Origin of the sequence: Microbacterium sp. MM2322 (genome assembly GCF_964186585.1) — a bacterium.
In the GTDB taxonomy this organism is placed as follows: Bacteria; Actinomycetota; Actinomycetes; order Actinomycetales; family Microbacteriaceae; genus Microbacterium.
On sequence record NZ_OZ075067.1, the window covers coordinates 1983438 to 2092551 of the forward strand.

At 69.0% G+C, this 109114-nt stretch carries 116 protein-coding genes, 2 tRNA genes and 1 pseudogene (2 of these 119 only partly in view); 50 read left to right on the plus strand and 69 right to left on the minus strand.

Annotated elements, in window-relative coordinates; genetic code table 11:
• Both ABQ271_RS09680 and ABQ271_RS09685 read right to left on the minus strand, forming a co-directional pair.
• Window positions 1-341: the 5' portion of a YbaK/EbsC family protein gene (locus ABQ271_RS09680; RefSeq protein ID WP_349308562.1), read on the minus strand. It extends 136 nt beyond the left edge of the window; the window shows 341 of its 477 coding nt (coding positions 1-341); its start codon is at window positions 339-341; the stop codon falls past the left edge of the window.
• A gap of 3 nt (window positions 342-344) precedes the next feature.
• Window positions 345-1148, minus strand: coding sequence for a methyltransferase domain-containing protein (locus ABQ271_RS09685; RefSeq protein ID WP_349308563.1), 804 nt, complete (start codon window positions 1146-1148; stop codon window positions 345-347).
• Window positions 1149-1257: 109 nt separating this feature from the next.
• On the opposite strand from ABQ271_RS09685, the gene ABQ271_RS09690 reads away from it, so the two are divergent.
• Complete coding sequence (locus ABQ271_RS09690; RefSeq protein ID WP_349308564.1) at window positions 1258-2331, plus strand: Glu/Leu/Phe/Val dehydrogenase dimerization domain-containing protein; 1074 nt, start codon at window positions 1258-1260, stop codon at window positions 2329-2331.
• A 44-nt stretch (window positions 2332-2375) separates the two neighbouring features.
• Here the strand turns inward: ABQ271_RS09690 and ABQ271_RS09695 are convergent, their stop codons facing one another.
• The 3 genes from ABQ271_RS09695 to ABQ271_RS09705 are packed head-to-tail and all read right to left on the minus strand — an operon-like array spanning window position 2376 to window position 4747.
• Window positions 2376-2942, minus strand: a complete 567-nt coding sequence (locus tag ABQ271_RS09695; RefSeq protein ID WP_349308565.1) for a hypothetical protein — start codon at window positions 2940-2942, stop codon at window positions 2376-2378.
• A gap of 57 nt (window positions 2943-2999) precedes the next feature.
• The gene (locus tag ABQ271_RS09700) at window positions 3000-4385 is read right to left on the minus strand and encodes a hypothetical protein (protein WP_349308566.1); all 1386 of its coding nucleotides are present in this window, start codon (window positions 4383-4385) and stop codon (window positions 3000-3002) included.
• On the minus strand, window positions 4382-4747 hold the full coding sequence (locus ABQ271_RS09705; RefSeq protein ID WP_349308567.1) for a PadR family transcriptional regulator: 366 nt from the start codon (window positions 4745-4747) through the stop codon (window positions 4382-4384). Before ABQ271_RS09705 ends, ABQ271_RS09700 begins: the two co-directional genes overlap by 4 nt.
• Before the next feature lie 114 nt (window positions 4748-4861).
• Between ABQ271_RS09705 and ABQ271_RS09710 the strand changes: the two genes are divergently transcribed.
• The 5 genes from ABQ271_RS09710 to ABQ271_RS09730 are packed head-to-tail and all read left to right on the plus strand — an operon-like array spanning window position 4862 to window position 9445.
• Window positions 4862-5635 (plus strand): SDR family NAD(P)-dependent oxidoreductase, encoded by a 774-nt coding sequence (locus tag ABQ271_RS09710; protein ID WP_349308568.1) that lies wholly within the window; start codon window positions 4862-4864, stop codon window positions 5633-5635.
• Complete coding sequence (locus ABQ271_RS09715; RefSeq protein ID WP_349308569.1) at window positions 5635-6261, plus strand: TetR family transcriptional regulator; 627 nt, start codon at window positions 5635-5637, stop codon at window positions 6259-6261. The genes ABQ271_RS09710 and ABQ271_RS09715 overlap by 1 nt, the downstream gene beginning before the upstream one ends.
• The gene (locus ABQ271_RS09720) at window positions 6251-7030 is read left to right on the plus strand and encodes a hypothetical protein (RefSeq protein WP_349308570.1); all 780 of its coding nucleotides are present in this window, start codon (window positions 6251-6253) and stop codon (window positions 7028-7030) included. Before ABQ271_RS09715 ends, ABQ271_RS09720 begins: the two co-directional genes overlap by 11 nt.
• Complete coding sequence (locus tag ABQ271_RS09725) at window positions 7027-8292, plus strand: aminotransferase class III-fold pyridoxal phosphate-dependent enzyme (protein ID WP_349308571.1); 1266 nt, start codon at window positions 7027-7029, stop codon at window positions 8290-8292. The genes ABQ271_RS09720 and ABQ271_RS09725 overlap by 4 nt, the downstream gene beginning before the upstream one ends.
• A gap of 1 nt (window position 8293) precedes the next feature.
• Window positions 8294-9445 carry an MFS transporter gene (locus ABQ271_RS09730; protein ID WP_349308572.1) on the plus strand — a complete coding sequence of 384 codons (1152 nt, stop codon included), beginning with the start codon at window positions 8294-8296 and terminating at the stop codon, window positions 9443-9445.
• Window positions 9446-9453: 8 nt separating this feature from the next.
• Here the strand turns inward: ABQ271_RS09730 and ABQ271_RS09735 are convergent, their stop codons facing one another.
• Complete coding sequence (locus tag ABQ271_RS09735) at window positions 9454-10092, minus strand: TetR/AcrR family transcriptional regulator (protein ID WP_349308573.1); 639 nt, start codon at window positions 10090-10092, stop codon at window positions 9454-9456.
• Between the two features lie 47 nt (window positions 10093-10139).
• On the opposite strand from ABQ271_RS09735, the gene ABQ271_RS09740 reads away from it, so the two are divergent.
• The 3 genes from ABQ271_RS09740 to ABQ271_RS09750 are packed head-to-tail and all read left to right on the plus strand — an operon-like array spanning window position 10140 to window position 13182.
• On the plus strand, window positions 10140-10814 hold the full coding sequence (locus ABQ271_RS09740) for a class II aldolase/adducin family protein (protein WP_349308574.1): 675 nt from the start codon (window positions 10140-10142) through the stop codon (window positions 10812-10814).
• The gene (locus ABQ271_RS09745) at window positions 10811-11623 is read left to right on the plus strand and encodes an aminoglycoside phosphotransferase family protein (RefSeq protein ID WP_349308575.1); all 813 of its coding nucleotides are present in this window, start codon (window positions 10811-10813) and stop codon (window positions 11621-11623) included. Before ABQ271_RS09740 ends, ABQ271_RS09745 begins: the two co-directional genes overlap by 4 nt.
• Window positions 11620-13182: a glycerol-3-phosphate dehydrogenase/oxidase gene (locus ABQ271_RS09750; protein ID WP_349308576.1), complete on the plus strand. Its 1563-nt coding sequence runs from the start codon at window positions 11620-11622 to the stop codon at window positions 13180-13182. The genes ABQ271_RS09745 and ABQ271_RS09750 overlap by 4 nt, the downstream gene beginning before the upstream one ends.
• Window positions 13183-13318: 136 nt before the next feature.
• On the opposite strand, the gene ABQ271_RS09755 is transcribed toward ABQ271_RS09750, so the two are convergent.
• From ABQ271_RS09755 to galU, 5 genes are all read right to left on the minus strand, one after another.
• On the minus strand, window positions 13319-14929 hold the full coding sequence (locus ABQ271_RS09755) for a glycosyltransferase (RefSeq protein WP_349308577.1): 1611 nt from the start codon (window positions 14927-14929) through the stop codon (window positions 13319-13321).
• 297 nt (window positions 14930-15226) lie between these two features.
• Window positions 15227-15302, minus strand: a tRNA-Ala gene (locus ABQ271_RS09760).
• A 54-nt stretch (window positions 15303-15356) separates the two neighbouring features.
• A complete protein-coding gene (locus tag ABQ271_RS09765; RefSeq protein ID WP_349308578.1) occupies window positions 15357-16352 on the minus strand; it encodes a large exoprotein in 996 nt (331 codons plus the stop codon).
• Between the two features lie 72 nt (window positions 16353-16424).
• The gene (locus tag ABQ271_RS09770; protein WP_349310886.1) at window positions 16425-17045 is read right to left on the minus strand and encodes a GNAT family protein; all 621 of its coding nucleotides are present in this window, start codon (window positions 17043-17045) and stop codon (window positions 16425-16427) included.
• Between the two features lie 22 nt (window positions 17046-17067).
• Window positions 17068-17946 carry a UTP--glucose-1-phosphate uridylyltransferase GalU gene (galU, locus tag ABQ271_RS09775; protein WP_349308579.1) on the minus strand — a complete coding sequence of 293 codons (879 nt, stop codon included), beginning with the start codon at window positions 17944-17946 and terminating at the stop codon, window positions 17068-17070.
• A 77-nt stretch (window positions 17947-18023) separates the two neighbouring features.
• Here galU and ABQ271_RS09780 point away from each other — a divergent pair, with 77 nt between their 5' ends.
• The 3 genes from ABQ271_RS09780 to mscL are packed head-to-tail and all read left to right on the plus strand — an operon-like array spanning window position 18024 to window position 19387.
• A complete protein-coding gene (locus ABQ271_RS09780; RefSeq protein ID WP_349308580.1) occupies window positions 18024-18614 on the plus strand; it encodes a 5-formyltetrahydrofolate cyclo-ligase in 591 nt (196 codons plus the stop codon).
• A 13-nt stretch (window positions 18615-18627) separates the two neighbouring features.
• A complete protein-coding gene (locus ABQ271_RS09785) occupies window positions 18628-18900 on the plus strand; it encodes an FmdB family zinc ribbon protein (RefSeq protein WP_349308581.1) in 273 nt (90 codons plus the stop codon).
• Window positions 18901-18934: 34 nt separating this feature from the next.
• Window positions 18935-19387: a large conductance mechanosensitive channel protein MscL gene (gene mscL / locus ABQ271_RS09790; RefSeq protein ID WP_349308582.1), complete on the plus strand. Its 453-nt coding sequence runs from the start codon at window positions 18935-18937 to the stop codon at window positions 19385-19387.
• Between the two features lie 4 nt (window positions 19388-19391).
• On the opposite strand, the gene ABQ271_RS09795 is transcribed toward mscL, so the two are convergent.
• Both ABQ271_RS09795 and ABQ271_RS09800 read right to left on the minus strand, forming a co-directional pair.
• Window positions 19392-19568 (minus strand): hypothetical protein, encoded by a 177-nt coding sequence (locus ABQ271_RS09795; RefSeq protein WP_349308583.1) that lies wholly within the window; start codon window positions 19566-19568, stop codon window positions 19392-19394.
• Entirely contained in the window at window positions 19558-23226 is a 3669-nt protein-coding gene (locus ABQ271_RS09800; protein ID WP_349310887.1) for an AAA family ATPase, read from the minus strand. The genes ABQ271_RS09795 and ABQ271_RS09800 overlap by 11 nt, the downstream gene beginning before the upstream one ends.
• Window positions 23227-23444: 218 nt before the next feature.
• Between ABQ271_RS09800 and ABQ271_RS09805 the strand changes: the two genes are divergently transcribed.
• On the plus strand, window positions 23445-23960 hold the full coding sequence (locus tag ABQ271_RS09805; protein WP_349308584.1) for a methylated-DNA--[protein]-cysteine S-methyltransferase: 516 nt from the start codon (window positions 23445-23447) through the stop codon (window positions 23958-23960).
• Between the two features lie 81 nt (window positions 23961-24041).
• Here ABQ271_RS09805 and ABQ271_RS09810 read toward each other — a convergent pair whose 3' ends face one another.
• Window positions 24042-25661, minus strand: coding sequence for a sodium:solute symporter family transporter (locus tag ABQ271_RS09810; RefSeq protein WP_349308585.1), 1620 nt, complete (start codon window positions 25659-25661; stop codon window positions 24042-24044).
• Entirely contained in the window at window positions 25658-26008 is a 351-nt protein-coding gene (locus tag ABQ271_RS09815; RefSeq protein ID WP_349308586.1) for a DUF485 domain-containing protein, read from the minus strand. Before ABQ271_RS09815 ends, ABQ271_RS09810 begins: the two co-directional genes overlap by 4 nt.
• 124 nt (window positions 26009-26132) lie before the next feature.
• Here ABQ271_RS09815 and ABQ271_RS09820 point away from each other — a divergent pair, with 124 nt between their 5' ends.
• Window positions 26133-26981 carry a LuxR C-terminal-related transcriptional regulator gene (locus tag ABQ271_RS09820; protein WP_349308587.1) on the plus strand — a complete coding sequence of 283 codons (849 nt, stop codon included), beginning with the start codon at window positions 26133-26135 and terminating at the stop codon, window positions 26979-26981.
• A gap of 28 nt (window positions 26982-27009) precedes the next feature.
• Window positions 27010-27372 (plus strand): Lsr2 family protein, encoded by a 363-nt coding sequence (locus ABQ271_RS09825; protein WP_349308588.1) that lies wholly within the window; start codon window positions 27010-27012, stop codon window positions 27370-27372.
• Between the two features lie 20 nt (window positions 27373-27392).
• Here the strand turns inward: ABQ271_RS09825 and ABQ271_RS09830 are convergent, their stop codons facing one another.
• A complete protein-coding gene (locus tag ABQ271_RS09830) occupies window positions 27393-28061 on the minus strand; it encodes a LysE/ArgO family amino acid transporter (RefSeq protein WP_349308589.1) in 669 nt (222 codons plus the stop codon).
• Window positions 28062-28137: 76 nt separating this feature from the next.
• Here ABQ271_RS09830 and ABQ271_RS09835 point away from each other — a divergent pair, with 76 nt between their 5' ends.
• Together ABQ271_RS09835 and ABQ271_RS09840 are read left to right on the plus strand one after the other, a co-directional pair.
• Entirely contained in the window at window positions 28138-29019 is an 882-nt protein-coding gene (locus tag ABQ271_RS09835; RefSeq protein ID WP_349308590.1) for a LysR family transcriptional regulator ArgP, read from the plus strand.
• Window positions 29020-29122: 103 nt separating this feature from the next.
• Window positions 29123-29392 (plus strand): hypothetical protein, encoded by a 270-nt coding sequence (locus ABQ271_RS09840; RefSeq protein WP_349308591.1) that lies wholly within the window; start codon window positions 29123-29125, stop codon window positions 29390-29392.
• Here ABQ271_RS09840 and ABQ271_RS09845 read toward each other — a convergent pair whose 3' ends face one another.
• Complete coding sequence (locus ABQ271_RS09845; RefSeq protein ID WP_349308592.1) at window positions 29393-30235, minus strand: hypothetical protein; 843 nt, start codon at window positions 30233-30235, stop codon at window positions 29393-29395. It lies immediately after the preceding gene.
• Window positions 30236-30341: 106 nt separating this feature from the next.
• Between ABQ271_RS09845 and ABQ271_RS09850 the strand changes: the two genes are divergently transcribed.
• On the plus strand, window positions 30342-30524 hold the full coding sequence (locus tag ABQ271_RS09850; protein ID WP_349308593.1) for a DUF1272 domain-containing protein: 183 nt from the start codon (window positions 30342-30344) through the stop codon (window positions 30522-30524).
• Here ABQ271_RS09850 and ABQ271_RS09855 read toward each other — a convergent pair whose 3' ends face one another.
• The 3 genes from ABQ271_RS09855 to ABQ271_RS09865 form a co-directional block, all read right to left on the minus strand.
• The gene (locus ABQ271_RS09855; RefSeq protein ID WP_349308594.1) at window positions 30525-30914 is read right to left on the minus strand and encodes a hypothetical protein; all 390 of its coding nucleotides are present in this window, start codon (window positions 30912-30914) and stop codon (window positions 30525-30527) included.
• Between the two features lie 11 nt (window positions 30915-30925).
• Complete coding sequence (locus tag ABQ271_RS09860) at window positions 30926-32728, minus strand: AAA family ATPase (protein WP_349308595.1); 1803 nt, start codon at window positions 32726-32728, stop codon at window positions 30926-30928.
• A gap of 165 nt (window positions 32729-32893) precedes the next feature.
• Window positions 32894-33361 carry an SRPBCC family protein gene (locus ABQ271_RS09865; RefSeq protein ID WP_349308596.1) on the minus strand — a complete coding sequence of 156 codons (468 nt, stop codon included), beginning with the start codon at window positions 33359-33361 and terminating at the stop codon, window positions 32894-32896.
• Between the two features lie 59 nt (window positions 33362-33420).
• Here ABQ271_RS09865 and ABQ271_RS09870 point away from each other — a divergent pair, with 59 nt between their 5' ends.
• Window positions 33421-34764, plus strand: a complete 1344-nt coding sequence (locus tag ABQ271_RS09870; RefSeq protein WP_349310888.1) for a hypothetical protein — start codon at window positions 33421-33423, stop codon at window positions 34762-34764.
• Window positions 34765-35162: 398 nt separating this feature from the next.
• Here the strand turns inward: ABQ271_RS09870 and ABQ271_RS09875 are convergent, their stop codons facing one another.
• The 3 genes from ABQ271_RS09875 to ABQ271_RS09885 are packed head-to-tail and all read right to left on the minus strand — an operon-like array spanning window position 35163 to window position 38104.
• Window positions 35163-35699: a hypothetical protein gene (locus ABQ271_RS09875; protein WP_349308597.1), complete on the minus strand. Its 537-nt coding sequence runs from the start codon at window positions 35697-35699 to the stop codon at window positions 35163-35165.
• An 11-nt stretch (window positions 35700-35710) separates the two neighbouring features.
• Window positions 35711-36397, minus strand: coding sequence for a hypothetical protein (locus ABQ271_RS09880; protein WP_349308598.1), 687 nt, complete (start codon window positions 36395-36397; stop codon window positions 35711-35713).
• A 27-nt stretch (window positions 36398-36424) separates the two neighbouring features.
• Entirely contained in the window at window positions 36425-38104 is a 1680-nt protein-coding gene (locus ABQ271_RS09885; RefSeq protein ID WP_349308599.1) for an ATP-binding protein, read from the minus strand.
• Between the two features lie 232 nt (window positions 38105-38336).
• On the opposite strand from ABQ271_RS09885, the gene ABQ271_RS09890 reads away from it, so the two are divergent.
• Genes ABQ271_RS09890 through ABQ271_RS09900 form a run of 3 tightly spaced genes read left to right on the plus strand, consistent with a single transcriptional unit; the run spans window position 38337 to window position 43234 of the window.
• Window positions 38337-40064, plus strand: a complete 1728-nt coding sequence (locus ABQ271_RS09890) for an ABC transporter ATP-binding protein (protein ID WP_349308600.1) — start codon at window positions 38337-38339, stop codon at window positions 40062-40064.
• The gene (locus ABQ271_RS09895) at window positions 40061-42112 is read left to right on the plus strand and encodes an ABC transporter ATP-binding protein (RefSeq protein ID WP_349308601.1); all 2052 of its coding nucleotides are present in this window, start codon (window positions 40061-40063) and stop codon (window positions 42110-42112) included. The genes ABQ271_RS09890 and ABQ271_RS09895 overlap by 4 nt, the downstream gene beginning before the upstream one ends.
• A 30-nt stretch (window positions 42113-42142) precedes the next feature.
• The gene (locus tag ABQ271_RS09900) at window positions 42143-43234 is read left to right on the plus strand and encodes an alkene reductase (RefSeq protein WP_349308602.1); all 1092 of its coding nucleotides are present in this window, start codon (window positions 42143-42145) and stop codon (window positions 43232-43234) included.
• Window positions 43235-43240: 6 nt separating this feature from the next.
• Here ABQ271_RS09900 and ABQ271_RS09905 read toward each other — a convergent pair whose 3' ends face one another.
• From ABQ271_RS09905 to ABQ271_RS09940, 8 genes are read right to left on the minus strand one after another with little or no spacing between them, the layout of a single operon-like run.
• Window positions 43241-43540 carry a Dabb family protein gene (locus ABQ271_RS09905; RefSeq protein WP_349308603.1) on the minus strand — a complete coding sequence of 100 codons (300 nt, stop codon included), beginning with the start codon at window positions 43538-43540 and terminating at the stop codon, window positions 43241-43243.
• A gap of 37 nt (window positions 43541-43577) precedes the next feature.
• Window positions 43578-44594, minus strand: coding sequence for a Gfo/Idh/MocA family oxidoreductase (locus ABQ271_RS09910; protein ID WP_349308604.1), 1017 nt, complete (start codon window positions 44592-44594; stop codon window positions 43578-43580).
• A 26-nt stretch (window positions 44595-44620) separates the two neighbouring features.
• Window positions 44621-46966: an acyltransferase family protein gene (locus ABQ271_RS09915; protein ID WP_349308605.1), complete on the minus strand. Its 2346-nt coding sequence runs from the start codon at window positions 46964-46966 to the stop codon at window positions 44621-44623.
• A 54-nt stretch (window positions 46967-47020) separates the two neighbouring features.
• Window positions 47021-47821, minus strand: coding sequence for an MOSC domain-containing protein (locus tag ABQ271_RS09920; protein WP_349308606.1), 801 nt, complete (start codon window positions 47819-47821; stop codon window positions 47021-47023).
• A 36-nt stretch (window positions 47822-47857) separates the two neighbouring features.
• The gene (locus tag ABQ271_RS09925; RefSeq protein WP_036311993.1) at window positions 47858-48022 is read right to left on the minus strand and encodes a hypothetical protein; all 165 of its coding nucleotides are present in this window, start codon (window positions 48020-48022) and stop codon (window positions 47858-47860) included.
• A gap of 39 nt (window positions 48023-48061) precedes the next feature.
• The gene (locus tag ABQ271_RS09930; protein ID WP_349308607.1) at window positions 48062-48388 is read right to left on the minus strand and encodes a hypothetical protein; all 327 of its coding nucleotides are present in this window, start codon (window positions 48386-48388) and stop codon (window positions 48062-48064) included.
• A 49-nt stretch (window positions 48389-48437) separates the two neighbouring features.
• Window positions 48438-49307 carry an aldo/keto reductase gene (locus tag ABQ271_RS09935; protein WP_349308608.1) on the minus strand — a complete coding sequence of 290 codons (870 nt, stop codon included), beginning with the start codon at window positions 49305-49307 and terminating at the stop codon, window positions 48438-48440.
• A gap of 42 nt (window positions 49308-49349) precedes the next feature.
• Entirely contained in the window at window positions 49350-49982 is a 633-nt protein-coding gene (locus ABQ271_RS09940) for a LysE family translocator (RefSeq protein ID WP_349308609.1), read from the minus strand.
• Between the two features lie 52 nt (window positions 49983-50034).
• Between ABQ271_RS09940 and ABQ271_RS09945 the strand changes: the two genes are divergently transcribed.
• Genes ABQ271_RS09945 through ABQ271_RS09960 form a run of 4 tightly spaced genes read left to right on the plus strand, consistent with a single transcriptional unit; the run spans window position 50035 to window position 53070 of the window.
• Window positions 50035-50331 (plus strand): rhodanese-like domain-containing protein, encoded by a 297-nt coding sequence (locus tag ABQ271_RS09945; RefSeq protein ID WP_349308610.1) that lies wholly within the window; start codon window positions 50035-50037, stop codon window positions 50329-50331.
• Between the two features lie 51 nt (window positions 50332-50382).
• The gene (locus ABQ271_RS09950) at window positions 50383-51522 is read left to right on the plus strand and encodes a 3-oxoacyl-[acyl-carrier-protein] synthase III C-terminal domain-containing protein (RefSeq protein ID WP_349308611.1); all 1140 of its coding nucleotides are present in this window, start codon (window positions 50383-50385) and stop codon (window positions 51520-51522) included.
• Window positions 51519-52190, plus strand: coding sequence for an iron-containing redox enzyme family protein (locus ABQ271_RS09955; protein WP_136362232.1), 672 nt, complete (start codon window positions 51519-51521; stop codon window positions 52188-52190). The genes ABQ271_RS09950 and ABQ271_RS09955 overlap by 4 nt, the downstream gene beginning before the upstream one ends.
• Window position 52191: 1 nt before the next feature.
• Window positions 52192-53070 carry a DUF6999 family protein gene (locus ABQ271_RS09960; RefSeq protein ID WP_349308612.1) on the plus strand — a complete coding sequence of 293 codons (879 nt, stop codon included), beginning with the start codon at window positions 52192-52194 and terminating at the stop codon, window positions 53068-53070.
• Window positions 53071-53073: 3 nt separating this feature from the next.
• On the opposite strand, the gene ABQ271_RS09965 is transcribed toward ABQ271_RS09960, so the two are convergent.
• From ABQ271_RS09965 to ABQ271_RS09975, 3 genes are read right to left on the minus strand one after another with little or no spacing between them, the layout of a single operon-like run.
• Window positions 53074-53472 carry a GNAT family N-acetyltransferase gene (locus ABQ271_RS09965; RefSeq protein ID WP_349308613.1) on the minus strand — a complete coding sequence of 133 codons (399 nt, stop codon included), beginning with the start codon at window positions 53470-53472 and terminating at the stop codon, window positions 53074-53076.
• Window positions 53469-54527: a DUF1266 domain-containing protein gene (locus ABQ271_RS09970; protein ID WP_349308614.1), complete on the minus strand. Its 1059-nt coding sequence runs from the start codon at window positions 54525-54527 to the stop codon at window positions 53469-53471. The genes ABQ271_RS09965 and ABQ271_RS09970 overlap by 4 nt, the downstream gene beginning before the upstream one ends.
• Before the next feature lie 26 nt (window positions 54528-54553).
• Complete coding sequence (locus tag ABQ271_RS09975) at window positions 54554-55939, minus strand: glycoside hydrolase family 30 protein (RefSeq protein WP_349308615.1); 1386 nt, start codon at window positions 55937-55939, stop codon at window positions 54554-54556.
• 79 nt (window positions 55940-56018) lie between these two features.
• Here ABQ271_RS09975 and ABQ271_RS09980 point away from each other — a divergent pair, with 79 nt between their 5' ends.
• The 3 genes from ABQ271_RS09980 to ABQ271_RS09990 all read left to right on the plus strand — a co-directional run bounded on the left by ABQ271_RS09980 (window position 56019) and on the right by ABQ271_RS09990 (window position 57413).
• Window positions 56019-56624 (plus strand): TetR/AcrR family transcriptional regulator, encoded by a 606-nt coding sequence (locus tag ABQ271_RS09980; RefSeq protein WP_349308616.1) that lies wholly within the window; start codon window positions 56019-56021, stop codon window positions 56622-56624.
• A gap of 67 nt (window positions 56625-56691) precedes the next feature.
• Window positions 56692-56982, plus strand: coding sequence for a hypothetical protein (locus tag ABQ271_RS09985; RefSeq protein WP_349308617.1), 291 nt, complete (start codon window positions 56692-56694; stop codon window positions 56980-56982).
• 41 nt (window positions 56983-57023) lie between these two features.
• The gene (locus ABQ271_RS09990) at window positions 57024-57413 is read left to right on the plus strand and encodes a DUF2510 domain-containing protein (protein ID WP_349308618.1); all 390 of its coding nucleotides are present in this window, start codon (window positions 57024-57026) and stop codon (window positions 57411-57413) included.
• A gap of 7 nt (window positions 57414-57420) precedes the next feature.
• Here ABQ271_RS09990 and ABQ271_RS09995 read toward each other — a convergent pair whose 3' ends face one another.
• From ABQ271_RS09995 to ABQ271_RS10010, 4 genes are all read right to left on the minus strand, one after another.
• Window positions 57421-58242, minus strand: coding sequence for an SDR family NAD(P)-dependent oxidoreductase (locus ABQ271_RS09995; RefSeq protein ID WP_349308619.1), 822 nt, complete (start codon window positions 58240-58242; stop codon window positions 57421-57423).
• A gap of 90 nt (window positions 58243-58332) precedes the next feature.
• Window positions 58333-59682, minus strand: a complete 1350-nt coding sequence (locus ABQ271_RS10000) for a PQQ-binding-like beta-propeller repeat protein (protein WP_349308620.1) — start codon at window positions 59680-59682, stop codon at window positions 58333-58335.
• Between the two features lie 205 nt (window positions 59683-59887).
• Window positions 59888-60304: a nuclear transport factor 2 family protein gene (locus ABQ271_RS10005; RefSeq protein WP_349308621.1), complete on the minus strand. Its 417-nt coding sequence runs from the start codon at window positions 60302-60304 to the stop codon at window positions 59888-59890.
• Window positions 60295-61101 carry an MBL fold metallo-hydrolase gene (locus ABQ271_RS10010; protein ID WP_349308622.1) on the minus strand — a complete coding sequence of 269 codons (807 nt, stop codon included), beginning with the start codon at window positions 61099-61101 and terminating at the stop codon, window positions 60295-60297. The genes ABQ271_RS10005 and ABQ271_RS10010 overlap by 10 nt, the downstream gene beginning before the upstream one ends.
• 149 nt (window positions 61102-61250) lie before the next feature.
• On the opposite strand from ABQ271_RS10010, the gene ABQ271_RS10015 reads away from it, so the two are divergent.
• Window positions 61251-61745, plus strand: coding sequence for a MarR family winged helix-turn-helix transcriptional regulator (locus ABQ271_RS10015; protein WP_349308623.1), 495 nt, complete (start codon window positions 61251-61253; stop codon window positions 61743-61745).
• A 104-nt stretch (window positions 61746-61849) separates the two neighbouring features.
• On the opposite strand, the gene ABQ271_RS10020 is transcribed toward ABQ271_RS10015, so the two are convergent.
• Together ABQ271_RS10020 and ABQ271_RS10025 are read right to left on the minus strand one after the other, a co-directional pair.
• On the minus strand, window positions 61850-63160 hold the full coding sequence (locus tag ABQ271_RS10020) for a DUF222 domain-containing protein (protein ID WP_349308624.1): 1311 nt from the start codon (window positions 63158-63160) through the stop codon (window positions 61850-61852).
• Between the two features lie 61 nt (window positions 63161-63221).
• On the minus strand, window positions 63222-63629 hold the full coding sequence (locus ABQ271_RS10025) for a VOC family protein (protein ID WP_349308625.1): 408 nt from the start codon (window positions 63627-63629) through the stop codon (window positions 63222-63224).
• A gap of 111 nt (window positions 63630-63740) precedes the next feature.
• Here ABQ271_RS10025 and ABQ271_RS10030 point away from each other — a divergent pair, with 111 nt between their 5' ends.
• Complete coding sequence (locus ABQ271_RS10030; RefSeq protein ID WP_349308626.1) at window positions 63741-64577, plus strand: alpha/beta hydrolase; 837 nt, start codon at window positions 63741-63743, stop codon at window positions 64575-64577.
• A gap of 53 nt (window positions 64578-64630) precedes the next feature.
• On the opposite strand, the gene ABQ271_RS10035 is transcribed toward ABQ271_RS10030, so the two are convergent.
• The gene (locus tag ABQ271_RS10035; protein WP_349308627.1) at window positions 64631-65509 is read right to left on the minus strand and encodes an oxygenase MpaB family protein; all 879 of its coding nucleotides are present in this window, start codon (window positions 65507-65509) and stop codon (window positions 64631-64633) included.
• Window positions 65510-65704: 195 nt separating this feature from the next.
• On the opposite strand from ABQ271_RS10035, the gene ABQ271_RS10040 reads away from it, so the two are divergent.
• Window positions 65705-66355: a hypothetical protein gene (locus tag ABQ271_RS10040; protein WP_349308628.1), complete on the plus strand. Its 651-nt coding sequence runs from the start codon at window positions 65705-65707 to the stop codon at window positions 66353-66355.
• A gap of 22 nt (window positions 66356-66377) precedes the next feature.
• On the opposite strand, the gene yidC is transcribed toward ABQ271_RS10040, so the two are convergent.
• The 5 genes from yidC to ABQ271_RS10065 form a co-directional block, all read right to left on the minus strand.
• Complete coding sequence (gene yidC / locus ABQ271_RS10045; protein ID WP_349308629.1) at window positions 66378-67100, minus strand: membrane protein insertase YidC; 723 nt, start codon at window positions 67098-67100, stop codon at window positions 66378-66380.
• 84 nt (window positions 67101-67184) lie between these two features.
• A complete protein-coding gene (locus tag ABQ271_RS10050; RefSeq protein ID WP_349308630.1) occupies window positions 67185-67460 on the minus strand; it encodes a DUF6412 domain-containing protein in 276 nt (91 codons plus the stop codon).
• A gap of 44 nt (window positions 67461-67504) precedes the next feature.
• Window positions 67505-68326: an SDR family NAD(P)-dependent oxidoreductase gene (locus ABQ271_RS10055; RefSeq protein WP_349308631.1), complete on the minus strand. Its 822-nt coding sequence runs from the start codon at window positions 68324-68326 to the stop codon at window positions 67505-67507.
• A gap of 403 nt (window positions 68327-68729) precedes the next feature.
• Window positions 68730-70475 carry a hypothetical protein gene (locus ABQ271_RS10060; protein WP_349308632.1) on the minus strand — a complete coding sequence of 582 codons (1746 nt, stop codon included), beginning with the start codon at window positions 70473-70475 and terminating at the stop codon, window positions 68730-68732.
• Between the two features lie 529 nt (window positions 70476-71004).
• Window positions 71005-72405, minus strand: coding sequence for a hypothetical protein (locus ABQ271_RS10065; protein ID WP_349308633.1), 1401 nt, complete (start codon window positions 72403-72405; stop codon window positions 71005-71007).
• Between the two features lie 786 nt (window positions 72406-73191).
• Here ABQ271_RS10065 and ABQ271_RS10070 point away from each other — a divergent pair.
• The 4 genes from ABQ271_RS10070 (at window position 73192) to ABQ271_RS10085 (ending at window position 78807) form a co-directional block, all read left to right on the plus strand.
• Complete coding sequence (locus ABQ271_RS10070; protein WP_349308634.1) at window positions 73192-73650, plus strand: helix-turn-helix domain-containing protein; 459 nt, start codon at window positions 73192-73194, stop codon at window positions 73648-73650.
• A gap of 160 nt (window positions 73651-73810) precedes the next feature.
• Complete coding sequence (locus tag ABQ271_RS10075; RefSeq protein ID WP_349308635.1) at window positions 73811-74428, plus strand: DNA methyltransferase; 618 nt, start codon at window positions 73811-73813, stop codon at window positions 74426-74428.
• Complete coding sequence (locus tag ABQ271_RS10080; protein WP_349308636.1) at window positions 74421-77753, plus strand: DEAD/DEAH box helicase family protein; 3333 nt, start codon at window positions 74421-74423, stop codon at window positions 77751-77753. The genes ABQ271_RS10075 and ABQ271_RS10080 overlap by 8 nt, the downstream gene beginning before the upstream one ends.
• Before the next feature lies 1 nt (window position 77754).
• Window positions 77755-78807: an Eco57I restriction-modification methylase domain-containing protein gene (locus ABQ271_RS10085; RefSeq protein ID WP_349308637.1), complete on the plus strand. Its 1053-nt coding sequence runs from the start codon at window positions 77755-77757 to the stop codon at window positions 78805-78807.
• 22 nt (window positions 78808-78829) lie between these two features.
• Here the strand turns inward: ABQ271_RS10085 and ABQ271_RS10090 are convergent, their stop codons facing one another.
• Window positions 78830-78988, minus strand: coding sequence for a hypothetical protein (locus ABQ271_RS10090; RefSeq protein ID WP_349308638.1), 159 nt, complete (start codon window positions 78986-78988; stop codon window positions 78830-78832).
• Window positions 78989-79267: 279 nt separating this feature from the next.
• Window positions 79268-79339: transfer RNA gene (locus ABQ271_RS10095), tRNA-Arg, on the minus strand.
• Window positions 79340-79386: 47 nt separating this feature from the next.
• Here ABQ271_RS10095 and ABQ271_RS10100 point away from each other — a divergent pair.
• Window positions 79387-80202: an endo alpha-1,4 polygalactosaminidase gene (locus tag ABQ271_RS10100; protein WP_349308639.1), complete on the plus strand. Its 816-nt coding sequence runs from the start codon at window positions 79387-79389 to the stop codon at window positions 80200-80202.
• 9 nt (window positions 80203-80211) lie between these two features.
• Here ABQ271_RS10100 and ABQ271_RS10105 read toward each other — a convergent pair whose 3' ends face one another.
• Both ABQ271_RS10105 and ABQ271_RS10110 read right to left on the minus strand, forming a co-directional pair.
• Entirely contained in the window at window positions 80212-81036 is an 825-nt protein-coding gene (locus tag ABQ271_RS10105; RefSeq protein WP_311870683.1) for a GIY-YIG nuclease family protein, read from the minus strand.
• Window positions 81037-81232: 196 nt separating this feature from the next.
• The gene (locus ABQ271_RS10110; RefSeq protein ID WP_349308640.1) at window positions 81233-81871 is read right to left on the minus strand and encodes a uracil-DNA glycosylase; all 639 of its coding nucleotides are present in this window, start codon (window positions 81869-81871) and stop codon (window positions 81233-81235) included.
• Window positions 81872-82030: 159 nt separating this feature from the next.
• On the opposite strand from ABQ271_RS10110, the pseudogene ABQ271_RS10115 reads away from it, so the two are divergent.
• Window positions 82031-82269, plus strand: a pseudogene (locus tag ABQ271_RS10115) (endo alpha-1,4 polygalactosaminidase); the annotation flags it as partial.
• Window positions 82270-82385: 116 nt separating this feature from the next.
• Window positions 82386-83357, plus strand: a complete 972-nt coding sequence (locus ABQ271_RS10120) for a CPBP family intramembrane glutamic endopeptidase (protein ID WP_349308641.1) — start codon at window positions 82386-82388, stop codon at window positions 83355-83357.
• Window positions 83358-83366: 9 nt separating this feature from the next.
• On the opposite strand, the gene ABQ271_RS10125 is transcribed toward ABQ271_RS10120, so the two are convergent.
• The 3 genes from ABQ271_RS10125 to ABQ271_RS10135 are packed head-to-tail and all read right to left on the minus strand — an operon-like array spanning window position 83367 to window position 85384.
• The gene (locus ABQ271_RS10125) at window positions 83367-83609 is read right to left on the minus strand and encodes a hypothetical protein (RefSeq protein WP_349308642.1); all 243 of its coding nucleotides are present in this window, start codon (window positions 83607-83609) and stop codon (window positions 83367-83369) included.
• Between the two features lie 46 nt (window positions 83610-83655).
• Complete coding sequence (locus tag ABQ271_RS10130; RefSeq protein ID WP_349308643.1) at window positions 83656-84636, minus strand: hypothetical protein; 981 nt, start codon at window positions 84634-84636, stop codon at window positions 83656-83658.
• 34 nt (window positions 84637-84670) lie between these two features.
• Window positions 84671-85384 (minus strand): hypothetical protein, encoded by a 714-nt coding sequence (locus tag ABQ271_RS10135; RefSeq protein ID WP_349308644.1) that lies wholly within the window; start codon window positions 85382-85384, stop codon window positions 84671-84673.
• Window positions 85385-85548: 164 nt separating this feature from the next.
• Between ABQ271_RS10135 and ABQ271_RS10140 the strand changes: the two genes are divergently transcribed.
• The gene (locus ABQ271_RS10140) at window positions 85549-85947 is read left to right on the plus strand and encodes a hypothetical protein (protein WP_349308645.1); all 399 of its coding nucleotides are present in this window, start codon (window positions 85549-85551) and stop codon (window positions 85945-85947) included.
• Entirely contained in the window at window positions 85944-86231 is a 288-nt protein-coding gene (locus ABQ271_RS10145) for a transcriptional regulator (RefSeq protein ID WP_349308646.1), read from the plus strand. Before ABQ271_RS10140 ends, ABQ271_RS10145 begins: the two co-directional genes overlap by 4 nt.
• Before the next feature lie 17 nt (window positions 86232-86248).
• Here the strand turns inward: ABQ271_RS10145 and ABQ271_RS10150 are convergent, their stop codons facing one another.
• Window positions 86249-86677 (minus strand): hypothetical protein, encoded by a 429-nt coding sequence (locus ABQ271_RS10150; RefSeq protein WP_349308647.1) that lies wholly within the window; start codon window positions 86675-86677, stop codon window positions 86249-86251.
• Window positions 86678-86774: 97 nt separating this feature from the next.
• Between ABQ271_RS10150 and ABQ271_RS10155 the strand changes: the two genes are divergently transcribed.
• Window positions 86775-87332 carry a WHG domain-containing protein gene (locus ABQ271_RS10155; RefSeq protein WP_349308648.1) on the plus strand — a complete coding sequence of 186 codons (558 nt, stop codon included), beginning with the start codon at window positions 86775-86777 and terminating at the stop codon, window positions 87330-87332.
• Entirely contained in the window at window positions 87329-88471 is a 1143-nt protein-coding gene (locus ABQ271_RS10160; protein WP_349308649.1) for a GDSL-type esterase/lipase family protein, read from the plus strand. The genes ABQ271_RS10155 and ABQ271_RS10160 overlap by 4 nt, the downstream gene beginning before the upstream one ends.
• Here ABQ271_RS10160 and ABQ271_RS10165 read toward each other — a convergent pair.
• The 3 genes from ABQ271_RS10165 to ABQ271_RS10175 form a co-directional block, all read right to left on the minus strand.
• Window positions 88456-89352 (minus strand): hypothetical protein, encoded by an 897-nt coding sequence (locus ABQ271_RS10165; protein WP_349308650.1) that lies wholly within the window; start codon window positions 89350-89352, stop codon window positions 88456-88458. The genes ABQ271_RS10160 and ABQ271_RS10165 overlap by 16 nt on opposite strands.
• Before the next feature lie 19 nt (window positions 89353-89371).
• Complete coding sequence (locus ABQ271_RS10170; protein WP_349308651.1) at window positions 89372-89917, minus strand: hypothetical protein; 546 nt, start codon at window positions 89915-89917, stop codon at window positions 89372-89374.
• 83 nt (window positions 89918-90000) lie between these two features.
• On the minus strand, window positions 90001-90789 hold the full coding sequence (locus tag ABQ271_RS10175; protein ID WP_349308652.1) for an SDR family oxidoreductase: 789 nt from the start codon (window positions 90787-90789) through the stop codon (window positions 90001-90003).
• A gap of 120 nt (window positions 90790-90909) precedes the next feature.
• On the opposite strand from ABQ271_RS10175, the gene ABQ271_RS10180 reads away from it, so the two are divergent.
• Together ABQ271_RS10180 and ABQ271_RS10185 are read left to right on the plus strand one after the other, a co-directional pair.
• The gene (locus tag ABQ271_RS10180) at window positions 90910-91797 is read left to right on the plus strand and encodes an AraC family transcriptional regulator (RefSeq protein WP_349308653.1); all 888 of its coding nucleotides are present in this window, start codon (window positions 90910-90912) and stop codon (window positions 91795-91797) included.
• A gap of 120 nt (window positions 91798-91917) precedes the next feature.
• Complete coding sequence (locus ABQ271_RS10185; RefSeq protein ID WP_076707978.1) at window positions 91918-92199, plus strand: iron-sulfur cluster assembly accessory protein; 282 nt, start codon at window positions 91918-91920, stop codon at window positions 92197-92199.
• A gap of 59 nt (window positions 92200-92258) precedes the next feature.
• Here ABQ271_RS10185 and ABQ271_RS10190 read toward each other — a convergent pair whose 3' ends face one another.
• On the minus strand, window positions 92259-92618 hold the full coding sequence (locus tag ABQ271_RS10190) for a hypothetical protein (RefSeq protein WP_349308654.1): 360 nt from the start codon (window positions 92616-92618) through the stop codon (window positions 92259-92261).
• A gap of 47 nt (window positions 92619-92665) precedes the next feature.
• Window positions 92666-92950 (minus strand): hypothetical protein, encoded by a 285-nt coding sequence (locus ABQ271_RS10195; RefSeq protein WP_349308655.1) that lies wholly within the window; start codon window positions 92948-92950, stop codon window positions 92666-92668.
• Between the two features lie 116 nt (window positions 92951-93066).
• Here ABQ271_RS10195 and ABQ271_RS10200 point away from each other — a divergent pair, with 116 nt between their 5' ends.
• A complete protein-coding gene (locus ABQ271_RS10200) occupies window positions 93067-93663 on the plus strand; it encodes a hypothetical protein (protein WP_349308656.1) in 597 nt (198 codons plus the stop codon).
• Between the two features lie 38 nt (window positions 93664-93701).
• Window positions 93702-95165, plus strand: a complete 1464-nt coding sequence (locus tag ABQ271_RS10205) for a PepSY-associated TM helix domain-containing protein (protein WP_349308657.1) — start codon at window positions 93702-93704, stop codon at window positions 95163-95165.
• A 7-nt stretch (window positions 95166-95172) separates the two neighbouring features.
• Here the strand turns inward: ABQ271_RS10205 and ykgO are convergent, their stop codons facing one another.
• Window positions 95173-95295, minus strand: coding sequence for a type B 50S ribosomal protein L36 (gene ykgO, locus ABQ271_RS10210; protein ID WP_036311902.1), 123 nt, complete (start codon window positions 95293-95295; stop codon window positions 95173-95175).
• Between the two features lie 64 nt (window positions 95296-95359).
• Between ykgO and ABQ271_RS10215 the strand changes: the two genes are divergently transcribed.
• Entirely contained in the window at window positions 95360-96391 is a 1032-nt protein-coding gene (locus tag ABQ271_RS10215) for a GTP-binding protein (protein WP_349308658.1), read from the plus strand.
• A gap of 60 nt (window positions 96392-96451) precedes the next feature.
• Here ABQ271_RS10215 and ABQ271_RS10220 read toward each other — a convergent pair whose 3' ends face one another.
• The 6 genes from ABQ271_RS10220 to ABQ271_RS10245 all read right to left on the minus strand — a co-directional run bounded on the left by ABQ271_RS10220 (window position 96452) and on the right by ABQ271_RS10245 (window position 104834).
• The gene (locus tag ABQ271_RS10220; protein ID WP_349308659.1) at window positions 96452-96922 is read right to left on the minus strand and encodes a metalloregulator ArsR/SmtB family transcription factor; all 471 of its coding nucleotides are present in this window, start codon (window positions 96920-96922) and stop codon (window positions 96452-96454) included.
• Window positions 96923-97005: 83 nt separating this feature from the next.
• Complete coding sequence (locus tag ABQ271_RS10225; RefSeq protein WP_349308660.1) at window positions 97006-100623, minus strand: error-prone DNA polymerase; 3618 nt, start codon at window positions 100621-100623, stop codon at window positions 97006-97008.
• Window positions 100623-102224 (minus strand): DNA polymerase Y family protein, encoded by a 1602-nt coding sequence (locus ABQ271_RS10230; RefSeq protein WP_349308661.1) that lies wholly within the window; start codon window positions 102222-102224, stop codon window positions 100623-100625. Before ABQ271_RS10230 ends, ABQ271_RS10225 begins: the two co-directional genes overlap by 1 nt.
• Window positions 102224-102910, minus strand: coding sequence for a hypothetical protein (locus ABQ271_RS10235; RefSeq protein WP_349310889.1), 687 nt, complete (start codon window positions 102908-102910; stop codon window positions 102224-102226). Before ABQ271_RS10235 ends, ABQ271_RS10230 begins: the two co-directional genes overlap by 1 nt.
• A gap of 129 nt (window positions 102911-103039) precedes the next feature.
• On the minus strand, window positions 103040-104026 hold the full coding sequence (locus ABQ271_RS10240; protein ID WP_349308662.1) for a nuclease-related domain-containing protein: 987 nt from the start codon (window positions 104024-104026) through the stop codon (window positions 103040-103042).
• Between the two features lie 112 nt (window positions 104027-104138).
• Window positions 104139-104834, minus strand: coding sequence for a helix-turn-helix domain-containing protein (locus ABQ271_RS10245; protein WP_349308663.1), 696 nt, complete (start codon window positions 104832-104834; stop codon window positions 104139-104141).
• Between the two features lie 153 nt (window positions 104835-104987).
• Here ABQ271_RS10245 and cynS point away from each other — a divergent pair, with 153 nt between their 5' ends.
• Window positions 104988-105458 carry a cyanase gene (cynS, locus tag ABQ271_RS10250; RefSeq protein ID WP_018188567.1) on the plus strand — a complete coding sequence of 157 codons (471 nt, stop codon included), beginning with the start codon at window positions 104988-104990 and terminating at the stop codon, window positions 105456-105458.
• Window positions 105459-105466: 8 nt separating this feature from the next.
• Here the strand turns inward: cynS and ABQ271_RS10255 are convergent, their stop codons facing one another.
• The 3 genes from ABQ271_RS10255 to ABQ271_RS10265 form a co-directional block, all read right to left on the minus strand.
• The gene (locus ABQ271_RS10255; protein WP_349308664.1) at window positions 105467-105964 is read right to left on the minus strand and encodes an HNH endonuclease; all 498 of its coding nucleotides are present in this window, start codon (window positions 105962-105964) and stop codon (window positions 105467-105469) included.
• Window positions 105965-106269: 305 nt separating this feature from the next.
• Window positions 106270-107004 carry a M23 family metallopeptidase gene (locus tag ABQ271_RS10260; RefSeq protein WP_349308665.1) on the minus strand — a complete coding sequence of 245 codons (735 nt, stop codon included), beginning with the start codon at window positions 107002-107004 and terminating at the stop codon, window positions 106270-106272.
• Window positions 107005-107353: 349 nt separating this feature from the next.
• Complete coding sequence (locus tag ABQ271_RS10265; RefSeq protein WP_036311885.1) at window positions 107354-108058, minus strand: metal-dependent transcriptional regulator; 705 nt, start codon at window positions 108056-108058, stop codon at window positions 107354-107356.
• 107 nt (window positions 108059-108165) lie between these two features.
• Here ABQ271_RS10265 and serC point away from each other — a divergent pair, with 107 nt between their 5' ends.
• On the plus strand, window positions 108166-109114 hold the 5' portion of the coding sequence (gene serC / locus ABQ271_RS10270) for a phosphoserine transaminase (RefSeq protein ID WP_349308666.1). The gene runs 170 nt beyond the window's last position; only the first 949 of its 1119 coding nucleotides appear in the window; it begins with the start codon at window positions 108166-108168; its stop codon lies off the right edge, out of view.

Sequence of the window (109114 nt, forward strand, 5' to 3'; positions counted from 1 at the left end):
AGCGGTGCCGGGTGCCCCGTGGGGGCGACACCGCCGATCGCCTGACCGGTGGCCTCGCGGACCTGCTCCGGCGTCGCCCGGCTGATCTTCCCCCGCCCGATGCGTGCGGCGAGCGCTGCCGTGTCGACGCGGTGCGCACCGCTCGTCATGACGAGCAGCGGCATCCCGTCGCACTGGAACACGAGGCTGTTCGCGATCGCACCGACCTCGACGCCGAGGGCCTCGGCGGCGAGCACCGCGGTGGAAGCCGCGTCGGGCAGCACGACGATCTCGCCCGGGATGCCGGCTGCCCGGAGCGCGTCGTGGACGAGGCGGCTCCGCGCGCTCAAGTTCTCGGTCATCCGTCAGCCCCGCGCCAGGATCTCGCCGTGCGGCATGAGCAGCCACCCGTCGCGGGCGTTCGCCCACTCGCGCCAGCCCGCCGAGATGCGCTCGAGGTCCGCGCGATCGGCGATCCCCTGCTCGAGTGCGTGGTCGGCATAGGAGGAGTGGAGCGCGCGGTCAGCCCAGGATCCACCCCACCACTCACGCTGCTCGTCGGTCTCGAAGAGCCAGGTGGATGCGCTGACCGTGATGTCGGTGAACCCGGCATCCTGTGCCCACGACTTGAGGCGCCGGCCCGCAGAGGGTTCGCCGCCATTGTTACGTCCCATGCGCAGCAACAGGTCGAGCCACTCGTCGAGCGCGGGGACGTGCGGGTGGATGATGATCCCCGCGTAATCGACCTCACGCGCGGCGACGAGGCCGTCGACGCCGGTCACCCGACGGAACTCCCGAAGCGCGTCGACCGGACGGGCGAGGTGCTGCAGCAGCTGATGCGTGTGGACGATGTCGAACGAGCCGTCGGCGGCATCCAGGTCGTACGCGTTCGCCGTCTCGAAGGTGACGTTCGTGACGTCCTCAGCGACGGCGTGGGCGCGGGCCTGCTCGACGACATCGGCCGACGCGTCGACGCCCATCACGGTGCCGGGCGCGAGTCGCCGGGCGAGGTCGACCGTGATGGTCCCCGGTCCCGATCCGACGTCGAGAAGCGAGGCCCCGGGTCGGAGGTGGGGCAGGAGATAGCCGACCGAATTCTCTGCCGTCCGCCAGGTGTGCGCCCGCAGGACGCTCTCGTGATGGCCGTGTGAGTATCGCTCGGTCTGCATGCGGCACAGCCTAGGCGGCGGGCGATATGCCAGGCAGAATGATGACGGATGCCGCAGATCGGCGGCATCCGCACCGCAGCGCCCACAAGGCCCGTCGAGAAGGATCGCAATGACGCATTCCCTGCCCCTGCCCGATTTCACCCACGAACGTGTGGAGGTGATCACCGGCCGGCGCAGCGGCCTCGTCGTCACCGTCGCACTCCATTCCTCGGCTCTCGGCCCCGCCCTCGGCGGCGCGCGCCTCTGGCGCTACCCGCACTGGTCGGACGCGATGGGCGATGCGCTGCGACTGTCGGCGGCGATGACGTTGAAGAACGCGACCGCAGGCTTGGATGCCGGTGGTGGCAAGTCCGTCATCGCGCTGAGCGAGGCCGACACCCTCGACGCCGACCGCAGGAGGGCCGCCTTCCTCGACCTCGGTGACGTCGTGGAGTCCTTCGGCGGCCAGTACCGCACCGCGGAGGACGTGGGCTCGACGACCGAGGACATGCTCGTCGTCAGTGAGCGCACCGCCCACGTCGTCGGCCTTCCCGACTCGGTCGGCGGATCCGGCGAGCCCGCCGGCCCCACCAGCCGCGGCGTCTACGCGGCTCTCCGCGCCACGCTCGAACGCGTCGTCGGTTCGCCGGACGTGGCGGGCCGCCGCATCACGATCTCGGGCCTCGGCCAGGTCGGCAGCCGCCTCGCCGTTCGCCTGTCCGGTGAGGGTGCGATCCTCACCGTCACCGATGTGAACCCCGCGAAGATGTCGCTCGCCGCCGAGCTCGGCGCGACCTGGGTCGAGCCCGGCACCGAGCACGTGGTCCCCGCCGACGTCTTCGTCCCGGCCGGCATCGGCGGCCTCCTCACCGACGACGTCATCGACGCCCTCGCCGCCGGAGCGGTCTGCGGCCCGGCGAACAACCCGCTCGCCGAGCGATCCGGCGCGGCACGTCTCGCGGACCGCGGCATCCTCTACGCCCCCGACTTCGTCGCCAACGCGGGGGGCGTGATCTACCTCGACGTCGAGGCGCGGACACCCGGCCACCGCGAGGAGATCGCGACGCGCATCGACGGGATCGGCGACACGATGCGACGCCTGTTCGACGACGCCGCCGAACGCGGTGTCACCCCGCTCGACGCCGCCGAGGCGTACGCGGCCGAGCGGCTCGGGGCGGGCGTGCGCCAGCCCGCCGGGGTCTGACGCCGAGCCCGGGGTCCGCGTCGCGGGCCCCGGGCGACTCGGGCTCAGGCATGAGCGGGTGCCACCGGCATCCGCCTGCGCATCTCGACCGCGCAGCCGATGAGCGCGAGCGAGGCGACTGCGGTCACGGGCGGCACGACGGCAGCCACCACCCCGACGACGGGCGCGGCGATCAGCGCGGCGGTCACGCCGACGGTCGTCGCAGCCCACCCCGGCAGGCGTGCTCGCCGGAGCAGCACGGCGCCGAGGGTCGCGAGAATCGCGGCAAGAACCAGGACGCCGCAGGCAGCGGACACCATCGCGACGAGGTCGACGGCCGCGGTCGGCCGGCCGTCGTCACTGAGATCGAACGACACGCGGACGGCCCAGGCGGCGAGTCCGCCGCTCAGCCCGGCGACCGTGGCGGCGACCATGAGGATCACGGTCGCACGGGAGCTCACGAGTCCGCCGACGCGGACGACGCCCAGAAGTGCGATGCCGACGGCGGCAGGTGCCACGCCGGCCGCCGCGAACAAAAACGCATCCGACGCCTCGGGCATGATCGAGCCGACGCCTCCGACGATCGCTGACATGAGGCCGGCGGATGCCGCGCCGATCGCCGCCATCGCCATCGTCCGTGCCTCCCTCGCGTCAGGATGCGCGGCTGATTTCGCCCCCATTACCGCGACCTACGCCGTCGCGCCGTCGGGGATGGCGACGGACCCGTCGACGGCGCGTCGACGGCGCCACGGCAGCACGAGGACGACGAGCGCCACCACGGGCGCGCCGAACGCGAGAATCGGCGTGAGAGCGAGGCCGAGCACGACGGTGTAGGCGAGCGCGATCCCCGCACCGACGCCGATCCGGATGCCGGTCCCCACCGGCATCCGGGCAGCGATCCACCAGGCGACGCCGACACCGACGGACGCGGCTGCCCCGACCCACCCGACGGAGAGATCACCGGAGCCGTCGGTGGTGAGGTAGTCGGCCGAGATGAGCGCGAACCCGGTGGCCACGGCGGTGACCGGGATCCAGACATCCCGCGCAGACGCCCGCCGGGAACGGCGGAGCACGAAGCCGAGCGCGACGACCGCCGGGATCATGCTGACGCCGAGGATCGCGATGCCCTCCCGCATCGCCGCGGTCGCGTCGCCCCGCGCCGTCGGTGACCACTCGGCCCCCGCGAACGCCCACGCGATCCCGAGCACGCCACCGGCCAGCGCGACACCGGCGAGCAGGCGGCTGAGGGGTGCTCGCCGCGTCACCGGCGGGCCGAGCGGTGCGGGGGCGACACGTGCAACCACGGCCGCGTCGTCACGGCGGACGCCACGCACGCGGGGCAGCGCAGCGACGATCAGCACCACGATCGCGACGACCGCCGTCGTCGCCGGCGAGAAGAAGACGAACCCGCCGACGAGCGGACCGATGATGGCGGCGAGTACCACCGCGAGAAGAATCGCTCCCCACCGCGGCACTCCCGTGCGCCGGAGAACGGGGAGGAGGAGGACGACGAGCGCGACGGCCGTCAGAAGCAGGCCGACGGCGCCGAGCGGTGCCGTCGCTGCCGCGAGTCCGGTCTGCGGCAACCCGGCGTCCGCGGCGTCGAATCCGCGGCTCCAGCCGATTCCCGCGAGACCCCCGCAGGCTCCCGCGAGCGCCGCGCACGCGGTGGCGACGAGCGTCGGGCCGTCCCGCAGCACGGCGACCGCGCGGAGGAGCGCGACGAGGGCGATGCCGGTTGCCGCGGGAGCCACACCCGTCATCGCGAACAGGGCGACTTCATGCACCGGGATGCTCCCCGACTCGCCGCCGGTGACCAGCAGGATGCCGCTCTGACCCACGACTGTCGCGAGGAGCGCGACGGATGCCGCGACGAGCGCCGCTGTCGCGCCGAAGCGAGCTCCGAGACCGTGCACGAATGCGGCGCGGGACTCGCCGGCGGTCGGCCGAGACCGTCCCGTCCGCTCGGCCTCGTCGAGCATCATCGCGAGCAGGACGTCGCCGTGCTCCCGGCGCCACGAGCGCGGGTACCAGCTCAGCACGCGTCGGAAGCGCCGCTCGTCGAGCCCGCTCATGCGAACGCCGTCCGTGCCACCGCGGGGCGCGCGGCGCCAGGTCGTCGGGCGGCGGCCAACCGCTCCCTCGCCACCCGAGCCTGGTGCTCGAGAGCGGTGATCTCAGCGAGCAGAGCCGCGCCACCGGCATCCTCGATCGCGAAGTACCGCCGAGCGCGCCCGCCGACGACCTCCTCGCCGTCGGCGCGGATGAGGCCCTCGCGCTCGAGGCGCTCGAGCGCGGCGTAGAGCGTCGTGACCTTCATCGCGGCCCGGCCTGAAGAGGCGGAGTCGACTTCGCGAAGGATGTCGTACCCGTGTCGCCGTCCCCCGGCCAACGCCGTGAGGATCCAGAAGGCCGTGGGACCGAGAGGGGATGCCATGGGTCATTCATACTCCATCGGCAGGAATATTCCCACGGGTGATCCTTTACGCAGCCCATCCGCGTCGCCATACTGAGTGCACTTGTTCATCTGTACAACTCTTCTGGAGGCGCCATGCCCGGAGCGATCGTCATCACGGGAGCGAGTTCGGGGATCGGCGCCGGGTTCGCCCGCCGCTACGCCGCGCGGGGTCACGACGTCGTCCTCGTCGCCCGTCGAGCCGACCGACTCGACGCCCTCGCCGAAGAGCTCCGCGGGCTCCACCGCATCGACGCGACCGTCCTCGCCGTCGACCTCACCGACCCGGCCGCGCCCGCCGCCATCGCCGCGGAACTCGCCCAGCGCGGCATCCGCCCCGCCGGTCTCGTCAACAGCGCCGGCTTCGGCACCGCATCCGCCTTCGCCGACGAGGATGCCGCCCGCGTCGCCGCCGAGGTGCAGGTCAACGTGCTCGCCCTGACCCTCCTTACGCGGGAGCTCCTTCCCGACCTCATCGCCGCGCGCGGCGTGCTCGTCAACGTGTCGAGCAACGCCGGGCATCAGCCGCTGCCGGGCCTCGCCGTCTATGCCGCGACGAAGGCGTACGTCACCTCGCTGACCGAGGCGATCTGGCAGGAGACCCGCGGCACCGGTCTGAAAGTCCTCGCCCTCTGCCCGGGGCCGACCGAGACCGAGTTCTTCGCCGTCGCCGGGTCGGAGACCTTCAAGGTGGGAGCGACCAAGTCCGTCGACGACGTGCTCGACGAAGCCTTCGCCGCGCTCGACTCGGCGAACCCTTCGCCCGTGCGGACGGTCGGCGCCGCCAACCGCGTCCAGGGGTGGGCCGCGCGCGTCTCGCCCCGCCGCCTCCGCCTCCGCGTGGCCGCCCGCGCGGTGGGAGGCGCCTGATGCGACGGATGCCGCCCGAAGAACGCCGTCACGAACTCGTCGCCGCCGCGATCCGCGTCATCGCCCGGCAGGGCGTGGCTGCCGCGACGACCCGCGCGATCACGGCCGAGGCGGGGATGCCACTCGGCGCGTTCACCTACATCTTCGGCACGCAGGACGAGCTCATGACCGCGGTCATCGACACCGTCATCGAGCAGGAGCGGTTCGCCGCCGAGTCCCGCGCGATCGATCCGACCTCACTCGCCTCGGCGATCCGCTCGGGCCTCGAGGGCTACATCGATCTGCTCGAGCGCGACCCCTCCGATGAGATCGCGCTCCTCGAACTCGCCCTCGTCGCTCGGCGCCGTAACCCGCAGGGGCAGATGCGCGCGCAGTGGGAGACGTACTACGCCGCCGCCGAGCAGGTGCTCACCTACGCCGCCGAGATCACCGGCAACCGCTGGACGCAGCCCGTCGCCGACCTCGCGCGCCACCTCGTCGTCGTCGTCGACGGCATCACGACGACGTGGCTCGCCGACGGCGACTCGGATGCCGCACGTCGCACGGCATCGTTCGCCGCGGCCGCCTTCGCCGCGGCATCCGCCCCGCTCGGGGCACCGACCGAAGGGAGTCCCCGTGCTGACTGAGATCGACGACCGCGTCCTGGCGGCGGTGAACCTGCACGCCGTCCTCGGCGCCCTGCCGAAGCTGTCGGAGGTCGCCCCCGACGCGTCGGGGCTGTTGGCACGGATGCCGCAGCCGGTCCTCTTGACGGCGCGGATCGTCGGCGGCGAGGCGATGAGCCTCGTCTTCGCACGGGACGGCATCCGTCCGGCGGACGGCGACCACGGCGGCATGACGCGGGCGACCCTGCTGTTCCGCTCCCCCGCGCACCTCAATGCGGTGCTCGACGGGAAGGGCTCGCCGATCCCGATCGCCGGCCCCGCGGGGCTCCGCTTCCTCACACAGGTCTTCACCCCGGTCAGCGACCTGCTGGGTCGCTACCTGCGTCCAACCGACGCGGACCTGACCGATCCGGAGTTCACCGATGCGCACCGCGTCCTGCTCCTCGAGGTGGCCGTCGGCGCGATCACGATCGTCGCGAACCGCGACCGGTCCGGGCGATTCAGCGCCGAGCAGATGTCGGACGGCGATCTCGACATCGCGGTGGGCGATGCCCTCCGCCACCGTCTGCGGGTGCGGGAGCACACCCTCTCCCGCGTTCCGGTGACGGATGCCGCGCCCCGCGCGATCTTCCGCTTCGCCGACCTGCAGACCGCGGGTGACGTCCTCGCCGGCCGCGAGAGCGCGCTCGCGTGCGTCGGCGACGGTCGCATCGCCATCCGCGGCTACATCCCCCTCGTCGACAACACGAGTCGCATCCTCGACCGCGTCGGCCACTACCTCGGAAAGTGAGCTCCTCCGTGTACACCTTCGACAAGAGCCTCGCCGCCTTCCGCCGCGCCCAGCAGGTGATCCCCGGCGGCATCCCGGGTCACCTCGGCCCGACCGAGGGCCTTCACCTGCCGAACAACGGCTTCCCCAAGTTCGCCACCCGCGCCGAGGGCACGCGGTTCTGGGACCTCGACGGCAACGAGTTCATCGACTGGATGTGCGGCTACGGACCGAACATCCTCGGCTACAACGACCCGGATGTGGCCGCGGCCGCTCAGGCGCAGGCGAAGAAGGAGGACGTCGTCTCGCTGCCCTCACCCGTCATGATCGACTTCGCCGAGTTGCTCGTCGACCAGGTCGCCAGCGCCGACTGGGCCATGTTCGCCAAGAACGGCGGCGACACGACGACCCTCGCGATCATGACGGCGCGCGCAGCGACCCTCCGGAAGAAGGTCGTGTTCGTGAAAGGCTTCTACCACGGGGTCGCGCCGTGGACGCAGAAGCTCGACTACCCGGGCGTCCTCGAAGAGGACGTCGCGAACAACCTGTATGTGCCGTGGAACGACCTCGACGCGCTCCGCACCCTGCTGTCCGAGAACCGGGGCGAGGTCGCCGCGCTCATCTCGACGCCGTACATGCACGGCAACTTCGTCGACAACCAGCTGCCCGCCGAGGGCTACTGGCAGGCCGTGCGGAAGCTGTGTGACGAGCACGGCGTGGTCCTCATCATCGATGACGTGCGCGCCGGCTTCCGCCTCGACCTCGCCGGCAGCGACCACTACTTCGGTTTCGAAGCCGACCTCATCTGCTTCTGCAAGGCGCTCGCGAACGGCTACAACGTGTCGGCGCTTCTCGGACGCGAATCGCTGAAAGAGGCCGTCAGCTCGATCACCTACACGGGCAGCTACTGGATGAGCGCCGTCCCCTTCGCCGCCGGCATCGCGACGCAGCAGAAGCTCCGGGAGCTCGACGCTCCGGCGCTGTTCGAACGCCTCGGCACCCGGCTGACCGACGGACTCACCGAGGCAGCCTCCGAGGCGGGGTTCACCCTCGTCGCGTCAGGGGCGCCGGCACTGTTCTATCTGCGCGTCGCCGACCCGGCGGACTCGCTCATGCTGCACCAGGACTGGATCGCCGAGTGCGTCAGGCGCGGGGCGTACCTCACGTCGCATCACAACCACTTCCTGAACGCCGCGGTCACCGAGGCCGATGTCGACCGGACGGTCGAGATCGCCGCCGACGCCTTCGCCGCCCTCCGGACGCGCCACCCCGCGGTGGTGTGACGTGACCGGGACGACGACCGCACCCGCGACGACCGGCACCGTCCTCGGGGTCGCAGCGGTCTACGGACTGCAAGGGCTCGGGTACGCCGTGATCGTGACGGCGCTCCCCGCGTTCCAGGAGCGCACCGGCCTGGATGCCACGGGGATCGCCGCGATCCTGCTCGGGGTCTGCGTCACCGCGGCGCTCGGCTCGCTCGCCGCCGACGCGATCGCCCGCCGCGCGAGCAGCCGCCACGGGGTCATCGTCGGTCTGTCGTTGCAGGCGCTGGGACTCGTGGCGACGGCGTTCTCCCCCGGCACGGCGATGCTCGCGGCATCCGTCCTCGTCTACGGTCTCGGGCTCGGTCTCATCGACGCGTCGTCGAACATGCAGGGCGTGCTGGTCCAGCGGGGTCGCGCGACGCCGCTGCTCGGCCGGTTCTTCGCGACGCTGACCGCGGGATCGATCGTCGGCGCGTTGGGGATGGCGGGAATCCTCGCCACCGGCGCTCCAGCCTTCGCGACACTCGTCGGCGCCGCGGTCCTGCAGGTCGCGTTCCTCCTGGTGGTGTCCGGCCGACTCAGCCGGGAACGGGCGGCACAGTCATCCGAATGGAGCGGCCCCCGCGGGCCGCGGCTCGACGCGCGAGCCATCACGATCGTCGGGCTCGTCATCCTCGCCGCCTACACGGTCGACTCGGCGGTGAGCTCGTGGAGTTCCGTGCACCTCCGCGCGATCGGCGCCGCCGTAGCGATCGCACCCCTCGGCCTCGCGGCGTACCAGGGCGGGGTGCTGGCGGCGCGATTGGCGACGGATGCCGTGGTCCGCCGCATCGGCCGCGGCCGCCTGCTCGCCGTCAGCCTCGTCCTCGGAGTGATCGGGGCGCTCATCGTCGCCGCCGTCCCCTCCCCCGTCGCCTCGATCGTCGGCTTCGCGATCAGCGGCGTCGCCGTCGGCGCGCTCGTGCCGATCGCCTTCGGCCTCGCCGGGTCCATCGAGCCGGAGCGCAGCGACGAGGTGATCGCCCGGGTCAACCTCTTCAACTACGCCGGGGCGGTCCTCGGCGCGGTCGGTGTCGGGGTGCTCACCGACGTCACCGGATCCGGGCTCGCCTTCCTCCTCCCCGCCCTGCTTCTCGTCGCGGCGGTGCCCGCCTGGCGACGGGCCGCCTGACGCGCGGGTCAGGCGCCGAGCGAGGCGCGGAGCGCGCGCTCGAGTTCGGCGAGCAGCATCGCGCGCTCCGTTTCAGGCGCCGAGAACGCCTCGTGCAGCACGGCATCCGCCGACGCGAAGGCGACTCGCGCCACCGCCGCGCCGCGCTCGTCGTCCACCCCGTCGAGCACGCCGGCCTCGCGCAGCAACGTGTGCACGCGGTCGGCCATCGCACGCTTGTGGCGGCGACGCGCGGCATCCGCATCGGCTGAGATCGCGACCGTCCCCAGCGACCGCGCCGACTCCTCGTCGCGATACACATCCGCCACGGCGCCGAGGACCTGCCCGACCGGGTCCTCGGTGCGCGGGTCGGTGCGGAGGCGGTCGATCGCATCATCGAGGAGCCGCTCGAGGCGGTCGTGATAGCGGGAGACGATGGCCGCGAGGATCGCCTCGCGGTCGGGCAGGTACTGGTACAGCGCCCCGACGCTGACGCCCGCTTCGGCCGCGACGCGCGGAAGGGTGACGACGTCGACGCCCTCGCGGAGCACGAGGGCTTCCGCCGCCGCGATCGCCTGGGCGAGCTTCAGCCGCGACCGCTGCTGCGTGGGCGTACGACGCAGTCCGAGTGTCGCCCAGTCCTGCGGGGTGTCGTCTGTGGCATCCATGAAAATCAAACTTGACTTTGGTTAAGGGTGGCGGCAACGTTAGCAGCATGACGACGACGTCGCACCATCACGATCTCCGCGCGTCTGTGGCCGCGGCATCCCGCACTCTCGCCGGTCACGGACTCCTCATCGGCACCGCCGGCAACGTCAGCGCCCGCGCGGGCGACGTCGTGGCGGTCACGGCGACGGGCGTCGTCCTCGCCGACGCCACCGTCGACGACGTCACCGTGGTCGACCTCGACGGTGAGGTGGTCGAAGGGTCGCTCGCCCCGACCTCCGAGCTCGCTCTGCACCTCGGGGTGCTGCGCTCCGCGCCGCCCGAGCGGGTGTCGGCCGTCGTGCACACGCACGCGCCGAACGCGACGGCGCTGTCGCTCGTCCTCGACGAATTGCCCGTCGTGCATTACCAGCAGCTCCTCCTCGGCGGCTCCCTCCGCGTCGCCCCGTTCCATGCGTTCGGGACTCCCGAACTCGCCGCCGCTGTCGGCGCCGCCCTCGACGGCCGGCTCGCCGCCCTGATGGCCAACCACGGCACGGTCGCGCTCGGTCCGAACCTCGCCACCGCGGTCGACCACGCTCTGCTGATCGAGTGGCTCGCCGAGCTCTACCTGCGCGCCGCGAGCGTCGGCACGCCGCGGGCACTCGACCCCGCACAGCAGCAGGAGGTCGTCGCGCACGCGATGCGCCTCGGGTACGGAACGACGAAGCCGGTGTCGGCGTGACCGCGGTCGGCGAGCTCGTGGCGCATGGCCGTTCCGCTGACGTCCACTCCCTGACGACGGCCACCGTCGTGAAGGTCTTCCACGACGACTGGCCCGATGAGGCGATCGGCCGCGAGGTCGAGGACGCCACGGCCGCCTTCGACCTCGGCCTCACGCCCATCCGCTGCCGCGGCAGAGCGGATGCCGACGGCCGCCGCGCGGTCGTCTTCGACCGCATCGAGGGGGTCGCCCTGACCACCGTCGCCGAGAAGAACCCGTTGCGAATGGGGCGCGTCGCCCGCGCGCTGGCGCAGGAGCATGCGCGCATCCACCGGGTCGCGAGCGACCGCTTCCCCGACGTGCGCGACGTCGCGGCGGACCTCGTCGGGACTGCGCCCTTCGCCGGTCTCACCGCGTGCGAGCGCGCAGCGCTCCTCGATCACCTCGCGTCGCTCCCCGGCGGCGAGAGCGTCCTGCACCTCGACTTCCACCCGATGAACGTGTTCCGACACGGCGGCGGCATCGCGACGATCGACTGGCAGTCCACCGCCTGCGGTGATCCCGCGGCCGACGTCGCGATGACCCGGCTGCTGTTCACCGAGGCCGAGCTGTTCCCGGGGGCGACCAGGGCGCAGCTGCTCGTCTACGGGGCGGCGCGCGGGGCGATGGGACGCATGTATCTGAGGGAGTACCTCGACGTGACGGGAATGACGACGGCGCGCCTCGACCGGTGGGCGACGGCCGCGCGGGTGCTGCGGCTGGGGATGCTCGACATCCCGAGCGAGCGCGAGCGTCTGCTGCGCGGCATCCGGTCGGTGATCGCCCGATGACGACGACGGTCCGGCGTTCCCTGCCCGCCGAGGGTGAGGTCGTCGACGTCCTCGTCGTCGGCGGCGGCATCACCGGAGCGGCGATCGCCTACGAGGCCGCGAGTCGCGGGCTGTCGGTCGCGCTCGTCGAGAAGGGCGACTTCGGCGCGGCGACCTCAGCCGCGACGGGAAAGCTCATCCACGGCGGTCTCCGCTACCTGAAGAACCTCGAAGTGGGTCTCGTCCGTGAGTCCCTCGCCGAGCGGCGCACCCTGTCGCGCATCGCTCCGGGGCTCGTCTCCCCCATCGCGATGGTCCTCCCCGACCCGGGGCTCATCGAGCACGTCGGCCTCACGGCGTACGACGTGCTGTCGTTCGATCGCAACCGCGTACCGGCGAGCCACTGCATCCCCCGTCATCGGAGCCTGAGCCGCGAAGAGCTGAGGCTGCGCGGGCTGGGGTATCTCGAGCACGGGATCCTCTTCCACGACGCGATGATGCTCTCGCCCGAACGGTTGACGTTCGCATTCGTGCGGTCCGCCGTCGCGCAGGGCGCGAGGGTCGCGAACCACGTGCGGGCCGATGGCCTGATTTCCGCGGCCGGACGCGTTCGCGGGGCCCGCGTGACCGACCTCGTGACAGGCACGGCACACGAGGTGCGGGCCCGCGTGACGGTGAACGCGAGCGGACCGTGGGCGTACGACGTGCTCGCCGCCGAGGGCCTGCTGCAGCGCACTGCCGGCCCCCGCCCCGAGGTGCGGTCGGAGGGCATCTACCTGATCACGAGGCCGATCACCGAGACGATGGTGCTCACCGTGTCGTCGGGCGGTCACTTCAGCTTCGCGCCGTGGCGCGGGCGGACGCTCATCGGTCCGACCGAGACGCCCTACACCGGCGATGTCTCGGACTGGCGGCTGACGCGGGAATCGATCGAACGCTTCCTCGGCGAGATCAACGCCGCAGGTCGCCTGCCGGTGGAACTGTCGATGTCGGACGTCGTCGCCGCGTACGGCGGCCTCCGGCCGCTCACCGAGACGAGCGGGACCGACACCTACCGCGCCTCGCGCGCGTCCGAGCTCGTCGACCACGCCAAGGACGGCGTCCCCGGCATCGTCACCGCGACCGGCGGCAAGTACACGACGGCGCGCGCGTTCGCCGAGAAGGTCGTCCCCGCGCTCGCACGATCGATCGGCCGCGTCGCCGCGCCGAGCCGCACCGCCGACGTGCCGCTCGACGGCGCGGACCTCGCCGACACGGGGACGGCCGACCTGATCGACCGGCTGTACGGATCGGATGCCGGTGCCCTCCGGGCCGTGGCGTCCGAGTCCGACGTCCTCTCACGCGTGGCGACGGATGACGGCGAACTGCTCGCCGGTGTCGCGTTCGCGGCCCGACACGAGGCCGCCGTGCACCTCACCGACATCCTGCTGAACCGCACCGGCATCGGCCGCCGCGGCGACCCCGGCGACGACATCCTGTCGGCGGCGGCGGATGTCGCAGGCGCCGAGCTCGACTGGTCGCCGGAGCGCCGTGCGACCGAGCTCGCTGCTGCGCGCGCGGCCGTCACGCTCCCCCGCTAGCAGCGAAGGACAGGGACCTGCGCCAATTGCATTAGTGACGAGATCGGAGCGTTCCCCGGAGCGGCACGAAGTGGCTGAAACGGGACGATGCTGCGTTGCCGCTCGGCCCTCGCCCGGGCGGCGCTTGACAATCACGTCAGCGGACATCCAGCTCTGGTTCATAGATGCGATCGCGCAGCGCCGCAGTGCGTTCGTTGGCAATGCGGTTGAGTTCTCCAATGAGGGTACGAGCATCAGCGCAAGCGCGGCGGTATGACTCGGGAGACTCGACGATCTCCGCAATTCTTTCTGCCCATTTCGCTGGATCCGCAGCAGGCAGAACCCACCTACCCATGCCCCGCTGACGATAGAAGGTAGATATCCCTGAAAGGTCGCTGACCAGAGTTGGACGGCCTAGTGCGAGCCCCTCCATTGCCGCCAAGCCGAGCGCATCAGCCGACGACGGAAGGACGACGATTGCGCTCGTCGCGATGAAGTTCTGCACCGAACTATGGTCCACAAATGGCAGAACACTGAACATCGCGCGCTCGTTCGGAAGTGCCTCGTCGAGAAGTGTTCTTTCCGTCCCCTCGTCCGCTCCAAGGACAACGAACTGAAACGGGCGAGAGCCTACGTCTTTGGAGGCTAGGGAACGGATCGTCGACCGTGCAATCTCGAGGCCCTTGACATCCCCATCGTCGAGCCGCCCGGACAGGAGCACTTTGATGACCGGGTCCTGGATCGGCTCGTCGAGAATCTCCGGAACCGTGAGAGGGAGCAGGAAGTTCGCGACACTTCGATCCGAGAGGTTGGAAGTCGGGTCCGGAATAAAGTCGGACGCAGAGTTCCCGACGAACGCAACGAGATCCGCATCCGCCATCAACTCTCGCTCGACCTTCAGCTTACTCAGCGCTCCGGCACCCCCTCCTGCACGACCACGAGCCGCTGCGGTCTGAGTGGGGGCCATATGCACCATATGCAGCCGCCGCATACGCTGTGAACCTCCGTCAGCATTGAAATCCTGTTGGATGAATAGCGCCTCCTCTCCGGAGAAGCGCGTATGCCCCACGACCCAAACGTTCGCATCACCCGAACGCGCATCGGCGAGAAGCGTCTGAAACTTTGTCGAGAAGACGTAGCACTCATTCTCCTTGAGTTCGTAGCCGGCCGCCTTGCGCAACAGAACGTTCCATGCCTCTATGTCGTAGGTACCCCCATTCGCATCTCCCAGGTCTGATGCGCCATTCAGGGCGTTGACTATTAGCGAGCTCGCTGTGGCGACGCCTCCCGCGTGTCCCATCGGACCATCGATTACGGAGAACACCCGAAGCTTCTGACCATCCACGCCCCTTGTGCGTGTCGCGAGAACCGATGAGGTCGCTTCAACAACTGGGTTGGCTGCCCGACCCATGATCACAACCGGCGTGCCGTCGGCTAGTCTTTCGCTGGAAGTCAACTGGTAGCGCTCGTTCTCACGGATCCCAGCCTGCGAGATGGCTTCCTTCAGTTCCTGACTACCCACCGTGTAGTTGCCACGCATAGTGGCCACCAATTCGCGTCCCTGCCCTTTGCTCGAACCGCCACGAACCACCAATTGGACCGAACCACCGACGGTGAGCCCGAGCTCTTCGGCGAATCTACGACCGAAGTAGAGCTGGCCCTGGCTCGCGTAAGTGGATCGCAAGACATTCACGTATCGAGGCGACCTCGTCGTTGTTGCTTCCAGCGCCTCCGAGATCTCCCGCTCATATGGCTGTTCTGCCGCCACGCCCTCTGAGTCCACTTGATCCCCCCGAGTTCGAACGCTTACACGTTTCTCACGACGATAGAGCAATAGCGGCAAATGGAACTGCCTACTTCGCACCTCGCGCTCGTCCGACCTCCAGAGAGACGCCCCTGGGTGCAACCCTTCGTCCAGGACTTCGAAGTCGACATCGCTCAGAAGCGCTCCGAGGGAGAGCGTGAGCACTAGCTGAGTTGTATCAGGATGGACGCATTCGGCGCGCACGGCCGTCGCGCTCCTCCGATAACGACGAAAGACCCCCGCGAGCGGGGGTCTTTCCGGTGGTGGACCTGAGGGGATTCGAACCCCTGACCTCTTCATTGCGAACGAAGCGCGCTACCAACTGCGCCACAGGCCCGGAAGCCTCCACATTACCACGACCGATCCGGCCGCTCGAACGTGAGGCGTGCTCTCACTGCCCCGCTGCGCGGCGCGTGAGAAGGTCTCGAACGTGTGCTTCGATGCGCTCGTCGTCGGCCGGTCCGGCGAAGGCGACTTCGGCGGCGCGGGTGCGTCGAGCGGTGTCGATGGAGGGCGGCGCGGCCTGCGCGACGCGCTCCCGCAGGGCCTCTTCGACGGCCGCGTGACGGAGCGCTTCGCGGGCGTCCGACGCGTCGAGCAGAGCTGCTGCACGCGAGCCTGCGGACGCGGTGAGCGGGCGCGGCAGCGTCCGCGGAGTCCATTCCACGCGCTCCGAGTCGAGCGCGACGTCCTGCAGGGCGGTGGCCTCGCGGACGACCTCGGTCGCGACGATTCGGGATGCCGCGCGTCGGGCGACGGTGTTCATCCGGGCGAGCACGATCAGGCTCGAGACCGCGCCGACAGCACCGGCTGCGAGCAGGGTCCAGCCGGCGCCCACCGCACCGAGATAGCCACCGAATCCGGCAGCGGCGAGCGCCACGATGCCCAGGATCGACGCCGCGAACCGGACGCGGCGGCGCGCACGCGCACGACGGACGGCGGGCAGAGCACGAGCAGCGGCAGCTTCGGCGATGGCACGTTCGCGGGCGATTGCGGCATCCGCTCGGGCTTTCTCTCGCGCGGCTTCCGCATCCGCGGCGGCGCGGCGACGGTCGGCCTTCGCGAGTTCACGGTCGATGGCGGCCTGCGCCTTCGCGGCGGCGAGCTCGGCGCGCGCGGCCTCGAGGCCCACGCTCTCCTTCTCGGCCTGCACGCGGCGCGCGAGTTTCTGCTGAGCCAGGGCGGTGCGGGCGTTCAGTTCGAGGCGGACCTCGCCCGGTGTCTCACTCGTCTCCGCGAACACACGGAGTGCCTGGTTCAGACGCACGGCGTTCCGCTCGGCGGCCTGGTACTGATACCGGCTGTGCCACGACGGCAGGAGGTACAACAGCCACAAGAGGACGGCAACGAGGACGATCACCCCGCCACCCATCACCTGCTCACCCATGTCGCTCACCGTATGTTCCCGGGGCGGTGCGACCCCGCATCCGGTGGGCGTGTCTGAACTTCTGGTTGAGGGTTAACGGTCTGACGGCGGAATGGATGCCGCATCCGCCGGCGCTCGCCCGGCCAACCATCGGTTCAACACGCCCTCGCGCACCTCTTCACGGACGAGAGCGAAGGCGTAGTGATCACGCCACTCCCCGTCGATGTGGATGTACCGGCGACGCAGTCCCTCGTAGCGGAACCCGAGCTTCTCGACGACGCGCAGGCTCTTGGTGTTCTCGGGACGGATGCAGATCTCCATGCGGTGGAGCCGCAGATCCTCGAAGCACACGTCGGTCGCGAGCGCGACGGACGTCGGTGTGATGCCGCGGCCCGCGAAGCGTTCGCTCACCCAGTAGCCGATGGTGGCCGACGACAGCGATCCGCGTGCGATCCCCCACACGTTCAGCTGACCGGTGACCTCGCCGTCGTACTCCATGACGAACGGCACACCAGAGCCGTCGCGGTACTGCTGCAGGAGCCGCCTGACGCCACTGCGCATGTCGAGCGAGATCGGACCGTCGGGGCTCGTCGCTTCCCACTGCCGCAGCCACGAACGGTTCTGCTCGAGCTCGGTCTGCAGGGACTTCGCGTCACGCGGGCGTACGAGTCGGATGGAGATCGGGCCGTGCGCGCGCACGACGGGCCCGTCCATTCCCATCAGCGATCCGCCGGGCTCAGAGGCCCGATGCGAAGTCCTTCAGCCACGGCCGGAGCTCCGCACCCAGGTCCTCGCGATCGAGAGCGAGCTGCACGATGGCCTTGATGTAGTCCGCACGGTCGCCCGTGTCGTAGCGGCGACCCCGGAAGACGACACCGAGAACGCCCTCGGTCGAGGCGAGCTCCTGGAGTGCGTCGGTCAGCTGGATCTCGCCACCCTTACCGGGCGCCGTGTGCTCGAGGACATCGAACACGCCCGGGGTCAGCACGTAACGGCCGATGATGGCGTAGTTGGAGGGAGCGTCCTCCTTCTTCGGCTTCTCGACGAGTCCGGTGACCCGAACGACGTCGGTCTCGTCGGTCTCTTCGACTGCTGCAGCGCCGTACATGTGGATATGGTCCGGCGAGACCTCCATGAGCGCGATCACGGTCAGCCCGGTCTTCTGGTTCTGCTCGATCATCTTCTCGAGGAGAACGTCGCGCGCGTCGATCAGGTCGTCTCCGAGGAGCACCGCGAAGGTGCTGTCCCCGACGTGGGAGCGGGCACGGAGGACGGCGTGTCCCAGCCCCTTGGGCTCACCCTGGCGGACGAAGTGGATGTCGGCCATGACCGAGGAATCCTGCACCCGCTTGAGCTTCTCGTGGTCGCCCTTCTTCGAAAGGTTCGACTCGAGCTCGGGAACCGAGTCGAAGTGATTCGAGATGTTGTTCTTGTTGCGCCCCAGAATGATGAGCACGTCGTCAATGCCAGCCGACACGGCCTCCTCGACCACGTACTGGATCGCCGGCTTGTCGACGACGGGCAGCATCTCCTTCGGCATCGCTTTCGTGGCGGGAAGGAAGCGGGTCCCCAGACCGGCGGCGGGGATGACGGCCTTGATGCGCTGCGCAGACATGCCCTTCACCCTACAGATGCCGCGCGTCGGACGGACGACACGTCTGTCACACGGGCGTGTCCCTTTAGAATCAGACCATGACCGGCCCGTTGGACACTGAGAAGCGCGCCCTTCGCGCCGAGCTCCGCGAACGCCGACAGCAGCGCTCGGCAGCTGCGCTCGAAGAAGCTGCCACCGGCGTCCGGGCTCAGCTCGACGCCCTCGTCACAGCCCACGGCGTCCGGTCCATGTCGTGCTTCCTCTCCACCACGACCGAGCCGGGCACGCGCGAGTTCATCGCCGCGGCGGTGGCCCGCGGCATCCGTGTGCTCCTTCCCGTCACCCGCGCCGACGGGCTTCTCGACTGGGCCGTCGCCGAAGAAGAGGGCGACACCGCCGAGGGCCTGTTCGGGCTTCCCGAACCGGTCGGCGAACTGCTGAGCCCCGTCGCGGTGAACGACGTCGATCTGCTGGTCATCCCGGCTGCCGCCGTCGACAGGACCGGGATGCGGCTGGGCTGGGGACGCGGCTACTTCGACAAGACCATCGGCTCGATGGAGAAGTGCCCGCCCGTCTACGCCGTCATCTTCGACTCCGAGCTCGTCGACACCGTCCCGCGCGAGGTGCACGATCAGCCCGTCTCGGGGGTCGTCACCCCCACGCGAACCGTCCTTCTTCCCACCCGCTGATCCCCGAGGTCTCATGCCCACCTACGCCTATGCCTGCACTGCGTGCGGTCACCGTTTCGACGCCGTCCAGTCGTTCTCCGACTCCGCACTCACCGAGTGCCCCGAGTGCGGCGGACTCCTTCGCAAGCAGTACGGGTCGATCGGAGTGACCTTCAACGGGTCGGGCTTCTACCGCACCGACTCGCGTCCGTCGAGCGGGTCCGCGTCCTCTGGCGAGAGCTCCTCTTCTTCGACATCATCGAAGTCATCCGAAGCATCCGCTTCGCCCGCCTCGGCGGGATCATAACTCCGGCCGCAAGCCGGCATCGAAAGGAGCAGCCGTGATCCAGGGCTTCAAAGACTTCATCATGCGCGGCAACGTCATCGACCTGGCGGTCGCGGTCGTCATCGGCGGTGCGTTCACCGCCATTGTGACGGCAATCGTGGACAGCATCATCACGCCGCTCATCGCGCTTTTCTACAAGCCCGGGGACAACGGAGAGGTCGGCCCGCAGTTCCGCGGCCTGCACGGCGACCTCGTGACATTCCCGCTGGGAAACCTGCTCACCGCGATCATCAGCTTCTTCGCGGTCGCGCTCGTCGTCTACCTCGTGTTCGTCGTGCCGATGAACAAGTGGAAGGAACGCCAGGCCGCGAAGGCCGGCGTCGTCGAAGAGGCGGCGAAGCTCCCGACCGAGGCCGAGCTCCTCATTCAGATCCGCGACCTGCTCGAGCAGCAGCGCGGCACCGCGGCTCCGACGCGCTCGACCGAGCCGCCGTCGCCGTCGATCTGACGCGTCAGTAGTGCGGCGGGACGTCGTTCCGCAAGCGATCGTCGTTCGGGCCGGATGCCGGGGGTTCCCCCGCGTCCGGCCCGTTCGTCGTTTCGGGGGTCGGGTCCGTCCCGGGCGCGGGCGTCAGCTTGGCGCGCCGGGAGCCCGGCACCCGCTCGACGCGCTGACGGTCAGTCGACATCGATCGGTTGGGTCGACCCGTGCGCGGACGGCGTCTCGGGCTGCACGCCGATGACGCCCGCGATGCGCAGCGCGACCGCGGCGGGGTCGTTGTACACGTCGAAGGCGTGCACGCGCACGTAGTGCCAGCCGAGACGGCGCAGCAGCTGCGGCCGACGGCGGAGCGTCTCGCGCAGGCTGTCATGTGTGCTCTCGGGGTCGAGATCGGCCACGACGGCTTTGCCTTTGTACTGCGCGACGAGTGGCAGCTGTCCCCCGCGGTAGTGCACGTCGACCGAGACGCCGAGGCTCCGGAGATGCTGGGCGAGGGTCAGGGTGAGCGGGTCGGCGAGGTCTTCCAGGCGCGCGTCGCGTCCACGGGCGGCGATGCGCCCGAGGATCGACATGAGCGTCGCGGCGCCGTGCGCGAGGCGTCCCTCGTCGAAGGCGGAGGGACGGATCGATGACACGATCACCATCGAGCGGCGGGCCCGCGTCATCCCGACCGTCAACAGACGCTCGCCGTCGGGGGTCGACAGGTCGCCGAAGTCGCTGAGGACGCGGCCGTGCTTGGTCAGCCCGAACCCGAGCGAGAAGATGACGCGATCGCGGCTCTCGGCCACGGACTCTTCGAGCCCGAGCACCGCGAACGGCTCCGCGGTCTCGCGGCCAACGAATTCCGCGACATCGGAGCGCCCGGCGAACGCGGTCGCGACGGCGGCGCGCACCCGTTCGGCGTGGCGGGCGGAGGCCGTGACCACCATGAGGGATTCACCGGGACGGTTGATCGCGTGCTCGACGACCAGGGTCACCACGCGGGCGACCTCGGCGTCCGGGCTCTCCACGGCACCTGTCTCGGGGTTCGGTGCGCCGGTACCGCCTTCGACGTAGTCGACACTGAGGCTGCCGCGGCCGAGGTAGGACCCCGCCCAGGGCAGCGAGCTGATCGCGCCGCCGTAGAACGCGTCGTTGACGAGCTCGGCGAGGTCCTCGCCACCGGCGCGGTAGCTGCGGGTCAGCGTCTCCATGGGCAGCAGCTCGCTGAGCCGGCCGAAGACGCTCGCCTCGTCGAAGGGCACTTCGGGCCCCTCCGAGTCCTCGCCGCGCCCCGACCACAGTCGGAACGGGGTGGGCTTCTGCGTCACGGGGTCGCCGAACACGACGACCTGGCGCGCGCGGCGGAGCGCGGGAGTCGCCTCGGCGAGGCAGAGCGCGGCCGCATCGGCGATGATGACGACGTCGAAATCGGGGTGATCGGGCACGTGCGGCACCTCGTACGGCGAGGCGAGCCACACCGGAGCCAGCACGCGCATGAGGGCCGGAGCCGACGCGACGAGTTCCGACGCCGACGCGGTTCCGCCGCGGAGCGCGGCCTTGAGCGACGCGGCCTGGCGCGGCTCGTCCACGATGGCGATCCGCCACCGCTTGGCGAGCTCCGACGCGAGCAGCGGGCCCGAGGATGCGGCGTGGGCCTCGTCGACGAGGCGGAAGTCGCGCTCGAGCCGGTCGAGCACGGAGGTGTTCGCACCGAGCAGCGCGCGATCCGAGCGCAGCATCGCCTCGAGCGCGGAACGCCACCAGGCGTATTCGAACTCGCTCGCGACCTCAGACTCGGGAACATGACGCGTGGACAGCTCCATGAGCAGCGGCTCGAGACCCAGCTGGGCGAGCTCGCTGCGAAGAGCTGCGCGCTCGACGAGGTTGTCGAACACATCGGATGCCGCGGCGAGGCCCGCGAGGGTCCGGAGGAGCTGTGGGATGGGCAGCGAAGCGAGTCCACCGTCCCGGCCGAGTACGCCGTCGAGCTCGCCGAGGTCGGCGTTCACTCGCTGCCAGGCGGCCGCGACGTCGTCGAGCCCGATGGGGATCTCGGGCGTGACTCCGGCATCGACGAGCTGCTGCCACTGCGCGCGCTGGTTCTGCACCCGCAGCAGCGCCTCGTGCATGTCCGTGACGTGCATGCCGGGACGCACGTACTCCTTCGACAGCCGACGCAGTCTCCGCCGGTTCGCGGGAGTCATCTGCGCGGAGTCGCGCCGCGACGAATGCGCCGCGATGAGGTCTGTGAGGGGGCGCTCGAACACCGTCGGGCTGAAGCGATCGAGCGACGCGCGGATGCCCTGCAGCAGCTGCACGTACGAGCCCATCTCGGCGATCGTCGTGAACGGCCGCATCCGCGTCTGCCCGATGAGTTCGTAGCCCCGCTCGAGGAGGCCCGGCACTTCGGTGCGGTGCAGACGCCCGGCGAGGGCGTGAGCGGCGCGCGCCTCATCCGTCGTCGAGAAGGCGACGCCGTACCAGGGCGAGTCGTCCGGTCCGATGCGGAACTCGCCCAGACGAGCGGATGCGGCGAGGGCCTCGGCGGCCTCGACGCGGCGCGTCGCGAGCCGCTGCACGGTCGCCAGGTCGAACCGCGTCGTGGCGGACGGCTGCGGCTCGTGCTCGGCGATGCGGGTGAGCTCGCGGAGGGCCTCGAGCGGAGAGACGCCGACTGAAGCGTGACGCTGGGTGAGCGCGGCGCGGTAGTCCCGGAGCACCGTGCGCAGTCGCACCAGAGCGTCATCGACCTCGGCGACCTTGGGCTGCTCGGCTTTCTCGTTGCGACCGATCGCACGGATCAGGTCGCGGTGAAGGCGCGTCGGCGAGACGGCGAGTCCCGGGAGTCCGATGCCCGTGAGACGGTGACGCACGCCGTCGAGCGTCGAGCGGCGAGCGCTGACGACGAGGACGCGCTTGCCCGACCGCACGAGCTCGCCGACGGCGTTGATCACCGTCTGCGTGCCGCCAGTACCGGGAAGGGTGTGGACGGCGAGCGACTGCCCCTCCGTGATCCGGGCGAGGACGGCCTCCTGCTCCGCGTCGGCGTCGAGGAGGAGCCGGTCCGAGGCGGGCGTCCGGTCGTCGGGGCCGACGGCGTCGGGCTGAGGGCGCACGAAGGAGAACCGCTCACGGTCGGCGGGGTGGCCGGCGAGGGCGTTGAGCACGGGGTGGTCGAGATCGACGGCATCCCGTTCCATGTCGGACGCCACGTCGGCGAAGGTCGAGACGACCAGGCGCGGCTGCACCGTGAACGTCGGCACGTGCGCGGTCAGCGCGCGAAGGCGATCGATGACCGGCTGCGGCTGGAAGACGCCGCCGTCGTAGGCGAGGGTGGCGAGCGCGTCGCCGTCGAGGTCGACGCCGAAGTGGATGCGGGCCGCGGTGACCAGCTCGGGATTGACGCGGAAGTTGCCGTGCAGACGAAGGTCGAAATCCGCGTGGTGGCGGCGGATCGTGAGAGGGCGCAGCAGGACGGGCGCGAGGCAGCTCGTGCTGCCGATCCGCCACGACGCCATACCGATCGCAAGGTGGACGGTGTCGAGCCCCCGAGCCGTCCGCAGTTCGACGTCCTTCGAGGTGATGCGTTCCGCCGCCAGTCGAGCGGTGCGCAGGGCCACCTCGTCACGGAACATGTTCGACAGGAGCGTCGGTCGTCCCGTGATGAACTGGGGCAGGCTGCCGGGATGCGCCTTCGTGATGTCGATGCCGGCGTCGCCGTCGTCGCGGAAGTGGAGCAGTGTCGATGCGCCGCCGAGCTGCGCCGCTTCCTCGCGGAGGCGTTTGCGCTCGGGGACGGCGGCGTGCATGACGAGGACCTCGGGGTCGGACAGGGTCACGTCCGCCGGGGTCACCGCGGGCATCTGCTCGGCCGTCTCGCCGCGCACAGCACCGCTCTCTGCTCGCCACACACGAGAAACACTAGGCGCGTCGGGCTGGGAAAGCGGGAACGACGGCCGAGTTTCGCGGATCGGGCGCTCGCGCGCACCCGGTTTCCTCCACATCCGGTCCAGGGTGGCGTCTGTCCCCACCCCTCCCTCCCCCGGGTCGGGTCCGTCGTGCTGCGCGCCATGATGAGGTCATGACGTTCGCAACCTACTCGGTGCACCCGACACCGATCGGCGAGGCCCTCTCGGTGACGACCGACGAGGGCCTCGTCGCGCTCTCCGTCCTCGACGGTCCCGCCTACGCCGAGATCGCGCGGTTGAGTCTGCTCCTCCACACGGTTCCGTTGGAGGACGACGGGCCCGCGGCATCCCTGGGGGAAGAGATCGACGAGTACTTCGCCGGCGAGCGGCGGACGTTCTCGGCGGCGCTCGACTGGCGCCTCACGGCGGGGTTCACCCGCCGTGCACTCGAAGCGATCGCAGAGGTGCCGTATGGGGAGACGGCTTCCTACGCCGAGGTGGCGATCGCGGCAGGCGCGCCACGGGCGCATCGCGCGGTGGGGACCGCGTGCGCCCGGACGCCGTGGTCCATCGTGCTGCCCGCGCATCGGGTGATCCGCAGTGACGGCTCGATGGGCGAATACGGCGGGCACCCCGAGCGCAAGCGGTTCCTCCTCGACCTCGAGGAGCGGGTCGTGAGCGCGTCGTGAGAAGGCGGCGCCGCGCTTGACGGAGGCGGGCAGGGACGTGTAGGCCGTCCCTGCCCGCCTCGTCGCGGCATCCGTCGTCGACTAGTGGTCGACCGCCTTCTCGGCGCCGTAGCCGGTCAGCGAGCGCACCTCCATCTCGGCGGCTTTAGTGGCGTCCTCCGCCTTGCGGGAGGTCACCGACCCGAGCCACCCGAGGATGAAGCCGACCGGGATCGAGACGATGCCCGGGTTGTTGAGCGGCCAGATCGCCATCCCGACGTTCTTGAACACGCTCGTCTCGGTTCCCCAGAAGACGGGCGACAGAACGATGAGGATGATGGCGGTCGCGAGGCCGCCGTACATGCTCCACACCGCGCCGCGGGTCGTGAACTTCCGCCAGAAGAGGGAGTACAGGATCGTCGGCAGATTGGCGGATGCCGCGACCGCGAAGGCGAGCGCGACCAGGAACGCGACGTTCTGGCCCTGCACGCCGATGCCACCGAGGATCGCCAGGATACCGATGACGACGACCGTGCGACGGGCGACCTTGACCTCGCCGTCCGGCGGCACGTTCCCCTTCTTCACGACGTTCGCGTAGATGTCGTGGGCGAAGGATGCCGCGGCGGTGATCGTGAGGCCGGCGACGACCGCGAGGATCGTCGCGAAGGCCACGGCTGAGATGAAGCCCAGCAGGACCGGTCCGCCGAGCGCTGCGGCGAGCAACGGTGCGGCCGAGTTGACCCCGCCCGGTGCGGCCTTGATCGTCTCGGATCCGACGATGGCGCCCGCTCCGTAGCCGAGGACCAGCGTCAGCAGGTAGAAGAGACCGATCAGCCAGATCGCCCACACCACCGAACGCCGCGCTTCCTTCGCGGTCGGCACCGTGTAGAAGCGCATCAGCACGTGCGGGAGTCCCGCGGTGCCGAGCACCAGCGCGATGGCGAGGGAGATGAAGTCCCACGGATTCGCGCCGTACTGGAGGCCCGGGCCGAGGATCGCGTCCTGCGGGTCTGTCGCCGACTTCTGCACGGCCGACTCGAGCAGCGTGTCGAGGCTGAAGCCGTTGATCGCGAGCACCCAGATCGTCATGACGATGGCACCGCCGATGAGGAGGAACGCCTTGACGATCTGCACCCAGGTCGTGCCCTTCATGCCGCCGATGAGCACGTACACGATCATCAGCACACCGACGACGGCGACGACGATCGACTGCCCGATCTGCTCGGTGATGCCGAGGAGCAGCGAGACGAGCCCGCCGGCACCGGCCATCTGCGCGAGCAGGTAGAAGAAGCAGACCGCGAGCGTCGTGATCGCGGCCGCGAGGCGCACGGGACGCTGCGCCAGGCGGAACGACAGCACGTCGGCCATCGTGAACTTGCCGGTGTTGCGCATGAGCTCGGCCACCAGCAGCAGCGCGACGAGCCACGCGACGAGGAAGCCGATCGAGTAGAGGAAGCCGTCGTAGCCGTTGATCGCGATGGCGCCGACGATGCCCAGGAAGGATGCCGCCGACAGATAGTCACCGGCGATGGCGAACCCGTTCTGGGGTCCGGTGAACGATCGACCGGCCGCGTAGTAGTCGGCGGCCGTCTTGTTGTTGCGGCTCGCGCGGATGACGATGAACAGCGTCACCGCGACGAAGGCGCCGAAGATCGAGATGTTGAGGACGGGGTTGTTCTCGGCCGCGGAGGCAGGGGCTGCGGCGAGCAGGACGGGGGTCATCGCGACTCCTGGCTCTCGAGGTCGGCACGGATCTCGGAGGAGATCGGGTCGAGCGTGCGGTTGGCGAACGCGACGTAGCCCATCGTGATGGCGAAGGTCGTGACGAACTGACCGAGGCCCAGGAGCAGGCCGATCGTGATGTGACCGAACACCTCCTGCGCCATGAAGTCGGGGGCGAAGGACGACAACAGGACGTAGACGAAGTACCAGATGAGGAAGAGGACCGCGAGCGGGAAGACGACGCTGCGATGCTTCTTCTTCAGTTCGACGAAACGGGGCGATCGTTCGACCGCGACGTAGTCGATGGCACTCCCTTCCACGCCTCCGTGCGGGGACTGGGACGACATGTGGCCTCCTTGCCTCATGGGGTGAGCGACGGTGCTCTGACGGCCGTTCCTGAGAATCGGCCGCGTGGTAGGTTCGACCGTACGAAGGCGGCAGTGGTGCCGTCACCCCCGGAAGTAGGTACGCGTGGGATCGTTGGTCGAGAGCGACGCGGACACGCGGCTCGTCGCCAGAGCCGTGACGGATCTCGCACGTCAGACCCGGTTTCCGGTCGTCTTCGGCGGCCTCGAGCGCGACGGCGCCGTCCACGTGACCGCGATCTCCGGCACCCGGACCCGCAGCATCGAGGGGCTCGTCGTCGAAGCGGGTCGCGGTCTCGGCGGAGCGGCGATGCTCGAGAAGCGGCCACGTCTGGCGCTCGACTACCGGACAGCTCGCACGATCACGCACGACTACGACCGCGCGATCCTGGGCGAGGGCATCTCGACCCTGCTCGCCGTGCCCGTCGTGGTGACGGGACGCCCCCGCGGCATCGTCTACTGCGGATCGTGGACCCCCGGTCCCGTCGGCGACCTCGTCAGCCGGCCCGCCTTCCGCGCCGCTGACATGCTCGCGACCGAGCTCCGCGTCCGTGAAGAGGTGGACCGCCGGGTCGCGGCGCTCCTGCCCGCCGAGCCCACGCTCCCCGCCGCGGCGCAGGAGAACCTGCGCGAGAGCTACGCGGAGCTTCGGAGCATCGCGGCATCCGTCGACGATGCCGGCCTCCGCGAGCGGATCGCCGCCGTCGAGAGGCGACTCGCCGCGATGTCGCGCCCCGCGCCCGCGGAGGCGTCTCTCGACGTCGCCCTGTCGCCGCGCGAACTCGATGTGCTCGCGTGCTGCGCTCTCGGCGCGACCAACGCCGAGATCGCCGGGTCGCTGTCGCTGCGCGAAGGAACGGTCAAGTCGTACCTGCAGGCAGCCATGGCGAAACTGGATGCCTCGACCCGCCACGCCGCCGTGGCGAAGGCGCGCCGGGCCGGATTGCTGCCGTAGCGGGCACTGACGCCACTAGGCTCGGCGCATGGCCCGCAAAATCGTGCATCAGCTCGTCGACGACCTGGACGGCACCGTCCTCGAGGTCGGCGACGGCGAAACCGTCCTGTTCTCCGTCGACGGCACCGCCTACGAGATCGATCTCACCCACGACAACGCGAAGGCGCTCCGCGAGACGCTGGCGCCGTACATCGACGCCGCACGCCGCGTGTCGAACCGCCCCGCCTCGTCGCGCACGGCGAGTTCCTCGAGCGCCGGACGTCGGCAGAAGCGTGCCGGGCAGCGCGACTACGCGCCGATCCGCGAGTGGGCCGCGAAGAACGGCTACGAGCTGTCCGAGCGTGGCCGCGTTCCCGCGCAGGTGCTCGAGGCGTACGACGCCGCGCACTGACCCGCGAGAGCCTTCCGACCTCAGCCGAGGACGAGGGTCACGGCGATGACCAGCATGATCGCGGCGATCCCGCCGTCGAGGATGCGCCAGGCGCGTTCGGTGCGGAGCAACGGGGCGAGGTAACGCGCGCCGTAGCCGAAGACCACGAACCAGAGCGTGCTTCCGGCGATCCCTCCCGCGAGGAAGAACCACCGCTCATCTCCGTGCGTTGCGGCCACGGAGCCGAGCACGACGGTCGTCTCGACGATGGCGTGCGGGTTGAGCCAGGTGACGGCGAGGATCGTCAGGAGCGTCGCGGTGCGCGCGGCCGCCCGCGGGCGGGTGAGGACGGTGCCGGGGGTCGCGGCATCCGTCGTCTTCTCGTCACCGGCCGCCTGCAGACTGCCGCCGCCACGCCACGCCCGACGAGCGCTCACGATCGCGAAGCCGACGATGAAGGCCGCACCCGCCCAGCGTGCGAAGGTCTCGAGCCACGGGTGGGCGCTCACCAGGGTCGCGACGCCGGCGACGCCGAGGGTCTGGAGGATCGCGTCGCTCACGACGCAGACGAGGACGACGAGGCCGACGTGCTCGCGCCGGAGCCCCTGACGCAGCACGATCGCGTTCTGGGCGCCGATCGAGATGATCAGGCCGAGGCAGAGACCGAGACCGGAGAGGAGGGCGACCAGTTCGGGAGACACGTCGTCCACGCTAGGGAGGCAGCCTTCTTCAGTACAGCGAAAGATTCTGCATGATCTGAAGAAGTCCTTCACTAAGCTTCGGGTCGTGGACATCCCGCTGGAACACCTGCGCACTCTTGCCGCCGCAGTCGACGCGGGCACGCTCGATCGCGCTGCGGCACGATTGGGGATCACGCCGAGCGCAGTGAGCCAGCGGATCCGCGTCATCGAGCAGCGCGTCGGGCGCGTCATCCTCCGCCGGACGAAACCCGTCACCGCAACGGAGGCGGGCGAACCGCTCGTGCGCCTGGCCCGCCAGCTCGACCTCCTCGAGCACGACGCCCGCACCGCGCTCGGTGGCGACGCCGGCTCGGCGCACGTTCCCCTGGCGGTGAACGCGGACTCCCTCATCACGTGGTTCCTACCGGCCCTCGCCTCGGTCACGGCAGCGCATGCCGTGACGTTCGAGCTGCACCGCGAGGACCAGGAGCGGACCGCCCAGCTCCTGGCAGCCGGGACGGTCATGGCGGCTGTCACCTCGCAGCGTGAACCGGTGGCCGGATGCGTCGCCTCGCCCCTCGGGCGCATGCGGTACACCGCGGTCGCGACGCGCTCCTTCGCCGCCCGGTGGTTCCCGAACGGGCTCGACCGCGACGCCCTCGAAGCCGCGCCGCGGGTCGACTTCGACCGCCACGACACGCTGCAGAGCGCGTTCGCACGACGACACGGAGCACGCCACGAACCACCGCGGCACGTCATCAGTGCCTCCGCCGAATTCGCGCAGGCGATCACCCTCGGCCTCGGCTGGGGCATGCTGCTGCCCGGCCAATTCGAGGCGGGCGTCACCGACGGGTCGCTCGTCGTGCTGGCCGACGACACGATCGAGGTGCCGCTGTACTGGCAGCGGTGGAACCTGTCGTCCGCGCTGCTCGACACCGTGACGGATGCCGTCCGCCGGACTGCGGCGGAGTCCCCCGCGCTCGGCTAGCGGCCCCTCGCCTGCGCGTCAATCCCCTCTGTCCACGCGGACCCGTGGCCGATGGTGGTCCTCTGGGATCGGTGTCGACTGGGGAGAGGGACGAGGAACGACTATGTATGTGGATTCGGACACACTCCGCGCTCTGCCCACGCGTCGGCCGGCAGACGCCGCGACGCGCGCATCGCGCATCCAGTGGGACCTGATCGCGGACGACCGCTACGAAGTCCGCATCGGCGGAGAAGTTGCCGGGTTCATCGACGTCGTCGGCGCGGTCTACGTCGTTCTCGCCGGGCCCCGATATGACCGAGCCGTCGAAGTCATCCAGACACTCGTCTGGTCGACCGCGACGACAGCCCTCGACCAGCACCGCTCGCGCGGCTGATCACGTCGCCGCGCGGTCCGCTGCGGTTCGTGCGCGCCGCGCGGCATCCCTCGAGGTCGTGCGCTGATCGCTGAGGTCCTCGACCTCACGCTGCACCGTCTCCGCGTCCGATCCCAGCTTGGCGCGTTCCCGCTCGAGCTCCGCGAGCCGTTCCTCGAGCGCCACGGCCCGCTGTCGCGCGGCGGCGAGGCGTTCCTCGACCCGCTCGAGCTCCCGCTCGGCGCTCTCGGCATGGCGTCGAGCCTCGGCGGCCGCGCGCGCCGCGTCGCGTGCCGCGCGGCGCTCGGCGAGGTCATCCGTCTCCTCCGGAACCCGCGAGCCGAGATCGAACGGACCGGACACGGCGCCGTCCAGGTCGGGCGCGTCCATCCCCGTGGCCTCAATCGGACGAAGCAGTCGCGCGCTCGCGACGGCAGCCGCGGCATCCGGATCGCGCAGCGCCGCGTCGAGTGTGCGTTCGACCGCGGCGCGAGCGGTCGCGCTGGGTTCCACGCCGCGTTCGGCGGCGAGTGCGACGGCGCGGTCCGTGAGGTCTTTGAGGATGCTGCGACGCCGAGAGGCGAGCTCTGCGAGGGCTCGAGCATCGCCGGCATCCACCGCCTGTCGGAACTCGTCCGCGAGCTCGACGGCCGGCTCGAGCGCCCGCGGGTCGTGCGCAGCGAGGAGGTTGACGACCCAGGCGCCGACGACGGGCTTGCGGAGCGCGGCGATCGCTGCGGCGAGGTCGGCGTCCTCCGCGTCCTTCACCGCGGCCTTCCGAGCGGTCACGAACTTCTCGGACGCGACGACGCTGAGCTGGGCGGCGACCTCGACGAGGCGGGCGTCGCAGTCGGAGGCGGTCATCCGCTCATCCTGCCGCAGGTTAGGCACGGGCGTCATCGGCAGGATTCCTTCGGCTTGCGGCATCCCGACGAAGGTGGGGCGGATGCGGCGTCCATAGGCTCGGAGGATGCTCGAGATGCGTCCCGCCTGCGAATCCTGCGACCGCGGCCTGCCCGCCGAGGCGGAGGCCTTCATCTGCTCGTACGAGTGCACGTGGTGCGAGGTGTGCGTCGCAGGATTCACGGATGCCGCATGCCCGAACTGCAGCGGTGATCTGCAGCGCCGCCCGACTCGAGTCGCTCGCCCCTGATCAGCCCGCCCAGAACGCAGCCGCCCCGAAGGCGACCACGCAGACCGCCAAGGGAGCGAGCCCTGCGAGCCGGCGTCGAAGAATGCCCACGACCGCCAGCGGGATGGAGCACCCGCCGACGACGAGCAGCGCGATCGTTCGCGGCCACCCGGTCTGCGTGACGATCACGCCGTCGCGGGACGCGGACCGCCACTCGCACCGCCGGCCGACCGGCCACGCCGTCGACTCTGCCGACACGAGCGCTGTCTCGGACACCTCGACGCCGACCGGGGTCTCGTCCATCCAGCATCGTGCGTCCGCGCTCTCGCGGGTGTCGAGCCAGAGCCCCGCAATCACGGCGGCTCCCGCGAGGAAGGCGATGACCAGCATCACCCCGGTCGCGACGCGCACGGCGCCTGGCCTTACAGGCCTCGGGCCACGGCTGCGGCAGCGCGCATCCAGGCGTCCTTCGTTCGCGACTGCAGCGCGTCGTACCGGATGCGGCCCGCCTTCAGCGAATCGTCGAAGGGGATGATCTCCACCGCGCGGACGTGCCCCTCGAACCCGGCGGCGATGCGCTGGGCGGCACCGATTCCCGCTCGCTCGGACTGGCCGACCACGACGACGGCGCCGTCGGCGAGGCGGCGGGAGTGCTCATCGCGCTTGCGGAGTGCGTCCAGCAGCAGCGCCGCAGACTCGGCCGATTCGGGAGCGGCCAGAGTGGGGACGACGAGCTGGTGCGCGGAGTCGATCATGCGGAGCCATCGGTCGGCCGACTCGTCGTTGCCCGAGTCGAAGATCACCATGCGGTAGTACCGCGCAGCGACCTGAGCCAGCACGTCGAAGTCGGCCGTCGTGATCCGCTGATCGGCGGCCAGCAGCTCGGGATTGGAGCGCAGGACGTCGTAACGGTCGACGGACTGGTGGTGCACGAACCGCGCGATGTCGGAGACGGATGCGGTCGCCTCGAGCAGCCGCGACGCCTCGGGCAGGAGGTCGCGGATCGTCGTGTCGTAGTCGCCCTGCTCGGTGCGCCACCCGAGCGTGCCCCGGGTGTCGTTGTTGTCCCAAGCGAGGACGTTACCCCCGCCGTGACGCGCGAAGACGGCCGAGAGCACCGCGGTCGTCATCGTCTTGCCGACGCCGCCCTTGCCGTTCGCGACGGCGATCGCGCGGCATCCGGCCCACTGGCGCGACACGGCCTTCTCCCGCTCCGCACGCTCGAGCTCCGCCTTCGACGGCCGGATCGGAAGGCCGATGCGCACGAAGAACGAGCGCCATCCGGTGACGGTGGCCGGGTGTTCCCCGGGAGGCTCGATGAACGACGGACGGGGATCGGTGGATGCCGATGCGTCGAAAGCGGTGTCCGGAGCGGGAGCTGCGTCGGGCGTGAACGGCGCGTCGGAGGGAGCGGGCTCTGCGTCCGACTCCGGCGAGGGGCGGGCGGCGTCGATCGGGTCGTCGGTGGCCGTACCGGCTTCGGAGGCGGGAGCCGCGGCAGGCGCGGCGGCCGGGATCTCGCTCACGCGGGCGGGCGCCCACTCGGGGGGCGTGCCGTCGACCGCGTCGTCGATGTCGTCGTCGTCACCGTCGTCGAACGCCGGTCGGGCGTCGGAGGCGGGGGCGTCCGCTGCTTGTGAGGGCGGGAAGAACGCGGGAACTCCGGCGACGAGGCCCGGAGCCGGCTCATCGAGGAGCGCGGGCTCGTCATGGAGCGCGGGCTCGCCGTCCGGCTCTTCGTCCGGCTCCTCGTCCGGCGCCTCCTCGGCGACGGGAACGTCCACCGGCTCCGACTCCGACTCGGGTTCGTCCTCGGGCTCCGGGGCCGGCTCGGGCTCGAGTTCGGGCACGTCCTCGAGCTCGGGCGCGTCCTCGAGCTCGGGCTCCGGCTCTGGCTCGGGCTCAGGGGCAGGCTCCGGGTCGGTGGTCCACCACGCATGCTGGCGCAGCTCCGAGCGTGTCACCGTGCGATCGTCGACCTCGACGTCGATGTCGCCGGACGGGTCCACGATGATTCGGTGCTCCCCGCGGTCGCCGCTCGTGACGAGTTCGATGAGCGCGCCGGAGGCAGCGGCATCCGCTCGAACGCGATCGACGATGAGACGGCGAACCGCGTCGATGTCCGCGGCGTCGAGCGTCTCTTCAGCGCCGTCGGGCGCCGTGAACCGTGCCGATCCGCCGGTGACGTGCGCGTACGCGCGTGCCGGTTCGCTGCCAGTGTTCATGGGTTCCTTTCGGTGGACCGGCCGCGTGGGCGGACCGGTCCCGGGGGCCGGCGACCAGAGCGACTGTCGCGAGGACGCGATGGTCGATCCGCACCGGAGGAGGGCGCGCTCCCACGCTATCGCGCGCGACGGCAAAATCCCCGGTCGACGGGCATGAACACAGTGTCATCCAGTCGGATCGGACCCTCGACGGGCCACCGAGTCGAGCAGCACGGCGTTGCGCGAGCGGATGAGGCGCTGCAGGTACGGGCGCAGCAGGAGCGGTTCGACGAGCCACCCGAGCAGCGGCGAGCGCAGCGTGATCGTGTCGGTCATCACCGTCTCGCCACCGTCCTTATCGAACCGGTGCTCGTGGTGGAACGAGCGGAACGGTCCGCGCACCTGTTCGTCGACGAACCGGTGGGGGCGGTCGAGGGCGGTGATGCGGGATGTCATGGTCCACACGATGCCGAAGTGGCGGGCCCGCCAGGTGACGCTCTCCCCGAGCCCGATCGTCCCGCTCGTGACACCGGCGACGGCGCGCTCCCCCGACCTGGCCATGGACTCGAGGTGCGTGTCGATGGACAGCGAGAGGTCGAACAGCACTTCCGGGGCGCACGCGGCGCGGGTGACTTCAGTGAAGGATGTCGCCATGACGCCAGGCTAGCCGCGCGCCGCGGCGTCGCTGCCGCTACCTTGAGATCGTGCTGACGATGTTCGGGATGACGTGGCGCCTGCTCGCGCGCCACTGGCCCGCGCTGATGGCCTGGTATCTCGCGGGGGTGCTCGGTCGATACATCGGCCTCGAGGTCGCCGGATACGTGGGCGGGTACACCGCGCTGGGCGGCATGCTGATCCTCCCCCTCGCGATCCTCGCGAAGCTCATGAGCGTCGTCGGAATGTTCCTCGTGCTCCGCGACGGGATGACGCGGCTCGGCGCGATCGCGCCGCCGCCGACCGAGGCCCGGGCTCGGCGGACCGCTTTCCGCGACGCGATGCTGTCGTCGGTCCTCCCCTTCCTCGCGGTCTACGCCGTGCTCGGCTTCTTGGAACAGGACGTCGCGACGTACCTCGACACCGCACTTCAGGTGCAGATCGGCCGGACCACTCTCGGCGCTGTCAAGGGAGTAGAAGTCGACACGTCCGGCGCCGTCTACAAACTCGTCTGGGAGCCGTGGACGATCGCGGTGGTCGTGCTCGCCTTCGCCGGGCGGTGGGCGTGGAACCGGTGGCGTGCTCGACTGCCCCGGTGGAGTGTTCTCGTTGCGACGTATTTGGAAGGGCTGTGGATCTTCCTTGCCGCCTACTTCATTGCCGACACCCTCGGACAGGTGACGGCCTGGGTGCAGTCACGCCGCGCGATCGCCTGGGTGGGCCAGCTGCGCGAGTCGATCGGAGAGTGGTTCGCGCCGCTGGGGTGGGCGTGGGATGCCGTGGCGACGGTCACCGGAGCGGCGGCGGGACTCATCGGGGTCCCGCTCGCGTGGCTTACGGTCGCGGGCGTCGTCTATGGCCAGGCTGTGTCGCCGCAGGGTGTGCAGTGGCGCGGCCGGCTCGCCGAACGCGCCCGGGAGCGGTACGGCAGCGTCCCGCAACGACTTCGTCGACGGCTCGGTGACATCGGCGCGAACCTCGGCGCTCGGTTCCAGCCGATCTGGCGAGCGCTCGTACTCATGTGGCGGGGTGGGCCCGTCTTGATCGGCTGCTACGTCCTGGCCTACGTCCTCATCCTTCTCGCCCAAGACCTGATCGATTTCGGCGTGACCAGGCTGGTGGGCCCACACAACCCGGACGAGTTCTGGCGCGGGTGGGGCGCCATCTTCCTCCTCGTCGCCCCCGTCCTCGTCGAGCCGGTGCGCACGGTACTCATCGCCGGCGCCTACGACGCAACAGTGGGCGCTCTCATCGGCGCGCCCGTCGTGGCGTCAGGGCACGACGACGAGTCGGACGTAGCCCGGGAACTCGTCCGGGATCACGAGCTCGACACCGAGCGGTCCCTCGACGTCGTCGGGAACGATGAACGGCACGTCGATCTGGAACGGCCCCTTCGGGAATAGATCCGCAGCTCGGTCCGTCGGGCAGAACGTGTACCGCCGAGAGTCCCACGTCACGGTGGCGGAATCCTGCTCCCAGAAGCGGCCCTGTCCGCTCAACTCGCGGAGACCGTTGACCAAGCACCCCGTCGCTGCCCCGTGCCGATCGAGGGGCACGCGCACCCACAGGATCTTCGTCCCCTCAGGCAGGTCCTCATCTGGGAGGGACACCTCGGTCGCCGTCGCGGGCCCGAAGGTGATCCCGGCGAAGTCCGTGGAACCGCCCTGCTCGGCGACCGTCGGGAAGGTGGGAGCGTACCCCGCAACCTTCCACCATTCCCACCCGGTGAACACACCCACTGTCACCGGGACGAGGACGATCAGCGCGAGGAGAGCTCGTCGATTGCTCTGCCACCAGCCGCTCACGTGCCGCCCCCGGCCAGCGGAGCAAGCTCGCGTTCGGCTTCCCACGACAGGCTCCCGAGGTCGACGGGAAGCTCGACGACGGAGTCGAGCCGCCAGTCTCGATCACTCACGGTGAATCGGATGACCGCGGACCCATCGCGCAGACCTGGGGGAAGTTCGAACGCGACGCTGCCAGTCGTCGGCGCCCCGACCTCCAACTGCCGGCCGAGAAGCGACACGGGGCGCTCGCTCGCCCGGTAGGTGTCACCGTTGACGACGAGCGTGGCGAGACCGAGCCTCACGCCCACCTCGGTGAATCTCGACTCCGCGCTCAGGTCGACCACGACCCAGGTCCCGTCGGCGGACCAGCCTGTCGTGTCCGAGACACGCTCGGCACCCGCGACGTCCGTCACCGTCACCACCATCTCCCGTCCGACAGCATGCTCCCCCACGCCGACGGTCTCGACGAACGACGACGTCGTCAGTTCTTCCCCCGGTGTCAGCTGAGTGACGCCCCACGCCGCCACCAGCAAGGCGATGCCGCCAGCCCACACCGCCGCGCCCCTCATTCGGGGGCCTCCGAGGTCGGCTGGTCGGCGCCCGCGCCGACGTCGGTGAGGGGGACGTTCATCTTCGCGGCGACGACGGGCGTGTCCCACCATTCGCCGTTGACGATGAGCCGGCCCGTGGCGAGGGAGAAATCGCGGAGCTCGAGTTCGAGCTCGTCGGCATCCGTCAGCTCATCCGCATCGATGATCCATGCGACGACGAGCTCCACCGGAACACCCGGCTGCAGCCACGGGCCCGTGTTCGCGTCGTCGAGCCGGGCGACCGCGTCGGGCGGGCGGCCCCCGAGGCCGGATGCGATGATCGATCCGGCGAGACCGGTGTCCTTCGCCGCCCCCGGGACCGCGGTATCCCAGACGTTCTCCGCCATCACCACCGCAGCCACGACGCGCTGACCTTTCTCGGGGTCCGCCCTTGCGCCCGCATCCGGCAGGGAGTCGATGAGAACGGCCCGCTCGACCGTGATCGACAGCATGTCGTTCACGTGGGTCTCGCCCGGCTGGAGGGTCTCGACCGGCGGCGCCGCGACCGCCTCGAGTCCCCCGAACGCCGCCGCCGCACCCAGGAAGACCGCGGTCAGGATGCCGGGGATCCAGGCGGTGGGGACGCGATCCGTGGCCGTCCGCAGCCACTGGGCATCCCGCGCGGAGCGGGTACCGCGGGGCTCGTCTCCAGGCGCTGTCACGGCGTCAGCATAGCGATGCGCCGCCGCTCACGCGGAGAGGGCGAATTCCTCGGCCGGCTCCGTCGCCTCTCGCATCCGCGGGATGCACAGGGTGATCGTCGTCCCCCGCCCGGGTTCGCTCTCGATCGTCACCTCACCCGCATGCGCGGACACGATCGCCTTCACGATCGACAAGCCAACGCCGATCCCCTGGACGGCGTTCTTCCGCGACGCCGTCGCCCGGTAGAAGCGGTCGAACACTCGCCGCTTGTCGTCCTCGGTCATCCCGATACCCGTGTCGGTGACCGCGATGTGCACCTGGTCGCCGTCTCCGACGTGCGTCACCGTGACGGACACCGAACCGCCGCGCGGCGTGAACTTCACGGCGTTCGTCAGGAGGTTCTCGACCGCCTGCTCGATTCGGCGCGAGTCGAGCTCGGCGATCATGTTCTCCTCGCACTCGAGCGACAGGGTGACACCCGCCTCCCGAGCCAGCGGGATCATCACCTCGACGGTCTCCTCGACGAGTTCTGCGACATCGATGACCGCCGGCGCGAGCACCATCCTCTTGTTCCCCGCGGTGAGCAGTTGCGACACCCTCTCCAGCAGGACGTCACCGTTTCGCGAGATGGCTCCGAGGGCATTCGCCACGCCCAGGCGCCCGGCATCCTCACCCAAGACGTCGATGACCTGCTCGGTGTAGCCCACCACCGAGGTGAGCGGCGTCCTCAGCTCATGGGACACCGTGGTCAGGAACTCTTCTCGCGCCTCGATCGCGTCGGCGAGGTCGGTGACGTCATACGCCGCGATGACGGTACCGAGAAGAGCACCATCGGGACGGTGCACTCTTCGCGACGACGCGAGGATCGCGATCTGGTGACCCGGCGAGCCGAACCACTCGAGGTGGTTCCGGATCGCATCGCCGCGGAGCGCGCGGGGGATGATCTGCTCGTGGCACGGCACCGGTGTCGTGCGGTCGGCCGCGAACGCGTTCGGTCCGGCGTAGGGCGGGGCGTCGAGATGGAAGCCCACGACCTCGGCAAGTCTCTGCGCGGCGCGGTTGGCGAGCACCAAGCGCCCCTCCGCGTTGTAGAACGCGACGGCCCCATTGACGGTGTCGAATACGGTCCGGAGCACGAGCGCGTCGTCCTGCGACTTCTCGAGTGTCGTCGCGAGACTCGACGCCGCATCCTCCACCTCTTGCCGGCTCTTGTGAAAACTCCGCACGGCGAGGTGGATGCCGATCGAGATGCCCGTGACGAGGAACGGCAGCGTCAAGAGGTTCAGGACCATCAGCGGGGTCGAGACGGACTCCACTCGCATCAGCAGCGGCAGCCCGGCGATGAACAGTCCGCCCCCGAAGACCAGGAAGAGCGCCTCCCACCGGTACCGCAGCGCGATCCAGGCGAACGGCATGAGGCAGAGCACACCGACTGTCGGGATGTAGGGAAACAATGCGGCTCGCACCAACGCGAGGGCGACGACGTCGAGAAGCGGCACGATGATCCCCCACGGGGTCAACAGCCATGCGCGTCGTGGTGACAGGAAGAGAAAGGATGCCGCTACCGCGATGATCACCCCGGCCGCCAGTGGCCCCGACGTCCACAGATCCGGCACGGCGGCGCACGCAGCGAGGACGACGAACGTCACGCCTGCGATGAAAGGCAGCTGCAGGCGCGAGAAAAGCTCCTCGGGACGCATCGGCTTCCACATCGGACGATGACTCATGTGTTGGGACCCCCTCCCAGCCGGAGACAGCCCCGGCTCCCCCGACGGGCGGGTCCGGGATCACCCGCGCCGACGTTGTGGTCACAGAGTACGGGGGTGGGAAAATCCGTGCTCGCGCTTGACGACGATGAGCACATCGCTATGCTCGTCTCCCGCGCACCCGCTACGCCCTCAGCGGACATCCGTCCCCGGGAGGACGCGGATGTCGGCGGGTGGTGGCACTCTGAGACTCATGCTCGGAACCCTTTTGGTTCGCTACCTCCGGACCTATCGCTGGCTGCTCATCGGCGTGCTGCTCTTCCAGTTCGCCTCAGCCATGGCAGCGCTGTACCTTCCCCGGCTGAACGCCGACATCATCGACCAGGGCGTCACCCAGGGCGACGTCGGCTACATCTGGTCGCACGGCGTCCTCATGCTCGTGATCGCGCTCGGTCAGATCGTCGCCTCCGTGGTCGCCACCTACTTCGCTGCACGCGCCGCGATGGCGGTCGGCCGCGACATCCGACGTGACATCTTCGACCGGGTCAGCGGCTTCTCTGAGCGCGAGGTGACCCAGTTCGGCGCCGGGTCGCTCATCACCCGCAACACGAACGACGTGCAGCAGGTCCAGATGCTCGCCATGATGGGCGCGACGATGCTCGTCACCGCTCCTCTGCTCGCCATCGGCGGCGTCGTGATGGCGCTGCAGCAGGACGTCGGCCTCAGCTGGCTCATCGGCGTATCGGTTCCGACGCTGCTGATCATCGGCATCCTCATCATCAGCCGTATGGTGCCTCTCTTCCGGAGCTATCAGACGAAGCTCGATGGCGTGAACCGGATCCTCCGCGAGCAGCTCACCGGAGTCCGGGTCGTCCGCGCCTTCGTCCGCGAACCCATCGAAGAGGAACGCTTCCGCGGCGCGAACACCGACATCCTGGTCGTCGGCCGCAAAGTGGGTTCGCTCTTCGTGCTGATGTTCCCGCTGGCGATGCTCGTCCTCAACATCACGGTCGTCGGGGTCATCTGGTTCGGCGGCATCGAGGTCAACGCGGGGTCGGTGCAGATCGGCACCCTCTTCGCCTTCATGCAGTACATCGGGCAGATCCTCATGGGTGTCCTCATGGCCACCTTCATGACGATCATGATCCCGCGCGCGGCCGTCTCGGCCGACCGTATCGGCGAGGTCCTCGCCGTCGAGGGCGGTCTCGTCCGCCCGGCCAACCCGGTGCGGGAGTTCCCCCGCCCGGGCGCGGTCGAGTTCGAGGACGTCGCCTTCACCTACCCGGGCGCCGACGCGCCCGTCCTCGAGGGACTCACCTTCGCGGCCGCACCCGGCGAGACGGTTGCCGTCGTCGGCTCGACCGGAGCGGGCAAGACCACGCTCATCTCGCTGATCCCTCGCCTATTCGACGCGACCGGCGGGACCGTCCGAGTGGCCGGCGTGGATGTGCGCGACGCCGACCTCGATGAGCTCTGGAAGGGCATCGGGCTCGTGCCGCAGCGTCCGTTCCTGTTCACCGGCACGATCGCGTCGAACCTCCGCTTCGGTCGCGAGGAGGCGACCGACGAGGACCTCTGGCACGCGCTCGAGATCGCGCAGGGCCGCGACTTCGTCGAGGAGATGGATGGCAAGCTCGAGGCCCGCATCTCGCAGGGCGGTACGAACGTTTCGGGTGGACAGCGTCAGCGCCTCTCGATCGCGCGCGCGATCGTGCACCGCCCCGACGTGCTCGTCTTCGACGACTCGTTCTCCGCCCTCGACCTCTCCACCGACGCGCGGCTTCGCCAAGCGCTGTGGCGCGAACTACCGGAGGTGACGAAGATCGTCGTCGCGCAACGCGTCTCGACGATCACCGACGCCGACCGGATCGTGGTGCTGGATGCCGGTCGTATGGTCGGCGTGGGAACGCACGACGAACTGCTCGCCACCAACGAGACGTACCGCGAGATCGTCGAATCGCAGCTGGGGGTGGACGCATGAGCGCGCCGGACACGCACCTCAGCGAAGAAGAGAAGCTCGAGGCGGAACTCGCCGAACAGGCACGTCTCAACAGCGGCTCGTGGGATTCGGTGGCGCCCGGCAAGGCGTCGCAATTCGGCCCGAGTTTCCTCCGGATGATCGGTCTGCTCGCTCCGTTCAAATGGGTGTTCGGTCTGGTGACGATCGCCGGTGCGATCGGTGTCGTCCTCGCGGTGATCGCTCCCAAGGTGCTCGGTGAGGCGACCAACATCGTCTTCGAGGGGTTCCTCTCGAACGTGCTCGGCGACAATCCCGCGTTCAACGGGCTCAGCCAGGATCAGGCCGTCGAGCTGCTCCGCAGCCAGGGTCAGGACCAGTTCGCGAACATCGTCGGATCGATGCAGAACTACACCCCGGGTACGGGCGTCGACTTCGACGCGCTGCGGGTGATCATCACGTGGGTGCTCGTCATCTACGTGGTCTCGGCAGTGCTGACCTGGCTGCAGGGCTACATCATCAACGTCATCATGGTGCGGACGATGTGGCGCCTTCGCGAGGACGTCGAGGCGAAGCTCAACCGCCTCCCCCTCTCACACTTCGATCGTGTGCAGCGCGGGGAGCTCATCTCTCGCGTCACGAACGACATCGACAACATCACGCAGACCATGCAGCAGTCGCTGTCTGGCGCGCTGACGGCGGTGCTCACGGTCGTGGGCGTCCTCGTCATGATGTTCTCGATCTCCTGGGAGCTCGCGATCGTCGCCCTGATCGCTCTGCCGCTCATGGCGATCATCTTCGGTGTCATCGGGCCGAAGTCGCAGAAGGCGTTCGGCGTGCAGTGGCGCAAGGTCGGCCGACTGAACGCCCGTGTCGAGGAGTCCTTCTCCGGCCACGCTCTCGTCCGCGTCTTCGGTCGCGAGGCCGACGCCCGCGCGAAGTTCCAGGAGGAGAACGAGGAGCTGTACCAAGCCGCGTTCAAGGCTCAATTCCTGTCCGGCATGATCATGCCGTCCATGACCTTCGTGGGCAGCCTCACTTACGTCGGCATCGCCGTACTCGGCGGCCTCATGGTCGCCAGCGGTCAACTCCGTCTCGGCGACGTGCAGGCGTTCATCCAGTACTCGCAACAGTTCACCCAGCCGCTGTCGGAGCTCGGTGGCATGGCCGCGGTCGTCCAGTCGGGCACCGCCTCGGCCGAGCGCGTCTTCGAGCTCCTCGACGCCGACGAGCAGGAGCCGGATGCCGCCGACGCCCCCGCGCGGGGCGACGGGCGCGGCGTGATCGAGTTCGAGCACGTGAAGTTCGCCTACGCACCCGAGCACCCCCTGATCACCGACCTCTCCTTCCGGGTGGAGCCGGGTCAGACGGTCGCGATCGTGGGTCCCACGGGCGCGGGCAAGACGACGCTCGTCAACCTGCTGATGCGCTTCTACGAGCTCGACGGGGGCCGCATCCTGCTCGACGGTCAGGACATCGCCGAACTGTCGCGCGACGACGTCCGCTCGCGCACCGGCATGGTGCTGCAGGATCCGTGGCTGTTCGCCGGGACGATCCGCGAGAACATCCGCTACGGCCGCGCGACGGCGACCGATGACGAGATCGTGGATGCCGCGGTCGCCACACGCGTGGACCGGTTCGTCCGCTCCCTCCCCGACGGGTACGACACGCTCCTCGACGAGGACGCCTCGAACGTCTCCGCCGGCGAGAAGCAGCTCATCACGATCGCGCGGGCGTTCGTCGCTCAGCCGGCGGTGCTCATCCTGGACGAGGCGACGTCATCGGTCGACACGCGCACCGAGCTGCTGCTGCAGCACGCGATGGCGGCACTCCGCGAGGGGCGCACGTCGTTCGTCATCGCGCACCGGCTCTCGACGATCCGCGACGCCGACCTCATCCTCGTGATGGAGCACGGCGACATCGTCGAGAAGGGCACGCACGACGAGCTGATCGCGACGCAGGGCGCGTACTACCGCCTATACCGGTCGCAGTTCGAGCAGGCCCACGATGAGCAGGCCCACGAAGAGCAGGGTGCAAACGTGCAGCGGGAGGATGCCGCGCCGGCGGAATAATCCATCGGTGGGGCGTGGTTGCGCCTCATCATGAGCCTGTACGAATCCGCCGTCTTCGGCGCCCTCGACCTGTCCAACCGCGTCGTCATGGCACCCCTCACCCGAACCCGCGCCACCGAGGACGGCGTGCCCACCGACGTCATGGTGGAGCACTACCGTCAGCGGGCCGGTGTCGGCCTGATCGTGACCGAGGGCACCTGGCCCGTCGTCGCCGGCAAGTCCTACCCGGGTCAGCCCGGCATCGAGACCGACGAGCAGGTCGCCGGGTGGCGTCGCGTCACCGACGCGGTCCACGCCGAGGGCGGCACGATCGTCATGCAGCTGATGCACGGTGGCCGCGTCTCACACCCGGAGATCTCCGGCGTCGACCTGGTCGTCGCCCCGAGCGCGATCGCCTCGCCCGGTCAGGGGCGGACGGCATCCAACGAGAAGGTCGACCTTCCCGTCCCGCACGCCCTCACGACCGACGAGATCGGTGACGTCATCGAGGAGTTCGTGCGAGCCGCGCGGAACGCGATCGCCGCGGGTATGGACGGCGTCGAGGTCCACGGCGCGAACAGCTACCTCGTGCACCAGTTTCTCTCCCCCGAGTCGAACGTCCGCGACGACGTGTACGGCGGATCGCCCGAGAACCGCGCGCGCTTCGGCATCGAGGTGACCCGCGCGGTGGCCGAGGCCGTCGGGGCGGATCGCACCGGCATCCGGTTGTCGCCGCAGCATCAGATCCCGGGGGTTCTCGAGATGGACGATGCGGACGCTCGCGCGACCTACACGGCTCTCGCCGAGGGGCTCGCCCCGCTCGGGCTGGCGTTCATCGACATCCTGCACGCCGACCCGAAGAGCGACATCGTGCAGCACATCCGTCACACGGCGGGTGCGCCGACGATCCTCAACTCGGGCTTCGGCGTCGTCACGACGCGTGAAGAGGCCGAAGAACTCGTCCTCGAGGGCTGGGCGGATGCCGTCGCCGTCGGTCGCCCTGTGATCGCCAACCCCGACCTCCCGACCCGCTGGGAGCAGCGCGCCGAGCTGAACGAGCCCCGTCCGGAGTACTTCTACGTGGGCGGCGCCGAGGGGTACACGGACTACCCGTCGCTGGCTGAGGTCCACTCGGAGCGCTGAACCCGATCAGTCGCCTGCGACGAAGTCGAACTCCTGGAAGTCGCGGACCTCGTGGCTCCAGCGGCTCTCCACGAAGGCCACGTGGTCGGGGTGCGAGGAGTAGGCGTCGTAGGCGGCTTGATCGTCGAACAGCATGGTGAACTGCCACCGCAGGTCGCTCTGCGGGCTGACCTGACGGTTGATGCGGAACTGCTGGACGCCGGGGATGGCCGTGAGCGACCGCTGCGCGTCCGTCAGAAAGGTCTTCTCCTCGGAGGATCCCTCGGCGTGGTGGAGGGCGAAGACGACGGTGTGCTGAATGGTCATGGTGACCAAGGCTAACCCCGGGTCCTGCCCCCGGCTCTCAGCCGGCGGTGATCTGGCGGCGGACCTCGTCGATCGTCGCGAGCACCGACACGACCTCGTCGTGCGGGTGCAGCGGCGACTCGACGAGCCCCTCGGCGACGTACGACGCGAAGGCAGTCGCCTGGTAGCTGAGCCCGTCGTGCACCTGGGGCAGCGCGTCGTCGCGCCACTGCTCGGCATCCGCTCCGTCGACGCTGAGGCGGAGTCCGACGGGGCCGTAGAACGGGCTCAACACGTCGAGGCGACCACGTGACCCGAAGACGGATGCCTCGATCGGCGTGACGGCGCCGAAGGTCGTCGTGAGGGCGGCTTGAGCCCCGGCATCCGTCTTCAGCGCGATCGTCGCACTGTCGTCGACGCCGGTCGCAGCGAGGGTGCCGACGGCGCGGATCGTGGTGGGCGGGCCGATGATCGAGGAGGCGAACGCGGCGAGGTAGACGCCGAGGTCGAGCATCGCACCGCCGCCGAGCGTCGGGGCGAACATGCGGCTCGTCGGATCGAAGGTGACCAGCGCGCCGAAGTCGGCCCGGACGAGATCGATGTCGCCCAGGATTCCCGCATCGAGGACCTGGCGGATGACGTCGGCCTGCGGCAGGTAGCGGGTCCACATCGCCTCGGCGACGAGGACGCCCGCGGCGCGCCCGGCGTCGAGGATCTCGCGCGCATCGGCGGCGTTCAGCGCGATCGGCTTCTCGATGAGGACGTGCTTGCCGGCGGCGATCGCGGCGAGCGCCTGCTCGCGGTGGAGCGGATGCGGGGTGGCGACGTACACGACGTCGACCTCGGGGTCGTTCACGAGCGCGTCGACGGATGCGTGCACGCGCCCGATGCCGTGCGCACCGGCGAAGGCGCGAGTCTTCTCGGCATCGCGCGCCGTCACAGCGACCGCCCGCTGCACCGTGTGCGCGTGGATGGCGTGGACGAACTGGTCCGCGATTCCCGTGCCGATGACGCCCCATCGGAGTGCGGGAACAGCGGCGGGATCGATCAGGCGCGGCGCGGGAAGAAGAGGCATCCCGCCATCCTGTCGCATGGCCGCGATTACCGCGGCTTCAGCAGCCCGGCCGCGTCCAGCGCCTGCCGCAGCGCGGGCGCGATGTGCTCGGCGAACTCGACCGTGAGGTGCGTCTGGTCGTACTTCGTCGGGAGCGTTCCGGCGAAGGGCGGGCAGACTCCGTCGACACAGGTGAACGGGAGGGACGACAAGGCGTGGTCGCCCTTCTCGGCCGCGGCCTTCTCGGACAACGCCTCCATCGTCCGCCAGGTGCCGTCGACCGCGCTGTCGCAGGACCTCGGCGACGAACTCGGCGTGTAGCAGGCGGCAAGGCTCACGCCCTGCGGCGGCGGGGCGAGGTGCAGCATCCGCTCCCCCATGCCGTACGACTCCGCTTCCCGCCGCTGGGCCGCGATGAGGGCGTCGGCCGACAGGTCGGTGCCGTCGACCGCGCGGCCGAGGGTGAACGCGTTCGACATCACGACGAGGTCCGGCTTGTCGGCCAGGATCGCGGCGCGCACGGCGGCCTTCCGCGCCTGACACCCCGCCATGACCTGAGGGTCGTCGTTCTCGACGAGGACGTCGGTGAAGCGGCATCCGTACATCCCCATCGCGGACACGCGGATGCCGCCGGCGCTGTCGTCGGCGATGCGCCGGAACGCAGGCGCGTAGGCCATCGCGGTCGAGTCCCCGACGAGCCAGATGTGCACCGGCGCGTCGCCGCTCCCCCACCCGCACGCCGCCGTCGCCCCCGGTGAGAAGCAATCGTGCGCCGGGTTCACCCCCGACGACGCCGCCATCACCCGGTCGAGCGACGGACTGAGATCGGGCCAGGCGTCGGCCGTGACGGCCGCGGCCAGCTCGGCCCGCAGGTCTGCGGTCGGGTCGCCCGAGACCGGTGGCGCGGATGCCGCCGGTCCCAACTCCGGCAGCGAGATCCGCGGTCCGTGCCACGACCCGGTCGCCCAGAGCGCACCGACGAGCGCGAAGATGACGAGCCCGGCCGTGGCGAGGAACACCTGCGCGGCGAAGCGCCCACGCCACGCGGCCATGCGGTTCCCCGTCCCGGCGGCGGGTACCGGATCGGGATCGGGTGCCGCCTCACTGGGGGCGGGTACCTCGGCTGCGAGCTCACGGAGCACCGGGGGCGCGGGCGCGCTGGGCCGCGCCATCCCGGGGTAGTAGCGCGTCCCAGGCGTCCACCCGGCGGGTCGGGTCGTCGCGACCGACGGCCGCGCGGCGATCGACGCGGCCGAAGGTTCCGGCACGGGGTCCGGCACTGGCACCGCGATCGCCGGCGCTCCGCTGCGGCGCGGCATCCCTCCGAGAAACGGCGCGTAGCGGAGCGGCTGCTCGACGATCAGGTAGGACGCGACGCCGAGCACGAGCGACGCACCCAGCACGATCCAGAGCCGACTCGGCTCCGCCGGCAGCAGCGTCTGCGCGAAGACCACGACCGGGAAGTGCCAGAGGTACAGCGAATACGACGCGTCGCCGACGAACACCGTGGCCGAGTTCGTCAGCGGGAAGAGGGCACGGTGGCGCGGGTCGCCGCCGACACCGCCGGCAAGGACGAGAGCGGTCGCTGCGACGGGCGCAGCTGCCCACGGCGCGGGGAAGCCTCCCGCGGTCGGGTCGATCATCACGAGCGATGCGGCGATCCCCCCGACACCTGCCCACTGCATCGCGACGCCGACCGGACGAGGGATGCCGCGGAGCACCGGCACGAGCCCGGCGACAACGGCACCTGCGGCCAGTTCCCATGCGCGCGTGAGCGTCGAGAAGTACGCGATGGTGGGCTGCGTGTGCGTCTGCACGAGCGCCCACGCGAAGGACCCGGCGACGATCGCAGCCGCCACGATGACGACGAGGCGCCCCACGCGCCGGCGCCCGACCGCGGCGACTCCGAGGAGGAGCGCCGCCGGCCAGACGAGGTAGAACTGCTCCTCGATCGACAACGACCAGAAGTGCTGCAGTGGCGAGACCGCGCCGGTGTCGGCGAAGTAGTCGGTGCCCTGAGCCGCGAAGTTCCAGTTCGAGGCGAAGACGGCCGCCCAGGCGGCATCCCACAGCGTCTGCTCGCCGCGGACACGGTTGAACACAAACCAGCCCGCCGCCCCGACGGCGATCAGGACGACAAGCGCCGCGGGCAGCAGGCGGCGCGCGCGACGCGCGTAGAACCGGACGAGCGAGACGCGTCCGCTCTCGCGCGCCTCGCGCAGCAGCATCCCTGTGATGAGGAAGCCCGACACGACGAAGAACACATCGACACCCAGCGCGCCGCCCGTGGGCCACCCCGCGGCATGCGCGCCGATCACCGCGACGACGGCGAGGGCGCGGAGGCCCTGGATGTCGCGGCGCGGTGCGAGGGGGGTGGGAACGTCGGAGTGCATTTCGAGAGCCGACGGAGAGTCTATGGGATCGGTCCCACGCCTCTCGCCGGCAGGTCAGTCCGCCTCGACGATGACGTCGTCTCCCACACGGATGACGCCGCCGCCGTCGGCTGGCAGGAGCAGGATGCCGAGGGTCGGCTCGTCGTGTCCGGACTCGGCCGTGAGCACCCGCAGCAGGCGGGCGTCCCGCTGACCCGTGTCGGGGTTCGCGGCGATGGCGGCGCACCGGCCGATCGGCCGCTGCACGTCGAACGCCACCTCTCCGATGCGGACGCGCCCCGTCCAGTCGAGCTCCGCCCAGGGCGCGACGCCCGAGACGACGATGTTCGACCGGAACCGCCGGTCGTCGACGGGGGCAGGCGTGACGGCGGCGACCGCGGCGACGGAGGCAGCGGCGTGCAGCGACACGTACCCGCGGGCACGGTCCTGGAATCGGGCTGAGCGACCGTCGCCGACGAGCCGCAGCGGAAGGACGCCGTCTCGCTGCAGGAGCCGCGCGTCGGAGGACTGCTCGAGGAAGGCGGTGATGGCCACCTCGAGTTCACGCCGCCCCGGCTCGTCGAGACCCGCCTCGGCCAGCAGCCGGTCGCCCTCGCTCATGCGGACGAGCCCGGTCTGCGGGTCGAAAGCGACGCGCACGCGCGCGATCGAGGGGAAGTCCATGAGCGCGAGGCCGCGGCTCTTCGGCCATGACTCGAGGCCGTCGGCGTCCTCGGGTTCCGTCGCGTCCGCGAATCGGAACGCGAGGACGCGGTCGCCCGCGATCCGGCCGTCGTCTTGGACGACGAGCTCCGAGCGAGGCTCGGGAGTGAATCCCTTGATCGGGTAGCGGAAAAGCTCCGAGACGGCGGCCATCGCTCTAGCCTGCACCACGGAGAGGGATGCCGCCGGTCAGACCTTCTTCTTGGCGGCGCTCCGCCGGACAAGACCGAACACGACCGTGCCGACGAAGAGCACGATGCCGATGAGGCCCAGCCAGAAGAGACCCTCGAACGCGAAACCGACGATCGACAGCACCACCCAGATGACGAGCAAAATGATGAGAACTGTCCACATAGGCCTCACCCTACGCGGGATCGGGTGGAGTACATACCGTCACGCCTGACGGTAGTGGCGGACCCGCTCGTCGCGTTCGAGGAGGAACTCGTCGTCCTCTGGGTAGAACACCGCTCGCTCGATGTCGTCGCCGGCGAACGCGGTGATGGCCTCGAGGCTCTCCCACCTAGACACCGTCGTGATCTCGGTGCGACCCTCGCCAAGGTCGCGGGTGAGCAGCCACGCGTCGAGGTTGCCGGGCGTCGCCCGATAGGCGCTCATCCCGGTGCGCTCGACGTAGTCGGCGTACCGGTCGCGGTCCTCTGTGCGGACCACGCCCGACCACATGCGGACGACCTGCGGGCTCTGCGGGGTGAAAGACGTCACCCGCCCACCCTGGCAGAGGGTGGACGGGTGACGCGAGGGATGCCGCGGCTCAGCTGCCGAGCGTCGACAGCTCCGCGAACTCGGCGTCTGTGAGCTCGATGGTCGCGCCCTGGAGGTTGTCCTCGAGGTGGGCGACGCTGGAGGTACCGGGGATCGGGAGCATGACCGGCGAGCGCTTCAGCAGCCACGCGAGGGCGATCTGCGCGGGCGTCGCGTTCTTGCGCTCGGCGATATCGGTGAGGGGCGAGTCGGCGCCGGTGAGCCCACCGGTCGCGAGCGGGAACCACGGAATGAAGCCGATGCCCTGCTCCTCCGACCAGTCGAGGAGGGCCTCGGCGTCGCGGTGCTGCAGGTTGTAGAGGTTCTGCACCGTGACGATCTCCGCGATCTCCTGGGCGGCCTTGACCTCGTCGATCGAGACCTCGGAGAGGCCGATGTAGCGGATCTTGCCCTCCTCCTGCAGCGCCTTCAGCTCGCCGACCTGGTCCGCGAGGGGGACCTTCGGGTCGATGCGGTGCAGCTGGAACAGGTCGATGCGCTCGAGGCCGAGGCGCCGAAGGCTCATCTCCGCCCCCTGACGCAGGAACTCGGGGCGGCCGAGCGGCGGCCAGACGTTCGGGCCGGTGCGGGTCAGACCCGACTTGGTCGCGATGAGGACGTCATCGGCGTAGGGATGCAGCGCCTCCTTGAGGAGCTCCTCGGCGACGTAGGGGCCGTAGGACTCGGCGGTGTCGAAGAAGTTGACGCCGAGCTCGACACTGCGACGGAGGACGCGGATCGCCTCGTCGTGGTCCTTCGGCGGACCCCAAACGCCGGGGCCGGTGAGCTGCATCGTGCCGTAGCCGAGGCGGTTGACCTCGAGGTCTCCGCCGATGCGGAACGTGCCGGACGACTGTGCAGGCTTCGTGTTGTTCGTCATGGGGAGTTGCAGCGCGCGGGCGCGCCGGAACATTCCCGACCGTCAGCTTTTCGCGCCGGTGAGGGCGAGCGCCCCGCCGAGGCCGATCATGAGGAATCCGCCCGCGCCGGACAGCGTTGCGAGGCGCTGCGGCGAGCGGCCGAACCAGGTGCGCGCGGTGCCGGCGGCGACGGCCCACGTGCTGTCGCAGATGAGGGCGATCGCCTGGAAGACGAGGCCGAGGAACAACAGCTGCGCCCAGATCGGCCCGGCGTCCCGGGCGACGAACTGCGGGAGCACGGCGACGAAGAAGGCGATGGTCTTCGGGTTGGTGATCCCGACGATGAACCCCTGTCGCAGCAGGGTGGTGACGGATGCCGGGGCTCCCCCGCCCCGGTCGGCGCGACGCTTCCGGTGCCGGATCGCCTGCACGCCCAGGTAGACGAGGTAGATCGCGCCCACGATCTTGATGGCCGTGAACGCGACGACCGAGGAGGCGACGATGGCGCCGACGCCGAAGGCCACCAGGATGAGCGCGGGGATGTTGCCGAGGGAGTTCCCGAGCACGCTGAGGACGCCGGCCCGGCGGCCGAGCGCGATGGACCGACCGATGACGAAGAGGACGCCGGGGCCGGGGATGACGATGATCACGATCGACGCCAACGCGAAGGCGATGAGGTTCTCGATCGGGATCATGAGGGAACGTTATCGCGCCCCGGCATCCGCTCCGATCTGCGACCATCGAGGTATGCACTCCATCACGACGGCGCAGCTGGCCGAGGCCTCCCCCGCGAACATCATCGACGTGCGCGAACCCGACGAGTTCGCGGCGGGTCACGTGCCCGGCGCGCGCAACATCCCCCTCTCGACGGTGCCCGACCACGTCGACGAGCTGCGCGAGCTCGAGGACCTGCACCTGATCTGCCAGGCCGGCGGACGCAGCGCGCGTGCGGCCGCGTTCCTCGAGCACCACGGTCTCGAGACGACGAACGTCGACGGCGGCACCGGGTCCTGGATCGCGGAGGGTCGCGCGGTCGAGCACTGACCCGGGGATAACACTCCGAGCCGTTCGCCCCGACCCCCTAGGGTCGGACCCATGGCATCGACGGCGTCCGCGTACCTGACCGGCTTCGGCCGCTACTTGCCGGGCGATCCGGTCGACAACGACGGCATCGTGAGCCGCCTCGGCGGCGACGATGCGGTGACCGCCCGCATCCGTCGTCGCGTGCTCGACGCGAACGGGATCCGTCAGCGTCACTACGCGCTCGACGAGCAGGGCGAGCCGACCGAGCTCAACGAAGAGCTCGCGGTCAAAGCCCTTACCGCCGCCCTCGACGACCGCGGCATCGAGGCGGGCGACCTGCGCATGCTCGCCACCGCGACGACGATGGGCGACGTGCTCGTCCCCGGATTCGCGTCGATGGTGCACGGCCGCCTGGGCGGCGGGCCGATGCAGCTGCTGTCGGCGTCGGGCGTCTGCGCGTCGAGTCTTGCCGCACTGGATGCCGCCGTGTCGAAGATCAAGCTCGGCGACCACCCGCGCGCCGCGGTCGTCGGGTCGGAGCTGTCGAGCCGGAGCCTGCGCCAACGACGGTACGACGGCATCCGCGCCGGCATGGACTCGCACTTCCTCCGGTGGATGCTGTCGGACGGAGCCGGCGCGGTCGTCGTCGAGTTCCAGCCGCATCCCACCCGCCTGTCGCTCCGCGTCGATTGGGTGCGGCACGTGTCGCTCGCGCACGAGCACGACGTCTGCATGCGCGCCGGAATGGACGGCGCGGAGCCTATCGTCGGGTCGACGTGGCAGGACCTGCCGGTCGACGATGCGGCCGCGGCGGGAATGTTCCTGCTCCGCCAGGACGTCAGCATGCTCGACGACCTCGCCGGCGCAGGGCTCGCCCAGTTCGAGGAACTCGTCGACATCGGGCTCGTCGACATCAGCCACCTCGACCACGTCATCTGCCATTACAGCACCAACGCGTTCCGCGACCTCGCCTTCGACGGCCTCCGCAAGCGCGTCCCCACGCTCGACACCGACCGCTGGTTCTCGAACCTCGAAACGTGCGGCAACACGGGGTCGGCCAGCATCTTCATCGCGCTGGAAGAGGCGTTCCGCAGCGGACGCTTCGCCCCCGGCGAGACGATCCTCCTCGCCGTGCCCGAGTCGGGCCGGTTCTCGTTCGCGTTCGCCCATCTGACCGTCGTCGCCCCACCGCAGCAAGGAGCACCTTCATGACCGCATCCGCCACCGTCGACACGCTCGCCGACCGCCTCGCCGCCGTCTGGACCGATCTCGAAGAGCACCTCTCCCGCGTACCGATCCTGCAGCGACTGGATGCCGGCACCGTCACCCTGCGCGACTACGAGCGGTTGCTCTTCAACCTGCGGCAGCAGGTGGTCGACGGGTCGCCGTGGATCTCGCGGGCGGCATCCAACTTCGACATCGCGCACTTCGATCTGCGCGCCGCGGCGATCAAGCACGCGGAAGAGGAGCACCGCGACTATCTGATGCTGGAGCGCGACTACGTGGCTATCGGTGGCACGCTGTCGGAGCTGCGCGCGGGGCGCAAGAACCTCGGGTCGGAGGCACTGTCGGGGTACATGTTCACCTACGCCGACCGGCCGAACCCGACGGGGCTGCTGGGCGCGATGTTCATCATCGAGGGACTCGGTGCGCAGCGCGCGGCGGGCTGGGCGAAGCGGTTCCAGGAGGTGCTCGGCCTCGCCGACAACCAGGTGAACTTCATGCGGTACCACGAGGTCGCCGACGGCAACCACACGGGCGACCTCGAGGCGATCCTGACGTCGGGGATCATCACCGACGAGGACGCCGATGAGATCGTCCGATGCGCGCAGGTCGTCGCGCGGCTGTACGCGCTGCAGCTCGAAGAGCTGGATCGCTGACGTGGCGAAGCGGCCGCCGCTCCCGGTGGTGCGGGAGTTCGTGAAGAGCGACCCGAGCATGTGGGAGGCCATCTACGCCGACCCGTCGGTGCCGCTCGACCGCGCCGTGATCCGGCAGATCATCAACGATCAGCGACGACTGTCGCGGCGGTGGCTGTACCCGGTCGCGCGGGTGTTCTCGCGCGTCGTCGTGGGGGTCGTGTCGGTCGTGAAGCGGGTGCTGCCGTTCCGGTGGATGCCGCTGTCGGTCATGGACGCGCTGTGCGTCTGGTTCCTGCGGCACTTCGTGTCGCCGAGCGCCGTGGACCTGTTGATCCGGCACTTCGTCGTCGAGACGAACCTCGTGAACTTCATCATCCGGAACACGCCCGTCGACATGGAGCCCGTGACGCTGCGGCCGACGGCGCTGTCGGGGCTCGGCGACTCGGCGGTCGTCGAGCACGACGTGAACGTCTACGACGTGCTGATCGCGCTCGACACCGTGCGGGTGACGCAGCGCGACGAGTTGAACTTCGCGCAGCTGGACATTCCGAAGCTGGATGCCGAGCGACACGTCCGCCGGCTGATCCGCCTCGACATCCAGACGGCGCTCACGTTCATGAACATCCCGTTCTCGATGGCGTTGACGGTCGAGGAGTACCGCCGGGCGGTGCACTCGATGAAGTTCGACGACTCGTTCCTCGAGATCCTCACGACGATCACGGGCGACGACACGTTCCGCGCGTGGAAGGTCGGCGCGCTGAGCCTCTGGATGGACTCGAACGTCGACGTTCCGCAGATGGTCTACCGGCACGCGCTCGTCTGCGAATACGCGCACGCGCACCTGGTGAAGCTCGCCGGCGGCGAGTACCCGCGCGACACTCCGGCGACGTTCGATTGAGGGTCAGCCGCGCTGCATGAGGCGTTCGGGCGTCGGGTACAGCGTGAAGCCGAACTTCTCGTAGAGTCCGTGCGCGTCCTGCGTGACGAGGAGGATGCGCTTCAGGTTCAGCGGCTCGAGGGTTGCAACGACCGTGCCGGCGAGCGCCTGGCCGACTCCCCTGCCACGCGCATCGGGATCGACGTAGACGTCGCAGAGCCAGGCGAAGGTCGCGTGGTCGGTGACGACGCGGGCGTAGCCGAGGGGCGTGCCGTCGTCGTCGAGCGCGCAGAAGTTCAGCGACCCCTGCGCGGCGCGCTCGACCACGTCGCGGCTGCGGCCGAGCGCCCAGTAGGCGTCTTCGGACAGCCAGCGGTGGACGGTCTCGAGGTCGATCTCCGCGAGGTCCGTCGTGACCCTCATGCCGGGTCCACCTGCGCGGCGCCGACGGTGGGCCACGCGATGGATGCCGCGGGCCAGGCGGACGCGCGCAGCTCGGCGAGCGCGTCGCGCTGGCTCTGGACCGACTGCAGCGAGTCGGTGCGGAAGGCGCGGGCGATGACGACGTCGCGCCAGTACTCGTCCCAGCTCCGGTAGGTGCTGAAGGCCCGCTCCGCGAGAAGTTCGAGGAGCTCCCACGCCTTCTCGGCCGTGAGGTAGCCGACGACGTAGGAGTATCGGACACCACCGACCGCCCGCTCGATGTCGGCGGCGAGCAGATTGCGGGCCGGCCGATCGTCGGTGCTCTGGGCGAGGTCCTGGATGTCGAAGACGGCGACCCCGGTGAGCGAGGCGATGCGGGACATCATGTGGGCGGCGCCGTCGCTCTCGGCGACCTCGGCGAACCGCGAGGAGTTCCACCCCAGTGTGAGCGTGTCGGCGACGAGCAGTTCCGCGTCGGAGGCCGACACGATCCGGAACTGCTCATCGAGGGACGAACGCAGTTCACGGAGGGAGGAGATGGACATGGCCGGCCAGGGCGACCCCTTCTCGCCGTCGTTGTACTTGGTGCGGATGGCCTGCGGCAGCTCGGCGAAGGTCGGGGTGAACGCAAGCGAGGAGTTCCACCCGCGGATCGCGAAGTCGCTGACGGCGTCGAGTGCGAGGACCTGCTGTTGGTGCTCCGTCACCGCCGGGATGCCGGTGAGCTGGCGGTAACGCTTCTGCGCGCGACGCGGCGCACCGGCATCCACGAAGGTCATCGCGGACGCGATCACGCTCAGGGCGATGCCCATACCGAACGCGAAGAAGAGGAAATTGACGACGAGGTCGTCGGAGCCGAACTGGTCGAGCGAGTACGAGAACGCGGCGATGCCGAAGGGGGCGGCGATCGCGGTCACGAGGAGAGCACGTCGACCGTTCGCGCTCGGATTGGCCCTGCGACGCGCTTCGAGCATCTTGCCGTACTTGCGTCGCGCCCTCACCGGGTATTCGACGTCACCGGGGTGGTTCTGCAGAGTGCTCACGGGATCGGCCACCCGACCATCCTGGCACCCCGCGCGCGTCACGCCGGCACGACGAGCGTGTTCAGCGAATCCGCCGGCAGGGTCACCTCGAGCGCGCGTCCGTTGATGAGGAACGACATCGACATCTCTTCGCCGAGGTCGTTCTGGACGACGATGATGAGGCTGCCGTCGGGGTTGCGGAACGCGAGCTGGTTCTCGTGGCCGGTGTAGCTGAGGGTCGGGATGCGGCGCGCCCCGGGCGCGACGACGTGCGAGACGTGTTTGAGGACGTAGAGCTCGTGGTTGAGCGTGTAGGTGCGGGTGTCGGCATCCACCGTCACGAGGGAGTTCTGCGCCCAGCCCCACCGGCTGACGCCGCCGCGGAGCAGCGACATGTTCCAGTACATGTAGGCGGTCGCGCCGTGCTGCAGGAAGTGCGTCATGAGCGACCAGGCGTGGCGGGCGAGGCGCCAGTCGTTGCGGCCGTCGCCGCACTCCTGCTCGGTCTGATAGATCGGCAGCTCGGGGTGATGGCGGTGCAGGTACGGCACGGCGCCCTTGCCCGCCCACTGCGCACCGATCCCGGAGATGTGTGGGGCGGCGGACGCGTCGGCGAGGACCCGCTCGACGAGGCCGTCGTCGGCGCGTTCGAGCGTGCCGAGGAACACGTCGACACCGCGCGAGGCCATCTCGGGCCCGAGGCGGCGGACGAACGCGGCGAGTCCCTCCGGCGTCCACGTGCAGCTCGGGAAGACCTGCGCCGAGTTGAACTCGTTCTGCGGCATGACCATCGTGATCGGGATGCCGAGCTCGGCATACGCGTCGACGAATCGTCCGAAGTAGGCGGCGTACGCGGCGAGCGTGTCGTCGTCGAGCCGCATCATGTCGGCGCCCTCGGCGCCGAGCTGGTCGTCGCGGATGCCATTGTCGATGTCGGGGTTGAGGAGGTTGGCCCGGGCGGCGGCGTAGTGGCCGTTCGTCTTCATCCAGGTGGGCGGGCTCCAGGGCGACGCCCAGAGGGTGAGCTCGGGCTGGTGGCGCTGCGCGGCCCGGATGAACGGGATGAGCGCCTCATGGTCGTGCGCGATCGAGAAGTCCTCGAGGGCGAGGTCACCGGGGGTCTCGTCATAGCTGTACCAGTCGGTCGAGAAGTCGTTGGCGCCGACGGGCATGCGGCAGCGGGTGAGGTTCACGCCGGTGCCGGGTTCGAAGAGCTCTCGGAGGACGGCATCCCGATCGTTCTCGCTGAGGTGGGCGAGGGAGGTCCAGCCGAGCTCGTTGAACGAGGCTCCGAAGCCCTCGATCGTCTGCTGCGGCTCGTCGGTCTGCAGGAACACCGAGGGCATGCTGCGGACGTCGCCGAGGACGGGCGCTGCGAGCTCCTGCCACGGGGCGTGCTCCGTGGTGCTGATCCAGCGGATGGGTGCGGATGTCGGCGGCGCCATGTGCTCTCCCGTGAGTCGTGTGCGATCACCATATCTCAAAACCCAACGTGCATTGTGTTTTCGTGGTTAGGCTGGACGCATGACGAAGCGCGGACCCTACGCGAAGACAGCCGCGCGCCAGCGTGAGATCCTCGACGCCGCCGGCGAGGTGTTCGCGACGCACGGCTACCGCGCCGGGTCGTTGAAAGAGATCGCGGATCGGGTCGGCATCGACGCGTCGACGATCCTGCACCACTTCGCGAACAAGAGCGTGCTGCTGCAGCGGGTGCTCGAGGACCGCGACGCGCTGACGCCGGTGGATGCCGCGCCGCAGCCGGCCGCGGGGCCCGCCGACACGCCCCGCGCGTTCCTGCGCCTGGCGCGGGCGAACGAGAAGATCCCCGGGATCGTGGAGCTGTACACGCTCCTGGCGGCCGAGTCGGCGACGCCGGGGCATCCGAGTCACCAGTACTTCCACGACCGGTACGCGCGGGTGCGGGCCGAGTTCACGGCTGCGTTCCGCGAGATGGCGGATGCCGGGTTGCTGCGCCCGGGCGTAGACCCCGAGTTCGCGGCGGTGTCGACCCTCGCGGTGTGGGACGGCGCGCAGGTGCAGTGGATGCACGACCCCGACGCCGTTGACGTGACCGAGACCCTGCGGCGCCAGCTCGAGCTGCTGACGACGGTGGAGCTCAAAGACGCCTGACCCCCGGGCCGCGCGAGGTAGCGTGATCGAAGGCGATCGCCCGAGTCGCCGAGGGCCTGGGGGAACGATGTCACAGACGCCGACGAGCGCACGACCGATCAGCTCGGCCGTCGAGCCCAAGAAGGGCCTCGCGATCGCGGCGCTCGTGGTCGGCATCGCCGCCTTCCTCACCGGACTCATCCCGTGGCTGGGTCTTCTGCTCGGCCTCACGGCGTTCGCGCTCGGTGTCCTCGCCCTCACGCGCGGGCAGTCGAAGGTGTTCGCGCTCGTGGGTGGCTCTCTCGGCGCGATCGCGGCCGTCACGGGGCTGATCACGACGAGCGCTCTGATGATTTGGCTCCTGAGCGGGAACGCCTGAGGCTCTTCTCGCCGGGGCATCCGTCCCGCTACGGTGGCCGCATGAGCGACACGGCAGCAGGGTGGTACGACGACGGATCCGGCACGATGCGGTGGTGGGACGGGAAGGCCTGGACCGACCAGACGCAGCCGCCTTCTCCCCCGCAGGCCGGTCTCGCGGGTTTCGTCGCGCAGGCGCAGGCCGACGCCGTAGCCGGTGCACAGCCGCGGCAGGCGCCGGCCGGCATGAGCTATGTCGTGCTGCAGGTCGTGCTCAAGGAGAAGATGTGGGGCAGCGGCTCCAACAACCTCATCGAGCTCGAGGCGGCGATCAACAATCAGGCCGCGCTCGGGTACCGCCTGCACACGATCTCGACCTCGTCGTCGGCGAGCACCGGGTTCGGCGGCGGCGACCGGATTCAGGCGACGATGGTGTTCGAGAAACTGGTGTGAGCGGGGCTCAGCCCAGCGCCACCATCTCCGCGCTTCGGTCCCACAGCTGGCGCGCGAGGTCATCGTCGGTGCCGAGCTTGTGCGTCTTCGTGACGCGGTCGTTCTCGTAGTACGCGCCGGGCAGCCAGTCCTGGCCCGGCGTGCCGTCGGCGAGGAAGACGAGCCGCTTGCCGCCCTCGTCGGTCGTCGTCAGCAGGCGCTTCGCGAGGGGGTTGTGGTACATGAACCGGAACGGTCCGGTCAGGTTGCCCGCGAACCCGGTCGCGACGACGCCGGGGTGGAACGCTCCGGCTGAGACGCCCTCGCTTCCCCATCGGCGCTGCAGTTCGCGCGTGAAGAGGATGTTGGCGAGCTTCGCGTTGCCGTACGCGACCCGGCCCGAGTAGCGGCGAGCGCCGTTGAGGTCGGCGATGTCGAAGCGGGAGAACAGGCGCGCGGCGGCGCTCGCGGTCTGGACGACGGAGGCTCCGCTGTCGACCAGCCGTTCGTGCAGCAGGTTCGTGAGCAGGAAGGGGCCGAGGTGGTTCACCTGGAACGTCTGCTCGAACCCGTCGGTGGTGAGCATGCGCGGACCGAAGATGCCGCCGGCGTTGTTGGCGAGCACATCGATGCGCGGGTACGCCGCGAGCAACTCGTCGGCGAGGCGGCGGACCTGCGCCAGGTCGGCGAAGTCGGCGAGGTGGTGCGGCATCCCGAGCTCATCCGCGACCGCCCGGGTCTTCTCGGGTGAGCGTCCGACGAGGATGACGCGGTGGCCCTTCGAGACGAGCTGACGGGATGCCGCGGCTCCGATACCGTCGCTGGCGCCGGTGATGACGATTGTTCGCATCCTGCGAGTGTCACACCTTCTCGCACCCTCGGGGCCGCTCTTGACGATGCCGGTGCCGTGTGGCTCGGCCCTGACAGCGAAGCGGATGCGTCAGGTGAGCGGGTAGACCGCGCGGCCCGCCTCCATGATGCCTTCATCGACGTAACACCCCGGTCCGGGGACGGGATCCGACAGCACGCCGGCGGGCGAGAGCGCCCAGCAGAGTCGGGTGACATCGCCCGTAATGTCTCGAGTCCTGCCGCTCAGCGCGATCCACCCGGAGTGCACATCCGCGTTCAGGTCATCGATCGATTCCGCGTCGGGTATCTCGACGAGGGCGTCGGTAGCCGGGTTCCAAACGGCGGGCCCCGATTCGCGGTTCACGAGGACCCACACCTGGGAGGTCCGCTGTCGTTGGTTGCTCGATAGCGGTCTGACCTCGCCTGCGGGCGGGTCGACGATCCGGGGCCTCCCCGTCGTGACGTCGACGGCGGAGAGCTGAGTCACGGCTCCGGACGTGTTGCTCTTGAACGTGAAGACCTCTGATCCGCCGCCCTGGAGCGTCCACGACTCGCCGATGGGCGTCGACCAGAGCTTCTTTCCGTCTGCAGGGGAACGACCCTGAAGACTCTTGCCCGTCGACTCGACGAGAATGCCTCCCACCATTCGCGCGCTGAGCCAGCAATCTGTGACCGCGGTCGTGGTCTTGCCGTCTGCCACAGAGAGGAGCTCCGTCTGGCCCTTGTCGTTCTCGACGAGCACGTGGGTCTGTTCGAGGGCGACGGAGTACGTGTTGATCGGTCCGAGGTCGCACTCCATGACCGGCTCTCCGGGGCGCCGCCACACGACCGCCCCCGTTGTCACGTCGAGAGCGACGGCCTCGAACTCGGAGTCGGAAACGGGATGTGAGATCACGAGTGTGTCATCACTCGTCGCGATCCCGGGCCCTGTCACCGGCGAGCGCCAGAGCACGTCGCCGGTCGTCGTGTCGTGCGCGACGGTCTCGTCCCCGGTGCGGAGAACCACGATGTCGGAGCGAACAAGCGCCGGCTCGGCGCGCCGGTCGGGGACGCTCCACACCACCTTCCCGGACCGCACGTCGTACGCGGTGCCCCCCGATACGAGGAGGTTGCCCGTGCGCGCCGACCATGACGAGACACCCTCAAAGGCGCGCTGATCCCAGCGAGGGAGGCCAGCCGAAGGGGAACCACCGATGACGGCGACTCCGCTCGTCACGACGAGAACGGCGACAGCGACGCTCGCCACGACGTTCCACACCGCGCGCCGGATGGTGGCACCGACGAGCATCGTGCTCCCGATCGCCAGCGCGGTCAGCCCCAGTCCGTACGGAACGTGGCGCCACTGAAAGACGATGCTGGCGGCGACGAGCATCGTGCCGAGCACGATCATGACGGCGGCCGCGACGAGCATGCGGCGACGAGATCCCCGGGATGACGACATCCGGTCAGCGTACTCAGCGCGCGACGCTCGCAAGTGGGCAGATCTCCCCATCGACAGGGCCCGACGGGGCGCGGCGGTGACGCGAGACCTGCAGCGGGAAGGCCACCCGCACGGCAGGCGGGCGTACCAGACATCGACATCCGGGCGGTGAGTGCCGACGGATGCCGGTGGCCGCCGTGGCGACGACCGGCATCCGTCGTTCGGGTCAGGACGCTGCGGCGTCGCGGACCTTCGCGGTGTCGACGAACTGCTCGAAGCGGACGATGAGTCCGCCGCGGACGACGAAATGGTGCGCGACGCGGACGGCGAGCGGGTTGCCCGTCGCGCGGTGGGTGGCGGTGTAGCGCGCCAGCACGACGACGTTCTCGCCGTCGACGACGTAGGTGTCGTCGTGGGCGGCCCAGCCCTCCCAGTCCTGGCCGAGGCGTTCCATCACGCCGGAGGTGACGCCTTCGGGGGTGCGGTAGGTGCCGGCGAGGGGGAAGCCTGCCATCTCGGTCCATTCGACGTCGGGCGCGAGGGTGGCGCGCAGGGCGTCGAGGTCTCCGGCGGCGGAGGCGAGGTACTGGCGGCGGACGACGTCGCGCGGCGCCTCGGACAGACCCTGTTCGTTCAGCCCCATGTCATTTCTCCCTTGGCAACCTTCGGACCGATCTGAGCGGCGATGAGCATTCCCGACGAAGGGTACCGCGCCACGAGCGCCTCGGTCACTGCGGCGGCGTCAGCGGAGGCGGCGACGATCTCTTCGAACGCCTGCAGGTAGGTGCGGGTGTAGTCGATCGCGCTCGCGTCGGTGGCGGTGTCGGGCAGGCGGTGGCCGGGAACGACGAGCTCCGGGCTCAGGGCCTGCATCTCGTCGAGGAGGGCGATCCAGGCCTCGCGCTGCTCGGGGGTGGCGGTGTCGGCGGTCCAGACGTGCTCCTGCTGGAAGAGGAGGACGCCGCCGAGGATGGCGCGGTGGGTCTCATTCCAGAAGTACTGGCGGTCGGGAAGCGTCGTGGAGGCGCCGCGGAGCTCGAGGCGCTCACCGTCGACGAGGATCGCGTCGTCGGCGAAGGGGGTCATCTCGACGAGCCGGGTGGGCAGGTTGGCACCCAGCGAGCCCCAGGCCTTCAGCTTGCCCTCGTAGGAGTGCTGGATGTGGTCGATGACGATCGGGGTGGCGAGGATGCGGGCATCCGGGAACGCATCGGCGATGACCTCGAGGCCGAAGTAGAAGTCGGGGTCGGCGTGGCTGACGAAGACGGTGGTGAGGGTCTTGCCCGAGTCGAGGACGGCTGCGACGAGGCGGTGTCCGTCGGCGCGGGTGAAGCCGGCGTCGATGAGGACGGCCTCGGTGTCGCCGGCCACGAGGGTGGCGGTCTTGTTCTTCGACCCGACGGGGAAGTCGAGGTCGAAGACGGTGAAGTCCAGAGCCATGAGAGTTTCCTTCCTATGGACGTTCAGACGTTCTGAGCGCCTGCCGCTGTAACGGCATGCTCGGGATAACTAAGCTGACGCGTCAGCTATTCCGGGATGCGGGAACTTTCTGCGCGAGCACGGTTCTGGCGGGTGCGTAGGGTGTGTTCATGGCCGACCCCTCCCCCTTCGCGACGCCCGTCGATGCGGCGTACGACTCCCGGATTCTGCTGTTCGGACGACTCATGGGCGCCGCGAACGGCTTGGAGTATCTGCTCGCGCGGGACTTGGAGGAGAGCACCGGTCTGACGCATCCGATCTTCGAACTGCTGCTGATCGTCGCGCGTCGCGGGGATGAGGGGGTCTCGGTGAAGGACATCGCGCAGGCGAAGGTGGTGACGTCCGGCGGGGCGACGCGGCTCGTGAGCCGGGGCGTGGCGCAAGGGCTGGTGACGCTGCATCCGTCGGACGCGGACGGGCGGGTGAAGCTCGTGCGGTTGAGCGAGTCTGGGACGGCGAAGCTGCTCGAGGCGTCAGCGATTCACGCGCGGAACATCGAGCGATACCTGGTCGACGCGCTGCCGCGCGGGAGCGAGAAGTCGTTCGCGGCCAGCGTGCGGGCGTTGAGCAAGAGCGCGTCGGCGGCGTTGCCGGCGATGCCGTAGCGAGGAGTTCACGCGCCGGTCCGACTCGGCGTGAGGCGCGGTGGTGCGAACGCGGCTAGGTATGAGATCCAGCTCGGCGTGAGGCGCGAGACCCGTCCCGGGGATCAGAACGGCGCCGGGTGGGCGGTGTGCGGGGTCCGCTCGGCAGGGGTGAACGCGACGGCCGGGGTGGGGGCGTCTTCGCGGTAGATCCTGCCGAGGGGTGAGGTCCATTCGAGGACACCACCCCCGAGTTGTCGGACTTTCCAGGCGGTGAACTGCTTCATCGAATGGTGTCGTTGGCAGAGATGGGCGAGGTTGCCGGCCTCGGTCTTGCCGCCGAGTGCGTGATCGTGCGTGTGATCGATTTCGCAGCGGATGGCGGCGAGGCGGCATCCGGGGAATCGGCAGTGCTGGTCGCGGGCGCGAAGGTGGCGGCGCAGCGGATGCGGCACCCGATAGGTGTCGACGGCGAGGACGGTCTTGGTGACCGGGTCGGTGACGAGGCGTTCCCACGAGGGCGCGTCACCGGCGAGCCGCCGGGCGGTGGCGGCGTCGATCGGCGTGCGCCCGACGAGGTCGCAGGGCACATCGGCTCCGCGGAGGGCGAGCGCGGGGACCACGACCTGCACGTGCGCGCGGATCGCACCGAGCGGGCCCGCCGTCGTGTCGCGTGTGTCGTCGAGCGCGGGCGTGCCGGCGAGCAGCAGGTCGGCGAAGACGTCGGCGCGCACCTGGTCGGCGGTACGGCCGTCGGTGTCGACGATGTCGCTGGAGCGCTCGCTCCGCGTGTCGATCACCGCGCGCGCCTGACGGGTGAGCCGGTCGTGGATGCCCTCGGCGATGACGGTGGGAAGAGTGGCGACGAGGTCGCTCATGCCGTCGCGGCCGGGGATGAGGCGCACGCCGCGGTGGGTAGCGGCATCCTGGTGGCGTTCGGTGAACGACCTCGGGTGCATCTGCAACGCGAGGATCTCGATCTCGGCGCGCACCCGGTTGGGAGTGTCGCGGCGGCACCGCTGGATCGCGACGGCTTCGAACGCCAGCCGAACGTCGGCGGGGAGGTCGGCACCGGCATCCACGATCACGTCGACGTGGCGGCGCGTGATCATGCCCGCTTCCCACGCCGTGAGCGAGGCCGCATAGTCCTCGACGATCGTCCGGGCCTGAGTGATGCGACGCTGCACGGTGCGGTCGGTGAGGCGGAGCACGCCACCGAGCTCGGCCGCGATGGCCCGGAGCGCCATGTCCTGCGCCTGCACACGGGCCGAGGTTTCGGCCGCCTGCTGCTCGGCGAGCTGACCGGCGCGGGCCAGCACATGCAGTTGCACGATCTGCGCGCGGGTGATGAGCTTCTCGACCATGGCTGTCTCGTGCACGATGTCGGCGAGGGGCGCGAGGCGTTCCCGGGTGCCGATGGTGCCGAGCGGGGTCATGTCTCCATTGTGGTGGGGGCCTCCGACATCGGTTTCGAGCCGGATGCGCCCGCGAACCGGGTCAGCCGTCGGCAGCGTGCCGGGGCGGATTGAACATGAATTCGAGCCGCACTCCGTTGTCGTCTTCGACGAAGGAGGCGTAGTAGCGGTCGCTGAATCGCGGGTACGGTTTCGGCTCGCGGATCGCAGACCAGCCCGCCGCGATCGCAGCGTCGTGCAGGCGATCCACGTCTTCCCGAGAGTCCACGGCGAACGCCAGGTGCTGCCATCCCACGCGTCCGGTGCGGTGGGGTTCATCCTGCTCGTCGCGCGCCGGGTAGAGGATCAGCTCCTCTTCGCCGCGGTACCACGAGACGGAACCGACGGCATCCTCTCGGGTGCACCCGAGCAGCCTCATGACGGGGTCGAACTGCGCGGTCGACCTCGACAGGTCGCGGACGCTGATGCCGATGTGATCGAAGAGAGGCATGGTGACATCCTGCGGCACTCGAAGCCGTCGTGCGTGAGCCATGACAGGGGGCACGGTCAGGGCCTAGCGTGAGGGAAAGCGGTCCGATTCGAGAAATCAGGAGACACGTCCATGCCCTTCATCACCACCGACGACGGCGCCGAGATCTACTTCAAGGACTGGGGCGACAAGAGCGCCCAGCCGATCGTGTTCCACCACGGGTGGCCGCTGTCGTCCGACGACTGGGACGCGCAGATGCTCTACTTCCTCGGCAAGGGGTTCCGCGTCATCGCGAGCGACCGCCGGGGTCACGGCCGGTCGTCGCAGATCGGAACCGGCCACGACATGGACCACTACGCCAGCGACGTGAGCGCGGTCGTCGAGCACCTCGACCTGCGGAACGCGGTGCACATCGGCCATTCGACCGGTGGCGGTCAGGTCGCGCGGTACGTCGCGAAGTTCGGTGAGCCGCAGGGCCGCGTCGCGAAGGCCGTGCTGGTCGCGGCCGTGCCGCCGCTCATGGTGCAGACCGACTGGAACACCGAGGGGACGCCGATTACGGTGTTCGACGGGTTCCGTGAGGCGCTCGCGGCGAACCGTGCCGAGTTCTTCGAGGCCGTGGCATCCGGTCCGTTCTACGGCTTCAACCGCGAGGGCGTCACGCCGTCGCAGCCGGTGATCGACAACTGGTGGCGGCAGGGCATGACGGGCAGCGCGCTCGCGCACTACGAGGGCATCAAGGCGTTCAGCGAGACGGATCAGCGCGAGGATCTCGCGGCGATCACGGTGCCGGTGTTCGTGATGCAGGGCGATGACGACCAGGTCGTGCCGTACAAGGCGGCGGCGCTGCAGCAGGCCGAGATGCTGCAGAACTCGACGCTGAAGATCTACGAGGGCTACCCGCACGGCATGCTGACGACGCACGCCGATGTGCTGAACCCCGACATCCTCGAGTTCATCCAGAGCTGACGGATGCCGCGCGGCGTGACCCGTGGGTGGGTCACGCCGCGTTCGTCTGCGGACTAGTGGCCCAGCCGCCGCAGCCGCTGGCGCGCCATGTCCTGCGCACGCGGCCCCGAGCCCAGGGCACGCTCCGTCACGCGCAGGATGAGGCGGGTCGCCGTCTTCACCGGCAGCCACGAGCGCCGCAGGCCGAGCTTCCGACGAATCCGCGGCGGGAAGGTCGCGACCGCCGCGGCGAACAGCACGCGGTAGGCGACGCCCATCATCCCGGAGAACGGCGGCTTCTTGAGGAAGCGCACGACGTCGTCGACGCGCTCGTCACGGCGCAGCTCGCCGCGGTCGAGGAAGCCGTCGATCTCGGCGCGCAGGGCGGCCTCGGTCAGCGGCGGGTCGGTCACGCGCATGAGGCGCCCGGCGGTGGCCCAGTCCGCGACGTAGGCGTCGGCGCCGCGCGGGATCGCCCTGCCGTAGGCCTGGTGGCTCCTGAGGAATGCGTCGGTGAAGGCGAGGTGCACCCAGCGGACGAGGTCGGTCTGCTCGGCGGTGTAGGTGCGGGCGGAACCGTCACCGGCGACGTACTCGCCCTGCACGCGGCGGTGGAACCGGCCGACGCGGGCCGTCTCGGCATCCGCTTGGGTCGTCGACCCGTAGGTGAGCGTGATGACCCAGCGGACCGTGCCGGTGAGGCGCCCGATCGGATCGTCGCGGTAACGCGACCAGTCGTGCACGCCGGCGAGGGCGCCCGGGTGAAGAGCCTGCAGGAGGAGGGCGCGGATGCCGGCGACCAGGGTGCCCATGCCGGCGTGAACCGTCCACGCGGGGCCGTTCTCGACGAAGTATCCGGCGTCGTCGCCGTCGGCGAGCGCGCGGACGTACGGCGCCATTCCGGTGGGGTCACCGGCGAGGGCGGTGAGCAGGCGGGCGCGGAGGCGGGTCACGTGCGAAGGGGCCGAGGGTGGTGCGGGGGTCACGGTTCCAGCGTGCCATCGGTGTGGTGTCGCGGGGTCGGATTCATGGGCTTCCCGACGCGAGCGAGCGGCGCGCTCCGAGCGCGCGAGCCCTGGGGAGAGTGGGGCGCGGCCTTGGCGCCCGGCTCGGCAGGCTATGTCGGAGGCCTTTGGGATGCTCCGGAAATGATCACTCGAATCCAAGCTCGTCTGATCGGTTTCGGCGTTGCCGGGATCATCGTGCTGACGGTTGCCGGTCTGCTCGCTGAGTCGTTTCCCTGGTTGCTGACGAGTGCGCTCACCGTCGTCGTTGTCGCTGTCATCGCGTTAGTCGTCCTAACGGTCGTCGCCGCGGTCGCGGTGGCAACCGCGCTGCCACCCCTCACGCCGATCTCAGAGACCTCGATCCTCGGCAAACACACCGCGAGCCTCGGAAAACTCCTCGTCCGGCTGCTTGCGTTTTTCGGCAACACGGCGCTGGCCTGGTTCGTGGCACTGAATGTCGCATTCCAGAGCAGGGAGAAGGTCGACTTGTCGATCCCCCATCACCTCTGGGCGATCTTCCTCATCCTCGCCGCCCTGATCGCGTACACCTACTGGCTTTGGATTGCGGGCGACCTGCTTCGCTCGCGAAAGACTGGACGGCAACGGGGCTTGGTCCGCATATCGAAACACTGGCTTCGCCGCCTCAGAAATCCGCCACTCGAGAGATTTCTCCTCCGCTTAGCAGCCTGGCTCATGGATGACCCATGGCTGCTGATCTTCGTTCTCACCATCTCACCGCTGGTGCTCACCGCAGTGGTCAGCGGTCTCTACAACGCAATCACGCACGCCTAACGTTCATCTCGCAGAGAGATCCTCACCCGTACACCCGCCTGAGCACCAACCGCTGCCCCAGCGTCCACGTCACCGTCGTCAGCAGATAGATCCCTGCCGCCAGCGGCACGAACACCGCCACGACCGCGGTCATGAACTGCAGCGCCCCGAGCATCGCCACCGGAACCCCCGGCACACCTTCAACCGGCGTGACCCGGAACGCCCGCCGTGTGATCTCCCCTACCGCCGCGATCGCGAGCACGAGGCATCCGATCACCAGCCAGGTCGCAAGGCCGGCGGTCCCGGTTGACACGGCGTGCAGCAGACTCGTGCCGAGCGGGACGCCGAGCAGCGTCTGCGACAGCAGCTCGTTGGCATGCCCGGCGAGGTTCGGGTGGATGAACACGGAGTACAGCAGGCCGACGATCGGCGCCTGGATGAGGATCGGCAGGCAGCTGGCAAACGGCGACACGTTCTCGGAGCGGTAGAGCTCCATGGTTTCGCGTTGGAGGCGTTCCCGGTCGCCGCGGTACCGGGTCTGGAGTTCCCGCAGGCGCGGCGCGAGGCGGATGCGCGCTTTGTCGGCTCTGGCTTGGGCGATGCCAGCGGGGATGAGCGCCGCCCGCACCACGAGGGTCACGAGCACGATCGCGAGCGCACCCGCGAACGCTCCCGTCCACGGGGTGAGGAGCGAGGTCAGGCCGATGAGGCCGCGGGAGGTGAGGTCGAGCAGGGTGGAGATGACAGGCAGGGTGGTGATGTCCACGGGGTTCCGTTCGTCGGAGCGATCAGGGTCGGCTGATCGGCCGCGAACGGATGCCGGGGCACACGGTGCCCGGACGGTTCGACGCTACGCGGCCGCAGTCACCTGACCAGGCCCGCGAGGGCGGACGTGCCCTGGAGCATCGGGATCGCTCTGCGCGAGCGGCGCCGTGAGTTCGGTGCGACGAGTGGGATGCGGGGTGGACCCGCGAGTGGCCGCGAAGCGCGCGGTCGCGAGGAGCGCGAGCGTAAGGACGGTGAGGGCGAGGAGCGCCATGGTGAGAGCGGATCCGCTCGTCGACGGGTCGACGGCGACGATGAGCCCGAGGACCTCGAGGACGACGCGCAACAGGTCGTGGATCATGCCCGCCTCCCGTCGCGTCGTGTGGCCCTCAAGCTAACGGAGTCTCACCCGAGCTGCACCATCTCCGCGCTGCGCTCCCACAGCTCCTGCGCGAGGCGCGGGTCGGTCGCCAGCCGGCGCGTCTTCGTGACGCGGTCGTTCTCGTAGTAGCCGCCGGGCAACCAGTCCTCGCGCGGCGTGCCGTCGGCGAGGAACACCAGGCGCTTGCCGCCCTCATCGGTCGTCGTCAGAACTCGGCGCATGACGGGCGTGTGGTACATCCAGCGGAACGGTCCCGACGTGTTGCCCGCGAAATTGGTCGCGACGACGCCGGGGTGGAAGGCCACGGCTGAGACGCCGTCGCTCCCCCACCGGCGCTGGAGTTCGCGCGTGAAGAGGATGTTCGCGAGCTTCGCGTTGCCGTAGGCTCGCCGTCCTGAGTACCGACGCGCGGCATTCAGGTCGGTCACGTCGAACCGTGAGAACAGTCGTGCCGCGGCGCTCGCGGTCTGGATGACGGATGCCTCACTCTCGACGAGCCGCTCGCGCAGCAGGTTCGTCAGCAGGAAAGGTGAGAGATGGTTCACCTGGAACGTCTGCTCGAACCCGTCTCCCGTGAGCTCCCGCTTGCCGAAGATGCCGCCCGCGTTGTTCGCGAGGACGTCGATGCGCGGGTAGGCGGCGAGCAACTCAGCGGCCAGCCGGCGCACCTGCGCCAGCTCGGCGAAGTCTGCGAGGTGGTACGGCGTGCCGAGTTCGGCGGCGACGGCCCGCGTCTTCTTCGCTGACCGGCCGACGAGGACGACCCGGTGGCCGCGGGAGAAGAGCTGACGGGATGCCGCGGCGCCGATGCCGTCGCTGGCTCCGGTGATGACGATGGTGCGCATCAGGCGAGTGTCACACCCGCGGCGGATGTCGGCGAAACCATTGACGGAACGCTTCCGGGGATGGCGAGTCTCGGAACGTCGAAGATCAGAACGGCGCCGGATCGTGACTGTGCGGCTTCCGCCTGGCAGGAGTGAACGCGACGGCCGGTGTCGGTGGATTTCGTTGAGGTTGTGGTTGCTCGCTGGCTGGCGGTGAGTTCACATCGGGAGCGGTAATCGGGCATCGTTGTGGGCGGGCTACTCACTCGTTTGGCGCGAACCGGCCAACATGAGTGGACGCTCGCCTCGAGCGCCAGGAGAGGCCGCCGTTGGATCTCGATATCCGCTCGCATCACGACCCTCTAGGGTGCGGCATCGACAGATGCTTTGAGGTCTCCCTCTACGGAGGCTCGCTGTCTGCAGACTATGCGGGCTTTTCCTTTTCAGGGTCGGCCTCATCAGTTCGCCCGATGAAGAATGCCCGCAGGTTGACCTCAGGAAAAACGCCATCCTGCAGGACCCCCAGCTCCCAAAGAATGAGCTGCTCGTCACCGGGCAGTAGCCAGATCGCCTTCTCAAGTTGTGCGAGACACCCCGTCCGATCGTCCCGGTCCCATGCGCGTTGCGCGAGATCTACGCGCAGCGTGGCGTCGAGGCGATCGGGAAGTTCCAAGACGCTCTTGGATTGCTGGCGCAACGCCGCTTCACGTTCGTCAGCAAGCATTGCGAGTTCGCTTTCCGCCCAGGTGAACTGCCCGCCGAACGCCCAAATGGCGTAGGAGAACATCGACGGCGCATCAAGTAGATGGACATATGGATCTAGGTACTTTTGGGCGTCCGGACGTTCGAGCTCCTCAGCTACCATTGCGTGCCAAAGCAGATAGATGGCAATCATGGGGACGCGACGCGGATCCTTGGCTTCGCCTGGAAGCAACACCTCGATCTGTTGCAGAGGGATGCGCAGGTCGACGACACCATCTGCGTCACCACGAGCCACGCTGTGCATGGACTCCACGAGCGCCGAGAAGATTCGTGGGCACTCGGAGGCCGCAAAGTTGCTGTACTGCGGGAGCCAAAGCTCAGGTGATGCGCGAACTCGGACGATCCCTGGGATTGCCGAGCGATATCGCTGTTGGAAGTCCGGGTCTACCCCGACCGGCGCCCGCTTAATGTATTGCCGGATAACGTGCTGGCACACCCGGTGTAGGCCCTCGAGACTCAGCACCGTCATGCCTTCGTGCCAAACGGTGTCATCCTGCTGGGCTAGTTCACGGAGTTCAGGAGCGAGGTCACGAAGTTCGTGCACTGTCTTCGACCGCACCTGATATGCAAAGTCCAGTGCCTTTGGTAGCTCGACAGCGCGTATTGGGTTGGAGGAGTTGATCGCATCGAGTCGGTAGAACTCTTCGCCGATGTGGTCGAGCACGAACCCCTGAAACTTGCGCCGGAGTGCAAGCATGTCAATCTCTAGAACGGCCGCCCGGACCTTGGCCGTGCCATCCTCTCCGATTTCTGAACAGGCAGCATCAATAATCTTGCGCTTCCTCGAGTCGTAGTTCTCCCACGTGGATTCTGGGGCGGGCGCTTCCTTAGCAAGTGATTCGAGCGCGGCAACGAACAGCGTGTACGAAAGCGTCACGTCACTATCAGCGAACGCGACAGCATCGGCGACCCTGCGAATCGCACGCATCACGGCCTCAAAATACGAGCGCTGAAGGGCAAGCAAGTCGGTGCAAAGCGCGCGCAGATCGTCGATCTCGGCATCAGAAATGAATCTCGTCGGCTCCAAGACATGACGCAGCAGTTTCTGGCGCCGGCGCCGTCCCGGCGCACCGCCGGCAACGACGCGCCGCGCCAGATCCGGGTCGGAAAGGGCGACGACGTCGAGCCCAAACGCAACGACGTCGACGACATCGTCCACAAGTTCGTCACCGCCTGTAGCGATGTGAGGCGACGGCGAACCGTCCGGATCAGTCTTCTCCAGACGATCGATGGCCTCAACAACCACTGGCTGGACCTCGCCATGACCACTAGTGAAACGGAGAGTGCCAATTGGAAGGTCGATGTCCTCGGCGCGGCCACGAAGCCCATTCGTGTAGTAGACGCGCCGGTGCACTGTCTCGTACAAGTCTTCGGTCTTGAAGTAGATCCCGCTGGCAATCTGAAGCACTTAGCCGACTCTCCTATGGCGTCCGGACAGGGGAAATCCCAACTGCGATCGGCTTCATTCCAAACTCGTATCAGGGCAGCGCTCGTTCGATCGGACGAAGCGCGCTACGGAGTACTGGTGCTCCCGATCGGGGAGGTGCTTGACATGCGTGGGCGGAAGCGTCATACGGTCGAAGCTATCGCTTCCCGCCTCCACGCAGGGGACCGGGTAGGGTGCCTCGAGCCTTCGTACGCGTCCTCTCGCGCCGATATCCTGCCCTCATGCCTTTCGAGACTCTGAAATGCCCTGGGTGTGGGGTGCTTTGTCAGCACGAGTACGTGTTGGCTGGCAGCTACAAGCAGACGGTCCGATACCTGTGCAGGACGAAGGACTGCGAGTACAACCTCACGCCTGGATGACTCGGGCTTGCCGATGGGCCGCCTTACGCTGATCGACCCATTTCCGAGCGGTCACGCGGCCAATCGGACGCTCTCCGCATTGCCGCACGCCGTTGTTGATCTCCGCTTCGGTCGCAGGGTCATTGCTGGATCTACGATGCTTCGGCGCTCGCCTCGCGTCGGAGCGAACTCGCTTCGCCGTCGAAGACGCCCGTGGTGGCGAGTATTGCGCGTGCTGCCGACGCCGCGTCCGTCTTGCCGTCGCTCACCTCTCGCGCCACGGTCAGGAGTTGAAGACTCGTCAGGAGGCAATGGCCCCGCGCGGTTGCGTAAGGGACCATCTGGTCGGGAAAGTCGGTCTCACGCTGGTCCGGCGCTTTCTCGCGCCAGGTGTTCACTACGAGCACCCCCTTTGCCTTAACGCCGTCTACCAGTTCCTCCGCCACCCACTTCTCAAGTTGCGCCGCGTTCTTCTCAGCGGCGCTTCTCGAGAGACCTTTCACCTCGACAACGACCCGCTCGGTCTCCCACTGCAGCCGCAGGTCGCTTCGACCCCGCTGCGCTTCGAGCACCGTGAACCCAAGCACCTCGAACGCGCGGCGGACCTGATCTTCGAGCGCCGCTCCTGAACTGAAGCTCAATCGCTTCCACCGGTCGTCCTCAGCCTGTTCATGTTTCAACGTGTCCACTTTTGTCGCCAACTTCGCGATTGATCGCTCGAGGCGGGTCAGTTCTACTTGCCGCTGAATCTCGGACGTGAACTTGAACACTGCGGCCCAGGCTGGGACTGGTTCCGCGTCGTGGAGGCTCAAGCCGCGCACCCATGCGATCATTTGCGCCGGCACGTCCACGAAACGCTCATCTTCGCCTTCAGCAACGTCTGTATCGCTGGAGCCCTCCTCCAGTTCTTCGTCTTCGCCGTGCACCTCGTCGTCTTCGGCGGGAATCCACGGCTCCGGAAGCAGCGCGAGCACGCCGCCGTCCGGCGACACATCGACACTCCCCACGACCTTCTCGGTGCCCGCGACGACGAGCAGCTTCGCGCCGGGAAACTCGTTGAGGAAGCACCGGTAGATCCAGCGATCCTTTGTCTCCCTCCAAAGCGAGGCCGCTGTCGGGCTCACAGGGCTGAGCTCCAGGCCTCGGCCCGCAACTGTCGAAACTTGGCCAGGGATCGCGGCAAGCAAATCGACGTCGTCCACAATTCGAGTGACCTTTTGATTCCTGCCGGTCCCGGACGTGTCCTTCTTACCCGTGTCGACCCAGATCGTCTGAGGCGGAGAGGCAATCACGATGATGCTTCGCCCGAGGCCCAGAAAGTCCGTGAACTCCTGCTTGCGCCTCGTTAGTGCTTCGAGAAGGGCGACGGACTCGGCTTCAGTCGGCGCTGGTCGTCCCCGATACTCACCTCGGTAGGCCCCTTCGTACTTGTTGCTCGTCCCGACCGGATCCCAGATGACGACGTCATAGTCGAATGCCGAGACCATGCTGGTGAAAGCGAAACGGTCCGCATCTTCTGTCTCGAAGGGGGTATCGAGCAGCAATGTCCTCATGCACATATCTTGGCAAGGTCGTGGGACATGAACCGACGCAGAGCGGGGTCGTCGAGACCACGTACGACTGTCTCCATAACGATGGGTACCTTGAGGCGGTCGCGTCGGGCGCCCGCCCTCTGGGCGATCGATCAGGAAGAGTGTCCACATCACGCCGACCGCTGGCCGCTCGTGTCCAGTTTCTCGAGGGCTGCCGACTCCGCAGGTGGTAACTGACTACTGAAGAGTCTGGGGAAGGTCCGTATCTCGGCGAGACCGTCCCTCGCATGCTGCCGCGCATGCGCCGGGTTGATCTGCCATGCCCTAACAGAGGCGGCCACTGACGCACCCCACGCAACACGGGTGAACCGGTCTCCTTCAACGAGGCGCTGGGTCGAATCGACGACCCAGAAAGCGAAGATGCGATCTCGCTTGTCCACTACCGAGAGGAACGACGCGGCCGCAGCCGACACTCGCGCAATGGATCCCGTGACCTGCCAGCGCCACACAATGAGCGGTCGGTCTTCGATTACAAAGCAACCGGACTAAGGCCTCCACCAATTCACCGACGGCGTTCGCGATCTCTTCACGGCGCGCACGTCGCGCCTTCAATACTTCGCCCGTCACGAGGGTCCCTGCTGCGACCATCGCGGGGATGACCGCGGCGAGGAGAGCTACGACTGTCGGGTCTACGGGCACACGCTATCGCGTGCGACGTGTCGAGCTGGCGCGTTGAAGAGGCTCCGCACATATCCATCCCTCTTGCGGGCAACGTCCGCAAGAGGACGCCTCTGAAAGGATCGGCCGATGCCCGCATCCTCAACAGTTGAAACCTTCTGGTCTTCGCGCCCAGTACTGATGTCGGTCGCAGAAGTCGCGCAGTTGTTGGGAAGGACGGAAGCGACGGTTGCCGCTCTCGCCAACCGGAATGAGATCGGCGCCTACAAGATTGCGGGTCGTTGGCTGATCGCCGGCATAGATGTGCGCGGCTTCGCGGCGAGTGACGCGCGTGCCGCAAAGTCTGATCTTGCTCTCGTGCTCGAACCGGCACCGGGGTTCACGGGCGACGTCGGCGGAGCCGTCGCATATCTGCCCGAACGGCTACCCACCCCGACCGTCGCAAAGATCCTGCGGATTAGTAGCGTCAAGCTCACAGAGTTGGGTCTCGTGGTTGACGCGCAACAGATCGTCGAACGCGGGGCTCTCGTCGAGTTCTTACGTTCTGTTTCGAACTTCGGTCCGCACTACTCGCCCGCATCTTCATGACCGGCTCGCGATGTCGTCGCGAGTGCAGATCGACGCGGCCATAGAGTCGATGTGTCCGTCTTGCACGGCATGATGGTCTCACCGGCATTTGAAGGGGCAGCACCGTGACGAACACCAATGGAGATGCTCGGTGATGACCCTGGTCATCGAGGAGCGAATCGTGAAGTCTCGGGACCGCGTGAGGGCGTACGGTGAGGTGTTCACGCCGCGCCAAATGGTCGATCAGATGCTCGATCTCGTCAGCGACGATCTCGAAGACGGCCCCGACTTCGTCGACAAGACCTTCCTCGAGCCCGCCGCCGGTGACGGCAACTTCCTCGTCGCGATCCTGCATCGCAAACTGCGGGCGATCGAGAAGCGCCTCGTCCCCGACGTGTGGGCCGATGAGTCGCTCTTCGCGCTGGCATCGATCTATGGAATCGAACTCCTCGAAGACAACCATGAGGAGGCGCGTGCTGCGATGCTCGCGGAGTTCGTCGAGTTCCATACGCGAAACGAGACCTCGGTCAGCCCCGACTCCGACCTGATCCGAACAGCACGCTTTCTGGTCGACACGAACATCATCCGAGGCAACACTCTGACCGGTCGCGACTGGCGCGGCGAGGAGATCCAATTCTCCTGGTGGACCCGCGTCGCCCACTCCCCCGGCATGGTGCAGCGAGATCCCTTCTCGCTCGCGTCGTTGCGGGAGGGCAGCGGCTTTGACTTCAGCGTGTACGAAGCGTACGCAGCGTGCCGCATCGACCGTGTTCATGAAGAAGTGAGAGCCGGTGCGTAGCCCGAACATCAGTACCTTCCGCGAGGTCGTGCCCTACATCTACTCGTGGACGACCCCCGACATCCCGAAGTACGACGGCTGGGAGAAGATCGGGTACACCGAGCAGGAGTCGGCCGACAAGCGCATCGCACAGCAGGCGAGCCAGCTCAACATCGCGAAGGTCAAGCAGTGGGCATACCGTGCCGCGTTCATCACGGAAGACGGCGGCACGTTTCGCGATTCCGACTTTCACGCGTTCCTCAAGCAGCAGGGCATCGAGCGAGAGGTCGATCCCGCGAATACTCCCAGCCGCACGGAGTGGCATCGCTTCGCTGGGGCGCCGAAGTCGAGTCGGCAGTACTTTCTCGACTTCGCATCGAAGTCGTTCACGACGCAGGCCGGGGCCTCGCAGGACGATTATGAACTGCGCCCCGAGCAGCGCGAGGCTGTCTCCCAGGCGCTGACAGCATTCGGCACGCACAACGCCGACGAGGTGCTGTGGAATGCGAAGCCGCGATTCGGGAAGACGCTGACGACCTACGATCTGGTGCGCAAGATGGATGCCCGGCGGGTCCTGATCGTCACCAATCGCCCGGCGATCGCCAACTCCTGGTTCGACGACTACCAACGCTTCATCGGCCATCAGACCGCGTACGAGTTCGTGTCCGACTCGCCCTCGCTCGATCAGCGCGGCCCGATGACGCGCGAGCAGTGGCGCGCCTACTCCCTCGAGCATGTAGACGAAGACCCGCGCATCATCGAGTTCGTCTCGCTGCAGGATCTGAAGGGGTCGAGGTACTTCGGCGGGTCTTTCGACAAGCTGAAGCACATCGCTGACGCCGACTGGGATCTTCTCGTCATCGACGAAGCGCACGAGGGCATCGACACGACCAAGACGGATGTCGCATTCAACCAGATCACCCGCAGCCATACGCTGCACTTGTCGGGAACTCCGTTCAAGGCGCTTGCGTCGGGGCGGTTCGGTGTCGACCAGATCTTCAACTGGACCTACGAGGATGAGCAGGACGCGAAGGCGACGTGGGTGGATGACGCCGTCGATAACCCGTACGCGCAGCTCCCGACCCTGAACCTGCTGACTTACCAGCTCTCCCGCATGATCACCGATCGTCTCGCAGAGGGCGTCGCGCTCGACGAGGATGCCGGGAACGTTGATTACGCCTTCGATCTCGCGGAGTTCTTCACGACGAAAGACAACGGGTTCTTCGTGTACGAAGCCGACGTCGTTCGATTCCTGGATGCGCTGACGGCGCGGGAGAAGTACCCGTTCTCCACTCCGGAGCTGCGGGATGAGGTCCGGCACTCGTTCTGGCTGCTCAACCGGGTCGCATCGGCGAAGGCGCTGGAGCGGCTGCTGAAGAAGCATCCGGTCTTCAGCGAGTACACCGTGATCCTTGCGGCCGGCGACGGTCGCCCGAACGTGGGCGAGAGCGACGGACTCGGCGAAGACGCCGACGACGCGGCAACTGTCGGCAAGTCGCTCGACAAGGTGCGTGCCGCGATCGCCAAGGCGGAAGCCGAGGGAGGCAAGACCATCACGCTGTCGGTGGGGCAGCTCACGACGGGCGTCACGGTGCCGGAGTGGACCGCGGTCATCATGCTGTCCAACCTGTCCTCCCCCGCCCTCTACATGCAGGCAGCGTTCCGCGCGCAGAACCCCTGCACGTTCACGCGCGGCGACGCGATGTTCCAGAAGAAGAACGCCTACATCTTCGACTTCGCCCCCGAACGTACGCTCACGATCTTCGACGCGTTCGCCAACAATCTCGCCCCGAATCCTCCCCTCGATGCCGGCGACCGCAGGGGGAACATCCGACGCCTGCTGAACTTCTTCCCGGTTCTGGGTGAAGACACCGAGGGGCGGATGATCGAGCTCGACGCGGCCCAGGTGCTCACTTTCCCGCAGGTGTTCAAGGCTCGCGAAGTCGTTCGGCGCGGCTTCCTGTCCAACCTGCTGTTCGCGAACGTGTCCGGCATCTTCCGTGCTGTGGAGCACTTCGGAGACATCCTCAACCAGCTGCCCGTCGCGAGAGAAAAGAAGGCCAAGCAGGTCGGTCCCATCGACATGCCGGTCCCGCCGCCGACCACTAACGCCGACGGCAATGTGCAGATCGACGTCGGTACCGTCATCAACCCGAAGGTCGCCGCGTTGGGCAAACCGATCTACGCCGACGCCGACGTTCCACAACTCGACCCGGCCACGACGAAGGCGGCGGATGCTGCCAAGCGGGTCGCCGCGGTCGTGACCGAGAAAGCGCGCGACACCCGTGCCAAGGTCGCGGCCGAGTACGGGATGACCGCGAAGCAGGTCGAGAACGACGAGAAGTCCACCGAGGCACAGGTGAGGGCCAAGGTCGAACGCGCCTATGTCGACCTCCAGATCGCGCTCAACCACATCGATGCCGAGGGCGCGGATGCGGCAACGGAAGCCGAGTTCATCTCGCTCGACGCGAAGAAGGCCGAAGCGAAGGCAGAGCTCGACGCGCGTGTGCTCGCGATCTTCCACAGCACGCTCGACAGCGTCACCGAGACCGTCGTCACGCGCGAAGAGACGAAGAAGGCGCAGTCGCAGGCGAACAAGACGATGGATGCCGCGCGCGATCACCTGCGCGGGTTCGCCAGGACCATCCCGATGTTTCTCATGGCGTACGGCAACCGCGACACCGAGCTGGCCAACTTCGACGACTACACACCCGACGACGTGTTCGCCGAAATCACCGGCATCACAGAAGACGACTTCCGCAAGCTCCGCGATGGCCGTGACGTCACCGATCAAGCCACAGGAGAGGTCACTCGCGTACCGGGCCTGTTCGACGAGGCCGTCTTCAACCAGGCGATCCAGGAGTTCCTCAACAAGAAGGCCGCACTCGCCGACTACTTCGATCCGGCGCTGATGGAGGACATCTTCGCGTACATCCCGCAGCAGAAGACGTCGCTCGTGTTCACGCCGAAGCCCGTCGTGCAGCTGATGTGCGACACACTCGAGACCGAGAACCCGGGCATCTTCACCGACCCCGGCAAGACCTTCGCCGACCTGTTCTCCACCGCTGGGTTGTTCTGCATGGAGATCGTCCGCCGACTCGACCAGGGTCTTGCCGACGTCATCCCCGATCAGCACGAGCGGCTGGAGCACATCTTCACGCGCCAGGTGTTCGAGATGAGCCCCAACCGGATCCTGCACGACATCACGCTGGAAGCCGTCAGCGGCGGCATCGCAGAGCGCCGGGCGTGGCTGGAAGGCTCGGGGCACTTCCGCGTCGGCGACCTCGCGCGAATGGATGCCGAAGAACGCGAGCGGATCGTCGACGAGATGCTGGGAGACAACTGACATGGCCAAGAAGTTCGACGTCGTCATCGGCAACCCTCCGTACCAGGAGGAAGCTCAGGGCGGCGGCACCCGAGACACCCCGATCTACCACCAGTTCATGGACGCCGCCTACGAGGTGGGCAGCAAGGTTGTGCTCATCACGCCAGCTCGCTTCCTGTTCAACGCGGGCTTTACACCCAAGGCGTGGAACGAGAAGATGCTCGCCGACGACCACCTGGCCGTCGCATACTACGAGTCCGACTCAAAACTCCTGTTCCCCGGCCTTGCCGACCCGATCAAGGGCGGTATTGCCGTGACTTACCGGGACTCGGAGAGTCAGCTCGGTCCGATCGGCTTCTTTGCCAAACACCTCGAACTCAACTCGATCCTCCACAAGGTGCGGGAGTCCGAGACGTCGTTCATCGACCGTGAAGTCTCGAGCGGTCGCGCTTACGCCTTCACTCAGGCGATGCACGACGCGCATCCGGAGGCAAGAACGCTTATGTCGAGCGACGCACAGTTTCGTGTCAGTACGAATGCGTTCGAGCAGCTCGCCTTCCTCTTCTGCGAGACTCGGCCACTGGGTGACGAGGCATACGTACAGGTCCTCGGAGTCATAAAGAACCGTCGCGTGCTTCGTTGGCTCCGCGACGACCACATCGTGGGCCCCGACAGTCTCGACCGATACAAGGTTGCGGTTCCGGCGGCGAACGGCTCTGGCTCGACAACCGACTTCTTTGGTGTCGCGCTCAACAAGCCGACGGTTCTCGAGCCTGGCGTCGCTGTCACGCAGACGTTCATCACGATCGGCTCGTTCGCGACGGAGGTCGACGCTCAGGCGTGTCTGAAATACCTCAAGTCCAAGTTCGCGAGGGCGCTCCTCGGCGTGTTGAAGATCACGCAACACAACCCCGCCAAGGTGTGGAAGTACGTCCCCGCCCAGGACTTCACCGCGGCATCCGACATCGACTGGTCGAAATCGATCTCCGAGATCGACGCGCAACTCTATGCCAAGTACGGCTTGAACGCCGACGAAATCGCATTCATCGAGTCCCACGTCACGCCGATGCAGTGAGTGACCTCCGCGTCCCTTTCCGCTATTCGTCGAGGCCGAACGCTGCCGTGACCTGTTCGATCGTGAACTGCTGACGAAGCCTGGCTGCCGTGTTCTGGTTCGCGAACATGCCGGTCTTCCAGAATCCCTGCTCACGCGGCACGGTGCGGGTCCAGGCAACCGGCACCGCCCACTCGGCCATTGCGTCACGCCGACCTGTTCGACGACGATCTAGACGCCGTCGCGTCACGTCTGAACGACGCGATGCCGCTGGTTGCGCTGCCGTCTGGGCCGCAAACGAGGTACGCCCGACCGCAGTGAGAATATGAGCAGATTGCTCAAATGCCTCAACCAGGATTCGCCGGTCGAAGGCGACCAACGAAGGCCTTTGATGACCGTTGCAGCTCGAAAATGCGGGCAAGAATCGAAAAGTAGCTAGAGTGGCGGCGAGAAATACTAGGTCAGGAGCAAATAAAGATTGTGCCCCTGGAGGGACTCGAACCCCCAACCGTTTCCTTAGGACGGAACTGCTCTTCCATTGAGCTACAGAGGCTGGCCCGTCGAGTCTACCGATCCCCCGGCGTCCGGTAGGTTCGCGACATGACCGTCCGGCGCGCACTCCCCCTGCTCGCCGCGACCGCGCTGCTGCTCACCGGATGCGCCGGCCAGTCACCTCCGCCGCACGACCCACCCGCTGGACTACGGCTGCCGCCCGTCGGCGCCCAGCTCGACTACCAACTCGGCGGCGCCTACGACCCGCCCGCCGGCGTCGACATCGTGGTCCGCGATCGGGCCGCGGCATCCGTCGACGACCTCTACTCCGTCTGTTACGTCAACGGCTTCCAGACGCAGCCGGGCGAGCTCGACGCATGGCCCGGGGACCTCCTCCTCCGGGATGACGACGGCGAGCCGGTCATCGACCCGGACTGGCCGGACGAGGTCATCCTCGACACGCGTAAGGCGGACAAGATCGCGAAGATCGTCGGGCCGTGGATCCGCGACTGCGCGTCCGACGGGTTCGACGCCGTCGAGTTCGACAACCTCGACACCTACACCCGCACCGACGGCGCCCTCAGCCGCGACGACGCACTCGACCTCGCGACTTTGCTGGTCGACACCGCTCACGACGTCGGACTCGCGGCCGGGCAGAAGAACGCAGCCGAGGATGCCTCACTCCTCCGCTCCCGCGCCGGGTTCGACTTCGCCGTCGTCGAGGAGTGCGCGGCCTACGAGGAGTGCTCTGCCTACACCGAGATCTACGGCGACCACGTCCTCGCCATCGAGTACACCGACAACCTCCCCCGTCCGTGGGACGAGGTCTGTGCCGACCCGGAGACACCAGCATCCGTCCTTTTGCGGGATCGGGATCTCGTCACGCCGGATGATCCGGGGTACGTGTTCGAGACGTGCGGCTGAGCGCCGAGGCTACTCGTCCGCGAACTCCGACCGACCGATGTACAGCGTCGTCAGCTTCAGCGCCTTAGCAACGGTGTCGAGGAAGTCCTCGTTCGTGAGGAACCATTCCTTCCCGACCTCACTGCGATTGAGGCCACGACGCCGCGGATTGCCATGCCCCGCGGTGTCGAGAAGCTGATGGAACATTCGCTCCGTGTGACCGAGCTCCGGCGTCTCGACGGAGTAGACGCGGAGGAGCGCGAGCGGCTCCGGCATGTGGGCTCGGGCTCCACTCGAGTGTTGCTTGATACGAGCGCTGACATCCTCGGCCCGCCCGACCTTGATGAGCGTGTTACCCCGGGCCTGGTCGACGGGGCTCTCGAGGTACCACCCGTATGAGAACGCGTAGATCCCGGGAACCCCTCGAAGCCGCTCCAAAGTCGAGAGAGCGTCGCGTTCTTGCTGCTCGTTGTCTTCAACCTCCTGGACGGTGGGCTCAGCGTCCGACTCGGCTGCCTCGACGGCTGATCGATGCGCCAAGAGAAGCTGCATGGCGTCGCGAGAGAGCACGTCACGCCCAGCCTTGACCAGAGAGTTCAGCGAACTGAGTGTCGCCTTTCGAAGCGTGGACCCACCTGGCACCTTTCCATGAAGCGCGGCGTTCGCGTACGTCCGATAGGAGTACACAAAACCAACGGTTGCGACATTGAGCTGCTGAGCGATCTCATCAGGCGCAAAGCCCTGCTCGTCTAGCCGGAACACCTCGCCGAGCCGTCCGTCGTTGTCTCGAATGAGGTTCGCAATCTCTTCCGTCGGACTCGGCGTCGACATTGCTTCGGCAGGTTCGTAGGGCATATCTGTCACAAGGCGAGGTTACGTCGTAGCTCTCATGGGGGACGGCCTACCCTCCGAACCGGTCACCCCGGCGGCTACAAACGTCACTGCACCCACGACAAGGAACCTGTCGCTGTCGAGCTCTCACCATTGCTCGCCCTCATCGACGGTTCTCGGAGAGCCAACCATTCCCGCCAGCAGCTACTCTGCGCGCAACTCAGCGCCTCGAGAGCGTCCCTGCGACGGCCCTCAGGTCTGCGACGAGAGCGTCGCGTTTCCCGGGCTGCGCCATCGACTGCGGTCCGGGATGCCAAGTGTCGACGACGCTCACCGGTAACCGACCCGACGGGTCGACGAACTTTCGCCATCCGCGCTGCGCGAATCGTCCCGATAGAACCACGACCTCCAACACCGGAAGTAACTGCATCAGCTCGCGCAGTGCAGCCGACCCTTCAGCGAGCTCGGCCGCGTTCGGCTTGACGGACGCGGGGCCGAGGTACCAGGGGACGATGTTCCAGGCGAGAAAATGATCGTGGAGCGCAGCAGCATCCCGCGCCAACCAGAGATTGGCGGCCGTCGCATCGTTGTTGTCGACCGAGATGAAGCCCGAACCGGGACGAGCATTGCCACTGAGAGCGTTGGCCATTGGCCCCGGGGCCTCGAGAACGAAGAGCACGCGGGCATCGACGCCCGCCTCCGCGGGATCGAAGCGAGGAACGACGCGGCCGTCGGCGCGCTGCTCCAGATCCGACGCCCACTCGCGTAGGGGCTGGACACTCGGGATCGTCGTGAGCATCTCGAGACGCTCGTCGAGGATTTTCGCGGACCGAAGGCCTTTCGGTGCGGGGAGGAACATCGCCTCAGGCTAGTAGGCGCTCCCTCAGTCCCAGGCCCCCATGAGACCTCAAGGGTGCAGATCGACTCCTCGGGCCGCGCGCGAACCTCTCCCCCGACGCCCTCATCCGCGCGGCGCTCGACCCCATGGACGCCAACGGACCTGACGCGCTCTCGCTTCCTCCACGCGCGCGCCGGGTTCGACTTCGCCGTCGTCGAGGAGTGCGCGGCCTACGAGGAGTGCTCCGCCTACACCGAGGTCTACGGCGATCACGTCCTCGCCATCGACTACACCGACAACCTCCCCCGCCCGTGGGACGAGGTCTGCGCCGACCGGAGACACCGGCATCCGTCGTTCTGCGGGACCGGGATCTAGTCACGCCGGACGACCCGACGTATGTGTTCGAGACCTGCGGATAGCGCGGCCGGCCCATTACGTTGGAACGGAGAGAGCCTGATGGCCGAATCGCATGTCACCGTCCTCGCCCATCGACCACACCGGCGGAAGCACCTCGCCACCAGGAGGCCACCCCACCATGAGCACGGACCCCACACCCGCGGCATCCGCCCCCGCCACTCCGGACACGCGCGGAACCACCACCGTCCCGTGGATCGCCGTCATCGCGTTCACGGTCATCGCGTGCGGCCTCGCCTGGCTCGTCACGCTCCCCCTCTGGACGGGTGACGGCCTCGCCACCCCCATCGCACCGCTGCTCCTGCCGGTGATGATGTTCACGCCGGCCGTCGCCGCGCTCGTCGTCACCTTGTTCCTGCGCCGCACCGCCGGACGCCGCGCCTGGCGCATGCTCGCCCTCGTCCCGATCAAGCCGCTCGGCCGCTTCTTCGGTCTGCTCGGCATCGGACTCGCCATCGCCGTCGTGGTGCCGGTGCTCGCCACGTTCATCGCCGCCGCGACCGGAGCGCTGCAGCTCGACCTCGTCAACTTCTCCGGCTTCGCCGCGGCCCTCGACGCTCAGCTCGAGGCGGCCGGCACGCCGGACATCGAGATCCCGGTGGCGGCGCTCGTCATCACCCAGCTCGCCTTCATCCCCGTCGGCGCCGTGATCAACTCCTTTCTCGCGTTCGGCGAAGAGCTCGGCTGGCGCGGATGGCTACTCTCCGCCCTCCGCCCCCTCGGCACCTGGCCGGCCCTGCTCATCAGCGGCGTCATCTGGGGCCTCTGGCACGCGCCGATCATCCTGCTCGGCTACAACTTCGCCGAGCCCAACCTCTTCGGCGTCGGCCTGATGGTGATCGGATGCCTCAGCTTCGGCATCCTCCTCGGGTGGCTGCGCCTGCGGTCCGGCAACGTGTGGCCCGCCGTCCTCGGCCACGGCGCGTTCAACGCCGCCGCTGGGTTCGCGTTCCTGGTGTCGACGCCCGACCTGCAGCCGCTCGCGGCATCGCCGCTGAGCTGGCCCGGCTGGCTCGCCTGCGCCACCATCATCCTTCTGCTGCTGGCCATCGGCCAGTTCAAGAGGTCACGACTGCCCCAGACCGGAGCGTGACGGACGCGCTCAGGCGTCGTTCGACGGTCCCGGGGGTGAGGGCGGGTCCTCACCGGTGGGCTTCTTGCCCCACCCGGTCTCCCGCCGCAACTGCACGAACCCGGCGAAGAGCAGCAACACAGCCACAACGACGAACAGCACGCGGACCCACACATCCAGGTCGCGGAACAACACGTTCGGCAGGGCGCCAGCGAAGGTCGCCCCGATGAAGTACCAGACCGCAACCGGGGTCTCATTCTTCTGCTCGGTCATCACGTGCTCCTTCCTCGTGCCTCGACGCTAAGCCGCAGGCACGAGGTCACGCCTCCCCCGCGTGGCGGACATCGCGGGAGCTCTCACGTTCGAGACTCCGCTCGGTGTGCGCGATCCGTTCACGCCGTCGCTCCGCCGACGAAGGATGCAGATCGCTGAGGGATGCCTCGAACACCGCCTCTGCTGCGACCGAGTCCACGCCGAGCAACTCCTCGATCGCCGCGACCGCGTCTTCTTCCGTCTGCGTTGCGTCGATGGCGGCGACGATGTCGGCGAGGCGGGGTGCGGCATCCTGAATCGCTCGCTGCCGACGAAGCTCGTCCGCCATCGCCCGACGGTGCTGACCCGAACTCTCCCAGTGCTCGTTCACCCGTGCGCGCTCCACCGACTCCGCAGACACCTCGATCTGCAGCGGCTCGGCCGTCACCCGGAGCGGTACCAGCCAGGCATGCAGGGTGTTCTCCCCGGGAATCAGCGCCGCCCACATGTCATCGCTGATCTGGACAGGCACGCGCGCATACTCGCCAGGACCGAGCGGCACCGCCGACATCCCGTCGGACGCCGCCCAGCTCATGATCACCCTCGACTCGTGCGCACCCGTCACGGACCCGACAACCTGGAACAGGTCACCATCGGGCTCCCACTGCTTCTCACCGGTGTTGACGATGTCGATCGCGAACCCGTCCGGCCCCGCATCCACCCCGACAACCGCCGGCCACCGCAGCTCAAGCCCACGACGACGCTCGGCATAGCTGGCCCGCAGACGCGCCGGAGTATCGTGCACCCACACCTCCTCACCCGGGCGCACGTAGGCGACCCACCAGGTGGTCCGCTCCACATCGAGCGGCGCCCCGACGACTGCCTCGTCACCGCGCGCCTTCAGCACGCGCCACCCATTCGACACCGGAACCTCGGTCGCCTCTGCGCCATGCCGCCGGGCAAGATCGGCGAACGGCTCCCCCTCACCCGATAGCGCGGCAGGGTCGACAGCGTCGTGGTGCAGCCGCGGAAACTCGTCCTCGTTCATGCGGCCATGCTCGCACGCGACGCTCCCGGGCGGGCTATCCCAGCGACACCCGGCGCCGCACCCCCACGCCGACCGCAATCATCGCGATCACCAGCCCGCCGGCGCCCGCCCACAGCCAGCCGGTGGACGAGGTCCCTGTGGCAGGCGCGGCATCCCGGATGTTCTTCGCGTACCTCGCCGACACCGTCTCTGCGACCTGGTCGATCGGCGTGGCGGCGCGAATGTCGTCGAACCGGGCCGATCCGACCGGCGTGACGACACCGTCCTGCAGCGTGTACCAGGCGGCGATCGTCGGGTCGGAGATCAGCGTCGCCTTCGGGTCGATCTCGGCGAGCGCGATCGCGGCCGCGGCATCCCCGTCGACACCGGCGAACTCGGCCGTGCTGTCTGGGGTCTCACGCCACACCCGGTAGATCGCCACGGCCTCACCCGCCGACGACAGGACCGGCGCCACCCACTCGTCCGTTGCGGTCACCGGGTCGCTCGCGTCTCCGGCGATCAGCGCATTGCTCCAGCGGTGCACCCGGTGCACGTCACCGAAGGATGCCGCGTCTGCGAGCTCAGGCATCGCATCGGCCTGATCGCGCAGGTCGTCGATCGCGACGACGGACAGCGCGGCGGTCACATCAGGCGGCACCTCCGCGCCGGACGCCTGCGCGGCGCCTGCGCCGATCACCCCGGCAGTGAGCACACCGAAAGTCGTCACGATCGCCGCAACAACGCGGGTCCACGCTCTCTTGCTGGTCATGATTCGCGCCCCTCTGCCGACCGATCCCCTCACGCCGAACGTAGCGCCCGGCGGTCCGGCCGTGGGTCACGATCCGGCGGCGAACGCGCCTCAGGATTCCGGCAGCCAACGTCCTGGTTGCACATCTGCAAGTGACTACCTACCGTGGATGGGGAGGAGGAATTATGGACGATCACCGCTACGCGGCACCCGCCGACATCCCCGCAGCGCCCCGGTGGCACTGGTCGGCATCCAACCTCACCCTGATGATCGGGATGCCGCTCGTCGCCTACGTCGGCGGAGTCGGTGCCGCCACAGGGTCGGCCGCGGCACTCATCCTCGTCGCCTTCGCGGGACTCGTCACGGTCACCTTCACGGCCCTGCGCACCGGGCGGCGGAATCAGCCGCGCCTGTCCCGCATCACCCGACCCGCCGCCGTGTTCGTCGCCGTCGTCACGATCGTGACGGGCTGGAACCTCTTCCAGTTCGCGCCGCACCCGGCCGCTGTCACCTGGCTCGCGCCGGCCGTGCCGGTCGCCCTGTTCGCGGTCCTCGTCGCCCTCATGCGAGGCGTACGGCGGTGAGGCCGGAGGTCAACGAACGGGAACTCCTCGTCGTCCCCCGGTTCAAGGTGCTCGGCTTCCTCTGCCAAGTCGAAGAAGCCGACTACCCGGCGCTCGTCGAGTTCACCGAGCTGAGCATCCCCGACATCTCGCGGAGCGTCGGATACCTCGCCGACCGCGGACTCGTGCAGGTCAGGAAGGAACGCACCGGCCGCGTCGCCCACACCATCGTCCGCGCGACGCCCGACGGCATCCGCCAGTTCCGCGCGCTGCTCGAGGGGTTACGGAAGTACGGGCTGAGCTGAGCGATCGGTCTCGATCTTCACGCCGCAGGTTTACGACGCGTACAGCCCCCGCGAATGCGGATCGAAGACTCAATGAGGGAACCACTCGTGGCCACCACCGCCACAGCCACCGCGGTCCAGATGGCCACGGCGGTAACGCCCGCCTCCAACGTGACGTAGCCGAGCGTCGCACAGCCCGCCGCGGCCACGACAGCGGCGACGAACGCACCCGACCGACGGGAGCCGAGTCGGTCGCCGACCTTGACGGCCTGTCGCGTGAGCATCCACACGACGAAGCCCACCGTCGCGCCGATCCCCGCGCCGTAGGGGGCGCCATAGAGCATCACTCCCCACGGGGTCGCCTCAGGCGAATAGACGCTCACAACCGTCACCGCGACGAGAACCACGCCCGCTGCCGCGCCGATCAGGCCGGCGAAGACGAACCGCGTCACGGATCCTGCTGCCACGAGTTCACCCTAGGTCGGATTGCCGCGCACACCCCAACGAATACCTTGCACTGCGGCGAACGCCACGAAAAACCTAAAGGGTGTAGGTTAACTCCTCGTGCCCCGCGCGAACCTCTCCCCCGACGCCCTCACTCGGGCGGCGCTCGACCTCGTCGACGCCGATGGGCCCGACGCCCTCTCGATGTCGGCGCTCGCGCGACGCGTCGGCGTGCAGACCGCCAGCCTCTACGCCCACGTCCGCGACCTCGCCGCGCTCCGCAGGGCCGTCCAGGCCGCCGTCTTCGACGAGCTCGCCGACACCATCGGCGACGCGCCGACCCTCCGCGAGCTGGCGAACGCGCAGCGCTCCTACGCCTTCGCCCACCCGGCGCGCTGGGCGATGATCTCGCTGCCGGTCGAGCGCAACGAGGTCACCGGGCCGGCGGCATCCCGCATCTCGGCGCTCGTCATCGGATCGCTCGACGACTACGCGCTGCCCGAGAGCGAGACCGCGCACGCCGTCCGCTTCGCGAGCGCCACCATCGCCGGCTACCTCGCCCTCGAATCCGCCTCGTCGTTCGCCCACCGCGACGAGACCACCGACGCCTCGTGGAACCGCGCCTTCGACGCCCTCGACCGCGCCCTCCGCACCTGGACTCCGAAGGACCCCGCATGATCGACATCGCCCTCGACACCACGACCGTCCGCGGACTCGCCGAGCTCGAACCCACCGAGCGCGGCCTGCGCCTGCACCGCCTGCCCGCGTGGGTCCGCACCCAGTACCCCGACCCCCAACTTCTCGGCGTCGAGGCGCAGCCCGCCGGCGCGCGCATCGCGGTGCGGACCGCGGCATCCCGCCTCGACCTCGACCTGCATGCCACCCGCGCCACGCTCCGCGGACTCAGCCGCCCGCGCGGGCGCGTCGACGTCCGCATCGACGGCGCCCTGCACGACAGCGTCGAGCTCGACGGCGGCGACACCCTCGATACCGACCCGGCCACCGGCATCCGTCAGCTCGTCGAAGGCCCCGCCCAGCGCATCACCATCGACGGACTCGACCCGCGCGACAAGCTGGTCGAGCTCTGGCTGCCGCACAACGAGACGATCGAGCTCATCGCGCTGCGCGCCGACGCTCCCGCCACCCCCGACACCACCGAGCGCCCGCGCTGGGTGCACCACGGCAGCTCGATCAGCCAGGGCTCCAACGCGACCGAGCCGAGCCGCACCTGGGTGTCGCTCGCCGCCCGCCGCGCCGGACTCGACCTCCGCAACCTGGGCGTCGGCGGTAGCGCGCAGGTCGACCCGTTCATGGCGCGCATCATCCGCGACACCCCCGCCGACGTCATCAGCGTCGCGCTCGGCATCAACGTCGTGAACGCCGACGCGATGCGGCTGCGCGCGTTCGTCCCCGCCGTCCACGGCTTTCTCGACACTATCCGCGACGGCCACCCCGACATGCCGCTGCACCTCATCACGCCGATCTGGTGTGGCATCCACGAGAACACCCCCGGCCCCGGAACCATCGACCCCGAGTCCTTCGCCACCGGCACGCTGCTGTTCGGTGCCGCGGGAACCCCCGGCGACACCGCCGGCGGACGCCTCACCCTCGAGGTCATCCGCGACGCCCTTGCCGATGTCTACGCGCACCGCGACGACCCGAACCTGCACCTCGTCGACGGCCTCGCCCTCTACGGCGAAGCGGATGCCGCCACCCACCCGCTCCCCGACCGACTCCACCCGAGCCCCGAGGTGCACCGCCTCATCGGCGAGCGCTTCGCGGCGATCGCGTTCGGGGAGACTCACCCCACCGGATAGTCCACGTACGCGAACCGCGACCCGTCGGACGTCCAGCTGTTCACGTTGATCGTGCCCTGCCCGCCGAACACCGTCGCGACGGTCTCGGGATGCCGCCAGTGCCCGCCGCGCACGAGGCGCAGCTCGACCTCGACATCGGCCGGGTGTCCGTTCGTTCCGGGCGGGAAGCTGATGTAGACCGCGTCGCGCCCCGTCGGCGACGGGTGCGGAAACCAGTTCACCCGGTCGTCGAACGTCAGCTGCTCGAGACCCGAACGGTCGCGCCGCATCCGCGCGATCTGCGCGTGCCCCGGCGCCTGCGAGAACTCCTCGGTGTTCAGGTAGATCCACGACCCACCCGGCGACCACTCGCTGCCGTCCGCAACCTGCCCGGTGAGCAGCGGAGCGTCTTCCGACCCATCGACCCGCGCTGTCCGCAGATCGGCCGACAGCACCTGCCCGTCCTCGATCGACAGCGCGGTGTACGCGATCCACGCTCCATCCGGGCTCACCCCGTGCAAGAAGTGCATGAACGGGTCAGCCGGGTCGGTGATCCGCGTCCCCTCACCTCCGGTCCGCGGCGCGCGGTAGATCTGCCCGTCGTTCGCCGACAGCAGGATGTCGCCCGACTTCGGCACGAGCACGTGATCGTTGTTGATGGGTGGGATGCCGGTGAACGGCACCTCGGCGATGTCGGCACCCCCGGCATCCGCGTCCAACGACCACAGCTTTCCGGCGCCGTTCAGCAGCAGACCCTCCGGAGCCCAGTTCGGCGCCTCGAGCAGCACCGCGTCGGTTTCGAAGACGACACGATCGCTGCCGGTGACGACGTCATAGACGTGGACGCGGCATCGCTGCCCGTCGAGGGCGAAGTCTCGCGGCGGGTACACGGTGATGGCCATGATTCACCGTAGCGGGGCGTCAGTGGTCCTCGTCGAAACCCTCGTTCTGCGTGCGCTGCTGCTGGATGTGCGCTGTCGTCATCTGATCCGCGGGAGTCCCCTGCGTCAACGACCATTCCGGGTCATCGACCGGTCCCCCGAGGATGCACTCCTGGTAGTACTGGCCGAACTCGTTCTCGGCGACGATCGTCACATACCACCGCGGCGAGACGGTTCGCTCGTACACCTTCGGCTGACCGACCTGCGTATCGCCGGCCCCCTGGCCGTTCCGCTGCTCCGCGGCGCAGAGGTCGCCGGCCTGGCTGGCGGTCATCCCCGCGGCATCCGGATCGCCGTCGGGGTCGGTGCTGGTCGGCGGCTCGACCGGCCGCGTCGCCGGCGGGCCTCCCGGTGTGGGCGTCGCGCTCGGCGTCGGCGCGGGAATCGGCGCATCGCTGGGCGTCGGGCTCGGCGACGACGCGCTCGGCGACGGAACCGACACGGATGCCGTCGGTGACGGCGCGGGCTCGGGAGCGCACCCCGCCAGCAACAGCGCTGCGATCGCCAGCGCTCCGGCTGCCTGCATCCTCATCCTTGCCACGATCGCCCCTTACTCACTGAGAGGACAACCTTCTCACCCCCGACCGCCGGCCCACGACCGCATCGCCGTCAGCCGATGCGCGCCGCCACGATTCCCCCGTCGACGCTCAGCACCTGTCCGTGGATGTACGCCGCCTCATCGGATGCGAGGAACCGCACTGCGTGCGCGATGTCGATCGGCCGTCCGGGCTCGCCCGCCGGAGCCACGGCCGTCATCGCCCGCAGGATGTCGCTCGCCGACTCGTTGCCCGGCGTGAGCGTCGCGCCGGGCGCCACTGCGTTGACCCGCACGCCGCGCGGACCGAACTCCGCCGCCCACGCGCGCGTCAGGTGCTCGAGCGCCGCTTTCGTCGCCGGGTACAGCCCGACGTTCGGCGTGCCGACGTGCGCCATCCACGACGTGATGTTCACGACGACACCCGACCCCCGTTCGACCATCGCGGGAGCGAGGGCACCGACGAGGTCGTGCGGCACCCGCACGTTCGTCGCGAGCAGCGCCGCCACGTCGTCGTCGGAGAGGTCCGGCGTGGGCCCGATCGGGAAGATCCCCGCGTTGTTCACGAGCACGTCGACGCGTCCACCCAGCGCCTCGGCTGCCCGCCCCGCGAACTCACGCGCCGCGGCCGGACTCGCCGCCAGATCCCCCGTGACGACGGATGCCGCGCCCCCACCACCCGTGATCGCCGCCGCAACGGCCTCGGCACGGCCGACGTCGCGCCCGTGGACGACGACATGGGCACCGGATGCCGCGAGCACATGCGCGATCGCTTCGCCGATGCCGCTCGACGAGCCGGTGACGATGGCGGTGCGACCGGCGAGACGCTGGTCGCGAGGAAGGGAGAGGAGGTTCGATGTCATGTCTCCACGCTGACGGTCGAGCGCCCGATCGAGTTGCCTGTTCCGGTCGGATGCTTGCCTGTTCCGTTGCGGGTTCGCCGGAGCGGGCCGGCGAGCCCCGGCATCCGCTTCAATGAACACATGGACCAACGGATCAGGGCGAGCCTCGACCGTGGCGCCGAACGCGTGCGGCGTCACATCGACCGCCCGCACCGCGCCGAGGCGCTCGGACTGATCCTCGGACGCACGACCGCACCGACCCCGACGGTGTTCGTCCATTACCCGCCGTGCCTGTCGGTCGTTCTGACCGGTCGGAAGATGTCGGGCGACGACTCCTCGATGGATCAGGAGTGGGGCGCCGAGCGCTTCCTCATCACGCCGGTCGACCTGCCCGTGTTCGCCCGCGTCACCGAGACGGGCGAGGCCGGTGACTTCGTGTCGGTGAACTGGCGGCTCGATCCGGCCGTGGTCGCGGACGTCGCAGCTCACCTCCCTCACGCCACGACGGGGACGCCCTCACGTCTCGGCGCGATGACCGCCGAGATCGCCGACGTCGTCGACCGGATGCTGGCATTGCTCGACGCACCCGACGAGGCGCCCGTTCTCGCACCTCTCCTGAACCGCGAGCTCGTCGTGCGGCTCCTGCAGAGCGACCAGGCGGGGCGCCTGCTCGGCACGGCGGCCCACGCGCACGCCGACATCGTGAACGCGGCGATCGCGACACTGACCCGCCGGCTCGCCGAACCGTGGACGCTCGAGGGCGTCGCGGCATCCGTCGGCGCCAGCCCGACCACCTTGAGTCGGCGCTTCCGCGAACTCACCGGGCTCACGCCGATGCGGTACCTCAAGCGGCTCCGCCTCGGTGAGGCCCGCCGCCTACTCATCACCGACGGCGACACCGCGGCGCAGGCGGGCGCCACGGTCGGCTACGTCAGCGCATCGCACTTCTCGCGCGACTACCGCGCCGCGTACGGCCGATCCCCCGCCTCCGACGCGACCGAACTCCGCGAACGGATGCGGGCGAGCTGACGCCCACCGAACCTCCGTAACTCGTGTGAGTGCAGGGCGAAGGTGCGTCAGAGGTTGCGGCGGCATCCGATTCTCGGAATCGTGGCCCGCTCACGCACGCAATCCACGGAAGGGAGCATCATGCTCACACTCACCGAGAACGCCAGCAGCGCCGTCAAGAACCTCGCTTCGCAGATCCCCACCGAGACCGGTGGACTCCGGATCGCTGAGGCATCCGACCCGCAGAACGGGTACGCCCTTTCTCTCGCACCCGCTCCCGCCGACGGCGACACCGTCGTCGAGACCGATGGTGCCCGCGTCTTCGTCGACCCGGCCGCGAGCGTCGCGCTCGACGACCGCATCCTCGACGCCCGCGTCGAAGAGGACGGATCGGTCGGCTTCGCGCTCGCGCAGGCCGTCTGACACTTCAGACTTTCGCGAGAGCCTCGGACCGAACGGTCCGGGGCTTTCGTGCGTTCAGGTCAGAACGAGGCGCCGATGCGCTTTCGCAGCTTCCTGAGGTTCGTTGATTCCGGTACGGTCCACTCCGCTACGCCGCCATCGAACTCGATGCGGAGGACCTGCGCGCGCTCCGCGATCTCGTCGAGGTACGAGACGCGGAGCGGATGCGGACCGACGGCGACTCCCGTCAGTTCCACATCTCCCAGGATGATGCTGCGGTGATCGACACGCGCATCGCCGCCGATCTCCTCACCGATTTCGAGATCGCCGGCTTCTCCGCTGATGAGGCGGATGCGGCCGTGCACGCGACGCGGCCCCTGCCGGGCCTCGCCGACCGCGACCAGAACATCGCCGAGCACCTCGAGGACATCAGCCAACATGCCCCGATCTTCGCACCGATCCGCGCGAATGCCCCGCGGAGGCGAGCTCAGGCGAGTCGCTCGACGCGCGCCTTCGCCTGCGCGGGACGCATGAGCGCCCGCACCGACGCGGCGATGCACGCACCGGCGATGATCAGCACCGCGACGGCGCCCAGCAGCATCACGATGCCGAGCACGATGACCGGCTTCGGGATCGTGAGGAACAGCATCCCGAGGATCGCGAAGCCCGCCGCGACCACGAGGAACACGAGGCTGACGAAGATCGCGATGAACGCGCCCGAGCCCATCTGCTTGCGCTGGACCGCTTCGTTGCGCTGTGCGTAGTTCGACATGGTGTCCTCCGACCGGTGAAAGTCCTCTCACGGTAAGCCCGCGAGCGACATCGTCCCCAGGGGTTGCGCAGCGACGCCGACGTCGTAAGCCGAGCCGACCCTGCGACAATGGAGCCGTGCGCCCGTCCCGAGTCTCCCGCGTTGCACGCGGCGCGCTCGCGGCATCCGTCGCCACCTGGGCGGCTCTGCTCTCGCACGTGGCCGCCGGCGGGCTGATCCCCGGCTGGCTCGGCATCGCCGTCCCCCTCGTCCTGTCGCTCGCCGTCTGCACGGCACTCGCCGGACGCCGCCTCTCGCTCGTCCGCCTCGCCCTCGCCGTGACCGGCAGTCAGCTGCTGTTCCACACCCTGTTCGTCCTCGGCGCCGTCACCCCGACGGCCGCGGGCCACGGGCATCACATGACGCTGATGACGGATGCCGGGGGCACGACTGCGGCAATGGGCGCCGACCCGCTCATGTGGGCGATGCACGGCGTCGCCGCCGTGGTCACGGTCACCGTCCTGCACCGCGGCGAACGCGCCGCACAGCGCCTGATCGCCCTCGCCGCCGACGTCGCGCGCTGGGTGCGCCGCCGCATCCTCATCGCCGTCCTGGCACTCGGAGCGCTCGACCGCCCCGCGCTCGCATCGGTGTCGGCCGTGGTGCCGGTGCTCCGCTCGGTCGTCCTGCGGGTCGCGGCAGGCCGCGGACCACCGCACGCGCTCACGATCTGACGCGCACCGCCGTCCCGCTGTCGATGAGGGATGCCGCGGTGCGCCGCGCCGTCTTCCGGCGCGCCTTCCCGCTGCCCCCTCTCCGTTCGAAAGCGATCATGACCGCCACACTGTCCTCCCCTCCTGCTCCTCCGCGCACCAGCCGCCGTCCGGGCTGGTTCGGCGCCTTCCTCGTGCGCCTGCACTTCTACGCCGGCATCCTCGTCGGACCGTTCATCCTCGTCGCCGCGCTCAGCGGCGGGCTCTACGCCCTCGCGCCGACGATCGAGCAGGGCGTGTACGCGCGCCAACTGCACGCACCCGTGACAGACACGCACCTCCCGCTCGGCGAACAGGTCGAGATCGCCGAGGCCCATGTCGGGACGGCGGCCACGCTGTCGGCCGTGCGCCCCGCTCCCGAACCCGGCGACACGACGCGCGTGATGTTCGCGCAGGATGGCCTCGGCGAGAGCGAATCCCGCGCCGTGTTCGTCGACCCCGGCACCGGCGAGATCCGGGGTGACGAGACCGTCTACGGCACGAGCGGGTCGCTGCCGCTGCGGACCGCGATCAGCAACTTCCACCGCAGCCTCGGGCTCGGCGACCCCGGCCGGATGTACAGCGAGCTCGCGGCATCCTGGCTCGGCATCGTCGTGATCGCGGGCGTGGCGCTCTGGATCATCCGCATCCGCACCGCGCGCACGAAGAAGGACTTCGTGCGGCCGTCGCGGACGCACACCGGGTACCGCCGCTTCTTCAGCTGGCACACGTCCCTCGGCATCTGGATCGCGCTCGGCGCCGTGTTCCTGTCGGCGACCGGCATCACGTGGTCGACCTTCGGCGGACAGAACGTCACGGACCTGCGCGCCGGGCTCGACTGGACGACGCCGGCCGTGTCGACGAGCCTCGGTGGCGCTACGGGTGCCGGCGATGAGCACGCGGGGCACGGCGCGGCATCCGGTGCGATGAACGTCGACCCCGCCACGTTCGACGCCGTGCTCGCCGAGGCGCGGCGCGTCAACATCGACACCGGCCTCGTGCAGATCACGCCGCCCGCGGCAGCCGACCAGGCGTGGAAGGTGCAGGAGATAGACCGCGGCTTCCCCGGCCATCTCGACGCCGTCTCGATCGACGGTACGACGCTGAAGCCCGTCGACCGCGTGGACTTCGAGAACTTCTCGCTGCCCGCGAAGCTGGCCTCATGGGGCGTCTCGATCCACATGGGCACGATGTTCGGCCTCGCGAACCAGATCGTCATGTTCCTGCTCGCGATGAGCATCGCCGGCATGGTCGTGCTCGGCTACGTCATGTGGGTGAAGCGCCGCCCGACGAAGACCGCACGGGTCGGGATGCCGCCGCGCCGAGGCGTCCTCGACGGCGCGCCGTGGTGGGGTGTCGCCGCCGTCGTCGCGGGTGGGGTGCTGCTCGGTCTCGCGCTGCCGCTTCTCGGGTGGACGCTCGCCGCGTTCGTCGTGGTGGACGTGATCGTGGACGCCGTGCAGCGGAGGCGCGCGGCGGCCTGACGGTGGCTCAGCCCTGACGGCCCTTGAAGCGGGGGTTGAGCTTGTTGATGACGAAGACCCGGCCCCGGCGACGCACGACCTGCGCGCCGGGCTGGTTCTTCAGGGACTTGAGGGACGCACGAACCTTCATGACACACTCCTATTGAGAACGGTTATCATCAAGGCTACACAAACCGGGATGAGTGGGGTGTCGAATGCACGAGACGGACGTGATCGCCGTGATGGGAGCGTGCGGACCTGAACGGGCGATGTACGCCGAGCGCCTGAGTCTGGCGACGGGGAAGCCTCTCCTCCCGGCATCCCGATTGTCCGCGGACGATCCGGCCGCCCAGGCCGCGGCGTTCCTGCCGTGGCTCGACCTCGGCGACGGTGTCATCGCCGAGTTCCCGGCCGATGCGTCGGTCCTCGAGGTCATCGGCACTCTCGCCGAGCACGACAACGGGCTGCAGCTCACCGGGGTCGTCTGCATCGTCGACGCGCCTCACCTCGTCGACGACCTCCGCCGCGAGACGTACGCCGGCGCTCCCGATCCGGACGAGACGGGGATGCCGCGGACGCGCTACACCGCCCACGCCTTGCTCACGGTCCAGCAGCTCGAGTACGCCTCGACGATCGTGCTCGTGAACTGGGCGGGGCTGTCGACGCCCGACCTGTCGATCACGATGGCGCTCGTGAGTCATCTCGCGCCCTCGGCGCGACTGCGGCTGCATCAGGAGGCGACTGGCCCGCTGCCCGCCGCGGGCACGCACCGACACCATCAGGAGGCGCCGGGGTGGGTGCAGCTGCTGAACGGCGAGTTCGCGCCGCACATGACCGACTCGCGGATCAGTGCTTTCCGGTACGAGAACGTCCGTCCGCTGCATCCGGGCCGCTTGACCGCGCTTCTGGACGAGCGGATCGAGAGTGGACAGTTCGGCTTCGTCGTCCGCTCGGCGGGGTTCTGCCGCTTCGCGACCCGCTCGCACACGGTCGCGCAGTGGGATCACGTGGGCTCGATGATCGCCTTCTCACCCGTGCAGGTCGACGACGGGATGACCGAGGCGGAAGGCCTCCTGGCCGTCGGAGAGGACCTCGCGTTCATCGGCCTCGATCTGCACCACCGCGCACTCCGCATCGCGCTCGACGAGACCGCCCTGACGGATGATGAGCTGGCGGCAGGGCCGGCAGCCTGGGCGGAGTTCGAGGATCCGTTCCCGGTGTGGCAGGTGACGCGCAGCGGGGAGTGAGCGGACAGCACGACGGCGAGGCCACGGAGTCCGTGGAACCTCGCCGTCGATGGGGAGGGGTCAGTGCTCGTCGTAGTGGTCGCCGTGCTCGGCGTGCTTGTGACCGTCGTGCAGGTAGTCGACGTGACCATCGTGCTCGACCGTCTCGTGACCGCAGGCGGCGCCGTGGGCGTGCTCGGCGACCGTGTGCTCTGCGTGGACTTCTTCCGTGCTCATGTTGTCTCCTTGGGGGGGTGTTTCGTCGGTGGCGTCGGATTCGCGGACATGGATGAGAGCGTCGGTGATCACGTGCAGGACGTGCTCGTCGGCGAGGCGATACTCGCTCGACCTGCCGTCACGTGTCACTTCGACCAGCCCCACCTGCCGCAGCGTCCGGAGATGCTGCGAGACGAGGGGTTGAGTCAGCCCCGTCGCTTCCACGAGCGCACCGACGACCAGGGGGCCGTCGGCGAGTGTCGCGAGCAGGCCGAGTCGGGACTCGTTTCCGAGCACCTTGAACAGGTCAGCTGCCGCCGCGATCTCTTTCGCCACGCCTCAAGACTCGCTCACACATAGTGATATTGCAATGTATTTATGTAATTGAGAGTGATCCTCATGACACACGTGACGCCGAGTCATTGGAAGTCTCGCGAGCGGTGCGTCACCCCCACTCGCAGATCTTCGAACGCATCGGCAACGAGGTTGGTCACCCCCTCGGGAGAGCGCTCCAGCATGCCGCGCGCGATGAGCGCGGGACTGTCGCGCAGGATGCGGCGGTACCTGTTCCACACTCCGACCGAGCAGATCACGTTCATCACGCCGTGCTCGTCTTCGAGGTTCAGGAAGGTGATGCCGGATGCCGTCGCCGGCCGCTGCCGGTGCGTCACCAGACCCGAGACCTCGATGCGACGGCCGACCTCGTGCTCGCGCATGCCGCGGGACGTGATCACCCCGCGCGCGTCGAGCTGCGACCGGTAGTGCGTCAGCGGATGGTCGTCGGCGGAGACCCCCGTCGCCCACAGGTCGGCGGCGAGCACGTCGTAGCTCGACTGGTCGGGGAACAGCGGCGGCTGCACCGACACGAGCGAGCCCTCGAGGAACTCCAGCCGGTCCTGCGCGGCATCCCCTGCCAGCCAGATGCCCTCGCGCCGGGTGATCCCGAGGCTCTCGAACGCCCCCGCCGTCGAGAGCGCCTCGAGGTGCGCCGCCGTCGCGCCGGTGCGCCGCACGAGGTCGCGCAGGTCCCGATACGGACCGGATGCCTCCCGTTCCGTCACGATCTTCGTCGTCAGCGGCACGCCGATCCCCGTGATCGAGGCGAGCCCCAGCCGAACCGCGAACTCCCCATCGCGCCGGTGCGCCGCCGACTCGTCGGGCAGCGACCGGTCGAAGGTCGGCACGGGCGGTTGGATGCGGTCGGTGCACGAGTCCCTGCCCGTCGGGGCACGGCGGTGCCCGGCATCCGGGGGCGCGGCATCCGGGGGCGCGGCATCCCGGGGCGCGGCATCCGCGCCTGTCGCAAATCGAGGAGATGACGGTTCCCGAGGAGCGAAACCCGCGAATCCCTCCTCGGGACGCTCCATCTCCTCGCGAAGCGACACCCCGTCCGCATCCGACACCGGCTCCAGCCCCGCTTCGACCCCCGACGCGTGCAAGTCGGGACGCCGCACCTCGACCCCGTGCCGGCGCGCGTCGGCGGTCAGGGTCGCGGGCGAGTAGAAACCCATCGGCTGCGCACGCAGGAGGGCGGCCAGGAATGCCGCCGGGTAGTGCAGTTTCAGCCACGACGACGCGTAGACGAGCAGCCCGAACGACAGCGAGTGGCTCTCGGCGAAGCCGAAGTTCGCGAACGCCTGGATCTTCACGTAGATGTCGTCGGCGGCCGTTCCGGTCAGGCCGTTTCGTGCCATGCCCTCGTAGAGCTTCTTCTTCAGCGAGTCGATCCGCTCGATACCGCGCTTCGATCCCATCGCACGGCGAAGCAGGTCGGCATCCTCCCCCGACAGGTCGCCGATCGCCATGCCCATCTGCATGAGCTGCTCCTGGAACACCGGAATGCCGAGGGTCCGCTCCAGCACCGGCTTCAGCTTCGGATGCGCGTACGTGACCGGCTCGTCGCCGAGCTTGCGCCGCACGAACGGGTGCACCGCCCCGCCCTGGATCGGTCCCGGGCGGATCAGTGCGATCTCGACCACGAGGTCGTAGAACTTCCGCGGCTGGAGGCGCGGCAGCAACCCCATCTGCGCGCGGGATTCGACCTGGAACACCCCGATCGAGTCGGCGCGGCACAGCATGTCGTAGACCGCGGCCTCCTCCTTCGGCATCGCGTCGAGTGACCACCGCTCCCCCGTCGCCGCCTCGATCATGTCGAAGCAGTACTGCAGGGCGGCGAGCATCCCGAGCCCCAGCAGGTCGAACTTCACGAGCCCCATCCACGCCGCGTCGTCTTTGTCCCACTGGATGACGGTGCGGTTCTCCATGCGCGCGTGCTCGATCGGCACGACCTCGCCGACCGGCCGGTCTGTCAGCACCATCCCGCCCGAGTGGATGCCGAGGTGCCGAGGCGCCTTCAACAGCTCACCCGCGTACTCGACGACCCGGTCGGGGATGTCGTGATCGCCCGGGGTGTCGAGCGTCGCCCCCTCCCCACGCCCACTCCACGCATCGCTGTCGCGCTGCGCGGAGCCTCCGGGCGCGTGGGCCCAGCGCTCGATCTGCTTCGACCAGGCATCCTGCTGCCCCGGCGAGTGTCCGAGCGCTTTCGCCATGTCGCGGATCGCGTTCTTCGGCCGGTACTGGATCACGTTGGCGACCTGCGCCGCCCGCTCGCGCCCGTAGGTCTCGTAGACCCACTGGATGATCTCTTCACGCCGGTCCGAGTCGAAGTCGACGTCGATGTCGGGCTCCTCGTCGCGCAGCGCCGACAGGAACCGTTCGAACGGCAGGTCGTAGAAGATCGAGTCGATCGCGGTGATGTCGAGCAGATAGCAGACGGCACTGTTCGCGGCGGATCCCCGCCCCTGACACAGGATGCCGCGGCGTCGCGCCTCCTGCACGATCCCGTGCACGATGAGGAAGTACCCCGGGAAGTCCTTCTGCTCGATGACTCCCAGCTCCTTCTCGATGCGCGCGCGGTTCGCGTCGGTGGCATCCGGATACTTGCGGGGTACCGCTTCCCACACCAGGTGCCGGAGCCACGTCATCGGCGTGTGCCCCTCGGGAACCTGCATCTTCGGAAGCGCGGGCTTCGCGCGGCGCAGGGGGAACGCGAGCTCGTCGGCGAGCGCGACGGTCCGCGCCACCGCCCCCGGGTACCGCCGAAAGCGCCGTGCCATCTCGGCGCCCGACCGCAGGTGCGCGCTCGCGTGCGCGGGCAGCCACCCGTCGAGCTCGTCGAGCCCGCGGTTCGCACGCACCGCCGCGACCGCCGCGGCGAGGTGCACCTTCTCGGGCACGGCGTAGTGCACGTTGTTCGACGCGATGACCGGCAGCCCCCGCTCGGCGGCGAGCGCGGCGAGCGCGTCGTTGTCGCGCGAGTCGGTCGGGGCGCCCTGGTCGATGAGCTCGACATCGATCCGTTCCGCCCCGAACAGGTCGACGAGTCGGTCGAGCTCGTAGGCGGCGGCATCCACCCCGTCGACGGCGAGCGCCTGCCGGACGGCGCCCTTGCGGCATCCGGTCAGCACCTGCCAGTGCCCTCCGGCGCGGTCGGCGAGGTCGTGCAGGTCGTAGACCGGGCGCCCCTTCTCACCGCCCGACAACTGTGCGTGCGTGATGGCTGCGGCGAGCCGGTGATAGCCCTCCTCGCCACGCGCGAGCACCAGCAGATGACTGCCGTGCGGGTCGGGCTCGCCGCTCTGCGGACCGGGGAGCCCCAGCGACAGCTCGGCGCCGAAGACGGTCTGCAGCTGCAGGTGCTCGGCGGCTTCGGCGAACCGGACGATCCCGTAGAACCCGTCGTGGTCGGTGATCGCGAGGGCGTGGAGGCCAAGGCGCTCCGCCTCTTCGACGAGGTCCTCGGGTGAGGACGCGCCGTCGAGGAACGAGAACGACGAGTGCGCGTGCAGTTCTGCGTACGGCACCGCATCGACCGGACGCTCGATCTCGGGCGTGCGGTACTTACCGCGCTTGTGCGACCACGCCGGACTGTCGCCGCCGTCGGCTCCCGCCGGCGCTCCCTCGGGGCGGCGGCGGTCACTGAGGATCCGTTCCATCTCGGACCACGAGACCGACGGGTTGTTGCCCCACCCCATCAGTCGTACCTGCCCTCGGCATGCCAGACGCCCTCTTCGCAGACGAGCAGCCAGGCCGTCTGCGCCTCGTCGACGATCTGGAACCGATGCGCGCGGCGGGCGCGTGCGGCATCCCACCCCCGCTCCATGACCGGCCACGGTCCCGCCCACGACTCGATGCGGCGCGGATGCCGGGGCTTGCGCGCCCCCGACGCGTCCGGCGCTCCGGGGAGGATCAGCGCGACCGGCTCGGCCGTCAGCTCTCCCCGCCCGTCGACGGCGACCATGTCGTCGTCGTGGTCGATCACCGCAACCGGCACGGGTTCGGGGAAGACGGTCGCCGGCAACGGATCGGGCAGGCTCCCCGGCCACGGCCGCGCCCGCTCGGCGATGACGGCTCGGTCCCCCCTGCTTCCGCCGTCTCCCCAGGGCACGAGCACCTGCCGCTCGGCGAGCCACCGGCCGCCACCGAGCACCGGGGTGACGACCCCGGTGTGCCCGAGCATCGCCTGCACGCGCGACAGCGCCGAGTGCACGCGTTCTTCCGGCCCCGAACCGAACAGCCCCGTCACGTGATGGGATGCCGCATCCACCTTTTCGGGCGCGATCCGCACCTTCGCGACGGCGCTCTTGAGCCCGCGCTCGGCGAGCTGCCAGCGCACCCGGTCGACGACGGCAGCGGCATCGAACGCGCCTGGATGCAGCCACACCCGCTCGCTGTGATCGCCCCGGTCGCCCGTCAGCGCGACGCGCAGCTCGGTGCAGACGAGGTCGACGGCGCCGAGCCCCGAGATGAACTGCTCAGCCGCGAGGCGCACGCCGAACGCGACTTGGTCGGCGATCTCGAGCGGCGGCTCGAAGCTCACCTCGCGGTCGAGCTCGGGCGGTGGGGTGCGCGGCTGCACGGTTTGCGAGTCGAGCCCGGACGCGAGCGCGTGCAGCCGTGCCCCGCGGGGGCCGAGCCGCTCGACGAGCCGTTCGGGCGGAAGGGCGGCCAGCTGGCCGAGCGTGTGGATGCCGAGGCGCGCGAACAGACTCGCGACCGACTCGTCTTCGAGCGAAGCCACCGGCAGCGTCGACAGGAACGCGGCCGCCGCCCCCGGCGGGACGATCCGGAGCGGCGCGTCGACTCCCGTCGCCCGGGCTGCCTGCTCCGCCGTGAACGGACCGTCGCCGACACCCGCGCGCACGTCGTGCACGCCGAGCTCGGCGAGCGCGCCGGTCAGCGCGGTCGCCGCACCCGCTTCGCCGCCGTAGAACCGGGCGGGTCCCTTCACCCGCAGCGCGCAGAGCCCCGGCTCGCGCAGCTGCACACCCGGCGCGATCTCCTCGAGCCGGGCGATGAGCGGCGCGAACGTGCGGTGGTCGCGGGCGTCGTCGGCGTCGACCACCTGGAGCTGCGGACATCGCGCCTGCGCGTCGCGGCGCCGCATCCCCCGGCGCACCCCGTCGGCACGCGCGGTCGGCGAGGTCGCGGCGACCGTCCCCTTCGCGAAGACGGCGATCGGCTGGTCGACCTCGGCGAGCCCCTCGAGCCCGAGCGCGATGACCGGCCAGTCGGGCACCCAGACGACGAGGCTCCGCACCGGCTCGGTTCCGGTGTCGACGAGCGCAGGATCCATCAGCTCACCGCCCGCATCGGCAGGTCGACGATCGGCGCGACGGGCTGCGCGCGCACCGCGATCGCGCCGTCGGGGGCGGGCAGCAGCATCCGTGACGACCGCGGCACCGGAAAGCGCCGGCTCGTCACCGTGACGGTCAACTCTCGATCCGACAGCACCCCGTACCCGTCGCCGAGCCCCGACCAGCGGGCGTCGGTCACGTCGATCATCGCCTCGGTCTGCGGCCACGGCCCCTGCACGAGCAGCACGACCCCGCGCTCCCGCATGCGCGCCGCGAGCCGCGAGATGTCGGCATCCTTCGCCCGGGTCGGCGGCCGCACCGCGACGACCGGCAGCACATCGGCGATCGTCGCCGTCACGGCGAGCCAGCGCGGTCCCGGCTCGGGGATCAGCACGAGGTGCGTCAGGTCGACGCCCGCCTTCTCGGCCGCCTCGGCGCCGAACCCCGGCATCCCGACTACCCCGCACCAGCTGCCCGTCTGCGACGGCTGCGCCAACAGGCCGAACAGCAGCGACATCGAGCCGCCGATCGAATACGACGATCCGGGACGCAGTCCCCCGCCCGGCAGCAGATCGGCCAGGGCAGGATGGGTGGGAAGGGGCGGCGCGTCGAGCTTGCGCCCCTGGATCTGAGCCATCTGCGCGCGCAGCCGCTGCACCTCTTGGGCAGTGGCGGTGCTTCGCACGATGGATCTCACCTCGACATGGTAGAAGCTTTGTTCGAATGACTCAAGCGGTCTACCTCGAAGATACGCACGGGTTCCGACATCGCCCGCGCCCGCCTTCCCCCACTCCGAACGAGCGGATGCCGAGCCTCAGTCCACCTGCTCACCCTGAACGGCGTCGAGAACGCTCTGCCACTCCTCGGCGTACGCACCGACGCCCGTCGCATCCGTCGCCATCGAGGCCAGGCCCGGCGCGAGTCGCTCGATGAGGCCCGGTCCGATGCGACCGGGTCCGAGCGCGCCGAGGTGGGCGCGCATACCCGCGGTATCGAAGACCGGGGTGTACGGCGTCCGTGACGGTGCCCCCTTCCGCGGCGTGAAGAGTCGGACGCTCTTGTGCGAGTAGAAGACGCAGGCGTCGATGCTGAGGTCCTCACCGGTCCTGGCCTCGATGAGCCGGCGCAGCGCGAAGGCCTGCCTTCGGACCTGCACGCGCGGAGCCACGGAGTGCTTCTCCGAGGTACCGCTCGGGTCCGGGTGCCGTGTGATCGAGAGCCCCGTTCCCTGATCCTCTCGCCGCACCTGGATGGCGAACTCGCCGTCCGAACCGGCGTCGATCAGCGCGCCGAACGCCGCGTGCACGGACGACGGAGCGACCCCGTCGAACACGACACCCTTCCAGTTCTTCGCCTCGATCACGATCACGCGGTCGTCCATGAGCAGCACATGATCGAGCTGCGTCACATATTTCGGCTGCTCCCGGCCACCCGTGGCGAAGACGATCCCCGAGAACAAGACGCCGTCGAGTCCGTGCGCCGACACCATCTCCAGGAGCTTCGCCCGACTCCCCACCTCCCACTTGAGGGACGCCGTGTAGGCCTGGTGGTAGCGAGCGACGAGAGCCTGGGATTCCTCTTTCTCCCGCCGTTCGGCCGCGACATCGGCGAGATGCGCTGCCGTACCCTCCTGCACGACCTGCTGCAGATGCATCTCCCACTGCTGGCGCTCGGCGGAAGCCGTCTCGGCGAGACCCGCCAATCGACGCGTGTGCCGGCGGTGCGAGAACACCACCCAGGCAGCCAAGCCCACCACGAGGAATCCCAGAATCAGGAGTATTACCACCGTCGTCGTATCCATGAAGCTCCTACGGGGCATCGGTCTCGATCGAGCCCCTCACGCTACGCGAGCGGCCTCCTGCGCGGGCGCACTCCCCACAACCCGCGTCAACGCGCAGACCGGATGCCGGGGCTCAGCCCGCGTCGCGGGCGAACGCTCCCGGCGCTACACCGAACCGGCGCCGGAACGCGCGCGCGAAGGTGTCCGGATCGCGGAAGCCGGCACCGTACGCCGCGGCGGCCACCGGCATCCCGTCGCGGAGCAGCCCCTGCGCGCTCCCGAGCCGGTACTCGCGGATCAGCGCCGCAGGGCTCTCCCCCTCGCGCCCCAGCACGGCCTGCGCCGTCCGCACGGACACGTGCGCATCCCGCGCGAGCACGTCGACGCAGAACTCCGGGTCGCGGTGCCGCGCGGCGATCTGCGCACGCAGAGCGGATGCCGACGGCACCCCGCGCATCGCCGGAACCTGCGCCTGCGGCTCGAACGACAGCAGTCGATGCTCGGGCAGGGGCAGTTCCGCCAGCCGCCACGCGACGTCGAGCGGCCGTCCCGCGCGGGTGACGAACACCTCGTTGCCCCGCGGGTCACCGCCGTGATCCGCCGCGTGGACGATCGGGCACTCGTGCGCGGGGTAGGCGGAGCCGTCTGCGCGATGCCCGTGCAGCACCTCGTGGCTCGGACCTCCCACGACCCGGCGGGGATCGGAGTATCCGAGCAACCGCCCGGCGGCCTCGTTCAGGTGGGCGACGGCGCCACCGGGTCCGATGACCCACAGCGGCTGCGGGACGGCATCCACCACCGCCTGCATCCACTGCTCGATCGCCGCCATGGGCCCACGCTAGGCACCGAGGTTTGCCCTGGCGCGTCGCGCGCGTTTCGACCGTGTCACACGTGCGCACAACGACGGCATCCGTGCGCGTTCTTCCTGCCGCCTCACGCTCCGGGACTGGTCCGATGGAACGAACCGACGAGAGGACACGTCATGACGCTCCCCCAGATCATCAGCAAGCAGGCCGCCGGTGCCGCCATCGACGAGGTGCGACGCAAGAGCGGACTCTCGTGGGACGCGGTGAGCGAGCTCATCGGCCGTCCGCCGGTGTGGACCGCCGCGGCCGTTCTCGGGATGCACGCCCTCCCCCCGGCCGAAGCGGAGCGCCTCGGCGACGCCCTCGGACTCGACGCCGCGCTCGTCGACGCCCTCACCCGCCAGCCGAACCGCGCCGCCGAGGCAGATCTCTCTACCGACCCGACGATCTACCGCTTCCACGAACTCGTGCAGGTCTACGGGCCCGCGCTCAAAGCCCTCATCCACGACCGTTTCGGCGACGGCATCATGAGCGCGATCAACTGCAGCATCTCTCTCGACCGCGTCGCACACCCCGACGGGGACCGCGTCGTCATCACGATCGACGGCAAGTTCCTGCCCTACGCCTGGGTCGAATCCGGCGTCTGACCTGGGCGCTACGCCGCGAGCGCCAGGTACGGCTCCCACGCAGGTTCTGCGCGCTCGGCACCACGCACGCGCCAGCCGGCGCCGCGGGGTGGTTGCGGCATCCACCGCAGCTCCCAGTGCATCTCCTGCGGCGTGCGGTCGCCCTTCACGTTGTTGCAGCGCAGGCACGCGGCGACGAGGTTCTCCCAGGAGTCCGCTCCCCCGCGCGAGCGCGGCAGGACGTGATCGATCGTCGACGCGCTCTTTCCGCAGTAGGCGCACCGGTGCCCGTCGCGGCGAAGCACACCGCGACGCGTGACCGGCACCCGGCGACTGGCCGGAATCCGCACGTACCGGGTCAGCACGATGACAGCCGGCCGGTCGTACACGTCACTGGTCCCCCAGACGGGGTCCTCCTCGACGCGCTCGATGATGGTGGCTTTCTCGGTCATGACGAGCACGATGGCCCGCTTGAAGGAGATGACAGCCAGGGGTTCATAGCCTGCATTCAGCACCAGAGTGCGCATAGGGGTGTCCTCTCGAACGGCCCTGACGGCTTCAGGGCCTTCCGTTTCGTCGACGCGGTGCGGGTCGAGAGGGGTGCGGGTACGAAAAAAGGCACCGTCATGAAGACAGCGCCTTATTCGCACGACCGACGTCGTGGCAATCGTGCACACGATGCCGCAGCACATGCCGACCTAGCGCATTCCGGTTGCGAATGCGGGGTTGGATGTCCATGCGGCTCCCCTCGGCTCGAACGAGCGTCGGGGTCAGGGTATTACACCCGGGGATGCCCCTGGGCGAACAACAGCAGAACGGATGCTGTGTGTCGTCAGCCGGCGTTGGCCTGAAGCCACGACTCGGCGTTGGTGTACCCGTTGTTGATACGGATCTCGAGGTGCAGGTGGGTGCCGTTGGCACGACCCGTGGAGCCGACCTGGCCGATCAGCTGCCCGACGGAGACCGTGTCGCCGACGGAGACACGACGCGTGCCCCAATCCATGTGCGCATAGAGCGAGGTGACGCGCGTACCACCGATGTTGTGGGCGATCTTGACGTACACGCCCCAGCCCGGACCTGACTCGGAGGAGGCGACCACGGTGCCGTCGGCGACGGCGTAGATCGGCTCGCCGCGGCCGACCATGTAGTCGGTGCCCTTGTGTCCGGCGTACGGGCGCCCGAAGTTGTCGAAGTGCGCGAGCGGCCGACGGACGGTGCCGGAGCCCGGCGACACGAGCGGAACGGCCGAGGAGAAGCTCGACGAGGCCCGCGCCTTGGACGACGACGAGGCGAGACGAGCGGCGAGTGCGGCCTTCGCGGCCTCTTCTGCGGCGGCCTTCGCCTTCGCAGACTCGATCTCTTCGGGGGTCGTGGCCGAGTAGCCGCCGCGGTCGAGCGTGGCGGGGCTGCCCTCGGATGCGACGACGAGCGACTGCGCGTCATCCGCGGACACCTGCTGCAGCGTGCGAGCCTGGGCGACATCGCCCCGGTCAGCTGCAGCGAAAGCAGGGATGGCGACGGTGGCGACCATGCCGGCGACGGCGGCGACGGTCAGGAAGCTGCGCATCGGGTGCGGACGAGTGGCGGCAGAACGGGTAGCGGGCGTCTGAGCGACGGCGCGACGACTGACACGACCTTTTCGGGGGGCCGTCGATGCCTCAGAAATCTCGTTCGACGGGTGGAACTCTTCAGCCAAGCTGTCCTCCGGCGCCTTCGCATCCCGGGGGGCAGGATGCTGGCTCGTCGTCAATCAGTGATCGGGCACAGATGTAGGGGGCACTTCGCGAATGACGAGCCGGAAAGGCAACTCGCGGAGCGGTCCGTGGCGGGCTTCTCGCCTATGGACTCTCCGAGGCTACCGGAAGGTAACGAATAAGTCACGCTGCCGCCCGCTGGGGGCGGCGCCGGGCGAGCGTTCAGATCTCGCGCGCGTCGACGATGAAGATGTGCGAGGCCACTTCGACGGGCAGCTCGAGAGCCTCGTCCACGTCATCCATCTCGACGAGGACGTAGCCCTCGTTGAAGCGGAACGAGCCCGTGCGACCGGGGACGACGCCCGCGTCGCGCAGCTGGGTCAGAAGCTCCGGATCGACCTGCATGGGCTCTGCGAGGCGACGGATGCTGCCGGTCACCGGACCACCGGCGTCGTTGAGCCTCCGCACGAGGCCGACCACACCGTTGTCGAACGCATTGGCGGGAACGTCGCCGAGCTGGTCGAGCCCGGGGATCGGGTTGCCGTACGGCGACTCGGTCGGGTGGTCGAGGAGTTCGATCAGGCGGCGCTCGACGAGCTCGCTCATGACGTGCTCCCAGCGGCAGGCCTCTTCGTGGACGTACGCCCAGTCGAGACCGATGACGTCGGACAGCAGACGCTCGGCAAGACGGTGCTTGCGCATCACGTCGACGGCCTTCTGACGACCCGGATCCGTGAGCTCGAGCTTGCGATCCTCCGATACGACGACGAGTCCGTCGCGCTCCATGCGACCGATCGTCTGCGACACCGTGGGGCCGGAGTGCCCGAGGCGTTCCGAGATACGGGCGCGGAGGGGCGTGATGCCCTCCTCCTCGAGCTCGAGGATGGTGCGCAGATACATCTCGGTGGTGTCGATGAGGTCGGTCATAGAGGCCTTTTCGCGCGGGAGACGGTACCTTCCCAGCCTATCCGTCATCCGGTCTCGGAGCGTCATGCGCCCGAGGCGGGCGGGGGCCGCGCCCTAGACTTCTCGGCATGGCGACTGTGACCCTTCCCCGCGAAATCCTTCCCGTCGACGGACGCTTCGGCTGCGGCCCGTCCAAGGTCCGTGCCGAGCAGCTCGAGGCGCTCGTCACGCAGGGAGCGTCGCTGTTCGGAACGTCGCACCGCCAGGCCCCCGTGAAGGACCTCGTCGCTCGCACCCGCTCGGGCCTCGCAGACCTCTTCCGCCTTCCCGACGGGTACGAGATCATCCTCGGCAACGGCGGATCGACCGCGTTCTGGGATGCCGCGGCCTTCGGCCTCATCGAGAAGCGCGCCCAGAACCTCGTGTTCGGCGAGTTCGGCGGCAAGTTCGCTGCAGCGGCCGCTGCTCCCTGGCTGGAGGCGCCGGACGTGCGCCGGGCCGAGCCGGGAACGAGCGCGAAGCCCGAAGCCGTCGAGGGCGTCGACGTCTACGCCTGGGCGCACAACGAGACCTCCACGGGCGTCGCGACCGCTATCACGCGCGTCCACGGTGACGCCGGTGCCCTCACCGTGATCGACGCCACGAGCGCCGCCGGCGGCATCGACATCGACATCGCCGAGGCCGACGTCTACTACTTCGCGCCGCAGAAGAACCTCGGCTCCGATGGCGGGCTCTGGTACGCCGCGGTGTCGCCGGCCGCCATCGAGCGGATCGAGCGGGTCGCGGCATCCGGTCGGTACATTCCGGAGTTCCTGAGCCTCAAGAACGCGCTCGACAACTCGCGCCTGCAGCAGACGCTCAACACGCCCGCGATCGCGACGCTGCAGCTCCTCGACAGCCAGCTGCAGTGGATCAACGGCAACGGGGGTCTCGCCTGGGCGGGAGGCCGCGCCGCAGAGTCCTCGAACGCGCTCTACGACTGGGCGGATGCCGCATCCTTCGCGACGCCGTTCGTCGCCGACCGCGCAGACCGCTCCCCCGTCGTCGTCACGGTCGATTTCGACGAGTCGATCGACG

Coding starts and splice junctions, on each gene's coding strand:
- ABQ271_RS09685 (WP_349308563.1), bottom strand. CDS start 1,148: ATGCAGACCGAGCGATACTCACACGGCCATCACGAGAGCGTCCTGCGG.
- ABQ271_RS09690 (WP_349308564.1), top strand. CDS start 1,258: ATGACGCATTCCCTGCCCCTGCCCGATTTCACCCACGAACGTGTGGAG.
- ABQ271_RS09695 (WP_349308565.1), bottom strand. CDS start 2,942: ATGGCGATGGCGGCGATCGGCGCGGCATCCGCCGGCCTCATGTCAGCG.
- ABQ271_RS09700 (WP_349308566.1), bottom strand. CDS start 4,385: ATGAGCGGGCTCGACGAGCGGCGCTTCCGACGCGTGCTGAGCTGGTAC.
- ABQ271_RS09705 (WP_349308567.1), bottom strand. CDS start 4,747: ATGGCATCCCCTCTCGGTCCCACGGCCTTCTGGATCCTCACGGCGTTG.
- ABQ271_RS09710 (WP_349308568.1), top strand. CDS start 4,862: ATGCCCGGAGCGATCGTCATCACGGGAGCGAGTTCGGGGATCGGCGCC.
- ABQ271_RS09715 (WP_349308569.1), top strand. CDS start 5,635: ATGCGACGGATGCCGCCCGAAGAACGCCGTCACGAACTCGTCGCCGCC.
- ABQ271_RS09735 (WP_349308573.1), bottom strand. CDS start 10,092: ATGGATGCCACAGACGACACCCCGCAGGACTGGGCGACACTCGGACTG.
- ABQ271_RS09740 (WP_349308574.1), top strand. CDS start 10,140: ATGACGACGACGTCGCACCATCACGATCTCCGCGCGTCTGTGGCCGCG.
- ABQ271_RS09750 (WP_349308576.1), top strand. CDS start 11,620: ATGACGACGACGGTCCGGCGTTCCCTGCCCGCCGAGGGTGAGGTCGTC.
- ABQ271_RS09765 (WP_349308578.1), bottom strand. CDS start 16,352: ATGGGTGAGCAGGTGATGGGTGGCGGGGTGATCGTCCTCGTTGCCGTC.
- ABQ271_RS09770 (WP_349310886.1), bottom strand. CDS start 17,045: ATGGACGGGCCCGTCGTGCGCGCGCACGGCCCGATCTCCATCCGACTC.
- galU (WP_349308579.1), bottom strand. CDS start 17,946: ATGTCTGCGCAGCGCATCAAGGCCGTCATCCCCGCCGCCGGTCTGGGG.
- ABQ271_RS09780 (WP_349308580.1), top strand. CDS start 18,024: ATGACCGGCCCGTTGGACACTGAGAAGCGCGCCCTTCGCGCCGAGCTC.
- ABQ271_RS09785 (WP_349308581.1), top strand. CDS start 18,628: ATGCCCACCTACGCCTATGCCTGCACTGCGTGCGGTCACCGTTTCGAC.
- ABQ271_RS09795 (WP_349308583.1), bottom strand. CDS start 19,568: ATGTCGACTGACCGTCAGCGCGTCGAGCGGGTGCCGGGCTCCCGGCGC.
- ABQ271_RS09800 (WP_349310887.1), bottom strand. CDS start 23,226: ATGCCCGCGGTGACCCCGGCGGACGTGACCCTGTCCGACCCCGAGGTC.
- ABQ271_RS09805 (WP_349308584.1), top strand. CDS start 23,445: ATGACGTTCGCAACCTACTCGGTGCACCCGACACCGATCGGCGAGGCC.
- ABQ271_RS09810 (WP_349308585.1), bottom strand. CDS start 25,661: ATGACCCCCGTCCTGCTCGCCGCAGCCCCTGCCTCCGCGGCCGAGAAC.
- ABQ271_RS09815 (WP_349308586.1), bottom strand. CDS start 26,008: ATGTCGTCCCAGTCCCCGCACGGAGGCGTGGAAGGGAGTGCCATCGAC.
- ABQ271_RS09825 (WP_349308588.1), top strand. CDS start 27,010: ATGGCCCGCAAAATCGTGCATCAGCTCGTCGACGACCTGGACGGCACC.
- ABQ271_RS09840 (WP_349308591.1), top strand. CDS start 29,123: ATGTATGTGGATTCGGACACACTCCGCGCTCTGCCCACGCGTCGGCCG.
- ABQ271_RS09845 (WP_349308592.1), bottom strand. CDS start 30,235: ATGACCGCCTCCGACTGCGACGCCCGCCTCGTCGAGGTCGCCGCCCAG.
- ABQ271_RS09850 (WP_349308593.1), top strand. CDS start 30,342: ATGCTCGAGATGCGTCCCGCCTGCGAATCCTGCGACCGCGGCCTGCCC.
- ABQ271_RS09860 (WP_349308595.1), bottom strand. CDS start 32,728: ATGAACACTGGCAGCGAACCGGCACGCGCGTACGCGCACGTCACCGGC.
- ABQ271_RS09865 (WP_349308596.1), bottom strand. CDS start 33,361: ATGGCGACATCCTTCACTGAAGTCACCCGCGCCGCGTGCGCCCCGGAA.
- ABQ271_RS09870 (WP_349310888.1), top strand. CDS start 33,421: ATGTTCGGGATGACGTGGCGCCTGCTCGCGCGCCACTGGCCCGCGCTG.
- ABQ271_RS09885 (WP_349308599.1), bottom strand. CDS start 38,104: ATGAGTCATCGTCCGATGTGGAAGCCGATGCGTCCCGAGGAGCTTTTC.
- ABQ271_RS09890 (WP_349308600.1), top strand. CDS start 38,337: ATGCTCGGAACCCTTTTGGTTCGCTACCTCCGGACCTATCGCTGGCTG.
- ABQ271_RS09895 (WP_349308601.1), top strand. CDS start 40,061: ATGAGCGCGCCGGACACGCACCTCAGCGAAGAAGAGAAGCTCGAGGCG.
- ABQ271_RS09900 (WP_349308602.1), top strand. CDS start 42,143: ATGAGCCTGTACGAATCCGCCGTCTTCGGCGCCCTCGACCTGTCCAAC.
- ABQ271_RS09905 (WP_349308603.1), bottom strand. CDS start 43,540: ATGACCATTCAGCACACCGTCGTCTTCGCCCTCCACCACGCCGAGGGA.
- ABQ271_RS09910 (WP_349308604.1), bottom strand. CDS start 44,594: ATGCCTCTTCTTCCCGCGCCGCGCCTGATCGATCCCGCCGCTGTTCCC.
- ABQ271_RS09915 (WP_349308605.1), bottom strand. CDS start 46,966: ATGCACTCCGACGTTCCCACCCCCCTCGCACCGCGCCGCGACATCCAG.
- ABQ271_RS09920 (WP_349308606.1), bottom strand. CDS start 47,821: ATGGCCGCCGTCTCGGAGCTTTTCCGCTACCCGATCAAGGGATTCACT.
- ABQ271_RS09925 (WP_036311993.1), bottom strand. CDS start 48,022: ATGTGGACAGTTCTCATCATTTTGCTCGTCATCTGGGTGGTGCTGTCG.
- ABQ271_RS09935 (WP_349308608.1), bottom strand. CDS start 49,307: ATGACGAACAACACGAAGCCTGCACAGTCGTCCGGCACGTTCCGCATC.
- ABQ271_RS09940 (WP_349308609.1), bottom strand. CDS start 49,982: ATGATCCCGATCGAGAACCTCATCGCCTTCGCGTTGGCGTCGATCGTG.
- ABQ271_RS09945 (WP_349308610.1), top strand. CDS start 50,035: ATGCACTCCATCACGACGGCGCAGCTGGCCGAGGCCTCCCCCGCGAAC.
- ABQ271_RS09950 (WP_349308611.1), top strand. CDS start 50,383: ATGGCATCGACGGCGTCCGCGTACCTGACCGGCTTCGGCCGCTACTTG.
- ABQ271_RS09955 (WP_136362232.1), top strand. CDS start 51,519: ATGACCGCATCCGCCACCGTCGACACGCTCGCCGACCGCCTCGCCGCC.
- ABQ271_RS09965 (WP_349308613.1), bottom strand. CDS start 53,472: ATGAGGGTCACGACGGACCTCGCGGAGATCGACCTCGAGACCGTCCAC.
- ABQ271_RS09975 (WP_349308615.1), bottom strand. CDS start 55,939: ATGGCGCCGCCGACATCCGCACCCATCCGCTGGATCAGCACCACGGAG.
- ABQ271_RS09980 (WP_349308616.1), top strand. CDS start 56,019: ATGACGAAGCGCGGACCCTACGCGAAGACAGCCGCGCGCCAGCGTGAG.
- ABQ271_RS09985 (WP_349308617.1), top strand. CDS start 56,692: ATGTCACAGACGCCGACGAGCGCACGACCGATCAGCTCGGCCGTCGAG.
- ABQ271_RS09990 (WP_349308618.1), top strand. CDS start 57,024: ATGAGCGACACGGCAGCAGGGTGGTACGACGACGGATCCGGCACGATG.
- ABQ271_RS09995 (WP_349308619.1), bottom strand. CDS start 58,242: ATGCGAACAATCGTCATCACCGGCGCCAGCGACGGTATCGGAGCCGCG.
- ABQ271_RS10000 (WP_349308620.1), bottom strand. CDS start 59,682: ATGTCGTCATCCCGGGGATCTCGTCGCCGCATGCTCGTCGCGGCCGCC.
- ABQ271_RS10005 (WP_349308621.1), bottom strand. CDS start 60,304: ATGGGGCTGAACGAACAGGGTCTGTCCGAGGCGCCGCGCGACGTCGTC.
- ABQ271_RS10010 (WP_349308622.1), bottom strand. CDS start 61,101: ATGGCTCTGGACTTCACCGTCTTCGACCTCGACTTCCCCGTCGGGTCG.
- ABQ271_RS10015 (WP_349308623.1), top strand. CDS start 61,251: ATGGCCGACCCCTCCCCCTTCGCGACGCCCGTCGATGCGGCGTACGAC.
- ABQ271_RS10020 (WP_349308624.1), bottom strand. CDS start 63,160: ATGACCCCGCTCGGCACCATCGGCACCCGGGAACGCCTCGCGCCCCTC.
- ABQ271_RS10025 (WP_349308625.1), bottom strand. CDS start 63,629: ATGCCTCTCTTCGATCACATCGGCATCAGCGTCCGCGACCTGTCGAGG.
- ABQ271_RS10030 (WP_349308626.1), top strand. CDS start 63,741: ATGCCCTTCATCACCACCGACGACGGCGCCGAGATCTACTTCAAGGAC.
- ABQ271_RS10040 (WP_349308628.1), top strand. CDS start 65,705: ATGATCACTCGAATCCAAGCTCGTCTGATCGGTTTCGGCGTTGCCGGG.
- ABQ271_RS10050 (WP_349308630.1), bottom strand. CDS start 67,460: ATGATCCACGACCTGTTGCGCGTCGTCCTCGAGGTCCTCGGGCTCATC.
- ABQ271_RS10055 (WP_349308631.1), bottom strand. CDS start 68,326: ATGCGCACCATCGTCATCACCGGAGCCAGCGACGGCATCGGCGCCGCG.
- ABQ271_RS10065 (WP_349308633.1), bottom strand. CDS start 72,405: ATGAGGACATTGCTGCTCGATACCCCCTTCGAGACAGAAGATGCGGAC.
- ABQ271_RS10070 (WP_349308634.1), top strand. CDS start 73,192: ATGCCCGCATCCTCAACAGTTGAAACCTTCTGGTCTTCGCGCCCAGTA.
- ABQ271_RS10085 (WP_349308637.1), top strand. CDS start 77,755: ATGGCCAAGAAGTTCGACGTCGTCATCGGCAACCCTCCGTACCAGGAG.
- ABQ271_RS10090 (WP_349308638.1), bottom strand. CDS start 78,988: ATGGCCGAGTGGGCGGTGCCGGTTGCCTGGACCCGCACCGTGCCGCGT.
- ABQ271_RS10100 (WP_349308639.1), top strand. CDS start 79,387: ATGACCGTCCGGCGCGCACTCCCCCTGCTCGCCGCGACCGCGCTGCTG.
- ABQ271_RS10105 (WP_311870683.1), bottom strand. CDS start 81,036: ATGCCCTACGAACCTGCCGAAGCAATGTCGACGCCGAGTCCGACGGAA.
- ABQ271_RS10110 (WP_349308640.1), bottom strand. CDS start 81,871: ATGTTCCTCCCCGCACCGAAAGGCCTTCGGTCCGCGAAAATCCTCGAC.
- ABQ271_RS10120 (WP_349308641.1), top strand. CDS start 82,386: ATGAGCACGGACCCCACACCCGCGGCATCCGCCCCCGCCACTCCGGAC.
- ABQ271_RS10125 (WP_349308642.1), bottom strand. CDS start 83,609: ATGACCGAGCAGAAGAATGAGACCCCGGTTGCGGTCTGGTACTTCATC.
- ABQ271_RS10130 (WP_349308643.1), bottom strand. CDS start 84,636: ATGAACGAGGACGAGTTTCCGCGGCTGCACCACGACGCTGTCGACCCT.
- ABQ271_RS10135 (WP_349308644.1), bottom strand. CDS start 85,384: ATGACCAGCAAGAGAGCGTGGACCCGCGTTGTTGCGGCGATCGTGACG.
- ABQ271_RS10140 (WP_349308645.1), top strand. CDS start 85,549: ATGGACGATCACCGCTACGCGGCACCCGCCGACATCCCCGCAGCGCCC.
- ABQ271_RS10160 (WP_349308649.1), top strand. CDS start 87,329: ATGATCGACATCGCCCTCGACACCACGACCGTCCGCGGACTCGCCGAG.
- ABQ271_RS10165 (WP_349308650.1), bottom strand. CDS start 89,352: ATGGCCATCACCGTGTACCCGCCGCGAGACTTCGCCCTCGACGGGCAG.
- ABQ271_RS10170 (WP_349308651.1), bottom strand. CDS start 89,917: ATGCAGGCAGCCGGAGCGCTGGCGATCGCAGCGCTGTTGCTGGCGGGG.
- ABQ271_RS10175 (WP_349308652.1), bottom strand. CDS start 90,789: ATGACATCGAACCTCCTCTCCCTTCCTCGCGACCAGCGTCTCGCCGGT.
- ABQ271_RS10180 (WP_349308653.1), top strand. CDS start 90,910: ATGGACCAACGGATCAGGGCGAGCCTCGACCGTGGCGCCGAACGCGTG.
- ABQ271_RS10185 (WP_076707978.1), top strand. CDS start 91,918: ATGCTCACACTCACCGAGAACGCCAGCAGCGCCGTCAAGAACCTCGCT.
- ABQ271_RS10190 (WP_349308654.1), bottom strand. CDS start 92,618: ATGTTGGCTGATGTCCTCGAGGTGCTCGGCGATGTTCTGGTCGCGGTC.
- ABQ271_RS10195 (WP_349308655.1), bottom strand. CDS start 92,950: ATGTCGAACTACGCACAGCGCAACGAAGCGGTCCAGCGCAAGCAGATG.
- ykgO (WP_036311902.1), bottom strand. CDS start 95,295: ATGAAGGTTCGTGCGTCCCTCAAGTCCCTGAAGAACCAGCCCGGCGCG.
- ABQ271_RS10215 (WP_349308658.1), top strand. CDS start 95,360: ATGCACGAGACGGACGTGATCGCCGTGATGGGAGCGTGCGGACCTGAA.
- ABQ271_RS10225 (WP_349308660.1), bottom strand. CDS start 100,623: ATGGGGTGGGGCAACAACCCGTCGGTCTCGTGGTCCGAGATGGAACGG.
- ABQ271_RS10230 (WP_349308661.1), bottom strand. CDS start 102,224: ATGGATCCTGCGCTCGTCGACACCGGAACCGAGCCGGTGCGGAGCCTC.
- ABQ271_RS10240 (WP_349308662.1), bottom strand. CDS start 104,026: ATGGATACGACGACGGTGGTAATACTCCTGATTCTGGGATTCCTCGTG.
- ABQ271_RS10245 (WP_349308663.1), bottom strand. CDS start 104,834: ATGGCGGCGATCGAGCAGTGGATGCAGGCGGTGGTGGATGCCGTCCCG.
- cynS (WP_018188567.1), top strand. CDS start 104,988: ATGACGCTCCCCCAGATCATCAGCAAGCAGGCCGCCGGTGCCGCCATC.
- ABQ271_RS10255 (WP_349308664.1), bottom strand. CDS start 105,964: ATGCGCACTCTGGTGCTGAATGCAGGCTATGAACCCCTGGCTGTCATC.
- ABQ271_RS10260 (WP_349308665.1), bottom strand. CDS start 107,004: ATGCGCAGCTTCCTGACCGTCGCCGCCGTCGCCGGCATGGTCGCCACC.
- ABQ271_RS10265 (WP_036311885.1), bottom strand. CDS start 108,058: ATGACCGACCTCATCGACACCACCGAGATGTATCTGCGCACCATCCTC.